Raw genomic sequence first — 113,756 nt, 5'->3', positions numbered from 1 at the left:
GGTCAACCTGGTCGCGCACGACCTCAAGAACCCGCTGTCCACCGTGCTGTTCGCCGCGCAGATGCTGCAGCAGCCGGACTGCCGCCGCGACCGCGTGCCGCGCTACCTGCAGATCGTGCAGGACAGCACCGAGGACGCGCTGGACTACATCCGCCGCTACCTCGAGCAGCAGGCCGCCGGTCGGTCCGAGGACGCGGCGGCGCGGGCCGACCTGGGCGCCACTCTGGTCTGGCTCGAGCAGCGTTATGCGCTGCCGCTGGAGGCGGCCGGGATGCGGCTCGACGTGCAGGCCCCGGCGCAGCCGCTGGCGGTGGCGGCCGAGCCGCTGGTGCTGCGCCAGGTCGCCGAGAACCTGGTGACCAACGCGCTCAAGTACGCCCGCGGTGGCGGCGAACTGACGCTGTCTGCGCGCCCGGGCGCGCCGGGCTTCGCCCGCCTGCTGGCGGAGGACCGTGGCCCCGGCATTCCCGCCGCCCTGCAGCGGCAGCTGTTCAAGCCGTTCCAGCGGCTGGATCCGGACGCCGGGGACCGGCTGTCCAGCGGGCTGGGGCTGGCGCTGGCGCACCAGATCGTGGCCGAACGCGGCGGCCAGCTGTGGTACGAGGACCGCCCCGGCGGCGGCGCCCGCTTCGTGCTGGAACTGCCGGCCGCGCGCGCGGCCTGAGCGGCCGCGCTCAGCCCTCCGGCAGCTCGCCCGGCTCGACCTCCGCCGGCGCCCGCGGCTGCATGCGCTGCGCCTCGATGCGGGTGGCCTGGCCTTCCAGCGGTGCCTGCGCCCGGCGCTTGGCGCGCTGGCGCGCGGCGAACCAAAGCAGGCCCACGCCGGCGATCGCCGCGCCGGCCAGCACCGGATGGCGGCGCACCACCTTGCCCGCGACCTTGCCGCCGGTGCGCAGCGCGCCGAGGGCGGCGCCGGTCTCGATCCACTGCAGCGCACGCCCCGGCAGGGCCTTGCGGATGCCGTCGCCGAGCTCGCCGATCAGCTCGCGCGCGCGGTCCTGGGAATGCTCGAACTTGCCCATGGCAACTCCTCGTCCGATGGTGGCGTCGCCGACAGTCTCCGACCCGCCGCGTTGACGGCTCGTGAGCGCGGCCCCGGCGCCGACTGAACGCGCGCCCCCGGGGCTTGCATCCGCCGCCCGCCCGCGCCCACAATAATTCAGGAATGAACTATCCAGCCATGAGCAAAGCCGCCGCCCGCCGCGAGACCCGCGTCCCGGTCGCGCTCGCCTCGATCGAGGAGGGCGTGGCGCGCACCGCCGCGCGCATGCCGGGGATGCCGGCCGAACCGGTGGCGTTGCTGAAGCTGATCCGCCACGTCGCCGGGCGCATCCATGCGCGGCTGACCGCGCGCCTGCGCGCGCACGGGCTGAACGAGTCCGACTTCCAGACCCTGATGGCGCTGTTCAGCAGCGACGCCGGGGTCGCCACCCCCGGCGAGCTGTGCCAGTACGCCCACGAGTCGCGCACCAACATGACCCGCATCACCGACGGCCTGGTCGCGCGCGGGCTGGTGCTGCGCAGCCCGAGCGCCGCCGACCGCCGCCGCATCGAGCTGCGCCTGAGCGCGCGCGGCGAGCAGCTGGTGCGGCGCCTGCTGCCGCAGATGTTCCCCAGCATCGACGCCCTGTTCGCCCCGCTGTCGGCGCGCGAACGCGCGACCCTGCGCCGCCTGCTGGCGCGCCTGGCCCTGCAGCTGGAACAGATGGACGCCACCGAGGAGGGCGTGCCCGCATGAAGCCGACCGTTTCCCGTCCCCTGCTCGCCGGCCTCGCCGCCGCGCTGCTGGCCGGCTGCGCCGCCGCGCCGCCGCGCCTGCCGCCGCCGACGCTGGACGCGCGCGCGCCGCTGCCCGCCGGCGTCGGCGATGCGCAGGCCGCGTGGCCGGCCGCCGATTGGTGGACGCCGTACCGCGACCCGACCTTGGATGCGCTGATGGCGCGCGCGCTGGCCGGCGCGCCCAGCCTGGCGCAGGCCCAGGCGCGCCTGGCGCAGGCGCGCGCCGCGATCGCCGCGCAGGCCGCGGCCGGCAATGCCTACGTCGGCGCCAGCGCCGACCTGCAGCGGCAGCGGATCAGCGAGCACGGGCTGTTCCCGGTGCAATTCCTCGGCTTCACCTGGTACAGCCAGGCCGACCTCGGGGTGCAGCTGCAGTACGACGTGGACTGGTGGGGCAAGCACCGCGCGCAGGTCGCCGCCGCCACCGACCAGGCCCGGGCCGCCGCCGCGGAGGCGGACGCCGCGCGCCTGGCGCTGACCGCCGCGGTCGCGCAGACCTATTTTGGCTGGCAGGCCGACCAGGCCCGGCTGGGCCTGGCCACGCAGGCGATCGCCGCGCAGCAGCGCCTGCTGGCGCTGGCGCGCGCGCGCGCCGCGCGCGGGATCGACGGCAGCGATGCGGTGCACGCGGCGGAAGCGGCGCTGGCCGCCGCCGAGCGCGCGCGCACCGCGCTCACCGCCAGCGCCGAGGGCCGCCGGATCGCCCTGGCGGCGCTGCTCGGGATCGCCCCGGACGCGCTGCCGCCGCTGCAGGCGCGGCCGCTGCCGCCGGCCACCGCGGGCCTGCCCGCGGAGGCCTCGCTGGCGCTCATCGCGCGCCGCCCGGACGTGGCCGCGAGCCGCTGGCGGGTCGAGGCCGCGACCCAGGACGTGGCCGCCGCGCGCGCCGCGTTCTTCCCCGACCTCAGCCTGAAGGCGCTGCTCGGCCTGTCCAGCATCGACCTCGGCAAGTTGCTCACCGCCGGCAGCCGGGTCGCGCTGCTGCAGCCGGCGCTGAGTCTGCCGCTATTCGACGGCGGCCGCCTGCGCGCCGGCTACGGCCTCAGCCGCGCCCAGCTCGACGCCGCGATCGCCGACTACCACGCCAGCGTGGTGCAGGCCGCGCGCGACGTGCAGCAGCAGGCGCTGACCCTGGCCCAGCTCGGCGCGGAGGCGCAGCAGCAGGCCACCGCGCTGGACGCCGCGCGCGCGCTGCAGGCCAATGCCGACGCGCGCGCGCGCGCCGGACTCGGCGACGACCGCAGCCGCGCCCAGGCCGCGCTGGCCCGGTTGCAGGCCGAGGACGCCGCGCAGGTGCTGGCGGCGGCGCGGCTGGCGGCCGACATCGCCCTGATCCAGAGCCTCGGCGGCGGCTATGCCGACCCGTCCGCCGCGGCGCCTTCCCCCGATTCCAAGGACGCCCCGACGCCATGAGCACGCCGACTCCCTCCGCCGCCCCGGCCGCCCCCAGCAACGGCAACGGAAATGGCAAGCGCAAGCGCCTGCTGCTGGGCATCGCCGCGCTGTTCGTGCTCGCCGGCCTCGCCTGGCTGCTGCTGTGGCTGTTCGTGTTCTCGCTGCGGCAGACCACCGACAACGCCTACGTCGGCGGCAACCAGGTCGGGGTGAACGCGCGCGTGGCCGGCACCGTCACCGCGATCTACGCCGACAACACCGACTATGTGCGCGCCGGCCAGGTGCTGGTGCGGCTGGACGGCACCGATACCCGGCTGGCGCTGCAGCGCGCGGCCGCCGCGCTGGCGCAGGCCGTGCGCCAGGCGCGCCAGGCCGACAGCGGGGCCGCCGCCGCCGCCGCCGGCGAGGCGCAGGCGAAGATCGCGCTGGCGCAGGCCGAGGCCGACTACCGCCGGCGCCTGCCGCTGTTGGCCGACAAGGCGGTGCCGCCGGAGGAAGTGGCGCATGCGCGCGAAGCGGTCGAACGCGCACGCGCGGCGCTGGCGCAGGCCACCGGCCAGGCGCGCGCGCAGCGCGCGCTGGTGGAGGGCGTGGCGATCGCGCAGAACCCCGCGGTGCAGCTGGCACGCGCCGCCTACATCGAGGCCTGGGTGGCCGACCACCGCACCGCGATCGTGGCGCCGGTGGACGGCATCGTGGCCGAGCGCGCGGTGCAGGTCGGGCAGCTGGTCGCACCCGGGCAGCCGCTGCTGAAGATCCTGCCGCTGGGCACGCTGTGGGTGGATGCCAACTTCAAAGAAAGCCAGCTGGCCAAGATCCGCCTCGGCCAGCCGGCCACCGTCACCAGCGACCTGTACGGCAGCGGCGTGGTGTTTCGCGGCAAGGTCGCCGGCATCGCCGCTGGCACCGGCAGCGTGTTCTCGCTGCTACCGGCGCAGAACGCCAGCGGCAACTGGATCAAGGTGGTGCAGCGGGTGCCGGTGCGGATCGCGCTGGAGGAGGACGCGACCTACCGCAAGCACCCGCTGCGGATCGGGCTGTCGATGGAAGTGGACGTGGACACCCGCGACCAGTCCGGCCCGCGCCTGCCGAGCCTGCCGCCGAAGGCGGCGGTCAGCCAGACCGACGTGTACGCGCACGACCTCGACGCCGCTGCGCGCGAGGCCGACGCCATCATCGCCGCCAACGGCGGGCGCTGAGGCCCGGCCATGGCCGTCGCCGCCGCCGATCCCGCCGCCGCCCCGCTGCCCGCGGCGGCCACCAAGCCGCCGCTGCGCGGCGGCGCGCTGGCGCTGCTGACCCTGGCGATCGCGCTGTCCACCTTCATGGAGGTGCTGGACATCACGATCGTCAACGTCTCGGTGCCGACCATCGCCGGCAGCCTCAGCGTCGGCGTGTCCGAGGGCACCTGGGCGATCAGCTCGTACTCGCTGGCCAGCGCGATCGTGCAGCCCCTGACCGGCTGGCTGGCGCGCCGGTTCGGCGAGGTGCGCACCTTCACCGCCTCGGTCACCCTGTTCGTGGTGTTCTCGATGCTGTGCGGGTTCGCCAACAGCATGCCGATGCTGGTGCTGTTCCGGCTGCTGCAGGGCCTGGTCTCCGGGCCGATGGTGGCGCTGTCGATGACCCTGCTGCTGGCCAACTACCCCAACGAGAAGAAGGGGATGGCGCTGGCGCTGTGGGCGATGACCGTGATCGTGGCGCCGATCTTCGGCCCGATCCTCGGCGGCTGGATCACCGACAACTATTCCTGGCACTGGATCTTCTTCATCAACGCGCCGGTCGGGTTGCTGGCGGCGCTGGTGGTGTGGACCCTGCTGCGCGACCGTGAGACGCCGATCCAGAAGGTGCCGATCGACCGCATCGGGCTGGCGCTGCTGGTGATCGGCGTCGGTTCGCTGCAGTTCATGCTCGACAACGGCAACGACAAGGACTGGTTCAGCTCGCCGCTGATCACCACCCTGGGCATCGTCGCGCTGGTCTGCCTGACCTTCTTCGTGGCCTGGGAGCTGACCGACAGGCACCCGGTGGTGGACCTGTCGCTGTTCCGCCGCCGCAACTTCCGGGTGGGCGTCATCGCGCTGTCGGTCGGCATGTTCGGCTTCTTCGGCATCAACGTGATCTACCCGCTGTGGCTGCAGACCACGCTCGGCTACACCGCCGAATGGGCGGGCCTGGCGACCGCGCCGGTCGGCATCCTGGCGGTGTTCTTCTCGCCGCTGGTCGGGCGCATGATCGCCAAGGCCGACCTGCGGATCATGGTCAGTTTCGCGTTCCTGGTGTTCGCCTTCACCACCCACTGGTTCTCCACCTTCACCGCGCAGGCCAGCTTCGGCCAGCTGATCTGGCCGCGCCTGATCCAGGGCATGGGGGTGGCGTTCTTCTTCATCCCGCTCAACCAGATCATCCTGTCCGGGCTGCCGCCGAGCGAAATCGCCAGCGCCTCGGGCCTGTCCAACTTCTTCCGCACCATCGCCGGCAGCATCTCCACCGCGGTCACCGTGACCCTGTGGCAGCACCGCGCCGACTACCACCATGCGGTGCTGACCGAGAGCGTGACCGCGGCGCGCCCGGCCGCTGAGCAGTGGCTGGGCACCCTGCAGGGGGTGGGCATGGGCCAGGCGCAGGCGCTGTCGCTGACCGACCAGGTGATCAACCTGCAGGCGTTCACGCTGGCGGTGAACGACCTGTTCCTGCTGTTCTCCGGCCTGTTCGTGGCGATGATCGTGCTGGTGTGGTGGGCCAAGCCGCCGTTCGGCAGCACCGGCGGCGCGCCCGCGCATTGAACCGCTGCGCCCGCCGATGGCGGGCGCGCCGCGGCGGGCGCTGCCCGCACCCGCTCGTGTTCGATGGGCTCACCGCGAACGGGCGGGGCTGCGCGCCGGCGGCTGCAATGGGCGATGCCGGCCGCGTTCGCGGTTCGACGGGCTCACCATGAACGCGGGGCAGCGGAATGGCACGATGATCAGGTCCCGCGCGGCTTGGCGCGGTGGGTGGCGGTGGCGCTCCACGGGTCGTCCGGCCACGGGTGGCGCGGGTAGCGGCCCTTCATTTCCTTCTTGACCTCGGGATAGGTGCGCTCCCAGAACCCGCGCAGGTCCTGGGTCACCTGCAGCGGGCGGCCGGCGGGCGAGAGCAGGTGCAGGGTCAGCGGCACGCGGCCGTCGGCGATGCGCGGGGTGTCGGCCAGGCCGAACAGTTCCTGCAGCTTGACCGCCAGCACCGGCGGCGCCGGCGTGCCGTCGGCCTCCAGCGCGTACGCGATGCCGCGCTGCATCCCGGAGGGCACGGCGATGCGGGTCGGCGCGAGCGCGTCGAGGCGCTGGCGCAGCGCCCACTCCAGCCGCCCCTGCAGCGCCTCGCCCAGTTCCTCGGCGGTGAGCGCGTCCAGCCGGGTCTTGCCGGCGAAGGCGGGCGTCAGCCAGTCCTCCAGCGTCGCCAGCAGCGCGGCGTCGGACACATCCGGCAGCCCCAGTTCCGGCATCCATGCGCGCAGGCACTGCACGCGGTTGCGCCACTGCACGAGCGCCTCGCTCCACGGCAGCACGCCCAGACCGAGGTCGCGTACGGCGTCGGTCAGCGCCCGCGCGGCCCGCGCCGGATCGACCCGGCCCGCAGGTTTCGCCGCCAGCACGATGCCGTCGAAGCGGGCGATGCGCGCGCTCACCAGCGCGCGCCGCTCGGGATCCCAGCGCACTTCGTCGGCCTCGGAGAACTGCGCGGCGAAGTCGCGGCGCAGCACCGCCTCGTCCACCGGCGCCGCGCGCAGCAGCAGGGCGTCCTTGGCCTCGTGGCGCAGCTCGCTGGCCACCAGCCACGGCTCGCCGTACAGCACGGAGTCGTCCGGCAGGCGCGCGCTGCGCCCGTTCGCCAGCAGGTAGCGGCGCGCATCCTGCGGGTGCTGGCGGGCGATGCGGTCGGGGAAGGCGTGCGCCAGCAGGTTGCCCAGCGCATGCGCCGGGGCCGCGGCGGGCGGCGCGGCTTCGCAGCGCAGGCGACGCCGCCACTGCCGGGCCGCGGCATCGATCGCCGCCAGCGCGCTGCGGCTGGCCTCGGGCGGGCTGCGCCCGGCGCGGAACGCGGCCAGCGCCTGCCAGCGCGCGGCCAACGCATCGCTGCGCAGGCGCAGCGGGTCGCGGGCTTCCAGCAGCGCGGCGAGGTCGCAGGCCAGCGCGACCTGCCCGGGCGCCTCGGTGGCGAGCAGCATCGCCGCCAGGCGCGGATGGGTGCCGAGCGCCAGCATCCGGCGTCCCTGCGCGGTGAGGCCGCCGCTGGCCTCCAGCGCGCCGAGCCGGCGCAGCAGGTCGCGGCCCGCGGCCAGCGCACCGGGCGGCGGCGGATCGGGGAAGCGCAGGTCGCTGCTGCCCCAGGCCGCCAGTTCCAGCGCCAGCGGCGCCAGGTCCACCTGCGCGATCTCCGGCCGCCGCTGCGGTTCCAGCCGCTGCGACGCCGGCCACAGGCGGTAGGCCCAGCCTTCGGCCACGCGCCCGGCGCGGCCGGCGCGCTGGTCGGCGCTGGCCTGCGCGATCGCCACCACGTCCAGCCGCGAGAACCCGCTGTTCGGATCGAAGCGCGGCTCGCGCGCCAGCCCGCTGTCGATCACCACGCGCACGCCGGGCAGGGTGACGCTGGATTCGGCCACGTTGGTCGCCAGCACCACCCGGCGGCGGCGGTCGGGCGCGGGCTGCAGCACGCGCGCCTGCTGCTCGACCGGCAGCTCGCCGTGCAGCGGCAGCACCTCGGCGGGCAGCCCGGCCTGGGCCAGCAGCGCCTCGGCCTTGGCGATCTCGCGCCGGCCCGGCAGGAACACCAGCACATCGCCCGGATGCGCCGCCAGCGCCTGTTCGATCGCGCGCCGCACCTGGTGTTCCAGCGCCTCGTCGCGGCGCGCCGGGAAGTGCGCTATGTCCACCGGGAAGCTGCGCCCCGCGCTCGACAGCCGCGGCGCATCCAGCCACGCGGCCAGCCGTTCGCCGTCGAGCGTCGCCGACATCACCACCAGCCGGAGGTCGTCGCGCACGCCGGCCTGCACGTCCAAGGCGAGCGCCAGGCCGAGGTCGGCGGCGAGATGGCGCTCGTGGAACTCGTCGAACAGCAGCACGCCGACGCCCTCCAGCAGCGGGTCGTCCTGCAGCATGCGGGTGAGGATGCCCTCGGTGACGACCTCGATGCGGGTGGCCGGCCCGACCTTGTGCTCGAAACGGATGCGGTAGCCCACCGTCTCACCCACCGCCTCGCCCAGCTGTCTCGCCATGAAGCCGGCGGCCGCGCGCGCGGCGACGCGGCGCGGCTCCAGCATCACGATCTTGCGGCCCGCCAGCCACGGCGCCTCGAGCAACGCCAGCGGCACCTGCGTGGTCTTGCCCGCGCCCGGCGGCGCCTCCAGCACCAGCCGCGGATGCGCGGCCAGCGCGGCGAGGATCTCGGGCAGTAGGGGCGAGATCGGGAATTGCACGCGCACATTGTAGGAGTCACGCCTGCCAGGCCATCGCCCTTGCCTCTGCCTCCGGGCCGCGGGGGATTCGCGCGCGCCATGGATGGCGCGCGGCCGCGCGTCAGAGCCGCACATGCCACACCCACCCCCCGGCAACGTAACCACCCCGTTGCCAGACCCGGTCGGGCCCACGGCACTGGCCTGGGGCGTGCATGGGTGCACCAGGGGCAGCAAAGGAAGGCAACGTCAGGCCGTCGCACGGGGCACGGGTTCCGTGCGTCCGTAGGCGATGAGCAATTGCGTATATCATCAATTTTGTCTTTTACGCCCCGCCCTTCGCATGGCCCCGACCGCCCCCGCAGACAACGACTCCGACCATTTCGAGCGTGAACTGCAAGCGCTCGAAGCCACACGGCAAGAAGTCCTGAACAAACAAGCCGTGGCCGCCGATGAGCTCTCCAGCCTGCTTCCGGCATGCAAGAGCGCGGCCGCCGAGATCGAGCAGACGCTGCAGCAGGCCAGCCATGCGCATCTGCGGGAGTTGAACCGACAGGCGTCCGCGAGGGCCACTCGCAGCGCCCTGGGCCTGCGGCCCGTCGCAGGTGGCCGCAAGCGGCAACTGCTGCTCTGGGTCACGCTGCTGCTGCTCATTCCGGCATTGGTGATCTCGTTCGTGACCGGACGCAATTTCTTCAATGTCGTTGGCCATGCACTCCACCCCTGGCAATGGGGGCTGTCCGACGCGTTTGTCTGGGAGTTCGCCAGCATTCCGAGCGTCCTGCTGTATGCGGGGCTGGTCAATATCGGTCGCAAGCGCCTGGCAGCGCGCGCCAATGCCGGCGTCGCGGCGGTGATCGGTGCTTTCGGCCGCAGCGGTGCGGCGCTGATGCAGTTTTCGACCGGCTTGAGCGGCGATCGCGAATATCCTTACAAATCGACCCTCGCCCCTGCGGCAGATGGCCCGCAGTTGGATACCTGGAAAATCCGGGACCAGTACGGGGACTTGCGCGGAGCCAGCTTCGCGGCGGTGCTGATGTCGAACGATGCAAGCAAGGTCCACAGCCTGCTGCGCCTGGATGCCGACCCGGTGTTGATCGACATCCACGGCAGGCATTCCGAGTCGGAATGGGCGCACCTGCGCCAGATCGCGGCGATCGCGGCACCGCGTCTGGCCGCGCATGTGCCGCTGGCACGCAAGCTCGGAGAGTGCGGCGATGCCGTGCGCGCGGCGCGGGCGGAACTGGCCGCCATCGATCGCAGGCTCGCCACGGTCCGCAATGCCGCATCCGACTGGGCAGAGGTCGCGCTGGAACCGAGCAAGCTCGATCAGATGCTCAAGCTGGTCGATCTTTTCGTCTCGGGGCGCAAGCCGGTACCGAAAGGGTTCTTGATGTACGGCCCGCCGGGTACCGGCAAGACCCTGATCGCGCGCAAGCTGGCCAAGACCGCCGGCTGCCATTTCGAAGCCGTGACCATTGCCGACCTCAAGGCCGGCTACATCGGCCAGACCGCGCCCAAGGTCAAGGACGTCTGGAAGCGCTGCCGCGCGCATGCACCCGCGATCCTGTTCGTGGACGAATGCGAGAGCGCATTCGCCCGGCGCAGCAGCAGCGATAGCGACTCCTTCGGAAACGAGCTGGTGCAGACCTTCCTGGCCGAGTGGGATGGCTTCGAGGGCAACAGCCAGGTACTGGTGATCGGCGCCACCAACCGCCGCGACATCCTGGATGATGCGATCGTCTCGCGCTTCACCACCACGATCGAGATCGGCCTGCCCAATGCCGTAGCGCGCCGCAAGATCCTGCGCCACGAACTTAAGCAAGCCGGTATCGCCATGGACCCACCGGATGCCCTGGTCAACGAGACGTCCGGCATGTCCGGGCGTGACCTGCATACCCTGGTGGCGGCGATCGTCGCAGACCACCCCGCGGGCGTGAACGATGCGCAGGTCCTGCTGGCCACCGTGCGCCGGCAGCGCGGCAAGCATGCGACCGATGTCAAGGAACTGACCTGGGACGACATCGTGCTGCCGCCGCGCACGCTCGAGGAGTTCGTCGGCCTCGGCAAGGAGTTGCGCAACGCCGAGCAGCTGGCAGCCCTAGGCATCCCCGCGCCGCGCGGCATCCTGCTCTATGGGCCTCCGGGAACCGGCAAGACCCAGATCGCTCGCGTGCTGGCCAGCCAGTCAGGCTTGTCGTTCATCGCCGCCAGCACCTCGGATCTGAAGGCCAATTACCTCGGCCAGTCCGGCAACAAGGTCAAGGCGCTGTTCGAGCGCGCCCGCGCGCAGGCCCCCTGTATCCTGTTCATCGACGAGATCGACATCGTCGCGCCGGCACGCGACGGGCGCGACGACCAGATGACCCAGGAAATCGTCGGCCAGCTACTGCAGGAGCTGGATGGTGTCGCCAACAAGGCCGGGCAGGTGTTCCTGCTGGCGGCGAGCAACTATCCGAACCGGATCGACGGCGCCCTGCTGTCGCGCCTGGAGCGCAAGGTGGAAATCGGCCTGCCGGATGCCGAAGGACGGGCGCGCATCATTCGCCTGCTGCTGTCCGGCAAACCCCTCGACTTCGATGCGGAAGACATGGTGCGCGAACTGGCGCAACGGACCGAAGGCTATTCCGGGCGCGATCTGCAGTCGCTGGTGACGCGCGCGACCCGTGCCGCCGTCAAACGCGCCATGCTCGAGCACGACGATGCCAGCAAGACGCAGCTGCGACGCGACGACCTTGAGCACGCGCTGACAGCGTCCAGCTGACACCCGCCTGGCCCTCCGTGCGTCCGCGGGGCATCACATGCAACTCATCGACATCGGCCTGAACCTCAGCCACGACAGCTTCGACCGCGACCGTGACGCGGTCTGGCAGCGCGCGCGCGAGGCGGGGGTGACGCGCGCGATCCTCACCGGCGCCAGCCGCGCGCACAACCCGAAGGTGCTAGAGCTGGCGCGCAGCCGGCCGGGCGAATGGTTCGCCACCGCCGGCGTGCATCCGCACCATGCGGCCGAGTACACCGAGGAATGCGACGCCGAACTGCGCGCGCTGCACGCCCAGCCCGAGGTGGTGGCGGTGGGCGAATGCGGGCTGGACTACTTCCGCGACTTCTCGCCGCGCCCGGCGCAGCGGCGCGCGTTCGAGCGCCAGCTGCAGATCGCCGCCGACCTCGCTGCGGCGGGCAACCCGAAACCGCTGTTCCTGCACCAGCGCGATGCGCACGCCGATTTCCTCGCGATCCTGCGGGACTTCGAAGGCCGGATCGGGCCGGCGGTGGTGCACTGCTTCACCGGCAGCCGCGAGGAATTGTTCGACTACCTCGACCGCGACTGGCACATCGGCATCACCGGCTGGCTGTGCGACGAGCGCCGCGGCCGGCACCTGCGCGAGTTGGTGCGCAGCATCCCCCCGCACCGGCTGATGGTGGAGACCGACGCGCCCTACCTGCTGCCGCGCACGTTGATCCCGCCGCCGAAGGACCGCCGCAACGAGCCGGCGTTCCTGCCGCACATCGTGGCGGAACTGGCGCGCGACCGCGGCGAGGCGATCGAGGTCACCGCCGCGGCGACCACCGCCACCGCGCGCGCGTTCTTCCGGCTGCCGGGCTGATCCGGGCGCCGCGGACGCGGCGGTGCCGTGCGTGCCGTGCGTGGTTCGACAGGCTGACCACGCACGGACAGGGCCGCGCGGTGGCGGGCTTGCAGCGGGCGATGCTGGCACCGTCCGTGGTTCGACAGGTCCATCACGAACGGCGATGGCGGCTCACCCATCGCGCGCGGCGCGGCCCTCAGTGGCGCAAGCCCACCCCGCGCTGCAGCAGCCACAGGCCGATCGCGGCGAGCGCCGCGGCGAAGGCCAGCATCAGCCCGAACGCCACCCCCACAGACACGTCGGAAACGCCGAGCAGCCCGTAGCGGAACGCGTTGACCATGTAGAAGATCGGGTTGAGGTGGGTGGCCGCCTCCGCCCAGCCGGGCAGCAGCTTGATCGAATAGAACACGCCGCCGAGGTAGGTCAGCGGGGTGAGGATGAAGGTCGGCACGATCGCGATGTCGTCGAACTTCTTGGCATACACCGCGTTGACGAAGCCGGCCAGCGAGAAGATGGTCGCGCCCAGCAGCACCGAGCCGACCGTGACCAGCGGGTGCGGCACCCGCACCCGGGTGAAGAACATCGCGATCACCAGCACGATCGCGCCGACCATCAGCCCGCGCAGCACCGCGCCGGCGACGTAGCCACCGAGGATCACCCAGTTCGGCATCGGGCTGACCAGCAATTCCTCGACGTGGCGGCCGAACTTGGCGCCGAAGAACGAGCTGCTGATGTTGCCGTAGCTGTTCTGGATCACGCTCATCATCACCAGCCCGGGCACGATGAAGTCCATGTAGCGGATGCCGTCCATGGTGCCGATACGCGAGCCGATCAGGCCGCCGAAGATCAGGAAGTACAGGGTCATGGTGATCGCCGGCGGCATCAGGGTCTGGCCCCAGATGCGCAGGATGCGGTTCACCTCGCGGCGCACGATGGTGGCCAGCGCGACCAGGTTGGGGTGGGCGGGCTGGCGCGCGCTCATGCCGCGTCCTCCTGCTTGCCGGTCAGGCGCACGAACAGTTCCTCCAGGCGGTTGCTCTGGTTGCGCATCGAACGCACGCGGATACCGGCCTCGCCGAGCACCGCGAACACGTGGTTGAGGTCCATCGCGCGCGGCATCTGCAGGTCCAGGGTCTGCGGGTCGGTGGCCTTCAGGTGCGCGCCGGGGATGTGCGGCAGCGGGTGCGGCAGCGTGCCGTCCACGTCGAGCACGAAGCCCTCCATGTCGAGCTTGGTCAGCAGCGACTTGATCGGCCCGCGCTCGATGATCTGGCCGCGGTCGATGATCGCCAGGTGCCGGCACAGGTGCTCGGCTTCCTCCAGGTAGTGGGTGGTGAGGATGATGGTGGTGCCCTCGGCGTTGATCTGGCGCAGGGTCTTCCACATGCCGCGGCGGATCTCGATGTCCACCCCGGCGGTGGGCTCGTCCAGGATCAGCAGGCGCGGCTTCGTCATCATCGCGCGTGCGATCATCAGCCGGCGCTTCATGCCGCCGGACAGGGTGCGGCTCATCTTGTCCGCCTTGTCCCACAGCTGGGCGTCCTTGAGCACCTGCTCGGCGCGCTCCAGCGCCTGCCGGCGCGGCACGCCGTAGAAGCCGGCGTAGTTCACGCAGATGTCCAGCGGCTTCTCGAACATGTTGAAGTTCAATTCTTGCGGCACCAGCCCGAGCTGGCGCATGGCGCGGCTGCGCTCGCGCTCGAGGTCGATCCCGAACACCTCGACCGTGCCGCTGCTCTTGTTCACCAGCGAGCTGACGATCCCGATCAGGGTGCTCTTGCCGGCACCGTTGGGGCCGAGCAAGGCGTAGAAATCGCCGGGGGCGACCTCCAGGCTCACGCCTTTCAGCGCCTCCACACCGTTGTCGTAGGTCTTGCGCAGCTCGTGGAGGCGCAGCGCGGGCACGGGATGGGACTGCATACAGGGCTCCGCCCCCGCGGCGCGGGGGCTGTCGGGACGGACCGGATGGCGGTACGGGTAGTATAGGCGCCCGCCCCGGCGCGCCCCGCGCGGCCGGCACCGCCGCTTCCGGAACAGAGCATCGCTTGGCCATCGTCCATTTCCCGCTCCGGCTCACCGCGCGCCGGATGATCGCGCCGAGCGTGGCGCACCTCACCTTCGTGCGCGACGACGGGCAGGCGCTGGACTTCGTGCCCGGCCAATTCATCCAGATCCACTTCCGCTATGCCGACGGCAGCCCGGCGCGGCGCAGTTATTCGCTGGCGACCCGCCACGAACGGCCACTCGTGGCCGGGGATGCGGTCGAGATCGCGGTGAGCTACGTGCCCGGCGGCGCCGCTACCGCCCTGTTCGAGGGCATGCCGCTCGGCGGCACGGTGGACGCCAGCGGGCCCTTCGGGCGCTTCTGCCTGCTGCCCCAGGATGCCAACCGCCGCTACCTGCTGATCGGCACCGGCACCGGCATCACCCCGTACCGCGCGATGCTGCCGCAGCTGGCCCGGCTGATGGCCGAACGCAGGGTGCAGGTGGCGCTGCTGCAGGGCGCGCGCACCCCGGCCGAGCTGCTGTACGGCGACGAATTCCGCGCGTTCGCCGCGGCGCACCCGGGCTTCCGCTACCTGCCCTGCCTGTCGCGCGAGTTGCCCGCGGCTGATTCCCCACACGCGCATGCCGACGTGCGCCATGGCTATGTGCAGAACGTGCTGCCGGAACTGGTGCCCGACCCGGCCGGCGACATCGCCTACCTGTGCGGAAACCCGGACATGGTGGATGCGACCTTCGAGGCGCTGAAGGCCATGGGCCTGCCGGTGCCGATGATTCGCCGCGAGAAGTACGTCAGCAACAAATGATCCGGGCGACGGATCCCCTGTCGCGCGCCTGCCTGCCGCGTTCGGCGGGATATGTAAAGGACGCTTGACAAGCGAGCCAAGGCCACCGTATCGTCGTGTCAAGCATCCTTGACACGACGCGTAGCTCATGACTTCGCAGGACTGTGGACGACGGCGTGGCCACCGCCTTCATCGCGCTCGGCGCGGTGTTCCTCGCCCGTTCGCGCCGGGGTTGCGCCGATGACCCTGCGCCGCTGGATGTGGATCTTCGTGGCGATCGCGCTGGGCTGCTTCGCCTTTGCCGCCGCCGGCCGCGCATGGCTGGGCTGGCCGCAGGCCGCCGTCGGCACCTGGGGCGGGATCGGCGCCGGCTACCTGCTGGGCGCGGCGCTGCTGGCGCTGGTGCCGCGCTGGTGGCGCCAGCATTGCGACGAGATGTACGCGCAACCGGCCGCACGCCGCTACCTGCGCGCGCTGTGGCCGATCCTGGTCGCCTATGCCCTCAGCCTGTTCCTGTCGCTGTGGCTGGTCAAGCGCGGGATCGAGGCGGTGCCGCTGCGCGCGCTGGTGGCGATCCTGCCCGCGCTGCCGATCGCGCTGCTGATGCGCGCCGCGCTGCGCTACCTGCGCGAGATCGACGAGCTGCAGCGGCGCATCGAAACCGACGCCATCGGCATCGCCAGCCTGCTGGTGGCGCTGCTGTACTTCGCCGGCGGCCTGCTGCAGAAGGCCAAGGTCATCGACCTCGATGCCGCCGCTGCGATGATCTGGGTGTTCCCGCTGCTGTGCCTCGTCTACGGCCTCGCCAAGATGGTGCTGGCGAGGCGCTACCTGTGAGGCGTGCCCGGTGAACAACCGCCTGCGCACGCTGCGCGAGCATCAGGGCTGGTCGCAGGCCGAGCTGGCGCAGCGGCTGGACGTGTCGAGGCAGACCGTCAACGCCCTGGAAACCGGCAAGTACGACCCGTCGCTGCCGCTGGCCTTTCGCATCGCACGCCTGTTCGGCTGCCGGATCGAAGACGTGTTCCTGCCCGATGACCCCTGACCCCATGCCATCCCTTTCCCGCGCCCTGCCCGCGAGGCCCTGCCGATGACCCCCCGCACCACCCGACTCCTGCTGGCGGCCGCGATCGCCGCCGCGATCCTCGGCTACAAGGCCCTGCAACCCACGCCCGGGGACGCCGACGCCGCGCCCGCCGCCGGCGCGCCGGCCCCGGTGGCCGCGGCCACGCCGGTGCTGCTGGGCAAGATCCCGTTCACCCCGTGCACGCTCAGCTCGCCGATGAGCCGGGAGAGCCTGGAGGCGCTGTGCGGCACCTACACGGTGCCGGAGGACCGCGCGCATCCGGACGGGCGCAAGATCGCGCTCCGCCTCGCGTGGCTGCAGCCGACCAGCAACGGCGAGCAGCAGGCCGACCCGGTGTTCTTCCTCGCCGGCGGCCCCGGGCAGTCGGCCGTGGACACCTTCCCGGCGCTGGCGCCGGTGTTCGCCGAGATCCGCAAGCACCGCAGCGTCATCCTCGTCGACCAGCGCGGCACCGGGCGCTCCAACCTCTTGGCCTGCACCCCGCCCGCGGGCGACGCCGCGGAAGCGGACACCTCGCCCGCGGCCATGCAGGCGCAGGCCGCCGCCTGCGCGGCCGCGCTGTCGAACAAGGCCGACCTGCGCTTCTACACCACCACCGACGCGGTGGCCGACCTCGACGCGGTGCGCCGCGCGATCGGCGCGCGCCAGATCAACCTGGTCGGCGTCAGCTACGGCACCCGCGTGGCGCAGCAGTACGCGATGCGCCACCCGCAGGCGACGCGCAGCATCGTGCTGGATTCGCCGGTGCCGAACGCGATCGGCCTCGGCAACATCTTCGCGCGCAACCTCGACGATGCACTGGCATTGCAGTTCGGGCTGTGCAGCAAGGACCCGGCCTGCAAGGCCCGGCTGGGCGATCCGCGCGCCGAGCTCGACCGCCTGCTGGCGACCCTGCGCGCCAAACCCGTCCAGGTGCAGTACCGCGATGCCAGCACCGGCGAACTCAAGCAGGGCACCCTGCGCGCCGAGACGGTGGCCGGGCTGGTGCGCATGTACGCCTACCTGCCGCTGGCCGCGGGGCTGCTGCCGCTGCTGATCCACGAGGCCAACGCCGGCCACTACGAGAACCTGATGGCGCTCGCGCACATGCTGGCGGACGGCATGCAGGACGCGATGGCGATGGGCATGCAGCTGTCGGTGGTGTGCAGCGAGGACGCCGACAGCATGGTCGCGCGCGCGCAGGACAGCGGCACCGTGCTCGGCAACGCCATGCCCACCGGCATGGCCGCGATGTGCCAGGCCTGGCCCAAGGGCCGGGTGCCGGCCGACTTCCACCGGCCGCTCGCGACCGCGGTGCCGGCGCTGGTGCTGGCCGGCGAGTTCGACCCGGTGACGCCGCCCCGCTACGGCGAACAGATCGTGCAGACCCTGCCCAACGGGCGCCTGTTCGTGCTCAAGGGGCAGGGCCATTCGGTGCTCGGCGCCGGCTGCATGCCCAAGCTGCTCACCCGCTTCATCGAAACGGCCAATGCCCGGGCGCTCGACGGCCAGTGCCTGGACAGGCTGGCCTATCCGGCCCCGTTCCTCGACTACAACGGCGCGGCGCCGTGACCGTCCCGCCGCCAGGAGCCAGACCATGATCGTCGCAGAACACCTGCGCAAGACCTTCCCCGGGCGCGGCAAGGACAAGGCCCCGGTGGTCGCCGTGGACGACGTGGGCTTCACCGCCCGCGACGGCGAGATCACCGGCCTGCTCGGCCCCAACGGCGCCGGCAAGACCACCACCCTGCGCATGCTCTACACCCTGATGGCGCCGGAGTCCGGCCGTGTGCTGGTGGACGGCATCGACGCCGCGCGCGACCCGCAGGGCGTGCGCCGCCGCCTCGGCGTGTTGCCGGATGCGCGCGGGGTGTACAAGCGCCTGACCGCGCGCGAGAACATCGCCTACTTCGGCGCGCTGCACGGGCTGGATGCGGCCACCATCGCCCGCCGCACCGCCACCCTCGCGCAGGCGCTGCAGATGGAAGACGTGCTCGACCGCCGCACCGAAGGCTTCTCGCAGGGCCAGCGCACCAAGACCGCGATCGCGCGCGCGCTGGTGCACGACCCGCGGAACGTGATCCTGGACGAGCCCAGCAACGGCCTCGACGTGATGACCACCCGCGGCCTGCGTGGCTTTTTGCGCGCGCTGCGCGCGGAGGGGCGCTGCGTGATCTTCTCCAGCCACATCATGCAGGAGGTCGCCGCGCTGTGCGACCGCATCGTGGTGGTCGCGCGCGGCCGGGTGGTCGCGCACGGCACGCCCGAGGAACTGCGCGCCTGCACCGGCGAGGCCAACCTCGAGGACGCCTTCGTGCAGCTGATCGGCAGCGAGGAGGGCCTGCACGCATGAACACTCCCACGTTCGCCGCCGCCCTGCTCACGGTGATGCGCAAGGAATGGCTGGACTTCTTCCGCGACCGCCGCACCTTCCTGCTCTCGCTGCTGATGGCGCCGCTGCTGTACCCGCTGATCTTCCTCGGCATCGGCAAGCTCACCCAGCTGCGCGCCGAGACCCAGCTGGAAAAGCCGCTCAGCGTGCCGGTGGTCGGCCTCGAGCGCGCGCCGAACCTGATCGGGTTCCTCGCCAGCTACGGCATCCAGGCGCGGCCGGCGCCGGCCGACATCGAGGCGCGGGTGCGCGCGCAGCAGGAGGACCTGGCGCTGGCGATCGACCCGGACTTCGCCAAGGACTGGGCGGCCGGCCGGCCCGCCAAGGTCGACATCATCACCGACACCACCCGCCGCAACGGCGACGTCAAGGTGGCGCGGGTGAGCAAGGTGCTGGAGGGCTACAGCAACGGCGTCGGCGCGATGCGCCTGCTGGTGCGCGGCATCAACCCGGCGGTGGCCACCCCGCTGCACGTCGGCACCCGCGACATGGCCACCCCGGAGGCCAAGAACAGCCAGTTCATGGCGGTGCTGCTGCCGATGATCCTGACCATCTTCGCCTTCATCGGCGGCGCCCACCTGGCGATGGACACCACCGCGGGCGAACGCGAGCGGCAGTCGCTGGAGCCGCTGCTGGCCACCCCGGCCCCGCGCGCGGCGCTGGTCGGCGGCAAGATGCTGGCCGCGACCGCGCTCGGCCTGGCCACGCTGCTGCTGATCCTGGTCTCGTTCAAGGCCTCGGCCAGCCTGGCCAGCGGCCTGGCCCGGCAGATGGACGTGAGCTGGCCGGCGATGGCCAAGCTGCTGCTGGCGCTGCTGCCGCTGGTGCTGATCGGCACCGCGCTGATGACCGCGCTGGCCGCCGGCGCCAAGAGCATGAAGGAGGCGCAGAGCCACATCATGTGGCTGATGCTGCTGCCGATGCTGCCGGCCTACGGGCTGATGGCCTACCCGCTGAAGGACACCGCGCTGTGGCAGTACGCGGTGCCGTTCCTGGCGCAGAACCAGCTGATCCAGAAGATCACCCGCGGCGAGGCCGCCTCGCCCGCGCAGTGGGCCGTGTACCTGGCCTGCGCGCTGGCGCTGGCGGCCCTGCTGTGGGCGCTGGCGGTGTGGCGCTACCGCCAGGAGAAGCTCGCGATCTCGGCCTGAGCCCGGGCTCGCATCGCCCACGAAAAAGCCCGGCGCCGGCCGGGCTTTTTCCATGGCCTGCCGATCGCCGGGCGGGCCGGCGATCCGCGCGCGGCGGTCACTGCTGGAACGCGATCGTGCGGCGGGTGGTGACCGGCTGCGACACCGGCTGGAAGCGCCAGCGCTTGGCCGCGGCGACCGCCTCGCGCTCGAAGTCGCGGGCGTACTGGCGCGGGCCGGCGGAGCTGACCGCGCGCACGTCGCCGACGCTGCCGTCCGGGTTGACCGTGAACTCCACCACCACCGAGGCGGTGGCGCCGGCGCGCTGGGCGTTCTGCGGATAGCGCGGCGCCCCCTGGCTGATCGGGCGCAGCTCGGTGCCACCGCCGCCCGCGGCCGCGCGCGGCGCCGCCGGCTGCGCCTGCGCCTGCGCCTGCGCCTGCGCCTGTGCCTGCTGGCGCTGGCGCTCCGCCTCGGCGGCCGCCTGCCGCTGGCGCTCGGCCTCCGCCGCGGCCTGGCGCTGGCGCTCGGCCTCCGCCGCGGCCTGCTGCTGGGCCTGCTGCTCGGCCTGCTGGCGCTGCTGCTCCTGCAGCCGGCGCTGCTCCTCCTCGCGCTGCTTGGCCTGCTCGGCCTTGCGCTTGGCGTCTTCCTCGGCGGTCAGCTGCTGCTGCTGGGCGCGCTGCGCCGCCGCCTGCTCGCCCTTGTCGATGCTGGCGCGCAGGCGGCCCAGGGCCGGATGCTGCGGATCGGCCTTGGCGATCAGCGCCACCAGCCGCTTGGCCTCGCCGAAGTCCTCGCGCGCGATCGCCTGCTCGGCGGCGATCACCGTCATCGGCAGCAGGTCGGTCAGGGCGCTGGAGGCACCGGCGTCGCCCGGCTGCTTGTCGCGCAGGGCGAGGTAGAACTCCATCGCGTTGTTGCCGGCCGGGGCGTAGAGGCGGTTCTCGGAATAGGCCTTGCTGGCCTCCTGGCGCAGCTGGTCGGGCCCGAGCGCGCTGACGCTGGCGGCGACCACCGACTCCGGGGTCGGCGCCGGCGCGGCGGGCGCGGCGGCGGTGGGCGCGGCCGGGGCCGCCGCCTCCTTCTTGCAGGCGGCCAGACCGGCGGCGGTGGCCACGGCCAAGGCGAGCGGCAGCACGGCGTGCCGCAGCGGGTGGTGGGCGGACATGGTGGCTCTCCCCTGTGATGCAGTTCGCAGCGGCGATAGCACGCGGCAGTGGCGCGCGTTTGTCAAGCCGCGGGCGGGACGCGGGCTACTTGCCGATGCAGAAACTCGCGAATATGTGACCGAGTAGGCAGTCCGGATCGACCCGGCCGCCGATCGCCCCGAGCGCGTCGTGGGCGCGCCGCAGCGCCTCCGCCGCCAGCTCCAGGCGCTCGCCGGCCAGCTCCGCGCGGGCCGCGGCGAGCCAGTCCCCGGCCTCCGCCAGCGCCTGCAGGTGGCGCGCGCGTGCGCTGAACTCGCCGGCCGTGCCGTCCCCGGCGCCTGCCAGCGCATGCAGGCGCGCGTGCAGCGCCGGCAGGCCCTCGCCGCTGCGGGCGGAGACGTACAGCGCGTCGTCCGCCAACGGCGGACGCGCGTCCAGCAGGTCGGCCTTGTTGTGCAGCCACAGCACCTGGGCGGCCGCGCCCAGCTCCGGCTGCAGCGCGGTGCGGTCGGCCTGCGCGCGGCGCGCATCCAGCACCGCCAGCACCAGGTCGGCGCGCGCCAGTTCGGCGCGCGCGCGGCGGATGCCCTCGGCTTCGACCGCATCCGCGGCCGCGCGCAGGCCGGCGGTGTCGACCAGGGTCAAGGCCACGCCGTCGCACTGCACGCTCTCACGCAGCAGGTCGCGGGTGGTGCCGGGCAGGTCGGTGACGATCGCGCGCTCGCCGCCGGTCAAGGCGTTGAGGAGCGAGCTCTTGCCCGCATTCGGCGCCCCCGCCAGCACGACGTGCAGGCCATCGCGCAGCTTGCGCCCGCGTTCGGCCTCGCGCCGCAGCTGCGCCAGCCGTTCGGTCGCGACCTCGAGGGCGTCGCGCAGGGCCGCGCCGCCGAGGGTCTCCAGCGGCTCGTCGGCGAAGTCGATCGCCGCCTCCACGTGCACCCGGGCCGCCAGCAGCGCATCCATCAGCGCCTGCACCTGCCGCGAGAACACGCCGTCCAGCGAACGCCGCGCCGCGCGCGCCGCGCGCGCATCGGCGGCCGCGATCAGATCCGCCAGCGCCTCGGCCTGGGCCAGATCCAGCTTGCCGTTGAGGAAGGCGCGCTGGCTGAACTCGCCCGGCCCGGCCGGGCGCGCACCGAGCGCGCAGCAGCGCTCCACCAGGGCCTGCAGCACGGGCAAGCTGCCGTGCGCCTGCAGCTCGACCACGTCCTCGCCGGTGAAGCTGGCCGGGGCGCGGAAATACAGGGCGATCCCATCGTCGATCACGCTGCCGTCGGCGGCGCGGAAGCGCGCGTGGTGCGCATGCCGCACCCGCAGCCGGCGCGCGCAGACGGCCTGCCCGATCGCGCGCGCGCGCGGCCCGGACAGGCGCACGATCCCGACCCCGGCGGCGGCCGGCGCGGTGGCGATCGCGACGATGGTGTCCTCGGCGGCGGCCATCCGCGCATGATCGCAGATGCCATCGCCCAGGCTCACGCCGGCCCGGGCCGGTCGTCGCCGCCGCCGAAGAAGCGCGCGTACAGCAGCAGGTAGCCGGCCTGGCACAGCGCGGCGAGCAGGAACGGCGCGGTCAGCCAGCCGGCGTGCAGCATCAGCCCGGCCAGCACCGGCCCCAGCGCGCGCGGGATCTGGACCGAGACGTTCTGCAGGCTGGCGGCGAAACCGCGGCGGTCGTCGCCGGTCAGGCCTGCGACCACCGCCTGGCGCACGCCGGCCGTGCCCTGGTTCATGCCTGCGCGCAGCGCGTAGCAGGCGGCGGCCAGGGCAAAGCCGGGCATCAGCGGGATCGCCAGCAGCAGCACCAGCCCCGCCAGGCGCATCCCCACCACCACCCGCACCAGCCCGTGGCGCTGGGCCAGACGGCCGGCCAGCAGCGCCCCGGCCGCCGCCAGCACGAAGCTGGCCGCGAGCGCCGGCCCGATCCGGTCCGGCCCATGCCCGAAGCGCAGCAGGAACCAGTAGGCGATCAGCGGGCCGACCATGCCGATGCCGAGGCCGTTGAGCGCGTTGACCGCCACCAGCCGGCGCAGGTCGCGGTTCTCCGCGGCGCGGCGCGCAGGATCCGGGGACGGCGCAGCTCCTCCTGCCGGGCCGCTCGTGGCGGGCGGCAGTTCGCGCAGGCCGGCGAGCAGGGCCAGGCCGGCCAGTGCCCCCAGCAGGGTGAGCAGGAAGATCCCGCGGTAGGCCATCTGCTGCCACGGCGGGGTGGCCGCCAGCCCGATGAGCGCGGTGGCGGCCGCGCCCACCGCCATCCCGGCGAAGCCTACGGCGGTGTTGATGCTGAACACCCGCCCGCGCTGCGCCGGCGGCAGGCGCAGCGCGAGCCAGGCCTGCTCGAGCGGGCCGAACGGCCCGGCGCTGCCGTTGGCGCCGCGGCCGAAGCCGCCGAGCACCGCGGCCAGCGCCAGCAACGCGGGCTGGGTCGTGGCCAGCGCCAGCAGTGCCGCACCCGCCTGGATCCCCTCGTAGGCCAGCAGGAAGCGGCGGCGGCCGCCGATGCGATCACTCGACGGTCCGACCGCGAGGGTCAGCGCGGCCCCGACCAGCAGCGCCGCCGACAGGGTGGCGCCGATCGCCGCCGCCGACCAGCCCAGCACGTGCAGGTACAGGCTGAAGGCCGCGACCTGCGCACCCTGGCCGAGACTGCGCGCGGCGCGCAGCGCGACCAGCCGGCGCACGTCGGGCGGCAGCCTCGCGGCCGCGTCGGCGGGCATGCGCGCGTCGGGCATGGGCACGGCTCAACCGCCGCGCGCGGCGGCCAGCCGGCGCGGCCTGCTCAGGCCTTGGCCGGAGCCTCGGCGAAGCGCTTGGTGTTCCACCACTGCTGCAGCATCCCGAGCGCGCCGTTGGTCACCCAGTACAGCACCAGGCCGGCCGGGAAGAAGGCGAACATCACCGCCATCACCACCGGCATCAGCTGCATCATCTTCTTCTGCATCGGATCCATGCCGACCATCGGGGTCATGCGCTGGGTCAGCCACATGATCAGGCCGTTGAGGACCGGCAGGATGAAGTACGGATCGCGCGCGGTCAGGTCGTTGATCCAGCCGAGGATCCACGGCGCCTGGCGCAGCTCGACCGCCTCCACCAGCACGTAGTAGAGGGCCAGGAACACCGGCATCTGGATCAGGATCGGCAGGCAGCCGCCGGCCGGGTTGATCTTCTCCTGCCGGTACAGCTCCAGCATCGCCATCTGGAACTTCTGCTTGTCGTCGCCGTAGCGCTCCTTGAGCTGCTCGATGCGCGGCTGGAACTTGCGCATCTTCGCCATCGAGCGGTACTGCGCGGCCGACAGCGGGTACAGCAGCAGCTTGATCAGCACCACCAGCAGCACGATCGCCCACCCCCAGTTATGGGTGAGCTTGTGCAGCTGGGTCAGCAGCCAGTGGATTGGCTTGGAGAGCACGGTGAAGATGCCGTAGTCCAGCGCCAGCTCCAGCCCGGGCGCGACCTGCGCCAGCTGGTCGGCGAGCTTGGGCCCGACCCACAGCACCGCGGTGCTGGACACGCCCTGGCCCGGCGCCAGTTGCACCTGCGGGCCGAGCGCCTGGATCCCGCGCAGCGGGCCGGCCTCGGTCAGCGAATACAGCGCGCCCTGGTCCGGCTGTGGCACCCACGCGGCGAGGAAGTAGTGCTGCGACAGCGCGATCCAGCCGCCGGTCACCGGCTTGCCCTGCGGGCTGGCCTTGTCCAGCGGCTTGTCGCCGAAGTCGGCGAACTTGCGCTTCTCGTACTTGTCCTGCGGGCTGTACCAGGCCGCGCCGCTCAGGGTGAAGGCCTGCGGGTCGGTGAAGCCGTGGCGGGTGTCCGGCGGGATCCGCTGCAGGCGGCGGTCGACCAGCCCGCTCCACGGGGCGCTGCCGGCATTGCGCAGCTCATCGTGCACGCGCACGGCATAGCTGCCGCGCGCCAGGGTGTAGGTGCGGCGCAGCTGCACCCCGTTGCCAAGCGCGCCATGGAACACCAGCTGCACCTGCGCCGCGCCCGGGGCCAGCTGGGCGCCGGCGGGGTCGCCCTCCGGCTGCAGTACGATCGGTTGGCCGTCGCTGCCGCGCCAGACGTCGCTGGCGGTGTACTGGCTGCCGGCGGCATCGTCCAGCAGCAGCACCGGCGGGCTGCCGGCGGCCTGGGTCTGCGGATAGCGCAGCAGTTCGGCGCGCAGCACGCGGTTGCCGTCCAGGGTGAGCGCGAGCACGTCGTTGCGCAGGGTCACCAGGCGTGCGCCGCCGGCGGCCGGGACCGCCGCGGCTGCGGTGGCCGGTGCCGTACCGGGCACGCCGGCGGTCGCCAGCGCCGGGGCGCCGGGGCTGGCCGCCGCCGCGGCGGGCGCCGGCGGCGTCTGCTGCTCCTTGCCCCATTCCATCCACAACAGGGTGGCCACCATCAGCCAGGCGAGGATCAGGAAGGTGCGGGTCTGGGTCATCGGGCAGGGGAGTCCGGCCGGCGCGGAGCGCGCCGCGGAGCAGCGTCGGAAGGGGAGGCGGGCGGCATTGTGCCGGCCCGGGCGGGTGCGGGCAACGCGCCGGCGCGCTGCAGCAGCCCGCGCAGGGCGCGGCGCAGTCCGGCGCTGTCGAGGTCGGCCGCGGCGCCGCGCGCGACCACCACATAGGCACCGGTCGCCAGGTGCGCGCGGCAGTGGCGGAATTCCTCGCGCAGGGCGCGCTTGATCCGGTTGCGGCCGACCGCGCGCGCGTCCACCTTGCGCGAGACCGCCAACCCCAGCCGCGGCGGCTGGCCGTCCGCGAGCCTATGCAGCACGAGCGCGGGGCCGAGCACGCGCTGGCCGTCGGCGAACACGCGGTCGAACTCGGCGCGGCGGCGCAGGCGCGCCGTGCGCGGTAGCGTCGCCGACGCGACGACGCCGGCATCCTCGTCGGATACCGGCGTCCCGGTGGACTGCATGGCCATGTGCGCGGCCGCCCGCTGGCGGACGCGGGTCAGACCGTCAGGCGATGCCGGCCCTTGGCGCGACGGCGGGCGAGGACCTTGCGGCCGTCGGCGGTCTTCATGCGCGCGCGAAAGCCGTGGTCGCGCTTGCGCTTGAGGTTGCTGGGCTGGTAGGTGCGCTTGGTGGCCATGGCGGCTCCTTGTGCGGATCTGGCGCGGAAAAGACGCGGGATGATACGGGCCGATCGCGGGCGGCGCAAGCCCGGCATCCGCCTGACGGCGGGACGCCTGCGGCCCGTGGCCGGCATCGGCAGGCGGTGGTACGCTGCCGCCACCCCCACTTATCCACAGGCCTCCGCGCGGAGGCCGGTCGTGTCCACGCCGTGACGTTCCCTTCCCTGCCCGACATCTGGCCACAGTGCCTGCGCCATCTGGAAGCCGAGACCCCGCCCGAGGAGTTGCAGACCTGGCTCAAGCCGCTGCAGGCCGACCAGCAGGGCCAGGACCTGGTGCTGTACGCCCCCAACGGCTTCGTGCGCGACGAGGTGGCCCAGCGCTTCCTGGCGCGGATCCGGGTGCTGGCCCGGCACTACGGCGCCGATGAGGTCGCGCTGGACGTCGGCAGCGTGCCACGCACCCCGCCTCCGGTCGCCGTCGGCGCGGCCGGGGAGGCGTCCGCGCCCGCGGCGCGCGCGCCGGCCGAGCCCTTCCAGGGCAACCTCGACCCGCACTACACCTTCGACAACTTCGTCGAGGGCCGCTGCAACCAGTTCGGCCGTGCCGCTGCCTGGCAAGCCGCGCTCAAGCCCGGCGACCGTGCCCACAACCCGCTGCTGCTGTATGGCGGCACCGGGCTGGGCAAGACCCACCTGATGTTCGCCGCCGGCAACCTGATGCGCCAGCAGCATCCGGGCGCGCGGGTGATGTACCTGCGCTCCGAGCAGTTCATGAACGCCTTCACCAAGGCCCTGTACGACCGCAGCAGCGGCGGTATGGAGGCGTTCAAACGCCAGTTCCAGGGGATCGACGCCCTGCTGATCGACGATATCCAGTTCTTCGCCGGCAAGGACCGCACCCAGGAGGAGTTCTTCCACACCTTCAACGCGCTGTTCGACGGCCGCCAGCAGATCATCCTGACCTGCGACCGCTACCCGCGCGAGGTCGAGGGCCTGGAGCCGCGCCTGAAGTCGCGCCTGGGCTGGGGCCTGTCGGTGGCGATCGACCCGCCCGATTTCGAGACCCGCGCCCAGATCGTGCTGGCCAAGGCGCGCGAGCGCGGGGCGCAGGTGCCCGACGAGGTCGCGCAACTGATCGCCAAGCGCATGCGCAGCAACGTGCGCGAGCTGGAGGGGGCGATCAACAAGCTGATCGCCGAGGCCGGCATGGCCGGGCGCCCGCTGACCCTGCAATTCGCGCAGGAGAGCCTGCGCGACCTGCTGCGCGCGCAGCAGCAGGCGATCAGCATCCCCAACATCCAGAAGGCCGTGGCAGACTACTACGGGCTGCAGGTCAAGGACTTGCTCTCCAAGCGCCGCACGCGGTCGCTGGCGCGCCCGCGCCAGGTGGCGATGGCGCTGGCCAAGGAACTGACCGAGCACAGCCTGCCGGAAATCGGGGATGCGTTCGCCGGCCGCGACCACACCACCGTGCTGCACGCCTGCCGCCAGATCCGCCAGCTGATGGAGACCGACGGCAAGCTGCACGAGGACTGGGACAAGCTGATCCGCAAGCTGACCGAATGAACACCGACCGAGGACAACCGCTGGACAAGCTGTGGACAACCGCGGGACAGGCAGCGGGACGGGAAATTGTCCACAGCTTGCACACCGCGGCCGCGGCCGTCGTTCACAGCCTTCGACGTCGCCGAAATCCTTGCCATTTCAAGCACTTGTACCGGTCATCCACGGCCGGAACCGGGCTCCAGCACCACCGCTTTTGACAGTATTACTTTCTGCTCTAGATGCCATGCCGCGGCCCGGGCCGCGCCACCAACGAGGGTCGATATGCGGTTCTCCCTGCAACGCGAAGTCCTGCTCAAGCCGCTTGCCCAGGTCGTCAACGTGGTCGAGCGCCGCCAGACCCTGCCGGTGCTGGCCAATCTGCTGGTGCGGGTGCGCGACGGGCAGCTGGCGCTGACCGGTACTGACCTCGAGGTGGAAATGGTGGCCCGCACGGGGGTCGAGGACGCCCAGCCCGGCGAGACCACCATCCCCGCGCGCAAGCTGTTCGAGATCGTACGCGCGCTGCCGGATGGCAGCCGCGTCAGCGTGCAGCAGGCCGGCGAGAAGGTCAGCGTGCAGGCCGGGCGCAGCCGCTTCAGCCTGGCCAGCCTGCCGGCCAACGACTTCCCGGCGATCGACGAAGTCGATGCCAGCGAGACCTTCCACGTCCCCGAAAGCGCGCTCAAGGAGCTGATCGAGCGCACGGCGTTCGCGATGGCCCAGCAGGACGTGCGCTACTACCTTAACGGCCTGCTGTTCGACCTGCGCGAGAGCGCCCTGCGCTGCGTCGCCACCGACGGCCATCGCCTGGCGCTGTGCGAATCCGGGCTCGAATCCGGCCCGCAGCCGGGTCGCCGCCAGATCATCGTCCCGCGCAAGGGCGTGCAGGAGCTGCAGCGCTTGCTCGAGGGCGGCGATCGCATCCTCGAGCTGGAGCTGGGCAAGGGCCATCTGCGGGTCAAGCGTGATGACGTCACCTTCACCAGCAAGCTGATCGACGGCCGCTTCCCCGACTATGAGGCGGTGATCCCGATCGGTGCCGACCGCGAGGTCAAGGTCGACCGCGAGGCGCTGCGCGCGGCCCTGCAGCGCGCCTCGATCCTGTCCAACGAGAAGTACCGCGGGGTGCGGATCGAGGTTTCACCGGGCCTGCTGCGGATCAGCGCGCACAACCCGGAGCAGGAGGAGGCCCAGGAGGAGCTGGAGGCCGAGACCAGCGTGGACGGGCTGGCGATCGGCTTCAACGTGAATTACCTGCTGGACGCGCTCGGCGCCCTGCGCGACGAGTTCGTGCTGCTGCAGCTGCGCGATGCCAATTCCTCCGCGCTGGTGCGCGGCGCGGCGAGCGCGCAGGCCCGGCACGTGGTGATGCCGCTGCGGCTGTGAGCCTGCCCCGGTTCCACGTGGAACACCGCCGACGCCCGGAGCAATCCGGGCGTCGGTCTTTGCGGCCGGAGCTGCGGCGATGCTGATCGAGCGCGTGCGCGTCCAAGATCTGCGCAGCCTGCGCGCGGTCGATTGGCAGCCCGCGCCCGGCTTCAATGTATTGGTCGGCGACAATGGCACCGGCAAGACCAGCGTGCTCGAGGCCGTCCACCTGCTAGCGCATGCGCGCAGCTTCCGCGGGCGCGTGCGCGATGGCCTGGTGCGGGTCGGCGCCCTCGAACTGCAGGTGCATCTGCAGTGGCGCGAGCCCGGCGGTCGCCGGCGCGGCGCCGGGCTCCGCCACAGCGGTAGTCAGTGGCAGGCGCGGCTGGACGGGGCGGAGGTCGCCCAGCTCTCGGACCTGTGCGCCGCCTTGGCGGTGGTCAGCTTCGAACCGGGCAGCCATGCCCTGGTGCAGGGAGGTGCCGAGCACCGCCGGCGCTACCTCGACTGGGGATTGTTCCACGTGGAACGCGGCGCGGCGGACGGCGGCGGCTTCCTGCCGGTCTGGCGCCGCTATGCGCGCGCGCTCAAGCAGCGCAACGCCCTGCTGCGCCAGCGCGGCGGGCAGGGGGAGCTGGAGGCCTGGGAGCACGAGCTCGCCCAGTCCGGGGAGGCGCTGACCCGCTATCGCCAACAGCAGGTGGAGGCGCTGCAGCCACGCGTGGCCGCGACGCTGGCGGCGCTGTTGCCGGCCGCCGGCACCTTGCGGCTGGCGCTGCAGCCCGGCTGGCGGTCGGACGCGCTGGCGCTGGCCGATGCCCTGCTGCTGGCGCGCGAGCGCGACCGCCAGCTCGGGCACACCAGCCTCGGCCCGCACCGCGCCGAGCTGCAGCTGGCGTTCTCTGCGCTGCCGGGGCGCGAAGCGCTCTCGCGCGGGCAGGCCAAGCTGGTGGCGCTCGCGCTGCTGCTGGCGCAGGCCGGCCAGCTGGCCGAGCTGCACGGGGCCTGGCCCGTGCTGCAGTTGGACGACCTGGCGTCCGAACTGGATGCCGCACGCCGCGCCGAGGTGCTGGCGCTGCTGGCCGGGAGCGGAGCGCAGGTGCTGATCACCGGCACCGATCTTGCGGCGCTCGGGGACCTGCCGGCGCCGGCCGCGGTGTTCCACGTGGAACACGGGGCGCTGCGCCTGGCCGGAGGGCGCGCGCATTGATTGCTATACTCGCCACACCTTTTGAATTAGTGTGTCGCGGCGTGCCACGGCACGCCCGTGGAGAGTCCCGCGCCGATGTCGCAAGCCCCCCTGTCCCCGCCGCCGGCCGCGGCCGGCCAGCCCAGCTCGGCCTACGATTCCAGCAAGATCACCGTCCTGCGCGGCCTGGAGGCGGTCCGCAAGCGCCCGGGCATGTACATCGGCGACGTCCACGACGGCACCGGCCTGCACCACATGGTGTTCGAGGTGGTGGACAACGCGGTGGACGAGGCCCTGGCCGGGCATGCCGACGACATCGTGGTGACCATCCATGCCGACGGGTCGGTCAGCGTGGCCGACAACGGCCGCGGCATCCCGGTGGACATCCACAAGGAGGAAGGGCGCTCGGCGGCCGAGGTGATCCTCACCGTGCTGCATGCCGGCGGCAAGTTCGACGACAACAGCTACAAAGTCTCCGGCGGCCTGCACGGGGTGGGCGTGAGCGTGGTCAACGCGCTGTCCGACCGCCTGCTGCTGGAGATCTGGCGCGACGGCGGGCATTTCCGCCAGGAGTACGCGCTGGGCGAGCCGCAGTACCCGCTGCAGCGGGTCGGCGAGCAGGGCGCGCGGCGCGGCACCACCCTGCGCTTCTGGCCGTCGCCGGAGATCTTCAGCGACACCCGCTTCCACTACGACATCCTCGCCCGCCGCCTGCGCGAGCTGAGCTTCCTCAACTCCGGGGTGCGCATCACCCTGATCGACGAGCGCCCGGACGAGCGCGGCGAGGGCCGCCGCGACCTGTTCCAGTACGCCGGCGGCATCCGCAGCTTCGTCGAGCACCTGGCGCAGCTGAAGACCCCGCTGCATCCGCACGTGATCGCGGTCGGCGGCGAGCAGAACGGAATCGCGGTGGAGGTCGCCCTGCAGTGGACCGACGCCTACCAGGAAACGATGTTCTGCTTCACCAACAACATCCCGCAGAAGGACGGCGGCACCCACCTGCAAGGCTTCCGCGCGGCGCTGACCCGCACCCTGACCCAGTACATCGAGCAGAACGGGATCGCCAAGCAGGCCAAGGTGGCGCTGTCCGGCGACGACATGCGCGAGGGCATGATCGCGGTGCTCTCGGTGAAGGTGCCCGACCCCAGCTTCTCCAGCCAGACCAAGGAAAAGCTGGTGTCCTCGGAGGTGCGCCCGGTGGTCGAGGCGATCGTGTCCGCGCGCCTGGAGGAGTTCCTGCAGGAGCACCCGAACGAGGCCCGCGCGATCGCCGGCAAGATCGTCGAGGCCGCGCGCGCGCGCGAGGCCGCGCGCAAGGCGCGCGACCTGACCCGGCGCAAGGGCGCGCTGGACGTGGCCGGCCTGCCGGGCAAGCTGGCCGACTGCCAGGAGAAGGACCCGGCGCTGTCCGAGCTGTTCATCGTCGAGGGCGACTCCGCCGGCGGCAGCGCCAAGCAGGGCCGCAACCGCAAGAACCAGGCGGTGCTGCCGCTGCGCGGCAAGATCCTCAACGTCGAGCGCGCGCGCTTCGACCGCATGCTCTCCAGCGCCGAGGTCGGCACCCTGATCACCGCGCTCGGCACCGGCATCGGCAAGGACGAGTACAACCCGGACAAGCTGCGCTACCACCGCATCATCATCATGACCGACGCGGACGTGGACGGCAGCCACATCCGCACCCTGCTGTTGACCTTCTTCTACCGGCAGATGCCGGAGCTGATCGAGCGCGGCCACGTCTACATCGGGCTGCCGCCGCTGTACAAGGTCAAGCAGGGCAAGAACGAGCTGTACCTCAAGGACGACGCCGCGCTCGAGGCCTACCTGGCCAGCAGCGCGGTCGAGGGCGCGGCGCTGGTCCCGGCCGCGGGCGAGCCGCCGATCGAGGGCGCGGCGCTGGAGCAGCTGCTGCTGGCGCATGCGCGCGCGCACGAGGCGATCGCGCGCCAGGCCCAGCGCTACGACGCCGCCTTGCTGGCGGCGCTGGTCGATTTCCCGCCGCTGGACGCGGCCGGCGTGGCCGCGCACGGCGACCCCGGCCCGGCGCTGGCCGCGCTGGCGGCGCGCCTGAACCGCGGCGGCCTGGGCCGCCCGCAGTACGCGCTCGCCTGGCAGTCCGGCCAGGACGGGCATCCGCCCGCGCTGCGGGTGGAGCGCCGGCACATGGGCGAGCACACCACCCAAGTGCTGCCGCAGGCGCTGTTCGAGCACGGCGAGCTCAAGCCGGTGCGCGAGGCCGCCGCGCTCCTGCACGGGCTGGTGCGCGACGGCGCGCGGATCGCGCGCGGCCACAAGGCGCAGGCGATCGCCAGTTTCGCCGAGGCGCGCGCCTGGCTGCTGGAGGAGGCCAAGAAGGGCCGCCAGATCCAGCGCTTCAAGGGCCTGGGCGAGATGAACCCGGAGCAGCTGTGGGAGACCACGGTCAACCCGGAGACCCGGCGCCTGCTGCAGGTGCGGATCGAGGACGCGGTGGCGGCGGATGCCATCTTCAGTACCCTGATGGGCGACGTGGTCGAGCCGCGCCGCGAATTCATCGAGGACAATGCGCTCAAGGTCGCCAATCTCGACGTCTGAACCGGCGCGCGGCCGCCTGCGTGCGTCGCGGCTGGCCCCGCTGCTGGTGCTGCTGCTGGCGGCCTGCGCCACCACCACCTCGCCGACCGGGCGCACCCAGTACGTCGGCGCGGTGTCGCAGGCGCAGCTGGATGCCCTGGGCGCCAAAGCCTTCGCCGAGCAGAAGGCCGGCCAGCGGCTGGCGCCGCCGGCGCAGCAGCGCTACGTGGCCTGCGTGACCGATGCGCTGGCGCGCGAACTGCCGCCGCAGTGGCGGCAGGTGCCGTGGGAGACCGCGGTGTTCGTCAACGACGAGCCCAACGCGTTCGCCCTGCCTGGCGGCAAGGTTGGGGTCAACACCGGCATCTTCCGGGTCGCGCGCACCCAGGACGAGCTGGCGGCGGTGCTGGCGCACGAGATCGGGCACGTGATCGCGCGCCACCACGACGAGCGCATCACCCGCCAGCTCGGCGCCGCCGGCGCGGTCCAGCTGCTGGGCGCGCTTGCCGGCGACTACGGCCAGCTCGCCACCCAGGGCGGCTCGCTGCTCGCGCAGACCGGGTTCCTGCTGCCCAACTCGCGCGCGCAGGAGGCCGAGGCCGACGTGGTCGGGCAACGCCTGATGGCGGAGGCGGGCTTCGACCCGCGCGCCGCGGTCGCGCTCTGGCGCAACATAGAGGCGCTCGGCGGCGCGCGCCCGCCGCGCTGGCTGTCCACCCATCCCGATCCCAGCAGCCGCCTGCGCGAGCTGCAGGCGCGCGCGGACGGCCTGCTGCCGGTGTGGGAGCAGGCGCGTCGGCGCGGCCTGGTGCCGCGCTGCGGGTGAACCGCGGTCGCGCTGTCATGCGGCCGAGGTCGCCGTCGCCGCGCCGGTCTGCTAGGGTGCACATCCCCATCCGGGTGCGCGCTGCGCACCCTCGTCCCACCGAGGTCGTCCCATGCACACCCCGCTCCGCCGCCCGCTGACCCTGGCCCTGACCGCCGCGCTCGCCGCGCTGCTCGCCGTCCCCGCCGCGCAGGCGCAGGACGCCGGCAGCATGCGCGAGCAGCGCGCCAAGCGCATGGCCGAGCTCGGCAAGGGCAAGGACGCCGGCAAGGCGCAGGAACCGGCGCCGCTGTACCCGAACGCCACGCGCAGCGCGCCCGAGGCGCGCGCCAACCCCAAGCTGGTCAAGCAGCTGCAGGAGCTGCAGCAGCTGTTCGAAGAGCACAAGAACGAGGAGGTGATCGCCAAGGCCGAGGCGATCGCGGCGATGCCCGCCGCCGGCGCCTACGACAAGAGCTATGCCTATTCGGTGGCCGGCAACGCCGCCGCCGACCTCGACCAGCCCGACCGCGCCGCCGAGTTCTTCCGCAAGGCGGTCGACGCCAACGGGCTGGACAACAACAGCCACTTCGCGGTCATGTACAACCTGGTGGTGCTGCAGTACAGCGGGCAGAAGTACGCCGATGCGCTGGCCACCCTCGACCGCTTCCTGGCCGAGACCAAGTCGGACAAGCCCGAGCACCAGAGCCTGCGCGCCAGCATCCTCGCCAACCTCGGCCGCAACGACGAGGCGCTGGCGATCTACAAGGCGCTGCTGGCGAAGAACCCGGACGACAAGCGCATGCTGATGAACGCGGTCGCCACCCTGCAGGCCGCGGACAAGTTCGACGAGGCCAACACACTGCTCGAGCAGGGCTACAAGCGCGGCATGCTGACCGAGCCGCGCGAGCTGCGCGTGCTCTACACCGGCTACATGAACACCCAGCGCTGGGACGACGCGCGCCGGGTGATGGAGGAGGGCCAGGCCAAGGGCATCCTGCAGCCGGGCCCGGAGCTGGCGCGCGACTACATGGTGCTGGCGCAGAACGCCTACATGGACGACAAGCTGCCGCTGGCGATCGAGCTGTACGGCAAGGCGGCGCCGATGGCGGCCGACGGCGAGGCCTGGCTCAACCAGGCCAAGGTGCTGGTGATGGCCGGGCGCAAGGCGGAGGCCAAGGTGGCCGCGCAGAAGGCGCTGGACAAGGGCGTGAAGAAGCCCGAGGAGGCCAAGCGCATCCTCGCCACCAAGTGAGGCGGCGCGCCGGCGCGCCGCCCGCCGCGCGCCGGTGGTTGGAACCCTCGCGCGGGATTGTATAAACTAGGTGGTTCCTGCGGCCGGGCTGGCCGCGTTGCAAGATCCCGCCGCGGTGCGCGCGGGTCCCCCACACCAGAGCCGTGCGCATGACGCAAGATCTCGATCTCGCCCACACCGAGACCTCCGAAGAACGCGAACGCGAGACCGGCCTGAGCTGGCCGCGGATCGCCGGCATCAGCTTCGCGCTTGCCCTGCACGCGGCCGCCCTGCTGCTGCTGCTGGCGCCGATCGCGCCGCCGGCGCCGGAGCAGGAGAAGGAGGACGTGGTCAGCGTCACCTTCATCGAACCGCCGCCGCCGCCGCCCCCGCCGCCGCCGCCGCCGCCGGAGCCGCCCAAGCAGATCACCCCGCCCAAGACCCTGGCGCCGCCGCGCCCGACGCCGGTGCCGCCGCCGCCGGAGCAGCCCCCGGTGGTGCTGTCCGAATCCCGTCCGGTCGACGTCGCCGCGCCGCCGCCGGCGCCGCCCGCGCCGCCGGCCGCGGTCGCCGACATCGGTTCCAGCGTCGACCCGTCCTCGCGCGCGATGAACCCGCCCAAGTACCCGCCGGAGGAGATGCGCCGCGGGATCGAGGGCACCACCGTGCTGATCGTCAGCATCGACGCCAGCGGCAACGTGCTGGACGTCGAGGTCGAGAAGTCCAGCGGCAACCGCAACCTCGACCGCGCCGCGGTCCAGGCCGCGCGGCGCTGGCGCTTCAACCCCGAAGTCAAGAACGGCCAGAAGGTCGCCAGCCGCGTGCGCGTGCCGGTGGACTTCAAGATCCAGTGACGGTTTCTTCCCCGCGTTCCACCCGCTCCACCCTCGCCAACGTTCCTTTCTTCCACTCCATCCACGACATCCAAAGGTAAGCGTATGTTGCAAGAAACGACTGCTGCCGCACCTGCCGCCGCCGGAGGCAACAACGCCGCCGCGCTGCAGCAGATGGGCTTCGACCATCTGATCCAGAACTTCGACGTGGTCGGCTGGGCCGTCTTCATCACCCTGTCGGTGATGTCGGTGATGTCCTGGTACTGGATCATCGTCAACTTCATCAAGAACACGCGCCTGCGCGGCCGCGCCGACAAGGTGATCAGCACCTTCTGGGAGACCCCGAATGCCCAGGACGCGATCCGCTTCATGGAGGAGCAGCCGGCCTCCGAGCCGTTCTCCAAGATCGCGCTGGACGCCGCCCAGGCGGCCGCCCACCACGCGCGCCAGGACGGCTCGCGCCTGGCCGAGTCGCTGAACCGCTCCGAGTTCGTCGACCGCGCCCTGCGCCAGGCGGTGACCCGCGAGTCCTCGCGCCTGGAGAACGGCCTGACCGTGCTGGCGACCACCGGTTCGACCGCGCCGTTCGTCGGCCTGCTCGGCACCGTGTGGGGCATCTACCACGCGCTGATCAAGATCGGCTCCTCGGGCGACGCGTCGATCTCCGCGGTCGCCGGCCCGGTGGGCGAGGCGCTGATCATGACCGCGATCGGCCTGTTCGTGGCGATCCCGGCGGTGCTGGCGTACAACTTCTTCGTGCGCATCAACCGGGTGACCAACAACCAGTTCGACGCCTTCGCGCACGACCTGCACGACTTCTTCGCCACCGGCTCGCGCGTCGGCGAAGTCGCCGGCAAGCGCTGATCGGCGCACAGCAGACGGAGCACCGCCATGGCCTTCAGTTCCGGTAACAGCAGCGGCGGCCCGATGGCCGAGATCAACGTCACGCCCCTGGTGGACGTGATGCTGGTGCTGCTGATCATCTTCATGATCACCACCCCGCTGATGAACCACAAGGTCAAGGTGCAGCTGCCGGAGGCCAACGTCGAGAAGAAGGAAGAGAAGAAGCAGCAGGCCACGCCGATCACGATCTCGATCACCGAGGACGGCCAGCTGTTCCTCAACGACGAGCCTTCCACCAAGGCGGCGATCGAAAGCCGCCTGTCGGTGGAGGCGCAGAAGACCCCGCAGCCGCCGGTGCAAATCCGCGCCGACAAGACCACGGCCTACAGGATCGTCAACGACATCGTGAAGGTCGCCCAGCAACAGGGCATCGCCAAGGTCGGCTTCATCACCACGCCGCCCAAGAAGGGCCAGCCGTAAGGAGTCCCCGCCATGGCATTTTCGAGCAATACCAGCGGCGCGATGGCCGACATCAACGTCACGCCCCTGGTGGACGTGATGCTGGTGCTGCTGATCATCTTCATGGTGACCATGCCGATCCAGTCGGTGCCGGTCGACGTCGATTTGCCGCAGAAGACCGAGAAGCCGCCGGAGAACCCGAAGGAACCGCCGGAGCCGATCCGCCTGCGGATCGACGCCAGCGGCCAGGTCTACTGGAACGACAGCCCGACCGCGATCAACATGCTGGAGAAGATGATGCGCGACGAGGTCGCGCGCGACCCGACCAACCAGCCCGAGCTGCAGATCGACACCAACGACGACGCGCAGTACGGGGTGCTGGCCAAGGTGCTGGCCGCGGCCAAGAACGCCGACATGCAGAAGATCGGCTTCGTGCAGAACAACAATTGACAGCCCGGCTCCGCTGAGCGAGCCCGTCGTGGATGACGCAACGCCGCCCGCCCGGGCGGCGTTTTTTCATGCCGCCGCGGCGAGCAGGGCGAGGTAGGCGCGCACCGTCGGCACCAGGCCCGCATACAGCGCCTCGCCGATCAGGGCGTGCCCGATCGAGACCTCCAGCACGCCGGGCACCGCGGCCAGGAAAGGCGCGAGGTTGGCCTGGTCGAGGTCGTGCCCGGCATTCACCCCGAGCCCGGCGGCCTGCGCCAGGCGCGCGGTGGCGGCGGCGGCAGCCAGCGCGGGGGCGGGGTCGCCGCTGGCGAAGGCCTTGGCGTACGGCCCGGTGTACAGCTCGACGCGGTCGGCGCCGCAGGCGGCGGCCTGCGCGACCTCGGGGTTGCCGACGTCGACGAACACGCTGACCCGGCAGCCCAATGCCTTGAACGCGGCGATCTGCGGGCGCAGCGCGGCGCCGTCGCGGGCGAAGTCGAAGCCGTGGTCGGAGGTCAGCTGGCCGTCCGCGTCCGGGACCAGGGTGACCTGGGTCGGGCGCGCCGCCTCGCACAGCGCCAGCAGGCCGGGATAGCCGGGGCGCGGCGGCGCGAACGGATTGCCCTCGATGTTGTATTCCGTGCCGCGCGCGCGGCAGAGCGCGGCCAGCGCGTGCACGTCGTCGGCGCGGATGTGGCGCGCGTCCGGGCGCGGGTGCACGGTCAGCCCGTGCGCACCGGCGTCGAGGCACGCAGTGCCGGCGCGCACCACGTCCGGTTCGCGGCCGCCGCGCGCATTGCGCAGCAGCGCGACCTTGTTGAGGTTGACGCTGAGCCGGCAGCTCACGGCGCGGAGGGCGGTTCGTCCAGCTTGTCCAGCCGCCGCCCGGCGGCCTTGAGCGCCTCCGCCTGCTCGCGCAGGCGGCGCAGCTCGGCCGGGTCGATCATGCTCGCCGGGTCGCGCTCGCGCCCGGCCATGCGGCTGGCGTACAGGGCCATCGCCCACAGCACGAACAGCACCAGCGCCAGCAACAGGGCGACCACCATCAGCGCGACCGAGGTGGTCTTGAAGGCGAACAGCATGGCCAGCGCGGCCAAGAGCAGGTAAAGCCAGTGCATGCGCAGCACCCCCGGGGCGTCCGCCGGCAGTGTACGCCCGCGGCGCGCGCGGCGCAGCTCACAGCAGCGGCGAGAGCAGGCGGGCGAAGGCCTCGGGCAGGCGCGCCGTCAACAGCGGGCGCGCGCGCTCGCGGTGCACGCGCGGCGCATGCGCAAGCTCCCCCTCCAGCAGCCGCGCCAGCGCCGCGGCATGCCCGCGGTCGTGGAAGGCCAGGCCCAGCTCGAAGTTGAGGCGGAAGCTGCGGTGGTCGAAGTTGGCGCTGCCGACCAGCGCGAAGTCGTCGTCCACCAGCAGGGCCTTGGTGTGCAGCATGCGCGGGCCGTACTCGTGGATCTTGACCCCGGCCTCGAGCAGGGTGTCGTAGTAGGAGCGCGCGGCCAGCGTGACCAGCCGGCTGTCGCACTGGCGCGGCAGCAGCAGGCGCACGTCGATCCCGCCGAGCGCGGCGGAGGTCAGCGCCATCAGCGCCGCCTCGCCGGGCACGAAGTACGGGGTGGCCAGCCACGCGCGGCGCTGGGCGGCGTGGATCGCCGCCACCTGCAGGCGGTGGATCGGCTCCCACGGCGCGTCCGGGCCGGCGGTGACCACCTGCACCGCGATCGCGCCCGGCGCCGCCGGCGGGGTCTGGCGCGCGACTTCGGCGAGGAAGTCGCGCTGGCCGCTGGCATAGGCCCAGTCCTCCACGAACACCCGCTGCAGCGCGCGCACCACCTCGCCCTCGACCCGCACGTGCAGGTCGCGGTAGGCATCCGCGCGCAGGGCGTCGTTCTCCTCGTCGGTGATGTTGATGCCGCCGGTGAAGCCGACCGCGCCGTCCACCACCACCAGCTTGCGGTGGGTGCGCAGGTTGATCCAGGTGCGCTCCCAGATGCGGCCGAAGCGGAGCGGGTGGAACCAGGCCAGCTCGCCGCCGGCGGCGAGCAGCGGGGCGAAGAACCGGCGCGGGGTGGCGCTGCTGCCGACCGCGTCCAGCAGCAGCCGCACCTTGACCCCGGCGCGCGCGCGTTCGACCAGGGCGTCGCGCAGCAGCGCACCGCTACGGTCGGGCTGGAAGATGTAGTACTCCAAGTGCACGTGCTGGCGCGCCTGCGCGATCGCCTCCAGCAGCGCGGCATAGGTCGCGCTGCCGTCGACGAGCCAGTCGGCGCGGGTGGCGGTGGTCGGCGGCAGCCCGGTGGTGGCCTCGGCCAGGCGCGCCAGTTCCAGCGTGTCCGGGTCGCCGGCCGGCAGCCGCCCCGGCAGGTCGGCGCGCACCCGCGCGCGGCGCAGCCGGTAGCGCTGCAGCCGGCGCGGCCCGAATACGAGGTAGATCACCAGGCCCAGGTAGGGCAGGGCGGCCAGGCCCAGCAGCCAGCTCAGGGTCGCGACCGGTTCGCGCTTCTGCAGCACGATCCACACCCCCAGCCCGACCAGGTAGGCCAGCCAGGCCAGGGTCAGGTAGAGCCGCAGGTGCGGGACCGCGGCGAGCGCCGTCCACAGGCTGAGCAGGACGTCGGGCATCGGTGAGGGCCGTCGCGGCGGGTGCGACAGGCACAGGGTAGGCTGCCGCGATGGCAATGGCACGTGACGGTGGCACCGGCAGCGAACACCCGCCCGCCCCCCTGCGCGGGCGCGGCGCTGCGAGCGCCCCGCCCGGGCGCTTCGCCCGCACCCGGATCGAGGCGGAGGACGATGGCTGGGACCCGGCCCTGGACGAGGGCGCGCCGCCGCCCGCGCCGGCGACGCAGGTCCGCGTCGAGCGCGCGCGCCGGGTGATCAGCCGCAATGCGTCGCCCGACCTCGGGCTGCGCCAGTCGGTCAACCCCTACCGCGGCTGCGAGCACGGCTGCGCCTACTGCTTCGCGCGGCCGTCCCACGCCTACCTCGACCTGTCGCCGGGGCTGGACTTCGAGACCCGCCTGTTCGCCAAGACCAATGCCGCCGAGGTGCTGCGCGCCGAGCTGGCCCGGCCCGGCTACCTGCCGGCGCCGATCGCGCTGGGGATCAACACCGACGGCTGGCAGCCGATCGAGCGCCGCCACGGGATCAGCCGCGCCTGCCTGGAGGTGCTGCTGGCGGCGCGCCATCCGGTGAGCATCGTCACCAAGGGCAGCGCGCTGCGGCGCGACCTGGACCTGCTGGCGGCGCTGGCGCGCGAGGGCCTGGTACAGGTGCACGTGTCGGTCACCACCCTCGACAACGGCTTGGCGGCGCGGCTGGAACCGCGCGCCGCGGCCCCGCATGCGCGCCTGCGGCTGATCGCCGCGCTGCGCGCGGCCGGGGTGCCGGTGGGCGTGCTGGTGGCGCCGGTGATCCCGGCGTTGACCGATGCCGAGCTCGAACGCATCCTCGCCGCGGCGCGCGCGGCTGGCGCGCAGGCCGCCGGCTACGTGCTGCTGCGCCTGCCGCACGAGCTGAAGGATCTGTGGCGGCAGTGGCTGCAGCGGCACGCACCCGAGCGCGCGGCGCGGGTGATGGGCCTGCTGCGGCAGATGCACGGCGGGCGCGACTACGACGCCCGCTTCGGCCATCGCCAGCGCGGCAGCGGGCCGCTGGCGGACCTGCTCGCCGCGCGCTTCGCCAAGACCTGCCGGCGCCTGGGCTACGGCGCGCTGCCGCCGCTGCGCTCCGATCTGTTCGCGCCGCCGCGGCCGGCATCGCCGCAGGGCACGCTGTTCTAGGGCCGCGCGCTCATCCGAACGCCGGCAGCAGCGGGCCGCCCAGCCACAGCCAGCGCGCCATCCACGCGCTGACGAAGCCGATCACCACGGTCAGCGGCAGCCCCACGCGCAGGAAATCCCCGAAGCGGTACTGGCCGGGCCCGAGGATCAGCAGGTTGCCGTGGTGCCCGATCGGGGTCAGGAATGCGACCACCGCACCGAGCGCGGTGCACACCACGAACGGGGTCGGCGGCAGGTCCAGCACCTGCGCCAGCGCGATCGCCACCGGTCCGAGCAGGGCCACCGTGGCCGAATCCGACATCGGCTGGGTCAGCAGCGCGGCGGCGGTGAACATCACCAGCAGCACCGCCAGCGGCGGCCAGTGCGCGACCAGCTGCGCCAGCCCGGTCGCCAGCAGGTCGGCGGTGCCGGTCTGCTCCATCGCGATCCCGAGCGGGATCACCCCGGCGATCATCACGAAGATGCGCACGTCGATCGCGCGGTAGGCCTGCTTCACGTCGATGCAGCCGGTGGCCACCATCGCCACCGCGCCGAGCAGGAACGCCAGCGGCGGCGGCAGCCATTCGGTCGCGGCGGCGAGCACGGTCGCGGCGAGGATGGCCAGCGCCAGCGGCGCGCGCAGGCGGCGCTTGGCCTCGCCGGTGAACGGCGCCAGCAGCAGGAAGCCGTGGTGGGTCGCCAGCTCCGCGAAGCGCGAAGGCCGTCCCCACAGCACCAACAGATCGCCCTCCTGCAGGCGCGCGTCCGACAGGCGCCCGCCCATCGGCCCGCTGCGCCGCCACAGCCCGACCACGATCGCGTGGAACTGGCGCGCGAAGTCCAACTCGCGGATGCTGCGGCCGATGAACTCCGAACCCGGCGCGACCACCGTCTGCACCAGCTGCGGGTGGCCCTCGCCGCTGAGCTGCTCGCCGAAGCGGGCGATCGCGTTGAGGTCGAGCCCCGGGTCCTCGTGCAGCGACATCAACTCGTCGGCGCCGGCCTCGATCAGCAGCACGTCGTTGCCGAGCAGCGGGCTGGCCGCGGTCAGGTCGGTGCGCGGCACCCCGTCGCGCAGCCAGCCCAGTACCTGTACCGAGGGCCCGATCGCCTTCTGCATCTCGGCCAGGGTGCGGGTGCACCACTGCCCGCCCGGGATCACCACCAGCTCGGTGCGGAAGCGGCCCAGGCGCAGGTAGTCGTCCTCGCCGCGCTCGCCGCTGCGCTTGGGCAGCAACCAGCGCGCGACCAGCATGTAGCCAGTGCCGACCACCACCAGCGCCAGCCCGATCGGAGTGATCGCGAAGATTCCCAGGCCCTCGGCGCCGGCGCGCTGCAGCTGGTCGTTGGCGAGCAGGAACGCGGGTGCGCTGACCAGGGTCAGGGTGGTGCCGAGCGAGGCCGCCAGCGACATCGGCATCAGCAGACGCGAGGCCGGCAGGTGGTGGTCGCGCGCATGCTTGAGCAGCAGCGGCAGCATCATCGCGGTGACCATCACGTGGTGGGTGAACGAGGCCAGCAGCGCGACCAGCGGCATCACCACCGCGATCGTGCGCCACTCGGTGCGGCCGCCGGCGCGCCCGATCCACACGCCGATGTGCTCGGTCACTCCGGTCGCCGCCAGCGCGCCGGAGATCACGAACACCGAGGCGACGATGATCGCCGGCTCGCTGGCGAAGCCGGACAGTGCCTGCTTTTCGTCGAGGATGCCGGTCAGCACCAGCGCCAGCAGGATCAGCATCGCGGTGACGTCGATCCGCAGCTTCTCGCTGATGAACAGGTACAGCCCGCCGGCCAGGATCAGGGCGAAGGCGAGCTGCGACCACAGCAGGGGATGGGCGGCGAGCATGCCCGCCATTGTGGCATCGCCCGCCACGGCCATCTGCACAAGGGGTTTACGCCCGCGGCCTAGACTGCGGGCATGTCCGATCCCGCCCCGCTGCCGCCTGCCCCCGGCGACCCCGTGCTCGGGCCGGAGGCGCTGGCGTCCGCGCTGGCGCACGACCTGCGCGCGCCGCTGCGCGCGATCGACGGCTTCGCACGCCAGATCGAACGCGCGCCGGACGGCCCCGACACCGCCGCGCACGCGGCCCGGATCCGCGCTGCCGCCGCGCGCATGGAGCGGCTGGTCGAGAAGCTGGTGGCGCTGCTGCGGATCGAGCAGCGCGCGCTGCGCCCGCAGCCGCTGGACCTGCCGCTGCTGGCGGAATGGACCGCGGCCGAGCTGCAGGACCTGACGCCGGGGCCGGCGCTGGAGCTGCATCTAGAGGCCGACGTGCCGCTGACCGGCGACGAGACCCTGGTGCGGCGCATCCTCGCCGAGCTGCTGGCCAATGCCCGCCAGTTCGCACAGCCGGCGCAGCCGGCGCGGGTCGAGCTGCACGCCCGCCGCGAGGACGGTGCGGTCGCGCTCGACCTGCGCGACCACGGCATCGGCTTCGAGGCGGCCGACGCCGTGCGCCTGTTCGTGCCGTTCCAGCGCCTGCACGGCCACGAGCAGGGGGCCGGCGACGGCCTCGGGCTGGCGATCGTGCGCGCCGCCGCGCGCCGCCACGGCGGCGAGGCCTGGGCGGAGGCGGGGGCTGGCGGCGGCGCCTGCTTCCATGTGACAGTGCGCGACCTCGCCCCGGACCCCGCCCCCGCCGACGCCGGTGGCCCCGACTCGCCCGTATGGGCGACGGCGCGCGACCTCGCCCCGGACCCCGCCCCCGCCGACGCCCCATGACCCACAGCCGCGACATCCTGCTGGTCGAGGACAACCCCGACGACGTTGAGCTGACCCGGATCGCGTTCGCCGAGGCCGGCAGCGACCACCGCCTGCAGGTGGTCACCGACGGCGCGCAGGCGCTGGACTACCTGTTCGCCCAGGGGGCCTTCGCCGGGCGCGACCCGGCCGACCTGCCGGCGGTGGTGCTGCTCGACCTCAACCTGCCCAAGCGCAACGGGCGCGAGGTGCTGCAGGCGATCCGCGCGAACCCGGCCACCCGCAGCCTGCCGGTGGTGGTGCTGACCACCAGCGCCGAGCCGGTGGACGTGGACGTGGTCTACGAGCTGGGCGCCAACAGCTACATCCAGAAGCCGGTCGAGTTCGAGCGCTTCGTCGAGGTGGTGCGCCAGATCGGGCTGTACTGGCTGGTGCTCAACCAGCCGCCGTGCCGGGGCTGAGCGCGGCGGCGGCATCGGCAGCGCGGTGGTAGGCCACCGCGGTCTCCACCTCGATCCGCGAGCCCAGGAACACCGGCACCCGCTGGTGCAGCGCCTGCGGTGCCAAGTCCAGCAGCGGCGCGCGCCCGGTGCTGGCGGCGCCGCCGGCCTGCTCGACCAGCAGCGCCATCGGGTTGGCCTCGTACAGCAGGCGCAGCTTGCCGCCCTGGGCCGCGCACTTGCGGTCGAGCGGATAGGCGAACAGGCCGCCGCGGGTGAGGATGCGGTGCACGTCGGCGACCATGCTGGCCACCCAGCGCAGGTTGAAGTCCTTGCCGCGTGGGCCGTCCTTGCCGGCCAGCAGGTCGGCCACGTAGGCCTGCATCGGCGCCTCCCAGTGGCGCTGGTTGGACAGGTTGACCGCGAACTCGGCGGTCTCCTCCGGGATGCGCATGCCGCGGGTGGTGAGCACGAAGCTGCCGACCTCGCGGTCGAGGGTGAAGGCGTGGGTGCCGTGGCCGACGCTGAGCACCAGCTGGGTGCTCGGCCCGTACACGCAGTAGCCGGCGGCGACCTGGGCGCGGCCGGGTTGCAGGAAGTGCGCGGCCTGCGGCTGGGTCACCCCGTCCGGGCAGCGCAGCACCGAGAAGATGGTGCCGACCGAGACGTTGACGTCGATGTTGGACGAGCCGTCCAGCGGGTCGAAGACCAGCAGGTAGTTGCCGCGCGGGTACACGTCCGGGATCGGGTGCGGCAGCTCCATCTCCTCGGAGGCCAGGCCCGCCAGGTGCCCGCCCCAGGCGTTGGCCTCGAGCAGGATTTCGTTGCTGAGCACGTCCAGCTTCTTCTGCGCCTCGCCCTGCACGTTGAGGCGGGTCTCGCCGGGCGCGCCGGCCTCGCCGAGCACGCCGCCGAGCGCGCCCTTGCCGATCGCGATCGCGATCCGCTTGCAGGCGCGTGCCACCACCTCCACCAGCAGGCGCAGGTCGGCGTTGACGTGCCCGGCGCGCTGCTCCTCGATCAGGAACCGGGTCAGGGAGATGTGGCCGTCGTCGGACATCGCGGGCGCTCGCACGGGCGGAAGGCGGGCGCCATTGTCAGGGATCGCCGCCGCCGGCGGAACCGCCTCAGACGTCGCCGTCGGCGGCCCAGCCCTCGCCGCTGCCGCGCTGCAGGACGCGGTCGCCCGGCAGCACCGCGCCGGCCGCGATCGCCGGCTGCGCCGCCAGCCGCGCGTAGATCGGGGTGAAGTCCGGGCCCGTCGCGTCCATCAGCTGGGCGAAGCTGTCGATCACGAAGTAGGTTTTCTGGTAGGTGTCGATCCGGTAGCGGGTGCGCATGATCCGCTCCAGGTCGAAGCCGATCCGGTTCGGCGCCGGGCTGTCCAGGCAGTACAGCGACTCGCCCTTGCTGGAGACGATCCCGCTGCCGTAGATGCGCAGCCCGTCGTGCTGGCGGATCAGCCCGAACTCGACCGTGTACCAGTACAGCCGGGTCAGCTGCTGCAGCGCCTCCGGGCCGATCGCGTGCGCCTTCAGCCCGCCGCGGCCGTAGGCCTGCATGTAGTCGGCGAATAGCGGGTTCATCAGCAGCGGCACGTGCCCGAACAGGTCGTGGAACAGGTCCGGTTCCTCGATATAGTCGACCTGGTCCGGGCGCCGGATCCACCAGGTCACCGGGAAGCGGCGGCGCGCGAGGTGGTCGAAGAAGTCCAGCTCCGGCAGCAGCCCTTCGACGCCGATCAGGGTCCAGCCGGTCGCGCGCTCGAGCACGCGGTTGATGTCGGCGAACTTCGGGATGCGGTCCGGGGTCATCCCCATCGCGTCCTGCGCCTGCAGGAACTCGTCGCAGGCACGCCCCACCAGCAGCGCGCGCTGGCGTTCGTACAGCTGCCGCCAGACGCCATGGTCGGCGGGGCGGTAGTCGTCCCACGGCTGTTCGACCACGCCGGTGGCATACACCGGCACCTTGCCCTTGTCGGTGTGCAGGTTCTCGACCCGGCGCGGCGTGCTGTTCATGGGGCCAAGTCTACGCCGATGCGGCATGCCCGGCGGCCTCAGCCGCGCAGCGCCGGTTCCAGTTCCAGCAGGGCGCGGTCGCGCCCGATCGCGGCCGCCGCCAGCAGGGTGTCGCCCCGGAAATAGCGCACCAGGCAGTCGTCCGCGGCCGGATCGCCGTCCACCTCGACCCGGTCGAACCCGCGGCCGAGCCCGAGGTAGCGCAGGTCGGTGCCGTAGTGGTGGGTCCAGAAGAACGGCGGATCGGTGAAGGCCTGGCCGGCGCCGAGCAGGTTGGCGGCGGCGACCTGGCCCTGGCGCTGCGCGTGCACCCAGTGCTCGACCCGCGCCGGTTGCCCGCGGTAGGGGAAGCGCGCGGCGTCGCCGGCGGCGTAGATGCCGGGAACCGAGGTCTGCAGGGTGGCGTCGACCACGATGCCGTCCTCCACCGCCAGCCCGGCGGCGCGCGCGAGGGCGAGATCCGGCTTGACCCCGACCCCGAGCAGCAGCGCGTCGCAGTCCAGCCGGCTGCCGTCGTCCAGCACCAGCGCGCCGCCGTCGAACGCCTGCGGCTTGCGTCCCAGATGGAACGCCACCCCGTGTTCGCGGTGCCGGCGCAGCAGGTCCCGGGCCAGCACCTCGCCGAGCACGCCGCCCAGCGGCAGCGGCTCCGGCGCGACCACCTCCACCGCGAGCCCGCGGGCACGCAGCGCGGCCGCGGCTTCCAGCCCGATGAAGCCGGCGCCGACCAGCACCACCCGGCGCGCGTGCGCGATCCGCGCCAGCAGGGCATCGGCATCGGCCAGGCTGCGCAGCACGCACACGTTGGCGGCGTCGAAGCCGGGCAGCGGCAGCCGGTTCGGGACCGCGCCCGGCGCCAGCAGCAGGCGCTCGTAGCCGAACTTGTCCCCATGCGCGTCGGTCAGCTGCCGCCAGTGCTGGTCCAGTGCGGTGATCGCGCGGCCCAGGTGCAGGCGGATGCCCTGCTCGGCGTAGAAGTCCGGGCCCTGCAGCGGGATCCACTCGGCCGGCGCGGTGCCGGCCAGGTAGTCCTTGGACAGGTTGGGGCGGTCGTAGGGCGGCTCCGGGTCGGCGCCGAACAGGTCGATCGCGCCGGCATAGCCGAGCGCGCGCAGCTGCACCGCGGCGGCGTAGCCGGCGGCGCCGGCGCCGACGATCGCGATCCGCTCCGGGTCTTCGCGCCCGCGCCGCGCGCGCGGGCGGGGATGGGCGTCGTCGTCGCGGCCGCGCACGTAGGCCAGCCCGTCGCGCTCCTCGACCTGCCAGCACGGCAGGTCGGCGAACGCCGGGGCCTTGAGCGCGGCGCCGTCGCGCAGGCGGAAGCAGGCGTGGTGCCACGGGCAGTGGATGACATCGCCGCGGCGCAGGCCCTCCGCCAGCGGCGCCCCGTAGTGGCTGCAGCGGCCGGAGACCGCGTGCATGCGGCCGTCGACCCAGGCCAACAGCACCGGCTCGCCGTCGACCTGGCCGGCGAACACGCCCTCCGGCGGGATGTCGGCCAGCGGTACGCCCTGGCGCAGGTCGGGACCGCTGGCGGGGGTGGCATCGCCCATGGGTATGGCTCCGCGGCAGGGTGGCCGCGACTGTGCCCGCCGCCGCCTGTGGCCGGCGTGAAGGCAGCTCAGCCGCCGCGGCAGTCCGGATCGCGCCGCAGCCGGTCCAGCCAGCCGCTCTGGCGCGCGCAGCGGGCCTGGCGCTCGGCCTCGCGCTGCTGCGCGGCGCGCGCCTCGGCCTGTGCGCGCGCCTGCGCCAGCCGCTGCGCCTGCAGCGCGGCGATCTTGGCGCGGATCTGCGGCAGCGCCGCCTGGGCGGCGCGTTCGCCCTCGAGGATGGCGCGCTGGCGCTGGGCGAAATCGGCCGGGCCGATGTCGTTCACCGCCGGGCGGATCACCACGTCGGCGCGCGCCAGCTCCTGCGCGGCCAGGCGCGCGCCCATGATCTTCAGGCTCTGGCCGAGGTTGCCGAGCATGCTGTCCGGGCTGGCCTTGCCGTTGGCCTTGCTGGAGATGTCCACCGCGATCACCAGGTCGGCGCCCAGCGCGCGCGCGGCGTCCACCGGCACCGGGCTGACCACCCCGCCGTCGACGTAATGCGACTTGTCGATCGGCACCGCCTCGAACACCCCGGGGATGGCGCTGGAGGCGCGCACCGCCTGCCCGGTGTTGCCGCGCACGAACACGGTGCGCTCACCGTCCTCGAGCCGGGTCGCCACCGCCGCGAACGGCTTGGCCAGGCGCTCGATCGGGCGCCCGCCGACCTCGCGGTTGACGTAGTCCTGCAGCTTCTGGCCCTTCACCAGCCCGCCGCCGAACAGGCTGACGTCGCGGATGCTGGCCTCGTCCAGTGCCACCGCCTTCTCCTGCAGGGCATAGGCATCCATGCCGCCGGCATAGAGCGCGCCGACCACGCTGCCGGCGCTGGTACCGGCCACCACCGCCGGGCGGATGCCGTTGGCCTCCAGCATCTTGATCACCCCGATGTGGGCGAAGCCCTTGGCGGCGCCGCCGCCGAGGGCCAGCCCGACTTTGACCGGCGGCACCGCGACCGCTGGGGCGGCAGGCGGCGTGGCGGCCGCGGGCGGGGCCTTCGGCGTGCTGGCGCAGGCCGCCAGCAACCCGGCCAGCAGGCCGGTCAGCAGGGCCGGGAGCAGCGGCGGCGCGGGGATCGGACGCATGCGGAGGAGGATGGAACCCAAGGACGCGGCAGCTTAGCCCGGCCCACCCGAACCGCCGGCCAACGTGCGCGCGGCACCCGCTGTCATCCCGCGGTGGTGTGCGCGTCATCGTTCTGGAACAATGGCGGCCGGCGCGAGGGGGCCCTTGCGCCGCCTGTCGCGCCCACCCCCGGGGAATCCTGCCATGTCCAAGCCGTCCACCGCGGCGCGCCGCGCGCTGCATCCGCTCGCGCTGGCCTGCGCGCTCGCCCTGCCGCCGCTCGCCCATGCGCAGAGCGCCCCCGCCGCCGAGGACCCGGCCGCGCGCAAGGCGGTCACCCTCGATGCCGTGCAGGTGACCGCCGAGCGCCGGGTCGAGAACATCCAGGACGTGCCGATCGCGATCACCGTGGTCGACGGCGAGACCCTGACCGCCTACGACGCCGCCGGCGAGGACGTGCGCGTGCTGTCGGCGCGGCTGCCGAGCCTGAACATCGAGTCCTCGTTCGGGCGCGCCTTCCCGCGCTTCTACATCCGCGGGCTGGGCAACACCGACTTCGACCTCAACGCCAGCCAGCCGGTGTCGCTGGTGTACGACGACGTCGTGCAGGAGAACCCGATCCTGAAGGGCTTCCCGATGTTCGACATGGCCGCGGTCGAGATGTACCGCGGCCCGCAGGGCACCCTGTTCGGGCGCAACTCGCCGGCCGGCGTGATCCGTTTCAGCTCGGCGCGCCCGGAGCAGACCTTCGGCGGCTACGCGCGGCTCGGCTACGGCACCTACGGCACCGCCAACCTCGAGGGCGCGCTGACCGGCGCGCTGGCGCCGACCCTGTCGGCGCGGGTGTCGCTGCTGCACCAGCGCCGCGACAACTGGATCGACAACCTCTACAACGGCCGCGGCAAGGACCTGGAGGGCTACCGCGAGACCGCCGCCCGCCTGCAGCTGCTGTGGCAGCCTTCGGACACCTTCGAGGCGCTGGCCAACGTGCACGTGCGCAAGCTCGACGGCACCGCGCGGGTGTTCCGCGCCGGTGCGATCGCGCCCGGCGGCAACCGCCTGGCCCCCGGCCTGCGCCGCGACCAGGTCAGCCTGGACGCGGCCAACACCCAGCACCTCGACGGCGACGGCGCCAGCCTGCGCATGCAATGGGACCTCGGGCGGGTGACCGTGCACGCCATCTCCGGCTACGAGCACGTCAAGGTCTACAGCCGCGGCGACATCGACGGCGGCTCGGTGTACGTGTTCCCGCCGCTGCTGCCGGGGCAGGCGCTGTTCCCGGCGGAATCCGCCGACGGCCTGCCGTACCACCGCCAGCTCAGCCAGGAGGTGCGGGTCGAATCCAACGACTGGGGCCGCTTCGACTGGCAGGCCGGCGCGTTCTGGTTCAACGAGCGCATCCGCATCGACAGCTTCTCCTACGACGGCTTCGGCGGCCCGCAGACCGGCTATGCCACCCAGCGCCAGGACAATACCGCGTGGGCGGTGTTCGCCTCCGGCGACTACGACCTGACCGCGGCGCTCAAGCTGCGCGGCGGGTTGCGCTACACCCGCGACAGCAAGGACTTCACCGCGCAGCGGGTGACCGGGCCGTTCGGCCCGCCGATCGCGCCGATCCACGTCAGCCCGCGCGGCAGCAACCTCAGCGGCGACGCCAGCGCGCTGTACCAGCTCAGCCCGGCGACCAACGTCTACCTGCGGGTGGCGACCGGCTTCCGCGCGCCCAGCGTGCAGGGCCGGCTGCTGTTCGCCGACGCCAGCCTGCCGGCCAGCCAACTGGTGACGGTCGCCGACTCGGAGAAGGTGCGCTCGCTCGAACTGGGCCTGAAGAGCCAGCTGTGGGACAACCGCGTGCGCCTGGGCCTGGCCGCGTTCCACTACCAGGTGCGCGACCTGCAGCTGACCGCGGTCGGCGGCGACGCCAACGTCGCCCGCCTGGTCAACGCGCGCCGCGCGCGCGGCCAGGGCCTGGAGCTGGACCTCGAGGCGCAGCTGACCGACGCGCTGTACGTGACCGCCGGCGCCAGCCTCAACGACACCCGCATCCAGGACCCGACCCTGGCGGTGTTCGGCTGCGTGCTCGACCTGTGCGGCGTGCGCGACCCGGCCAACCCGGACCCGGCGCGCCCGGGCACCTTCCTGCTCGACGGCAACCCGCTGCCGCAGGCGCCCAAGTACGTGGCCAACATGACCGCGCGCTACGGCGTGCCGCTCGCCGGCGGCGAGCTGTACGTGCTCACCGACTGGGCCTACAAGAGTTCGGCCAACTTCTTCCTGTACGAGTCGGTGTCGTTCCGCAGCCGGCCGATGGTCGAGGGCGGCCTGCGCGTCGGCTACAGCTGGCAGGACGGCCAGCGCGAGCTGGCGCTGTTCGGGCGCAACATCACCAACACGATGTACGCCACCTCCGGGATCGACTTCAACAACCTGACCGGGATGCTCAACGAGCCGCGTATCTGGGGCGTGCAGCTGAGCGTCAAGTTCTGACCGGCGCGGGGCCCGCGCACACGCGCGGGCGAGCAGCGCGTGTGCGGGGTGTGCTGGCTACCGCGTTTGGCATTCATGCGGGCACGGCATGGAATCGGCCGATCCCATGGCGCCACCGCCACCTTGCGGTGGCGGTGGCGCTTGTGGCCGGGTCAGCGGCAACAGGATCAGAAGCGGGCTTCCAGGCCCAGCGAAAGGGTGTTGGTGCGCAGGCGCAGTGCGCCAACAGACGCCCGGTTGTGGTCGTAATTCAGGCTGACGCCGAAGGTCTTGCTGAAGTCGTAGCCGGCGCCGATGCCATAGTAGGGCCGGTTGGAAGTCTCGCTGTCGTTGCCTTGCGTGGACCGGATCGAGAACTTGCTGCGGGCGATACCGGCGCGCAGCTGCACGAAAAACCCGAGATCGGTTTCGGTGGCGTGCTCCTTGGCGATCATGCCAAGACCGATGGCAGACAGCTTGCCGTCCGCGCGGCCCTGACCGTCCTTGAACAGGGGGCGGTCGTAGAAGTGGCTGTAGCTGGCTTCCGCAGCGAAGTTCGGATTGAACCAGTAGCCGCCGCGCAGGGAATACGCCGTGTCCTTGTCATGCGAGCTGCCGACGTCCTCCAGGATCGCCTTGACCTTGCTCTGGCCGACCTCGGCGCGGACGAACCCATCGCCGGCGGTGGCCGAGGCCGACAGTCCGCACAGCATCAGGGCGGCGGCTGCCATCAGGGACTTCTTCATGTTGTAACTCCTTTTGTGATGGTCGATCCCGCCTGTCCTGGCGGGGCGTGCATCATAGTGATTGCTGCCGCGAGGACCAAGCTCGGCAGGCCGCTCGCGGCACAGATGTGTCAGACCATGCGGAGCGGCCGATTTGCCGTGGGTGCTCTCGACACTGCCAGGCCAGGGCGAGGCGCCGGGCCGCGGCTCACTCCCGCGGCCGCCGCAGCGGCACTACCTTGCGCTCCCCTGCTTGCGCCGGTGGCGTGGGGCGTTGCCACAGCACCGGCACGTCGGCCGGCGCGGGCGGTTCGAACTGCGCAGCGTCCGCGGCGGCGTGTTCGCGCGCGGCCGCGGCCTGCTGCTCCTCCAGCTCCCAGCTGTAGGGCGCGCGCACGGGCGGCGGGTCGCTGCGGCGGAACAGGAGTGCGGCGAGGATCCCGGCCAGTGCGCCGCCCAGGTGCGACTGCCAGGACACCCCCGGTTCGCGCGGCAGCACGGTCAGCAGCATCCCGCCGTAGAAGGCGAAGGCCAGCATCGCCGCCGCCAGCGCGGCGCGGTCGCGGCGCAGCAGCCCGAGCGTGAACAGCAGGAACAGCAGGCCGTGGGTCAGCCCGCTGGCGCCGAGGTGGTGGCTGCCGGGCTCGCCCAGCGCCCACGCCCCGAGGCCGGAGCCCAGCCACAGCAGCGGCAGCGCGCGCACGCTCGCGCGCGGGTAGGCGACCAGCGCCAGAGTGCCGAGCAGCAGCAGCGCGCTCGCATTCGCCAGCAGGTGCGCCGGCGAGCCGTGCAGCAGCGGTGCGGTGAGCACGCCGAGCAGGCCGGCGCGGCGGCCGGGGGTCACCGTCAGCGCAGTCGGGTCGAACGCCTGCTGGGCGAGGAAGCAGGCCCCGAGCAGGAGGACGAACCCGCCGCTGGCGAGCACGGCGCGGCGCAGGCGGCGGCGGTCGCGTTGGACGGCGGGCAGGTCGGGCTGATCCATTGCAGCGAAGTGGGGGGCGTCGGCGCCGACGCAAGGCGCCGGCGCGCCGCTGCCCTCAGCCGGGAGGGCAGCGCGTGGCCGGCGGGAAGCGCAGGCTCAGGGCAATGGTGGTGCCGATGATCGCCGCCACCACGCCCAGCGCCAGCAGCACCGGCGGCTTGTACAGGTCCACCAGCAGCATCTTGGCGCCGATGAACACCAGCACCAGCGCCAGGCCGTAGGGCAGCAGGTGGAAGCGGTCGGCCATGCCCTGCAGCAGGAAGAACATCGCGCGCAGGCCCAGCACCGCGAACACGTTGCTGGTCAGCACGATGAACGGATCGGCGGTGATGGCGAAGATCGCCGGGATCGAATCCACCGCGAAGATCACGTCGGTGATGCCGATCATCGCGATCACGATGAACAGCGGGGTGAACTTGCGCCGGCTGCCGCGGCCGATCCACAGCGCGCTGCCCACGTAGCGGCGCACGAACGGCACGTGCGCGGTCAGCCAGCGCAGCACCGGGTTGCGGTCGAGGTCGGGCTCCTCGCCGGCCGCGCGCCACATCTTCACCCCGGTGAACAGCAGGAAGGCGCCGAACAGGTAGAGGATCCAGTGGAATTTCGCCAGCAGCAGCGCGCCGGCGAAGATCAGCAGCGCGCGCAGCACGATCGCGCCGATGATGCCGATCACCAGCGCGCGCTGGCGCTGCAGCTCCGGCACCGCGAAGTAGCCGAACAGCATCAGGAACACGAAGATGTTGTCGACCGCCAGCGCCTTCTCGACCAGGTAGCCGGTCAAGAACTCCATGCCGATGCGCTCGCCTTCCGCGGCGCCGAAGCGCTGCCCAGCGTGCCACCACAGCCAGGCGTTGAAGGCCAGCGCCAGCGCGACCCAGCCCGTGCTCCACCACGCCGCCTCCTTGAAGCTCACCTTGTGCGGCCCGCCGTGGCGCATCAGCACCAGGTCGGCCAAGAGCGCCAGCAGCACCACGCCGGCGAACACCGTCCACAGCAGGGGGGAACCGATCGTCTCCATGGGCATCCTCGTCGTTGGGGATGCCGGCGGGCGCGACCATGCGCGGGCATGGAGGAAGGGGACACGCTTCGCCGGCAGGCGAAGGTCTCACTCGCAGGCCGGCGGCCTGCCGCGGGGCCGGGGCGGCATCGCCTGGATGCCGGCCCGTCATGACGACCGCCGCGCGCGGAGTTACTCCCCTTCGGGTTGCGCGAGAATAGCCCACCCGCGCCTACGCCCGCCACCCCCGCGCCCGATGACCGACGCCCTGCCCGTGATCCGGCTGAAGAACGCCTGGAACTCCACCCACCCGTGGATCTTCCAGCGCCTGGTCGAGAAGCCCGCGCAGCGGCCCAAGCCCGGCAGCATCGTCGAGGTGGTCGGGGTGGATGGCGCGTTCGTCGGGCGCGGCTTCTACAACGGCCACTCGCGGATCGCCGTGCGCCTGCTCGAGCGCGACCCCGACGTGGCGGTGGACGCCGCCTGGTTCGCGCGCAAGATCGGCGAGGCGGTGCGCCTGCGCCGCGACATCCTGCGGCTCGACGAAGTCTCCACCGCCTGGCGCGTGGTCCACAGCGAGGGCGACGGCCTCAGCGGGCTGGTGGTGGACCGCTACGACGACCTCTTGGTGGTCGAGTTCTTCAGCGCCGGCGCCTGGCGCCACCGCAGCATCATCTTCGACGCCCTGCGCGCGCACTTCCCCGGCTGCCGCTTCCACAGCTTCGCCGACGAGCACGTGCAGAAGCAGGAGAGCTTCGACTACAAGGACACCCAGGGCACTGCGCCGGCGCTGGTGCAGGAGTACGGCGTGCGCTTCCGCGCGGATCCGGCCGGCGCGCACAAGACGGGCTTCTTCGCCGACCAGCGCGAGAACCGGCGCTGGGTCGCGGCACAGGCCGCCGGCCGGCGGGTGCTGGACCTGTGCTGCAACACCGGCGGCTTCGCGGTGCACGCGGCGGTGGCCGGCGCGGCCGAAGTGGTCGGGGTGGACATCGACCCGGCGGTGATCGCGATCGCGCGCGAGAACGCACAGCTCAACCAGGTGCGCCCGCGTTTCGTGCAGGCCGACATCTTCCCGTGGCTGCGCGATGCGGCCGCCAACGGCGAGCGCTTCGACCTGGTGGTGCTGGACCCGGCGAAGATGACCCGTGACCGCGAGCAGGTGATCGCCGCGCTCAAGAAGTACCTCGACATGAACAAGCTGGCGCTGGGGGTGGTGAGGCCCGGCGGGTTGTTCGCCACCTTCAGCTGCACCGGCCTGGTCAGCGAGGAGCAGTTCCTCGACATGCTGCGCCGCGCCGCGTTCTACGCCGGCCGCAAGGTGCAGGTGCTGAAGGTCGCCGGTGCCGGCCCGGACCACCCGTGGCTGGCGCAGGTGCCGGAATCGCGCTACCTGAAGGCAGTATTCTGCCGCGTGCTCGACTGACTCCCGCCGGAGGCCGCATGCACATCCCGCATCCGCACGCCGAGCCGCATCGCAGCCAGCACGGCGGCTGGCTGCGCGCGGCGGTGCTGGGCGCCAACGACGGCCTGATCTCGACCGCCAGCCTGGTGCTCGGCATGGCCAGCGCGCGCGCGCATGCGGACGCGATCCTGCTTGCGGGCCTGGCCGGGATGGCGGCCGGCGCGCTGTCGATGGCCGCCGGCGAATTCGTCTCGGTCAGCTCGCAGGCGGATGCGGAGGCGGCGGATGCGCGGATCGAAGCGCGCGCGCTGGACGAGCATCCGGAGGCCGAGCTCGAGGAACTGACCCAGATCTACGTGCAGCGCGGGGTAGCGCCGGCGCTGGCGCGCCAGGTGGCCGAGCAGCTGACCGCGCACGACGGCCTCGACGCCCACCTGCGCGACGAGCTGGGCATCCACGACCGCTTGCGCGCGCGCCCGGTGCAGGCCGCGCTGGCCTCGGCCGCGGCATTCACCGCCGGCGCGCTGCCGCCGGTGCTGCTGGCGTGGCGCTGGCCGGCCGCCAGCCTGGCGTCCGCGATCGTGCCGGCCACCCTGCTCCTGCTGCTGCTGATGGGCTACCTGGCCGAGCGCATCGCCGGCGGCAACGGCTGGCGCGGCGCCGGGCGGGTGCTGCTGTGGGGCGCGCTGGCGCTGGCGGTGACCGCCGGCATCGGGCGCCTGTTCGGGGTCGCGGTCGGCTGAGCGTCGCTGCCGCTGCGACCGCCGCTGGCTACACTGCCACGATGCCGACTACCGCCGCGATCGTCCTGCTCATTTTGAATGCCGCGCTGCTGCTGGTGGCACTGGCATTGCTGCTGCGCGGCCCGCGCCGCCAACAGGACACGCTGGCGCAGGCTCTGCGCGCGCACGCGCAGGACGCCCGCGAGGACCTGCGCGGGCGGCTGGACAGTCTGGCCCTGCAGCAGGCCCAGCGCATCGACGGCTTCGGCCTGCAGCTGCAGGCGGTGGCGACCGGCACCGACGCGCGCCTGGACGAACTGACCGCGCGCACCGATGCCCGCCTCGAGGCGCTGCGCGCGGCGCTGGTCGAGGATGCGCGCGCCGCGCGCCAGGAACTGGCACAGCAGCAGCAGCGCCATGCCGAGGCGCTGGCGGCCGGCCTGCGCGAGCTCACCCAGCGCAACGAGGCGCGCCTGGGCGAGCTGCGCGCCACCCTCGAGCAGCAGCTCACCGGCATGCGCGAGGACAACGCGCGCAAGCTCGAACAGATGCGCGCCACCGTGGACGAGAAGCTGCATGCCACCCTGGAGACCCGCCTGACCGAGAGCTTCGCCAGCGTGCAGCGGATGCTGGCGCAGGTGCACCAGGGCCTGGGCGAGATGGGCAAGCTGGCGGCCGACGTCGGCGGCCTGCAGCGGGTGCTGACCAACGTGAAGTCGCGCGGCGTGTTCGGCGAGGTGCAGTTGGCGGCGCTGCTGGAGCAGGTATTCGCGCCGGAGCAGTACGCCGCCAACGTGGAGACCGTGCCCGGCAGCAACCGCCGGGTCGAGTTCGCGGTGCGCTTCCCCGGCACCGGTGGCGGCGGTCCGGTGTGGCTGCCGATCGACGCCAAGTTCCCGCGCGAGGACTACGAGCGCCTGCTGGACGCACAGGAGCGCGCGGACGGCGAGGCGGTGCGCGCCGCCGGCGAGGCGCTGGAGCGCGCGGTGCGGCTGCAGGCGCGCGAGATCCGCAAATACGTCGCCACCCCGCACACCACCGAGTTCGCGGTGATGTTCCTGCCCAGCGAGGGGCTATACGCGGAGGTGCTGCGCCGGCCCGGGCTGTTCGAGGCGATGCAGCGCGAGCACCGCATCACCCTGGCCGGCCCGACCACCCTGCTGGCGCTGCTGACCAGCCTGCAGATCGGCTTCCGCACGGTGGCGATCGAGCAGCGCTCGGCCGAGGTATGGCGGATCCTGGAGAAGGCCAAGACCGAGTTCGGCAAGTTCGGCGACGTGCTCGACAACGTCAAGGCCAAGCTCGACCAGGCCAGCCGCCAGCTGGAGCAGACCGGCGTGCGCACCCGCGCGATCGAGCGCAGCCTGCGCGAGGTGGACGTGGCCGCCGACCCGGCGCTGCCGCCGGCGGAGTAAACGGCGTCCGCCGGGTTACAGCGCCTGCGCCAGCGCCACCAGCCGGCGCAGCTTCTCCGCGTTCGGGGTCTGGATGTCGCTGGCGTTGAGCTGCAGCTCGCTGCCGCCCTTGACCAGCCAGACCGAGACCAGCCCGGTCTGGCTGACTGCATGCGCGTCCTCGCCCAGCTGCGGCAGCGGCTGGTAGCCGGTGGTCGTCAGCGCCTGGCGGTGGCGTTCGGCGAGGTTGGCGCGCGCCTTCTCGGGCGTGGCCGGGGTGCGCACGAACAGGTCCACGGTATGGGTCGGGGTGGTCGGCGCCTGGGCGATGCTGCCGATCCCGGCCGCGTAACTGCAGCGGGAATCCCAGGCATAGCCACTCAGGCGCGGCGGCAGCGCCTGCTGGACCTTGAAGCTCTGGCCCGGGAACACGGTGCCCAGCTGCGCGACCGGCAGCAGCTGGCAGGCCTCCGGCGGATGCAGCCGCCGCAGCGCCGCCAGCTCGGGGTCGTCGCCCGCGCCGGTGCCCGCCGTGGGTGTGGAGGACGCGGCGGCAGGCGGTGCGGCAGCGGAGTCCTCGGCGGCCGGGGCGCGGGCACAGCCGGCCAGCAGCAGGCCGGCCAGCAGCAGGGCAGTCGCAGCGGGCATCGTCGATCCGGGCATGGTGGCAGGCGTAGCGGGGACTGCGCGACAGTGTGGCGGGCGCGGCAGGCGCCGACCATCGGCCGAACGGCGGGGAGGGCTCGGCCATCCGGCAGGGCCGGACGCCGCGTGCGGCGCCGGCATCGGCTAGAGTGCCGGCATGCGCCGAGCGCTGCCGCCCCTGCTGCGCGTCCTATTGCTGCTCAGCCTGGTGCTGGGCGGCGTCGCCCAGGCGATGGCCGCGACCCGGATGGCCGCCGCCGCGCTGGCGTCTCCATCAGCACCTGCTGCACATGCGCATGCACAGGCGCGTGCCGGCGCCGTGCCGCCCTGCCATGCGGCCGCGCCGGCGCCCGCCGCGCACGCGCCGGACTGCCCGTGCCCGCATGCGCAGCACGGGCGCGCCGGCTGCGACTGCCTGCATGCCGGGATCGCATTGCTGCCACCGCTGCCCGTGCCGGCGCCGGGGTCGGCCGCGACCGCCCCGCCGGCGCCGCCGCACAGCGGATTGGCCGCCGCCCCGCCCGCGCGCCTGCTGCGCCCGCCGATCGCCTGACGCACGGCCCTGCGCGCCCTGCGCGCCGTCCGTCCGCGCCTGCCGCGCGGCCTTGACCCGTGCGTTTTCTCAGGAGATTTCGGCATGTCTGCCCGTTTGCTGTTGCCGGCCGCGCCCACCGCGGCCGGCCTGACCCGCCGCCGGTTCGTCCAGGGCCTGGCCGGCGCCGGCCTGGCGGCCCTGTGGCCGCGCCCCGCCTGGACCCTGCGTGCGCCGGATGCGCCCGGCGTGGTCGCCGGCACCGACTTCGACCTCAGCGTGGGCGAGACCTGGGTGAATTTCACCGGCCGCCCGCGCCCGGCGGTGACCCTCGGCGGCCAACTGCCCGGCCCGGTGCTGCGCTGGCGCGAGGGCAGCGAGGTGCGCCTGCGCGTGCGCAACGCGCTGCCGCCCGGCGCGATCCACGGCCCGGACACCTCGATCCACTGGCACGGCATCCTGCTGCCGGCGGACATGGACGGCGTGCCCGGGCTGAGCTTCGACGGCATCCGCCCCGGCGAGAGCTACCTGTACCGCTTCCGTGTGCGCCAGAGCGGCACCTACTGGTACCACAGCCACTCCGGTTACCAGGAGCAGGCGGGGCTGTACGGGCCGCTGATCATCGACCCGCTGGAACCGGAGCCGTTCGCGTACGAGCGCGACTACGTGCTGATGCTGTCCGACTGGACCGACCTGCCGCCGGCGGCGCTGATGGCGCGGCTGAAGAAGATGCCGAGCTACGACAACACCTACCAGCGCACGGTCGCCGACTTCCTGCGCGACGCCGGGCGCGACGGGCTACGCGCCACCCTGCGCGACCGTGCGGCCTGGGGCCGCATGCGCATGACCCCGACCGACCTGTCCGACGTCAACGCGCACACCTATACCTACCTGCTCAACGGCCACACCGCGGCGGACAACTGGACTGCGCTGTTCCGCCCCGGCGAGCGCGTGCGCCTGCGCCTGATCAACGGCTCGGCGATGACCTATTTCGACCTGCGCATCCCCGGGCTGGAGATGACGATCGTGGCGGTGGACGGGCAGTACGTGCACCCGCTGACGGTCGACGAACTGCGCATCGCAGTCGCCGAGACCTACGACGTGATCGTGCAGCCGCGCGGGCAGGAGGCCTACACCGTATTCGCGCAGGATGCGGCGCGTACCGGCTGGGTCGCCGGCACCCTCGCCACCCGCCCCGGCCTGCGCGCCCCGGTGCCGCCGCTCGACCCGCGGCCTCTGTTGCGCATGGCCGACATGGGCCACGGCGGCGGCGCGGCGATGGGCGGAATGGCGGGGATGGAGGGCGGCTGCGGCGCCGGGATGGCGCACGCCGGCCAGGCCGGGCACGCAGGGCATGCCGCGGCCGGCGCGGCGCGCCTTGCCGACAATCCGCTGGTGGACATGCAGGCGATGGACCCGCAGCCGCGCCTGGACGATCCGGGGGTCGGGCTGCGCGGCAACGGGCGCCGGGTGGCCACCTACGGCGCGCTGCGCAGCCTGTTCCCGGACCCGGACGGCCGCGCGCCCGGGCGCGAACTCACCTTGCACCTGACCGGGCACATGGAGCGCTTCGCATGGTCGTTCGACGGCGTCAAGTTCGCGCAGAGCACTCCGCTGCGCCTGCGCCACGGCGAGCGCGTGCGGATCGTGCTGGTCAACGACACCATGATGAGCCACCCGATCCACCTGCACGGGCTGTGGAGCGACCTGGAAGATGCCGACGGCCGCTTCCATCTGCGCAAGCACACGGTGGACATGCCGCCCGGCACCCGCCGCAGCTACCGCGTGCGCGCCGACGCGCTCGGGCGCTGGGCCTACCACTGCCACCTGTTCTTCCACATGGAATCCGGCATGTTCCGGGAAGTGCGGGTGGAGCCATGAATGCGCCGTGCCTCCCGGCCGCGCTGGCGCTGGCGGCCGCGCTCGCCGCCGCGCTGGCCGCGGCTCCGGTCGCCGCCCGGCAGGCCGCATCGCCGCCCGGGCCTGCGCTGCAGGTGCCGCCGCTGCGCGCAGCGCATCGGGGGCAGAGCCCCGCGCAGCTGGATCACGCGCAGAGGGATCACGCGCAGAGGGATCACGCGCAGAGGGATCACGCGCAAATGGACCACGCGCAAATGGACCACGCGCAGAGGGACCCCGCGCAGAGGGACCCCGCGCAGAGGGACCCCGCGCAGAGGGACCCCGCGCAGAGGGACCCCGCGCAGAGGGACCACGCGCAGAGGGACCACGCGCAGATGGATCACGCGCAGATGGATCACGCGCAGATGGATCACGCGCAGATGGATCACGCGCAGATGGATCACGCGCAGAGGGATCACGCGCAGAGGGATCACGCGCAGAGGCCCCCTGCGCCGGGGGCCGACGACCTGCCGGCCACCGCCGCGCCGCGCACGCCGATTCCGCCGCCGACCGCGCAGGACCTGGCGGCCGCGTTTCCGTCGCTGCACGCGCACATGCACAGGCACGGCGAGGGGATCTACAGCTACAGCCTGATCGACCGCCTGGAGGCGGTGCCGGCCGCGGCCGGTGCCTGGCAGTGGGAGGCGCAGGGCTGGATCGGCGGCGATCTCGACCGGCTGTGGTGGCGCACCCGCGGGCATGCTGCCGCGGGCCGGCTGGAGCAGGGCGAGCTGGCGCTGTTCGCCGGACGCGCGGTGCGCCCGTGGTGGGACGTGGTCGCCGGCGTGCGCCAGCAGCGCGGCGACGGGCCGCGGCGCGACTGGCTCGGGCTCGGCGTGCAGGGGCTGGCGCCGTACAAGTTCGAGCTGGCCGCGACCGCCTATCTCGGCCGCGCCGGCCGTCACCAGCTGCGGCTGGACGGCGAGTACGACACCCTGCTGAGCAACCGCCTGATCCTGCAGTGGCGCGCGGAAGCCCTGGTGCAGGCGCGCGCGGATCCGGCCTGGCGGCTGGGCGCGGGGCTGGCCACGCTGGAGGCGGGGCTGCGCCTGCGCTATGAGATCGACCGCCAGTTCGCGCCCTATCTCGGCTGGGAGTGGGAGCGCGGCTACGGCACCACCGCGCGCCTGCGCCGGGCGGCGGGATGGCCCGTGCGCGAGGGGCGCTGGGTCGCGGGCGTGCGCCTGTGGTTCTGATGGCGCAGGCAGGCGGGCGTGGCCACGGGTAGGCTGCGCGGATGACCCCACCCGCCCCGCCGGCTCCGGTCCGCCTCGGCCTGCGCGCCAACTGGCGCCAGTTCGCGCTGCTGGTGGTGGTCAACGCCTGCGTCGGCGGGCTGGTCGGGATCGAGCGCACGGTGGTGCCGCTGATCGGCAGCGAGCAGTTCCACCTCGCGTCGGCCAGCCTGGTCACCGCCTTCATCGTCAGCTTCGGCCTGGTCAAGGCGGCGGCCAACCTGGTGTCCGGGCAGCTGGCCGACCGCTGGGGGCGCAAGCGCACCCTGCTGCTGGGTTGGGTGCTGGGGCTGCCGGTGCCGTGGCTGATCATCGCCGCGCCGGACTGGGGCTGGATCGTGGCGGCCAACGTCCTGCTCGGCGCCAGCCAGGGCCTGGCCTGGTCGATGACGGTGGTGATGAAGATCGACCTGGTCGGGCCGCGCCAGCGCGGCCTGGCGGTCGGGCTCAACGAGTTCGCCGGCTATCTCGCGGTCGGCGCCACCGCGCTCGCCACCGGCTGGCTGGCCGCGCGCCATGGGCTGCGCCCGGCGCCGCTGTGGCTCGGGGTGGGCTATGCGGTGGCCGGCACCCTGCTGTCGTGGACGCTGGTGCGCGACACCGCCGCATACGTGGCGCTGGAAGCGCGTGCGGCGCCGGTGGGGGCGCCGGGGCCGGGGTTCGCCGAGGTCTTCGCGCGCACCAGCTGGCGCGACCGCGACCTGTTCGCGGCCTCCCAGGCCGGGCTGGTGAACAACCTCAACGACGGCATGAGCTGGGGCCTGTTCCCGCTGTTCTTCGCGGCGCTAGGACTGGGGCTGGAGCGGATCGGCCTGCTCAAGGCGGTGTATCCGGTGGTGTGGGGCGCGCTGCAGGTGGTGACCGGGCCGCTCAGCGACCGCTGGGGGCGCAAGGGCCTGATCGTGGCCGGGATGTGGGTGCAGGCCGCGGGCCTGGCGCTGACCGCGCTCAGCGGCCGCTTCGCCGGCTGGCTGGCCGGCAGCGTGCTGCTCGGGGTCGGCACCGCGATGGTGTACCCGAGCCTGCTGGCCGCGGTGTCCGATGCGGCGGCCCCGGCCTGGCGCGCGCGGGCGCTCAGCGTGTACCGCTTCTGGCGCGACCTCGGCTACGCGGTCGGTGCGCTCGCCGCGGGGCTGCTGGCCGACCGCTTCGGCCTGCGCGCGGCGATCCTGGCGGTGGCGGCGCTGACCTTCGCCTCCGGCGCGGTGGTGGCACTGGCGATGCGCGGGCGGCGTGCGGGTGCATCGAATGCGGGTCCGGCGCCGTAGAGCTGATGTCCCGCGCCGCGGCGCGGGTTACGATCCCCGTTCCCCCCGGAACCGCCCCCATGTCCGACGACGAGATCCGCCACGGCGTCCGCCGTGCCCAGGCCGAGGAGGCCGTCCGCACCCTGCTGCGCTGGGCCGGCGACGATCCCACGCGCGAGGGCCTGCTCGAGACCCCCAAGCGGGTGGTCAAGGCCTATGCCGACTGGTTCAGCGGCTACGCGATCGACCCGGAGGCGTACCTCAAGCGCACCTTCGAGGAGGTGGCCGGCTACGACGAGATGATCATCCTGCGCGACATCGAGTACGAGAGCCACTGCGAGCACCACATGGCGCCGATCATCGGCAAGGTCCATGTGGGCTACCTGCCGGACGGCAAGGTGGTCGGCATCAGCAAGCTGGCGCGGGTGGTGGATGCGTTCGCGCGCCGCTTCCAGGTGCAGGAGAAGATGACCGCGCAGATCGCGCGCTGCATCCAGGACGTGCTGCAGCCGCGCGGGGTCGGGGTGGTGGTCGAGGGCGCGCACGAGTGCATGACCACCCGCGGCGTGCACAAGCGCGGGGTGAGCATGGTCACCAGCAAGATGCTCGGCTGCTTCCGCGAGGACGCGCGCACGCGCGCCGAGTTCCTGCGCTTCATCGAGGTCGGCAACGGCCGCCGCTGAGCCGACCCGCGCGGCTTGGAGGCGGGCGTGGCCGCCGCGACAATGGGCGCGCCCGCCCCCGCCCCCCGCCATGAGCCTGCCGTCCCTGCGTTGCACCGCGTTCGCCGACCAGTCCCGCATCGCCAGCGGCGAGTTGCGGCACGTCGCGCTCAAGGCCAAGCAGGCGCACGATCGCGGGCACCGGGTGCAGGTGTTCGAGGACGCCAGCGGGCGCAGCGTGGAGCTGCCGCTGGCGCTGCCGGAGGCGGAGCTGCTGCGCTGGCTGGCCGAGCCGCGCAGCGCGCGTGCCGGCGGTGCGCGCGCGCCGCGCGGGCCGGGGCGACCGCGCCTGGGCGTGATCGCGCGCGAGGTCACCCTGCTGCCGCAGCACTGGGACTGGCTGGCGGTGCAGCCGGGCGGGGCCTCGGTGGCGCTGCGGCGGCTGGTCGAGCAGGCGCGGGTGGCCGCCGCCGGCGAGCGCCGCGGCGCCGCGCGCGAGGCCACCTGGCGCTTTTTGCAGGCGATGGCGCGCGAGCTGCCCGGCTGCGAGGCGGCCGGGCGCGCGCTGTTCGCCGGCGATTTCTGCGCCTTCCACGAACACATCCAGCGCTGGCCCGAGGACATCCGCGAGCATGCCGCGGTGCTGGCCGCGGATGCCTTCACCGCCGCCTGAGCGAGGCCCGCGTGCCGATCCCGACCCTGCTGCCCGGCCGCCGCGCCGCGCTCGCCTTCATCTTCGTCACCGTCCTGATCGACGTGATCGCGTTCGGGCTGATCATCCCGGTGCTGCCGCACCTGGTGCAGCAGTTCGTCGGCGGCAGCACCTCGCAGGCGGCGTACTGGACCGGGGTGTTCTCGTTCACCTTCGCGCTGGTGCAGTTCTTCAGCGCGCCGGTGCAGGGCGCGCTGTCCGACCGTTACGGGCGGCGCCCGGTGATCCTGCTGTCCTGTCTCGGGCTGGGGGTGGACTTCGTGTTCATGGCGCTGGCCCCGAGCCTGGGTTGGCTGTTCGTCGGCCGGGTGGTCTCGGCGATCACCTCGGCCAGCTTCACCACCGCCAATGCCTACATCGCCGACGTGGTGCCGGCCGAGCGCCGCGCCAAGAGCTACGGCCTGATCGGCGCCGCGTTCGGGCTGGGGTTCATCATCGGCCCGCTGCTGGGCGGGGTATTGGGCGCGATCGAACACCGGCTGCCGTTCTGGGTGGCGGCGGCGCTGGCGCTGCTCAATTTCCTGTACGGGCTGCTGGTGCTGCCGGAGTCGCTGCCGCCGGAGCGGCGCAGCGCGCGCTTCGACTGGCGGCACGCGCGCCCGCTCGGCGGGGTGCGGCTGCTGGCCGAGTTCCCGCGCATCTGGCCGCTGGTGGCGGTGGTGTTCATCGCCAACTTCGCCCACTACGTGTACCCGAGCACCTTCGTGCTGTTCGCGGACGCCGCGTTCGGCTGGGGCGAGCGCGCCGCCGGCTACGTGCTGGCGCTGGTCGGGGTGCTCAGCGTGGTGGTCAACGTGGCGGTGGTCGGGCGCGCGGTGAAGCGGCTGGGCGAGCGCCGCGCGATGCTGCTCGGGCTCGGCTGCGGCGCGCTCGGGTTCCTGGTGTACGGGCTGGCCGGGCAGGGCTGGGTGTTCCTGCTCGGGCTGCCGCTGAGCGCGCTGTGGGCGATCGCCTCGCCGGCGACGATGGCGCTGATCACCCGCCAGATCCCGGCGCAGATGCAGGGGCGCATCCAGGGCGCGTTGAGCGGGCTGGTGTCGCTGGCCGGGATCGTCGCGCCGGCGCTGTTCGCCGGCAGCTTCGGGTTCTTCATCGGCCCGCACGCGCCGCTGCGGCTGCCGGGCATCGCGTTCCTGTTGGCGGCACTGCTGCTGGCGGCGGCGGCCACGATCGCCTGGCGCGCCGGCCGGCGCGTGGCCGCCGAGCCCCCGCCCGCCGTCGCGGACGGACCGGGGCCGGGCTGAGCCTCAGCCGCAGGTGATCTGCGCGATGCGGCCGGCGGCGTCCTGCAGCACGTTCAGGCGGTCGCCGCGGTAGTCCATCGTCATCGGCTGCCCCGGCATGAGGCTGCGCACCGTGCGCGCGCCGGCGGCGCGGCGCGCGGCCTCGACGTTGGTCGCGCTCGCCGACTGGCCGACGAAGCGCTGGGCCGGCCCGGCATCGCAGGCCATCGGCGGCGCGGGCGGCGGTGGCGCGGACGCGGCGGGCGGCGCAGGTGGGGCGGGCGGCGCGGCGGGCGGCGGCGGACGCTGGCCCGGGGCGGCGGTCGGCGGGGGCGGCGGGGCCGGCCGCAGTGCGCCGGCCGGGGGCGGCGGGGGAGGCGCCATTCCGGCCGCGGGCGGCGGCGGGGCGGGCGGCACCGGTGGCGTGGCGCAAGCCGCCAGCAACAGGACGGCGGCGGGGGCGAGCCAGCGCAGCGATGGGCGCATCGGAAACCTCCAGAGGGTGGGGATGCCGCCAGTGTGCCTGCGCGGGGGTGGAGGCGGCGTCCGCACCGCGTGCACGCGGCGTGCATGGCTTCCGGCATAGGGGCGCGCGGCCGGCCCCGCCTACCATGCCCGGATCGTCCGATCCGGAGTGCCCCGATGCCGCGCCTGCGCCCGCTGTCCGTCCTGATCCTGCCGCTGCTGCTGGCCGCCGGCGCGCGCGCGCAGCAGGCCGAATCGACGATTCCGCCGCCGCGCGACATCCCCTATGCCGGCACCATCAAGCTGGAGGTGGACGCCACCAACCTGTCCCAGCGGATCTTCCGGGTGAAGGAGACCCTCCCGGCGCAGCCCGGCCCGCTGACCCTGCTCTACCCGATGTGGGTGCCGGGCGGGCACACCCCGCGCAACCCGCTGGACAAGATCGCCGGCATCCGCTTCAGCGCCGGCGGCAAGCCGCTGGCGTGGCGGCGCGACCCGCTCGACGTGGCCGCCTTCCACCTCGACGTGCCGGCCGGCGCCAACGAGGTGGTGGCCGAATTCAAGTACCTCACCCCGACCGCGCCCAACCAGGGCCGGATCGTGATGACCCCGAGCATGCTCAACCTGCAGCCGCTGGCGACCGTGCTGTACCCGGCCGGCTACTACGTGCACCGCATCCCGGTGGACATGCGGGTGACCTACCCGGCCGGCTGGACCGCGTTCACCGCGTTGCACGAGGACGGCCGCCAGGGCGACACCGTGGACTACGAGGACGTGCCGCTCGACATCCTGGTGGATTCCCCTGTGTACGCCGGCCGCCATGCGCGCCTGATCGACCTCACCCCGGCCGGCAGCAAGGTGCCGGTCAGCCTCGGGGTGGTCGCCGACGCACCCAAGTACCTCGAGGCCAAGCCGGAGCAGATCGCCCAGCACAAGGCGATGGTCGCGCAGGCGCTCAAGCTGTTCGGCGCGCAGCACTACGACCATTACCGCTTCCTGCTGTCGCTGTCCTCGCAGCTGGGCGGCAACGGCCTGGAGCACCAGCGCTCCAGCGAGAACGGGGTCGGCACCGACTATTTCACCGGCTGGAACGAGAAGACCGGCTTCGACGACCTGCTGCCGCACGAGTTCACCCACAGCTGGAACGGCAAGTACCGCCGGCCGGCCGACCTGTGGACGCCGAACTACAACGTGCCGATGCAGGACACTCTGCTGTGGGTCTACGAAGGCCAGACCCAGTACTGGGGCAACGTGCTGGCCGCGCGCAGCGGCATGCGCCCGCTGCCGGCCTCGCTCGACGCGCTGGCGCTGGTCGCCGCCACCTATGCCGACAACCGCCCCGGCCTGTCCTGGCGCAACATCCAGGACACCACCAACGACCCGATCATCGCCGCGCGCGCCCCGCGCGCCTACCGCAACTGGCAGCTCAGCGAGGACTACTACTCCGGCGGCCAGCTGATCTGGCTGGAGGCCGACGCCCTGATCCGCGCCGGCACCGGCAACAAGAAGTCGCTGGACGACTTCGCGCGCGCCTTCTTCGGCCAGAACGACGGCCAGTGGCGCACCCAGTCGCTGTACACCTTCGACGACGTGGTCGCCACCCTCAACCAGGTCTATCCGCACGACTGGGCCGGCTTCCTGCGCGCACGCCTGGACGGCCGCCATCCGCTGACCGGCGGGATCGAGGCCGCCGGCTGGAAGCTGGTGTTCAAGGACACCCCGAGCGCCTACGCCAAGGCCAACACCCGCGGCGGCTTCAGCGATTTCGTCTATTCCCTCGGCCTCACCCTCGGCGCCGACGGCAGCATCGCCGACGTGCGTTGGGACAGCCCGGCGTTCAACGCCGGCCTCGGCAGCGGCAGCACGGTGGTCGCGGTCAATGGCCAGGCCTACAGCAAGGAGGCGCTGGAGGACGCGATCAAGGCCGCCAAGGACAGCCCGGCCCCGATCGAACTGCTGGTGCGCGACTTCGACCGCTTCCGCACGGTCAGGCTGGACTACCACGGCGGCCTGCGCTACCCGCACCTGGAGCGCATCCCCGGCACCCCGGACTACCTGGGCGCGATCTTCGCCGCGCGCAAGTAAGCGCGGCGCGCCCGCGGCGGCCCGTGCGCGGCGCGGGTCGCGGTGCGGCCCTGCGGCCGGGAGGGCGACCGGATCCGGCGGCACGCGGGAGGCCTGCCTGCGGATCGGCCCGCCCGCGTTCGCCGGCCGGCTGGTCGGCAACGCGCGGGTGCGCGCTCAGCCGCGGCGCGGGCGTCGCCCGCGCCTGATCCCGGCCGCCGCCGCGGACGCCGGGCTCAGGCCGCCTGCCACTGCGCGAGCAGGTCCGCCAGCCGTGCGCGCGCGCGGGCCAGGCTTGCGTCCTTGACGTGGCCGTAGCCGCGGATGTGCTCGGGCAGGCCGGCGATCTGCGCGGCCAGCGCGAGGTTGGCGGGCGCCAGCCGTTCCAGCAGGCCCTCCACCGTGCGCCGGTACTCGCCGATCAGGGCACGCTCCTCGCGGCGCTCGCGCTGGTAGCCGAACGGATCCAGCCAGGTGCCGCGCAGCCAGCGCAGTTTGGCCAGTAGCCGGAACGCCGGGAACACCCACGGCCCGTAGGCGCGCTTGCGCAGCCGGCCCTGGGCGTCCTTGCCGGCCCACAGCGGCGGCGCCAGGTGCACGTGCAGGCGCACCTGGCCCTCGAACTGGGCCTGCACCTGGCGCAGGAACTCGCCGCTGGTGTACAGCCGCGCGACTTCGTACTCGTCCTTGTAGGCCATCAGCTTGAACAGCCCGCGCGCCACCGCCTCGGTCAGCACGTGGCTGCCGGGCACGCGCGCGGCCTCGGCCGCGCGCACGCGCTGCACGAAGTCGGCGTAGGCGCGCGCGTAGCGGGCGTTCTGGTAGCCGGTCAGGAACGCGCGGCGGCGCGCGATCAGCTCGTCCAGCGAGCGCGACAGGCGGGTATCGTCGAGCGCCGGATGCAGCGCCGCGCCGGGGTCGCCAGCCGGCAGGTGGCGCAGCTCGTCGGCGTCGCGCAAGTCGGCCGCCTGCGGCATCAGGCCGGACTCGTGCGCCTCGTTCGGGGTCGCCGCCAGCAGCGGCAGCGGCGGCGGGGTGGCTTCGGCCGCGGTCGGCGGGTCGCGTTCCAGCCCGGCGGCGGCGGTGACCGCCGGCAGGTCGATCGCCGCCAGCCGGCCCCAGGCGAAGGCCTGCTTGTTCATCTCCACCGCGGCGCCGTTGAGTTCGATCGCGCGCATCAGCGCGGCGTGCGAGATCGGCACCAGGCCCTGCTGCCAGGCATAGCCGAGCATGAACAGGTTGCTGGCGATGGCGTCGCCGAGCAGCGCGGTGGCCAGTTCGGTGGCGTCCACCTGCAGCGGCTCGCCGCCGGCGAGCGCGGTGCGCACCGCCTGCACGATCGCGGCCGCCGGGAATTGCAGGTCGGGGCGGGTGGTGAAGGTGCCGGGCATCGCCTCGTAGGTGTTGAGCACCACCGTGCTGCGCCCGGCGCGGATCTTGGACAGCGCCCAGTAGTCGTTGACCACCACCATGTCGCAGCCGAGCACCAGGTCGGCCTCGCCGGCGGCGATCCGCACCGCATGCAGCGCGTCAGGACGGCGCGCGAGGCGCACGTGGGTGGTGACCGCGCCGCCCTTCTGCGCCAGCCCGGTCTGGTCGAGCACGGTCGCGCCCTTGCCCTCGAGGTGGCCGGCCATGCCCAGCAGGGCGCCGATGGTGACCACGCCGGTGCCGCCGACGCCGGTGATCAGGATGTTCCAGGGCTGCGCGAGGTCGCTGCGGAATACCGGGTCGGGCAGCTGCGCCAGCCGCTGCGCCGCCTCCGCCTTGCGGCCCTTGCGCAGGCGCCCGCCCTCGACGGTGACAAAGCTGGGGCAGAAGCCCTCGACGCAGGCGAAGTCCTTGTTGCAGTTGCTCTGGTCGATCTGGCGCTTGCGCCCGTACTCGGTCTCCTTGGGCAGCACGCTGACGCAGAAGCTCTTCACCCCGCAGTCGCCGCAGCCCTCGCACACCAGCGAATTGACCAGCACCCGCTTCGGCGGGTCCGGCAGCTTGCCGCGCTTGCGCCGGCGGCGCTTCTCGGTGGCGCACACCTGGTCGTAGATCAGGATGCTCACCCCCGCGACCTCGCGCAGCCTTTTTTGCACCGCATCCAGCTCGCGGCGGTCGTGGAAGCTGGTGCCGGCCGGGAAGATCGAGGGGTCGGTCCACTTGTCGATGTCGTCGGACACCACCGCGATCACCTGCACGCCTTCGGCGCGCATCTGGTGGGCGATCTGCGGCACCGTCAGCACGCCGTCCACCGGCTGCCCGCCGGTCATCGCCACCGCGTCGTTGTAGAGGATCTTGTAGGTGATGTTGACCCCGGCGGCGATCGCCTGGCGGATCGCCAGCGAGCCGCTGTGGAAGTAGGTGCCGTCGCCGAGGTTCTGGAACACGTGCGGGGTGTCGGTGAACGGCGCTTGGCCCGCCCACGTCACGCCTTCGCCGCCCATGTGGGTGAAGGTGTCGGTGCGGCGGTCCATCCAGGTGACCATGTAGTGGCAGCCGATCCCGCCGAGCGCGCGGCTGCCCTCCGGCACCTGGGTGGAAGTGTTGTGCGGGCAGCCGGAGCAGTAGTGCGGCACGCGCGGGAAGTTGGCGCGCGGCAGCGCCAGCTCGCCTTCCTTCTGCGCCATCCACTGCAGCACCTGGCCGATGCGCTCGGCCTGGCCGCCCTCGACCAGCCCCAGCCGCAGCATGCGCCGGCCGATCACCCCGGCGATCGTGGCCGGGGTCAGCTCGCCGGTGGACGGCAGGATCCATTCGCCGGCCTCGTCGTACTTGCCGACGATGCTCGGGCGGCGGCCCCAGTCCTGCGGCCAGTTGTAGAACTGCTCCTTCATCTGGCGCTCGATGAAGGCCTTCTTCTCCTCGACCACCACGATGTCGTCCAGCCCGCGCGCGAAGCGCGCGATGCCCTGCGGCTCCAGCGGCCAGGTCATGCCGACCTTGTACACGCGGATGCCGATGGCGCGGCAGGCGGCCTCGTCCAGCCCGAGGTATTCCAGCGCCTGCAGCACGTCGAGATAGCTCTTGCCGGTGGTGACGATGCCCAGGCGCGCGGCGGGCGCGTCGATCACCACGCGGTCGATCCGGTTGGCGCGCGCGAACGCCTGCGCCGCCACCACCGCATAGCGGTGCAGGCGCATCTCCTGCTCCAGCGGCGGGTCCGGCCAGCGGATGTTGAGCCCGCCTTCCGGCAGCGCGAAGTCATCATCGCCTGGCAGCACGATCTCAAGCGCGAACGGATCGACCTCCACCGAGGCCGAGGACTCCACCGTCTCGGCGATCGTCTTGAACCCGATCCAGCGCCCGGTGTAGCGGCTCATCGCGAAGCCGAGCAGGCCCAGCTCCAGGATGTCCTGCACCCCGGCCGGGTTGAGCACCGGCATCATCGCGCTGACGAACTCGTCCTCGCTGCCGTGCGGCAGGGTCGAGCTGCGGCAGGCGTGGTCGTCGGCGGCCAGCGCCAGCACGCCGCCATGCCGCGAGGTGCCGGCCGCGTTGGCATGCTTGAACACGTCGCCGCAGCGGTCCACGCCCGGCCCCTTGCCGTACCACATCGCGAACACGCCATCGTGCTTCGCGCCCGGGAACAGGTTGACCTGCTGGGTGCCCCAGACCATGGTCGCGCCGAGGTCCTCGTTGAGGCCGGGGGTGAACCTCACCCCGGCCGCGTCCAGGTACTTGCGTGCGCGCCACAGCTCGAGGTCGAACCCGCCGAGCGGCGAACCGCGGTAGCCGGAGATGAACCCCGCGGTGTCCAGGCCCGCGCGCTGGTCGCGCAGGCGCTGCATCAGCGGCAGCCGCACCAGCGCCTGCACCCCGGACAGGTAGATGCGCCCCTGCGGGCGCCGGTACTTGTCGTCCAGGGTGTAGTCCGGATCGGTCACGCCATGGGTCAGGCCGGTGTTGGCCGAGGCCGGCGAGGAGAGTTCGGCGGTGCTGGTCATGGTGGGAGTCCCGGCGCGGGGCGTGGCGCCGTTCGAGCAAAGACTCGGTATGGTAGCAGCCGGGGTCGCGCGGCCGCCCCGCCGGCCACCACCCCGGCCGCGGCTGGGGTAGGCTAGCGGGGCTGTGCCTGCGGCAGGGGATGCGACGCATGGGCTGGGCGGATCTGCGGGTGATGGTGGTCGAGGACCACGGCTTCCAGCGCCGCATCGCGCTGCGCCTGCTCGCCGAGCTCGGCGTGCGCGACGCGCAGGAGGCGGCGGACGGGCTGCAGGCGCTGCAGTGCCTGCGCGCGCAGGCGGCGCCGCCGGACGTGGTGCTGGTCGACCTGGACATGCCGGGGATGGACGGCATCGAATGCATCGGCCACCTCGCGCAGGAGCACCTGGCGCGCGCGGTGGTGGTGGTCAGTGCGCTGGATCCGGCGCTGCTGCACACCGTGCAGACCATGACCCGCGCCTACGGGCTGCGCGTGCTCGGCAGCGTCGAGAAGCCGCTGACCCGCGACAAGCTCGAGCAGGTGCTGGAGCGCTATGACGAGCAGGCCGGGGAGGCGGTCGAGGACGCCGACACCGAGGTCGACGCCGGCGCGCTGCGCGCGGGGCTGGCGGCCGGCGAGATCGTGCCCTGGTTCCAGCCGCAGGCCGAGTTCGCCAACGGCAAGGTGGTCGGGGTCGAGGCGCTCGCGCGCTGGCAGCGCCGCGACGGCCTGCTGGTGCGCCCGCACCTGTTCGTCCCGGTGCTCGAGCGCGAAGGCCTGGCCGAGGCGCTGACCGAGCACATGCTGGACGCCGCCTGCGTATGGAAGCGGCGCTGGCAGGAGCAGGGGCTGCGGCTGGAACTGTCGGTCAACGTCTCGCCGCAGGCGCTGGCGGATGCCACCGCCGACCGCTACCAGGCGATCGTCGAGCGCCACGGGCTCAAGCCCGAGGATGTGGTGCTGGAGCTGACCGAAAGCTCGGTGATGGCCGACGCCGCGCGCGCGCTCGGGGTGCTGGCGCGGCTGCGGCTGAAGGGATTCGGGCTGTCGATCGACGACTTCGGCACCGGCTACTCGTCGCTGGCGCAGCTGTCGCAGATCCCGTTCACCGAGCTCAAGATCGACCAGGGCTTCGTCACCGGGGTCGCCGCGCAGCCGCGCAAGCGCGCGGTGGTGGAGGCCAGCCTGGACCTGGCGCGCAAGCTCGGCCTGACCACGGTGGCCGAGGGCGTGGAGAGCGCCGAGGACTGGCAGCTCTTGGCCGAGCTCGGCTGCGACATCGCCCAGGGCTGGCTGATCGGGCGCCCGGTGCCCCCCGCGGAGCTGGCCGCCGCGATCGCGCGCTGGCGGCAGCCGGCGCAGTAGCCCGCCGGCGCCTTGCGGATGCGCCTGGACCTGTCCCGCCTCGGCCTGCGCCAGCAGTGGCTGGGGCTGTTCGGGCTGTTCCTCGCCACCGGGGTGCTGCTGCTGGCGCTGGACCAGCTCGGGCAATGGCTGGTGCGGCAGTCGCTGCAGCAGATCCGCAGCGACGTGCTGGCGGAGATGGCCGACCTGAACCGGCTGGCGGAGGCCTACCGCAGCGGGGTGGTGGACACCACGGTCAAGGCCCGGCACGCGCTGATCCAGCGGGACCACGCGCGCGCCCGGCTCGGGGACGCGCGCGCGGCGATCGAGGCCGGTTGGCGCGCGCTGCAGGCGCGCCCGCTGCAGGGCGCGGAGCGTACGCTGCTGGCGCAGGCGCTGCAGTCGCGCGAGCGCGCCGACGCCGCGGCGGCGGTGATCGCGCGTGCGCTGGAGAACGACGACCTGCGCGCGCAGGCGCAGTTCATCGACCACGAGCTGTATCCCGCGGTGGATCCGCTCGCCGCCGACCTGCAGCAGCTGGCCGCGCTCGCGCAGCAGCGCGCCGACGCGCAGGCCGAGCGCGCGCTGCGGCTGGCGCGCTGGCTCGGCTGGCTGCAGGTGGCGGTGGTCGCGGCCAGCCTGCTGCTGCTGGCCTGGGTCGGGCGGCGGATCGTGCGCAACGGCTACCGCGGGGTGGAGACCCTGGTCGAGCTGGCGCGCCGGATGCAGGCGCACGACTACGCCGCGCAGCCGCGCTACCGCGCCAGCGGCGAACTGGGCGAGGTGCTCGACAGCTTCCTGCGCCTGCGCGCGCACGTGCAGCGCATGGAGCAGCAGCTGACCGAGCAGCTGCGCCAGACCGACCGCGTGCGCGAGGCGCTGGAGCGGCGCGAGCACTTCCAGCGCCTGCTGCTGGAGGCGGCGCCGACCGCGATCCTCGCGGTCGATGCCGAGGGCGTGTTCACCCAGGTCAACCCGTTCGCCGAGCAACTGCTGGGCTGGCCGGCCGCGACCCTGGTCGGGCGCGAGCGGCTGGACCGCATCCTCGACCCGGAGGCGCTGTCCGTGCTGGCCGCGGCGCTGTCCGAGGCCTATGCGCAGCCGGTGGCGGCGGACTGGACCGCGCTGCGCGCGCTGGCGCTGCACCACGAGGCCCCGCGCGAGTTCGCCCTGCGCCACCAGCGCGGGCGGCGGCTGCCGGTGCAGCTGGCGCTGGCGGCCATGCGCGACGACACCGGCGCGCTGGTCGGGCTGCTGGCGGTGGCCACCGACCTCACTGCGACCAAGCGCCTGGAGCACGCCCTGCGCGACAGCGAGGCGCGCGCGCACGAGGCCAACCGGGCCAAGAGCGCGTTCCTGGCGGCGATGAGCCACGAGATCCGCACCCCGATGATCGGCGTCACCGGGATGCTCGAGATCCTCGCCCACACCCCGCTGGATGCCGAGCAGCGGCAGGCGCTGAACGTGGTGCAGGCCTCGGCCCAGACCCTGCTGCGGATCATCGGCGACATCCTGGACTTCTCCAAGATCGAGGCCGGCCGGCTGGAGATCGAACCGGTGCCGACCGCGCTGCCGGAGCTGGTGCGCAGCGTCACCGCCAGCCATGCCGGCTCCGCCTCGAGCAAGGGCCTCGGCCTGCGCTGCGAGATCGACCCGCGGATCGGCCCGGCGCACTACGCCGACCCGGTGCGGCTGCGCCAGATCCTCGGCAATTTCCTGTCCAACGCGATCAAGTTCACCCGCGAGGGCGGGGTGCAGGTGGCGCTGGAATGGCGCGGCGAGGACCCGGCGCAGGGCGCGCTCGGCGCCGACCAGCTGGTGTTCCGGGTCAGCGACAGCGGCATCGGGATCAGCCCGGAGGCGCAGGCGCGGCTGTTCCAGCCCTTCGCCCAGGCCGAGGCCGACACCACCCGCCGCTTCGGCGGGACCGGCCTCGGCCTGGCGATCAGCCGGCGCCTGGCCGAACTGATGGGCGGCACGGTCGAGATGGAGTCGGTGCCGGGGATCGGCACCACCCTGCGCCTGCACCTGACCCTGGCGCGCGCGCCGGCGGAGGCGCTGCCGCAGGCCAGCCTGCCCGGCGACGGCCGCGGCGGCTTCCGCCCGCGGCGGCTGCCGACCGTGGCCGAGGCCGAGCAGGCCGGACGGCTGGTCCTGCTGGTGGACGACCACCCGACCAACCGCCAGGTGATCCAGCGCCAGCTGGCGCTCGCCGGCTACGCCGCGGAGACCGCCGAGGACGGCCGCGAGGGCCTGCAGCGCTGGCGCAGCGGGCGCTACGGGCTGGTCCTCACCGACGTGCACATGCCGCACATGGACGGCTACCAACTCGCGCGCGCGATCCGCGAGGAGGAGGCCCGCGGCGGGCGCGCGCGCACCCCGATCGTGGCGCTCACCGCCTCCGCACTGAAGGGCGAGGCCGAGCGCTGCCTCGGCGCGGGCATGGACGACTACATGGCCAAGCCGGTCGGCCTGCAGGCGCTGGACGCCTGCCTGCGGCGCTGGTTGCCGCTGCCGGACGCGGATGCCGCGGCGCTGGCGGAGCCGGCCGCCGCGCTGCCGCAGCTGGAACAGCCGCCGCCGCTGGACCCGGCGGTGCTGGACGCGCTGACCGGCGGCGACGATGGCGAGGTGCGCGCGCTGCTCATCGACTTCCTCGCCAGCTGCGACGACGACCTCGCGCAGGCGCAGGCCCGGCACGGCGCCGGCGACCTGCCCGGGCTGGCGCGCCAGGCGCACAAGCTCAAGGGCGCGGCGCGCCTGGTCGGCGCGCAGGAGCTGGCGCAGGCGGCGGAGCGGCTGGAGGCGGCCGCGCGCGAGGCGGCCTGGGACCGGGTGCTGCCGGCCGCGAGCGACGTGGAGACCGCGCTGGCGCGGCTGCGCCTGCACGTGGCCGCGCGCTGGCCGGGCTGAGCCCGCGCCGGTGTACGCTTGGCGCATGCCGGCAGCGGAGGGGCGCGCATGAAGATCTGGCTGGTCGCCTGCGCCAAGGGCGGGGTCGGCAAGACCACGCTCGCCACCCAGCTGGTCGCGGCCACCGCCGCGGATGGCCACGCCTGCGCCCTGGTGGATGCCGATCCGCAGCAGTCGGCGACCCGCTGGGCGATGCGCCGCGCCGCCCTCGGCGCCGCGCCGCTGGCGTGGGTGGACGGCACCCGCAAGGGCTGGCGCAAGGCGCTGCCCGACGCGACGCGGCGGGTGGTGGTGGACACCCCGGCCGGGGCCGACCGCGACACGCTCGAGGGCTTCCTCGACGAGGCGGACGCCCTCTTGGTGCCGGTGCAGCCCTCGGCGCTGGACCTGGAGGCCGCCGCGCGCTTCCTGCAGGACGTCGCCCGCCATCCGCGCATCCGCAAGGGCAAGCTGCGGGTCGGGCTGGTCGGCAACCGCCTGCGCCCGCACACCCTGGCCAGCCAGCAGGCGCTGGAGCAGCTGCAGGCCTGGCCGTTCCCGCTGGTCGCCCAGCTGCGCGACAGCCAGGCCTACGTGGTGCTGACCGGGCTTGGGCGCAGCCTGTTCGACTACCACTCGGCGCAGGTGCGCGAGCACCAGGCCGACTGGGCCCCGCTGCAGCGCTGGCTGCAGGCCGCCTGACCCCCCGGAGGAGCCGCCGATGCGCACCCTGATCCTGCTGCGCCATGCCCATGCCGAGCCGGCCGCGCCCGGCCAGGACGATGCCGAGCGCCCGCTGTCCGACCTCGGCCGGCGCGAGGCCGCCGCGGCCGGCGACTGGCTGCGCGCGCACGCCCTGCAACCGGCGCGCGTGCTGTGCTCGCCGGCGCGGCGCACGCGCGAGACCCTGGCCGGACTCGGCGCGCTCGGCGCGCCCGAGGTGCGGCTGGAGCCGGCGATCTACGACGCCACCGCCGGCACCCTGATGGCGGTGCTGGAGGCCGAGCGCGACGCCGACAGCGTGCTGCTGGTCGGGCACAACCCCGGCCTGGAGCACCTGCTGGCCTTGCTGCACAGCGGCCAGTCCGGCGACTTCCGCGGAATGCCGCCGGCGGCGATCGCCTGGCTTGTGCTGCCGGACCAGGCCGTGATCGAACCGGGCGTGGCCCGCCTGCGCGAGTTCTGGTGGCCTTGACCGGCGCGGCGCGGGTCGCCGCGTCCCTGTTCGCGGTGCTGGCACTGCTGGCGGCCGCCGGCTGCGCCAGCCTCGGCGCGCCGGCGCGCGCGCAGGCGGAGGCGATCGCCGTGGCCGCGCAATCGCACGCGCTGGACTGCGCCGCGGCGGAGGCCTGCGCGGCGCCCTCGCCGTTGCATGCGCTGGCCGCGCGCGCCGCGGCCGAGTCCAGCCCAGACCGGCCGCGCCACCTCCTGCGCCTGCTCGACGACGGCCCGGAGGCGCTGGCGGCGCGGATCGCGCTGGTGCGCAGCGCGCGCCGCAGCATCGACCTGCAGACCTACATCTTCGCCGAGGACGACAGCGGCTGGCTGTTGCTGCAGGAACTGGCCGCCGCCGCCCGCCGCGGGGTGCAGGTGCGGGTGCTGGTCGACCAGCTGTCGGCGTTCGCGCAGGTGCGCACCCTGGCCGCGCTGGCGTCGCTGCATGCCAACTTCGCCCTGCGCCTGTACAACCCGGTGCTGGACCGCGCGCGGCTGTCGCTGCCGATGTACGCGGTCGCCTCCGCCTGCTGCTGGCGCCAGCTCAACCGGCGCATGCACAACAAGCTGCTGCTGGTGGACGACGCGCTGGCGATCACCGGCGGGCGCAACGTTCAGGACGTGTACTTCGACTGGGGCGAGGACTACAACTTCCGCGACCGCGACCTGCTCTTGGCCGGGCCGGAGACCGCGGCGATGGCGCGCAACTTCCAGGCCTTCTGGGACTCGCCCTACAGCGTGCCGGCGGCGCGCCTGGGGGATGTCGCCGGCTACCTGCGCGCGCACGGCGCGCCGGCGCTGGCGCCGCCGCCGTACCGCCGCCCGCAGCGGGTGCAGGCGCTACAGGCCGAGGCGGGCGACCCGCAGTGGCAGCAGGCGCACCTGGTCGACCCCGCGCTGGCGGTCGGCCCGGTGCGCTTCATCGCCGACGGCCCGCGCAAGCACCGCGCGGAGGTGGATCCGCGGCAGGCGCCGGAACCGGCCGGGGCGGCGCTGCGCGCGTTGGTGGCCGGCGCGCAGTCGGAGATCCTGCTGCAGACGCCGTACCTGGTGCTGTCGCAGCAGGCCCAGCACGTGTTCCGCCAGCTGCACCGGCAGCCGGCCCCGCCGCGAGTGCAGATCTCCACCAACAGCCTGGCCGCGACCGACGCCTTCATCGCCTACGCGCTGTCGTACAAGTACAAGCGCCGCTACCTGCGCGACTTCGGCTTTGAGATCCACGAGTTCAAGCCGTTCCCGGCCGCGGCGCCGCTGCGGTTGGATGCGCTCGGGGTGGACCTGCCGGACGCGCCGCCCGCGCCGGCGACGCCCGCGCCGCGCGGACTGCAGGCGCGCCGGCTGGCCGCGCACCGCCTGCGCGAGGCGCCGGAGAGCGAATCGGCGCGCTGGGGTATCTTCCCCTCCGGCGGCTTGCCGGTGCGCCTGCGCGAGGCCGGGCTGCGCATGGGCCTGCACGCCAAGTCGCTGGTGGTGGACGGGCGGGTCGGGGTGGTCGGCAGCCACAACTTCGACCCGCGCGGGGACCACTGGAACACCGAGAGTGCGGTGTTGGTCGCGGACCCGGCGTTCGCCGCCGCGCTGGCCGCCAGCATCCGCCGCGACATGGCGCCGGAGAACGCCTGGACGATCGGCCGCCGCGACCCGTCGCCGCTCCTGCCCGGCCTTGAATTCACCCTGGCGCGGCTGTCCGAGCGGATGCCGCTGTTCGACCTGTGGCCGGTCAAGTACGCGACCAGCTACCAGTTCGTGCCCGGGCCGGACTGCCCGGCGCCGCCATCGCCGTTCGCTCCCGACTTCCGCCGCTGCCACGTGCCGGTCGGCGACTTCCCCGAGGTGGACATGGGTGTGAAGTGGCTCGGCGTGCGCCTGTTCACCGCGTTCGGGGCCGGGCTGCGGCCGATCCTGTAGCGGCCCCTCCGGCGCCGCGGCCGGCAGCGGCGCATTGACGGCACCGCGCCGGCTGCCTAGGCTGCGCCGGCGCTTCCCCCGCGCAGGCACGCCCCCGAGGAACGGACGCCATGCCCGAGTTCACCTGGCCGGCCGCGGCCACCGTCGCGGCGATCAACGCCCATGCCGCCGGCACCCTGATGCAGACCCTCGGCATCGAGTTCACCGAACTCGGGCCCGGCTACCTGCGCGCGCGCATGCCGGTCGATGCGCGCACCCACCAGCCCTACGGCCTGCTGCACGGCGGCGCCTCGGCGGCGCTGGCGGAGACGGTCGCCAGCGTCGGCGGCATGCTGCTGGCCGGCGGCGGCGCGGTGGTCGGGCTGGAGCTGAACGCCAACCACCTGCGCGCAGTGCGCGCCGGCTCGGTCACCGCCACCGCGCGCCCGCTGCACGTGGGCCGCAGCACCCAGGTCTGGGACATCCGGATCGAGGATGGCGAAGGGCGGCTGGTGTGCGCGAGCCGGCTGACCCTGGCGGTGCTGCCGCAGCCGCCCGGGGCAGAGCCAGCGGCGCCGTGAGCCTGCGCCTCGGCTAAGCTTGCCGGCCATGCCCGACCGCGCCTCCGCCGCACCGCTGCGCCGCCTGCTGCGCTACGGCTACCGCCTGCCGCTGCTGGCCTGGCACCTGCTGGTCGCCCTGCCGCTGGTGCTGTTGGTGATCGCGTTCGGCGGCGAGGCGCGCGCGCACGCCGCGATCCGCTGGTGGGCACGCGGCCTGCTGCGGGTGTTCGGCCTGCGCGTGCAGCGCCGCGGCGAACCATTGCCCGGCGGCACCCTGTTCGTGGCCAACCACGTCAGCTGGGTGGATATCGTCGCCCTGCACTCGCAGCACATGATGGGCTTCATCGCCAAGGCCGAGATCCGCGGCTGGCCGGTGGTCGGCTGGCTGACCACGCACGCGGAGACCATCTTCCTGCAGCGCGGCAACGCCGACTCGCTGGGACGGGTGATGGTGGAGATGGTGGCGCGCCTGCGCGCCGGGCGCGCGGTCGCGGCGTTCCCGGAGGGCGGCACCCGCGACGGCGGCGAGGTCGGCCCGTTCCATGCGCGCATCTTCGCCACCGCGATCGAGGCCGGCGCGCCGGTGCAGCCGGTCGCATTGTGCTACGGCGAGGGCTGCGCGGCGCAGCGGATCGTGGCGTTCGCCCCGCGCGAGAGCTTCCTCGGCAATTTCCTGCGCCTGCTCGGCGAGCCGGCGCGCCCGGTCACCGTGTGGTTCCTGCCGCCGATCCCGGCGCAGGCGCACAGCGGCCGGCGCGCGATCGCCGAGGCCGCGCGCGCGCAGGTGCTGGCGGCGATGGCGCAGGCATGAGCCTGGCGCGCAGCCCGTACCGCCCGCCGCGCCTGCTGCGCAGCCCGCACCTGCAATCGCTGCTCGCGTCCAGTCCGCTGCGCGGGCTGCGCGCGCGCCGGCGCCTGCTGCAGGCCCCGGCGCGGCACGAACCGGTGCTGCTGGAGCTGGCCGACGGGGTGCGCCTGCAGGGCGTGTACAGCGCGCCGGCGGCGACGCCGCGCGCGCTGGTGCTGCTGCTGCACGGCTGGGAGGGCAGCCTCGACTCCAGCTACATGCGCCTGACCGCGGCGCGCCTGCTGCAGGCGGGGGCTGCGGTGTTCCGGCTCAACTTCCGCGACCACGGCGACACCCACCACCTCAATCCCGGGCTGTTCCACTCCAACCGCCTGGACGAGGTGGTGCAGGCCGCGGCCGAGGTCGCCGCGCGCTGGCCGATCCGGCCATACTTCGCTGCCGGCTACTCGCTCGGCGGCAACTTCGCGCTGCGCCTGGGCCTGCGCGCGGATCCGCAGCGGCTGCCACTGCAGAAGGTGGCGGCGGTGTGCCCGGTGCTCGACCCGGCGCGCACGATGGACGCGATGGAGCGCGGCTGGCCGGTGTACCTGCGCTACTTCGAGCGCAAGTGGCGCGGGTCGCTGGCGCGCAAGCGGCGGCTGTTCCCGCAACTACATGGGTTCGACGACGCCGTGCTGCGCCTGCGCATGCGCGCGCTGACCGCGTGGATGGTCGCGCGCCACACCGACTTCCCCGACCTCGACGCCTATTTCGACGGCTACCGCGTGGCCGGTGGCCGCCTGCGCGCGCTGGCGGTGCCGGCCGATATCCTGATGGCGGCCGACGACCCGGTGATCCCGACCGCCGGCTTCGGCGCGCTGGCGCGCCTGCCGCGGGTGCACGTGGAGCTGGCCCGCCACGGCGGCCACTGCGGCTTCATCGAACGCGCCAGCCTCGACGGCTACGCCGAGCGCTGGGTGGTACAACGCCTGCTCGGCGCTCCCGCCGATGCCGATTCCAAGTCCGGAGACACGCCATGATCCTGCGCAGCGACAGCTTCGAGCACCGCCAGCCGATCCCGCCGGAGTTCGCCCTCGGCGCGCCGGGCGGCGGCTTCGGCGGCAACCGCAACCCACACCTGGCCTGGGACGCGGTGCCGGCCGGCACCGCTTCGTTCGCCCTGCTGTGCATCGACCCGGATGCCCCGACCGATCCGGCGCTGGTCGCGGACGCCGCCACCCCGATCCCGGTCGAGCACCCGCGCGGCGACTTCGTGCACTGGGTGGTCGCCGACCTGCCGGCCGACCTGCGCCAGATCGCGGCCGGCAGCTGTAGCGACGGGGTGACCGTGCACGGCAAGCCGGCCGGCCTGGATGCCGGCGGTCGCCGCGGCCTCAACGACTACACCGGCTGGTTCGCCGCGGATCCGGCGATGGCCGGCGACTACCACGGCTACGACGGGCCCTACCCGCCGCCGCACGATCTGCGCGTGCACCGCTACTTCTTCCGCCTGTTCGCATTGGACGTGCCGACCCTGGCGCTGCCGGCGCGCTTCGGCGCCGGCGAGGTGCTGCGCGCGCTGCACGGCCACGTGCTGGCGGAGGCGGCGCTGTACGGCACCTACAGCCTGCACGGCTGACGCGCGCCGGCCGCGCTCACGGTTCGCGCGCGGACTCCACCACCATGTCCAGCACGTAGGCATAACGCGACGCATCGGCGGGCGGATTGGGCACGTCGTAGCGGTCGATCCGCAGCACGTTGCGGATGCCGTCGGCATGCGTGTAGCCCTCGATCTGGCCGGAGAACGGCTGGAACGGCCCCGGCGCGCCGCGCCGGAGGCCGTTGGCGTCGTACTCCAGCTCGCGCACCTGCAGGCAGCGTGCGTTGGGGATCAGCGGATGCGCGCACGGCGCGTCGTGCGCCGCCACCTCGAGGAAGATCCGGGTCGGCGGCCCGCCGTAGCGGGTCTGCGCGGTCGGCGCGCCGGCGAACACCAGGGTGTCGCCGGCGGCATTGCGCAGCTGCAGCCGCGGCGGATCGCCGGCCTGCGCGGTGACCGCAAGCGTGCCCTCCAGGCGCCGGCCGATCTGCGTGTCCAGCGCCATCACCGCCGGATCCGGGCAGGCCATCATGGTCGCGGCCAGCCGCGCCACGACCAGTTGCCCGCCTTCCAGCGCATAGCCACCGACCAGCCGGTTGCAGGCGTTGCTCACCGCGAGCCGGCCGCCGCGGAAGTCCAGCTGCAGCGGCGCGTCCGCACGCACGAACAGGGCATCGATGCGGCGACCGTCGGAGGCGCGCGCGTCCGTGAGCCGCCAGTGGTAGCGCGGCAGTTCCTCTGCCAGCGCAGTCGCCTGGGCGGTATCGGCGCCCGCTCCGGGCGCGGCAGGCGCCGGCGCGCGCGGGCAAGCGCTGAGCAGCAGGGAGGACAGGGCCAGGATGAACCAGCGGTGCATGGCGATGCTCCCCTTGCGGTGATGCCGCCATCCCGAGTGATCCCAAGTTATGCCGGCGTGAACGCGCTCAGGCCCCGGCCGGCAGCCACAGCAGCAGCGCGATCCCGAGCAGCAGGCGGTACACCGCGAACGCGGTGAAGCGGTGGCGCTGGATGTAGTGCAGCAGCCACTTCACCGCCACGAACGCAGTGATCGCGGCGGCCACGAACGCCACCGCCAGCGCGCTCCAGTCCTCGCCGGCGCCGCCGCCGGCCTTGAGCGTGCCGAGCAACTCGTAGCCGGTGGCCGCGAACATGGTGGGGATGCCGACCACGAACGCGAACTCGGTGGCGGCGGCACGGTTGGTGGTGCCGGCCAGCAGGGCGACGAAGATGGTGGCGGCACTGCGCGAGGTGCCCGGGAACACGCCGGCGGCGATCTGCGCGGCGCCCACCAGCAGCGCCACGGTCCAGGTGATCGCGGTGCGCTCGCCCTCGCGCGCGGCGCGGCGCGCGGCCAACTGCTCGGCCAGCACCATCCACACCGCGCCGATCACCAGCGCCCACGCCACCGGTGTCACCGTCTCCGGCAGGCGCCAGCCCAGCTTCTTCACCAGCAGCCCGCCGACCGCGGTGACCAGGAAGGCGGCGATCAGCTTGAAGGCGTAGTCGCGCGACTGCGCCGGGCTGGCGGTCTGTCCCAGCGGGTCGTAGGCGGCGGGCGCGTCCCGGCCGAGGAAGGCCAGCAGCATGCCCCACAGCCGCTTCCAGTAGATCAGCGCCACCGCGAGGATCGCCCCGGCCTGGATGGCGATGTTGAACAGGTCGCTGCGCGCGCCCAGCCAGTGCTCGGCGATCAGCAGGTGGCCGGTGCTGGAGATCGGCAGGAATTCGGTGATGCCTTCGATGATGCCGAGCAGGAGCGCGGCGAGCAGGTCGTTCATGCGCGGGAGGGACCGGAAAGCAGCCGGCAGGATAGCCCAGCGACGTTAATTCCAGCTTGGTGCATCCGTTCGTGAAAATGCACCAATATAGTGCATACAGCCGAGCCGCCCGTCCCATCTTGATAGACAATCAATGGGTTGCAGGTTGGCACGCGGCTTGCTTGAGAGTGGGCATCGATCCTAATCCCCCTCGACATCATCCAAGTACCGGAGCCCCCGATGCCGCACCCGCAGGTAGAGCAGCTGATCCAGGACCACAAGGTCGAGTTCGTCGACCTGCGCTTCGTCGATATGCGAGGCGTGCAGCAGCACGTGACCTTCCCGGTGAGCATCGTCGAGCCGGCCCTGTTCGAGGACGGCAAGATGTTCGACGGCTCCTCGATCGCCGGCTGGAAGGGCATCAACGAATCCGACATGGTGCTGCTGCCGGACGCCAGCACGGCCTACATCGATCCGTTCTACGACGACCCGACCCTGGTGCTGACTTGCGACGTGCTCGACCCGGCCACCATGCAGGGTTATGCACGCTGCCCGCGCGGGGTCGCCAAGCGCGCCGAGGCCTACCTGAAGGCCAGCGGGATCGCGGACGCCGCGTTCTTCGGCCCGGAGCCGGAGTTCTTCGTGTTCGACGGCGTGCGCTTCGGCAACGAGATGGGCCACACCTTCTTCCAGATCGACTCCGAAGAGGCGGCATGGAGCAGCAGCGCTCAGATCGAGGGTGGCAACAGTGGCTACCGCCCGGGCATCAAGGGCGGCTACTTCCCGGTGCCGCCGACCGACTCGCTGCAGGACCTGCGGGCGGAGATGTGCAAGATCCTCGGCCAGGTCGGGATCGAGGTCGAGGTGCACCACCACGAGGTCGCCACCGCCGGGCAGTGCGAGATCGGCACCCGCTTCAACACCCTGGTGAAGAAGGCCGACGACCTGCTCACGCTCAAGTACATCGTCAAGAACGTGGCCTACCGCCACGGCAAGACCGCGACCTTCATGCCCAAGCCGATCGTCGGCGACAACGGCTCCGGCATGCACGTGCACCAGTCGCTGGCCAAGGGCGGGCAGAACCTGTTCTCCGGTGACGGCTACGGCGGCCTGTCGCAGCTGGCGCTGTGGTACATCGGCGGCATCTTCAAGCACGCGCGCGCGATCAATGCCTTCAGCAACTCCGGCACCAACAGCTACAAGCGGCTGGTGCCGGGGTTCGAGGCGCCGGTGATGCTGGCGTATTCGGCACGCAACCGCTCGGCGAGCTGCCGCATCCCGTGGGTGTCCAACCCGAAGGCGCGCCGGATCGAGATCCGCTTCCCCGATCCGCTGCAGTCCGGCTACCTCACCTTCGCCGCGCTGATGATGGCCGGCCTGGACGGGATCAAGAACCAGATCGATCCGGGCGCGCCCAGCGACAAGGACCTCTACGACCTGCCGCCGGAGGAGGAGAAGAACATCCCGCAGGTCTGCCACAGCCTGGACCAGGCGCTGGAGGCGCTCGACGCCGACCGCGACTTCCTCAAGGCCGGCGGCGTGTTCTCCGACGACTTCATCGACGGCTACATCGCGCTCAAGATGCAGGAGGTGACCCGCTTCCGCGCGGCCACCCATCCGCTGGAATACCAGATGTACTACGCCGTGTGAGGCGCGCGGCGCGCGCGGCTCGGGCCGCGCGCGCCGCGAGAGTGGGGAGCGGGTTGCGCGGCGCCGGCGCGATCCGCGGGGAGACGCCAGGAAGGCGGGAAACGACAACGGGGACGGGCGCAGGGCGCGCGGCTGCAGAGGCCGGTGTCCGGGCAACACGCGGTACTGAATGACCGGGGAGGGCTCATCCACCAGGGAGCCTTGCGTCATGTCCAAGCCATCGCGTTCCGGCCGGGGGTGCCGGTCACGTCGTGTCATGCCCCGTGCGGCCGGCCTTGCCGTCGGTCTCGCCGGTGTCCTGCTGGCGGCGTCCGCACACGCCGGCGCCAGCGGCAGCATTGCCGTCACCAGCGACTACATCTACCGCGGCATCACGCAGACCAATGCCAAGCCGGCCGTGCAGGCGGGCATGGAGTATGCAGCGGACAGCGGCCTCTACCTCGGCGCCTGGGGCAGCAGCATCAGCTGGCTGTCCGATCTGTCCACCCCGACCGCGCCGATCAGCAGCAGCGTCGAGCTGGATGCCTACGGCGGCTGGCGCGGCAAGCTCAGCGAGGCGCTGAGCGTTGATGTCGGCCTGGCCTACTACGGGTATCCCGGCAGATTCCCGGCCGGCTTCAACAGTGCCGATACCGCCGAGGTCTACGCCGGTGCGACCCTCGCCGCCAATGAGGCCCTGAGTCTGGGAGCGAAGTACTCGGTCTCGGTCACCGACCTGTTCGGTTACACCAACTCGTCCGGCAGCAGCTACCTCGATCTGAACGCCACCCTCAACCTCGCGGATGGCTGGAGCGTCGGCGCACATGCCGGCCGGCAATGGATCAAGTCCAACCGCGCCTACGAGTACACCGACTGGAAGCTGGGCGTCACCAAGGCGTTCGCCAACGGCGTCTCGCTGGCGGCGGCATGGACCGATACCGACGCGGATGCCGCGCTGTACACCAATGCGTACGGGCGCAACACCGCGCGCGGGACGCTCGCGGTCACGCTGACCAAGGCCTTCTGAGGGGATGCCATGAAGCTGATCACCGCCATCATCCGCCCGTTCAAGCTCGACGAGGTGCGCGAGGCGCTGGGCGAGGTCGGGGTATCCGGCCTCACCGTCACCGAGGTCAAGGGCTTCGGCCGCCAGAAGGGGCATACCGAGCTCTACCGCGGCGCCGAGTACGTGGTCGACTTCCTGCCCAAGCTCAAGGTCGAGACCGCGGTCACCGACGCCATGTACGACGCCGCGGTCGAGGCGATCGCGCGCGCCGCCGGCACCGGCAAGGTCGGCGACGGCAAGCTGTTCGTCACCGAGCTGCACCAGGTCATCCGCATCCGCACCGGCGAGGTCGACGCCGATGCGCTCTGAGCCCGCGAAGGAGACTCCCATGTCCCGATCCTCCCGACGGCCCGCCGGGGCCGTGACCCGGCTGCGCGGCCTGCTGCTGGCCGGCCTGTGCACGCTGGCGCTCGGCCTCGCCGCGCCCGCGCGTGCCCAGGACGGCGCGGCCACGCCCGCCGCGGCACCTGCACCCAGCGCGAGCGCGCCCGCCGCGGCCAACGCCGGGGCGGAACCGGCCGCCGCGCCTGCCTCACCGGCGGTCGCCACGGCGGAACCGGCGTCCGCGCCGTCCGCCGCCGCCACTTCCGCATCGCCGCCGGCGCCAGCGGCGCCCAGCATCAGCAAGCCCGACACCATGTGGGTGCTGGTCTCGGCGGCACTGGTGATCTTCATGACCCTGCCGGGCCTGGCGCTGTTCTACGGCGGGCTGGTGCGCGCCAAGAACGTGCTGTCGATCCTGATCCAGAACCTGGCGGTGTTCGCGCTGGTGGCGGTGCTGTGGGCCCTGTACGGCTACAGCATCGCCTTCACCGAGGGCAACCCGTTCTTCGGCGGCACGGATCGCCTGCTCGCCCACGGCCTGGACGCCGCCGCGATCGGCGCCACCTTCAGCAAGGGCGTGTACATCCCGGAGCTGGCGTTCTTCGTGTTCCAGGGTGCGTTCGCCAGCATCACCTGCGCGCTGATCGTCGGCGCGTTCGCGGAGCGGGTGAAGTTCGCCGGGGTGCTGCTGTTCACCGCGCTGTGGTTCACCTTCGCCTACCTGCCGGTCGCGCACATGGTGTGGTTCTTCCCGGGCCCGGATGCGTTCACCGACGCCGCCGCGGCCGAGGCGGCGACCGCCCGCTCCGGTTTCCTGTGGGCCAAGGGCGCGCTCGACTTCGCCGGCGGCACCGTGGTCCACATCAATGCCGCGGTCGCCGGCCTGGTCGGGGCCTACGTGATCGGCAAGCGCACCGGCTACGGGCGCGAGGCGATCAAGCCGCACAACCTGACCCTGACCATGGTCGGCGCGTCGATCCTGTGGGTCGGCTGGTTCGGCTTCAACGCCGGCTCCGCGCTGGAGGCCGGCGGCACCGCGGCGCTGGCGTTCGTCAACACGTTCCTCGCCACCGCCGCTGCGGTGCTGGCCTGGTTGGCGGCGGAGTGGGTGCTCAAGGGCAAGCCTTCGCTGCTGGGCGCGGCCTCCGGCGCGGTCGCCGGGCTGGTCGCGATCACCCCCGCCGCGGGCCTGGTCGGGCTCAATGGCGCCCTGGTGATCGGCGCGCTCGCCGGCGTGCTGTGCCTGTGGGGGGTGAGCGGGCTCAAGCGCCTGCTGGGCGCGGACGACAGCCTGGACGTGTTCGGCGTGCACGGCGTGGGCGGGATCAGCGGCGCCCTGCTGACCGGGGTGTTCGCCGCGCCCGCGCTCGGCGGTGCCGGGATCTGGGACTACGTGCACGAGCGCGCGCTGCCGGACTACTCGATCGCGGCCCAGGTCTGGATCCAGGCGCAGGCGGTGCTGGTCACGGTCGCGCTGTCGGCCACGGTCGCACTGCTGGCGTTCCTGATCGTGAAGTACACGGTGGGCCTGCGGGTCAGCGTCGAGGCCGAGCGCGAGGGGCTGGACATCACCTCGCACGGCGAGTCCGCCTACGAGACCTGAGCCCGGCGCACATCGCTTCCGTCACCGGACGACCCTCCCCTCCGGCGACACGCGGGCAGCGGCGACGCTGCCCGCTTTTTCATGGGCGGGGTCAGGCCCCGTGCACCAGCGCCAGAAGCTCGCCGACCGTGCGGTGAGCCTCGACCGGATGCCGCAGGTGCACCGCGCGGTCGATCCGGTAGCGGTTGCGGCGGCCGTCGCGCACGCGCTCGAGCACGCCGGCCCGCTCCAGCTCCGCCACGATCCGCTGCACCGCGCGCTCGGTGATGCCGACCCGCGCGGCGACGTCGCGCAGCGCCAGCCCGTCCTCGGCGGCGAGGCAGAACAGCACGTGCGCGTGGTTGCTGAAGAACGTCCAGCCGGGCGCGGCGTCGGGCGCCGGCTCGGCCACGCGGCGCGGGGCCTTGACCCGGGCCGGATTGCGATCTTTAATACGCGACATATATTTCGTGATTTATCCTTCCGCAACCTGGAGCCGCCGATGTCCGCCGTCCTGCAGACCGCCCCCACCCCGCGATCCTACCCCGCCGCCCGCAGCGTGGCCGTCGCTCACGGCGACGGCATCGGCCCGGAGATCATGGACGCCGTGCTGCACGTGCTGGCCGAGGCCGGCGCGCCGCTGCGGCTGCTGCCGGTGACTCTCGGCGAGCGCGCCTACCGCGCCGGCGAGCGCGCCGGGATCGCGCCGGCGGCATGGGAGGTGATCGCCGAGCACGGGGTGCTGCTGAAGGCGCCGCTGACCACCCCGCAGGGCGGCGGCTACAAGAGCGTCAACGTCACCCTGCGCAAGACCCTCGGGCTGTTCGCCAACGTGCGCCCGTGCGTGGCCTATGCGCCCCACGTGGTTTCCGCGCATCCGGGGATGGACGTGGTGATCGTGCGCGAGAACGAGGAGGACACCTACGGCGGGATCGAGCACCGCCAGACCGACGAGGTGGTGCAGTGCCTGAAGCTGGTCAGCCGCCCGGGCTGCGAGCGGATCGTGCGGCACGCGTTCGACTACGCGCTGCGCAATGGCCGCCGCAAGGTCACCTGCATGACCAAGGACAACATCATGAAGCTGACCGACGGCCTGTTCCGGCGCGTGTTCGAGGAGGTCGCGGCGGACTACCCGCAGATCCAGAGCGAGCACCGCATCATCGACATCGGCGCCGCGCGCCTGGCCACCCGCCCGCGCGACTTCGACGTGGTGGTGACCCTGAACCTGTACGGCGACATCCTCTCCGACATCGCCGCCGAGCTGGCCGGCTCGATCGGGATGGCCGCCTCCGCCAACATCGGCCTGCACGGAGCGATGTTCGAGGCGGTGCACGGCTCGGCGCCGGACATCGCCGGCCGCGACGTGGCCAATCCCTCCGGCCTGCTGCAGGCGGCGGTGATGCTGCTGGTGCACCTGGGCCTGCCGGAGGAGGCCGCGCGCATCCACAACGCCTGGCTGTGCACGCTGGAGGACGGCGTGCACACCGCCGACATCGCCGGCCACGGCACACGCCGGCAGGTCGGCACCCGCGCGTTCGCGCAGGCGGTGGCGCAGCGCCTGGGGCGCCGCCCGCAGCAGCTGCCTGCGGTGGCCTATGCCCGCGCCGACGCGCCCGCGCCGACGGCCGCGGCGGCGGCGACCGCGCCTGTGCCCGCGGCGCGCAAGACCTGCCACGGCCTCGACGTGTTCCTGCACTGGGACGCGCCGGGGCGCGACCCGGAGGCGCTCGCCGCGCGCCTGCAGCCGCTGGCGGGCGAGGCCTTCCGGCTAGCGGTGATCACCAACCGCGGGGTCAAGGTGTGGCCGCAGGGCCGGCCGGAGACCTTCCGCACCGACCACTGGCGCTGCCGCTTCCTGCACCGCGACGGCGATGCCAGCCCGCAGGCGCTGGCCGCCCTGCTGGCGCGGATCGCCGACGCCGGGCTGGATTGGATCAAGAACGAGCAGCTGTACGCGTTCGACGGCCAGCCCGGCTTCAGCGCCGCGCAGGGCGAGTGAACCCGGCGCCGCGCCCGCCCTATGCCGGGTGCGTGGCGGTGGTCGCCACCCGGCATGGCAAGGCACGCGCGCTGCGGGTGCCGTTGCGGCGGCTGGCCGGGGTGCGCCTGCGCACCCCGCGCGACCTGGCGACCGATGCCTTGGGGACCTTCTGCGGCAGCCAGCCGCGGACCCGCTCGGCGCTGGAGACGGTGCGCGCCAAGGCGCGCCTGGCGATCGCGGCCAGCGGGATACCGCGCGCGCTGGCCAGCGAGGGCAGCTTCGGCGGCGACCCGACCTGCGGCCTGCTGGCATTGCACCAGGAGCTGCTGCTGTGGCGGGACGAGGCGCGCGGGATCGAACTGCTCGAATCGTGCACGCGGCCGGTCCGCCATCACGCCGTGCAGGAGGTGGCGGACCTCGCGCAGGCGCGCTCGTTCGCGCGGCGCCACGGGTTCCCCGCGCATGCCCTGTGCGTGCAACCGGCCGGGTTGGCGGGCGGCGCATGGCCAAACTGGAAGGGCGTACGCGACCCGGCGCTGCTGGCGTTCGCGGTCGAATCCTGCATCGCCACGTCGCCGCAGCGGCGCGCGCGGCTGCTTCTGGACCTGCGCGCGCACTGCCATCCCGAGCGCATGCGGGTGCTAGCGGGCTTGGGCGCGCGCCTGGCGCGGAGGCTGGCCACGCCGTGCCCTGAGTGCGCCAGCCCGGGCTGGGGCGTGCACGACCGCCGCACCGGGTTGCCGTGCGCCTGGTGCGGGACCGCCACCGCGCAGGTGGCGGCGTGGATCGAGGGCTGCGTGGCCTGCGGCCTGCGCCGCGAACGCCCGCGCGCCGACGGCCTGCGCGCGGCCGACCCCGGGGACTGCCCGCAGTGCAATCCGTGAGCGGGCTTGCATCGGCCGGCGCGCGCCGCTGCAATGGCGGGATGGATCGCTTGCGCCGCCCCCGCCGCGCCGTGCCTGTGCTCGCGGCCCTCGCCGTCGCCGCGCTCGCCGGCTGCGGGCACGCGCCGGTGCGCAGTGCCCTCGCGGAGTGGGCGCCGTCGCCGAACTTCGATGCGCGCCGACCGCAGCTGGTGGTGCTGCATGCGACCGAGGAGCCGTCCGCCGCGCAGGCCCTGCGCACCCTGCAGACTGCCAACGCCGGCGGCCGCGTCAGCGCGCACTACCTGATCGGCCGCGACGGCCGCATCTGGCAGTTGGTGGATGAGCGCGCGCGTGCCTGGCACGCCGGCGCCGGGCGCTGGGGCGGGCTGGTCGAGCTCAACTCCGCCTCGCTCGGGATCGAGCTGGACAATGCCGGCCGCGCCCCGTACCCGCCGGCGCAGATCGCGGCGCTGCTGCGCCTGCTGGACGACATCACCGCGCGCTGGAACATCCCCCGGACCCAGGTGATCGGGCATGCCGATCTCGCCCCGACCCGCAAGACCGACCCCGGCGCGCACTTTCCGTGGGCGCGCCTGGCCGCGGCCGGCTATGGGCTGTGGCCGCAGGGCGAACTGCGCGACCCGCCGCCCGGGTTCGATCCGTGGCTGGCGCTGGCCGCGATCGGTTATCCGCTGGACGATCGTGCCGCCACGGTGCGCGCGTTCCACCGCCACTACCGCGGGCGCGAGGACGGCGACGACCCGCAGCCGACGCTGGACGCCGAGGACCGGCGCATCCTCGCCGCGCTCGCGCGCCAGCGCGGTGCCGTGCCGTGAGCACGGACGCGCCGGCGCCGCGCCGGTTCCTGATCGTGTGCCCGGCGCGCAGCGGCAGCACGCTGCTGGTGCGCACCCTGCGCACGCACCCGCGGTTGCGCGTGCACGGCGAGGTGTACGGCCAGCCGATGGTCGGCCTGGATGCCCCGCTGGCCGCGCTCGACCCCCCGGCGCTGGCGGCGCTTGAGGCGCTGCGCTTCACCGACCCGGCGGCCGCACTGGCGCGCTTCTTCGCGCCGCACGGCGCCGAGGCCGCCGGTTTCAAGCTCAAGTACGAGGAGCTGGTGCAGCCGGCGTGGGCGCCGGTGCTGGCGCGGCTGCAGGCCGACCACGCCCTGCACGTGGTGTTCCTCGAGCGCCGCGACCTGCTGGCCCGCTACGTCTCGCACCAGATCGTGCTGCGCCAGACCGGGATCACCCATGTCCCGGCCGGGCAGCCGGTGCCGGCGATCGCGCCGTTCGCGGTGGACGTGGACGATCTGCTGCGTGACATCGCCGAAACCCGCCGCCGTGCCGCCCATTTCGCGCAGGTGTTCGCGGCGCAGCCGTCGCTGCGGATCGCCTACGAGGACCTGGCGGCCGACCCGCAGGCCAGCTGCGACCGGATTGCGGGTTTCCTCGGAGTGGCGCCGGCGCCGGTGCGGGTGGCGACCGAGAAGATCGTGCGCCAGCCGCCGCAGGCGCTGTTGCTGAATTATCCGGAGATCGCCGCGGCGCTGGCCGCGGTCGCAGGCTAGGGCCGATCGGGTCGTGCGGTTGCACTATAGTGGTGCAATGGCCGATGCCGCCGCCCTGCTGGATGAACTGGCGACCCCGCTGCTGCGGCTGGATGCGGACGGGCGGATCGTGGCGGCGAACCTGGCTGCGGCCGACTGGCTCGGCGCCGGCCCGCGCCGCCTGGCCGGGCAGCCAGTGGCGATGCTCGAGCGCGAGGGCGGGCTGTTGGCCGCGGCGCTGGCGCACCGCCCGCAGGCGCCGATGCGCCTGCGTCGGGTGGGCCTGGCCTGCCCCACCCATGCCGAGCTGCAGTTCGCCGACCTGTGGCTGGTGCCGCGCGGCGAGGGCGGCTATTGGCTGGAGGTGCACCCGGTCGACGAGTTCCCCGGCGAGGACCCGGCGCAGGCGCTGCCGGGTGCGCTGAACGCGGCCCTGCGTGGGTTGGCGCACGAGCTGCGCAATCCGCTGGCCGGGATCAAGGGCGCCGCCCAGCTGCTGGCGCGCCGCGGCGACGAGGACATGCGCGCGCTGACCGCGCTGATCGAGGCCGAGGTCGGCCGCCTGGACGCGCTGGTGCAGCGCCTGCTCGACCCGGCGCCGCCGCGCGCGTTCGCCGCGGTCAATATCCATGCCGTGCTCGAGCGCGTGCGCCGGCTGGCGGAGGCGCAGCCGGGCGCGACGGTCGAGCTGCAGCGCGACTACGATCCCTCGCTGCCGGAATTCCCCGGCGATGCCGACCGCCTGGTGCAGGCAGTCTGGAACCTGGTGCGCAACGCCGGCGAGGCCGGCGCGCGCCGGGTGCAACTGCGCACCCGGCTCGAGCGCGGCGCCCGGATCGGCGACGAGCTGCACCCGCGCGCGCTGCGCCTGGACATCGCCGACGACGGCCGCGGGGTGCCGCCGGAGCTGGCCGAGCGCCTGTTCCTGCCGCTGGTGAGCGGGCGCGCGGACGGCACCGGGCTGGGGCTGGCGCTCGCGCAGCAGGTCGCGCGCGAGCACCGCGGCTCGCTGGTGTACCGCTCGCGGCCCGGGCATACCGTGTTCACGCTGTTGCTGCCGCTGGCGGAGGCCGGCGATGGCTGAGGCGCGGATCTGGGTGGTGGACGACGACCACGCGGTGCGCTTCGTGCTGGCCGCGGCGCTGCGCGAGGCGGGGTTCGCGGTGACCGCGTTCGCCGAGGCCGGCGCGGCGCTCGCCGCGCTCGCGCGCGAGGGCGCGCCGGCGCTGCTGGTGACCGACGTGCGCATGCCCGGCAGCGACGGCCTGGCGCTGCTGGAGGCGGTCAAGGCGCGGCATCCGCAGCTGCCGGTGATCGTGATGTCCGCGCATACCGACGTGGCCAGCACCGCCGGCGCCTTCCGCGGCGGCGCCAGCGAGTTTTTGTCCAAGCCGTTCGACCTCGACGCCGCGGTCGCGCTGGTGCGGCGCGCGCTGCCGGCGGCCGCGCCCGCGCCCGCGCCGGCCGAGGCGCCGCGCGAGGACGATGCCCTGATCGGCCAGACGCCGGCGATGCAGGCCCTGTTCCGCGCGATCGGGCGGCTGGCGCAGGCGCCGCTGGCGGTGCTGATCACCGGCGAGACCGGCACCGGCAAGGAGCTGGTGGCGCGCGCGCTGCACCGCGAGTCGCCGCGCGCGGCGCGGCCGTTCATCGCCCTCAACACCGCCGCGATCCCGGCCGAGCTGCTGGAAAGCGAGCTGTTCGGGCACGAGGCCGGCGCCTTCACCGGCGCGCACAAGCGCCTGGTCGGGCGCTTCGAGCAGGCCGACGGCGGCACCCTGTTCCTGGACGAGATCGGCGACATGCCGGCCGCGCTGCAGACCCGCCTGCTGCGGGTGCTGGCCGAGGGCGAATTCTTCCGGGTCGGCGGGCGCGAACTGATCCGGGTCGACGTGCGGGTGATCGCGGCCACCCACCAGCCGTTGGAGGCGCTGGTCGCGCAGGGGCGCTTCCGCGCCGACCTGCTGCACCGGCTGGACGTGGTGCGCCTGCCGCTGCCGCCGCTGCGCGAGCGGCGCGAGGACGTGCCGCTGTTGGCCGCGCGCTTCCTCGCGCAGGCCGCGCAGCGCCTGCAGCTGCCGCCCAAGCGCCTGGCCGCGGACGCGCTGGCGCGGCTCGCCGCCCATCCCTGGCCGGGCAATGTGCGCGAACTGGAGAACCTGTGCTGGCGGCTGGCGGCGCTGGCCACCGGCGAGGAGATCACCGCCGCCGACATCGCCGCCCACCTGCGCCCGGCGCCCGCCGCGGCGCCGGCCGAGGGCGACCGCCCGGACTGGACGGCGGCGCTGGCGCAGTGGGCGGACGCGCAGCTGCAGGCCGGGGTGCCGGATCTGCACGCGCAGGCCCGCGCCGCGCTCGACGCGGTCCTGCTCGAGCGCGCGCTGGCGCAGTCCGGTGGCCAGCGCGGCGAGGCCGCGGCGCGCCTGGGCCTCGGCCGCAACACCCTGACCCGCAAGCTCGGGCCGTCGCGACGGCGGCGCTGAGCGCCCCGCCCGCGGCCCGTCATCGCCGCGCTTGTCGCCGCGCGCCGGGCTATGCTGGACTTGCCGCATGCGCGCCGCGGCGCCTGCCGCGGACCGCAGGCCCCATCCCCTCCGGAGCCGCGCCATGTCGCCCCGCCGTCCCCCCGCTGCCGCCCCCGCCTTGCTCGCCGCGCTGCTCGCGGCCTGCGCCAGTGCGCCCCCGCCGCCCCCCGCGCCGCCCCCGCCGCCGGCGCCGCGCAGCACCGCGCAGGAGGCGGTCGCCAACCTCGCCCCGGCGTCCGGCAGCCTGGTCAGCGGGCGCCTGCTGCTGCGCCCGGAGGCCGGCGGCGTGCGCCTGCGCGGCGAGGTCGGCGGGCTTACGCCCGGCAGCCTGCACGGGTTTCACGTGCACGAGAAGGGCGATTGCAGCGCCGCCGACGCCAGCAGCGCCGGCGGCCACTTCAACCCGGCGGCGCAGCCGCACGGGCGCAGCGGGCACGGCGCCCACCACGCCGGCGATGCCGACAACCTGGTCGCCGACGCGCGCGGGGTGGCGCAGGTGGACGTGCTGCTGCCGGACGTGACCCTGGGCGGCGGCGCCGGCAACGACATCGCCGGGCGCGCGATCGTGGTGCACGCCGCGCCCGACGACTACACCACCCAGCCCGCCGGCAACGCCGGCGCGCGGATCGCCTGCGGGGTGATCCGGATCGTGCGCTGAACGCGCCCCGGGCGCACGGGCTGTCAGCCCCCCGCGCGGGCGGCGTCGAAGCGGCGGTTGACCGTGTTCCAGTCCAGCACCGACCACCACTGCCGCAGGTAGTCCGCGCGCCGGTTCTGGTACTTCAGGTAGTAGGCGTGTTCCCACACGTCCACGCCCAGCAGCGGGAAACCGCGCACCGCCGCGACGTCCATCAGCGGATTGTCCTGGTTGGCGGTGGCGACCACCTGCAGACGGCCGTCCGCCCAGACCAGCCAGGCCCAGCCCGACCCGAACTGGCCGAGGCCGGCCTGCTCGACGGCCCGCTGCATCGCGTCCAGCGACCCGAAATCGCGCTCGATCTGCGCGCGCAACGCCGGCGAGGGCGCGCCGCCCTGGCCCGGCGGTGCCATCAGCTGCCAGAACAGGCTGTGGTTGTAATGCCCGCCGCCGTTGTTGCGCACCGCCGCCGGCAAGCGCGAAGCCTGCGCCAGCAGCTGCGCGAGGGTCTGCCCGGCGAGCGCCGGATCGGCCGCGACGGCCTTGTTGAGATTGTCCACGTAGGCGCGGTGGTGGCGGTCGTGGTGGAGGGCCATGGTTTCCGCGTCGATCGCCGGCTGCAGCGCGTCGGCCGGGTATGGCAGCGGCGGCAGCACGAACGGCGCACGCGCGTCGGCCAGGGCGTGTGCATGGCGTGCGCCGGGCGCGGCTTCAGGTTCACCGGCGGCTGCCACCAGCGGCAGCAAGAGCGAGAGCAGCAAGGCGGTCTGGCAGAGCGGGCGGCGCGGCATGGGGCAGGCCTGGAGCGGGGGCACGGCGACGATAGCAACCCACCGCGGCCCTCGCCACCGCGTCAGCACAGGCAGGCCGGATCGCCGTCCGCGCAGTGCACGAACTGCACCGGCACCGCGTGTGCGTCCAGCACCGCGGCGTACTGGCGCTGGCGCGCCTGGAACCGCTCGAAGCCGCGCTGCAGGCGCGCCTCGTCGCGCTCGCCGGGAGCGTCACGCTGCTGCCAGGCCGCCGGATCGAGCAGGGCGATGCGCACCTCGCCCTCGGCATAGCGCGCCAGCGGCTCCGGCGGGGCGTCCAGCAGGGCCGATGCGCCCGGCGCCAGCAGCGCGGTCTCCAGTAGCGTCCACAGCGCGTCCAGGCCGGCGTGGCGGTACTGCATCGCGATGATCGCCAGCAGGTCGTGCAGGCTGAGCAGGCGCGCGTGCTCGATCTGCGCGGCCAGCCCGTCCTGCAGCGCCAGGGCCAGCGCCGCATCGGCCATGCCGCGGTCGAGCAGGCTCGCCTCCAGCGCCTGCGCGACGGCGGCGACGCCCTCGCCGTGCAGCACGAACGGCAGTACCCGCAGCGGGCCGCCGGCGAACTGCGGGTCGGCCTGCAGCGGCAGCGGCACCGCGCCCTGCGCATCCGCGCCGACGCCGACCACGCGCGCGCCGAGGGCGCGCCCGGGCGCGCGCTGCAGCAACTCGAGCGCGCGCCGGTGCAGCGGCCAGCCCGGGCGCAGGGCCTCGGCGGGGTCGAAGTGCGCGCCGAGCAGCGCCAGCGAGAGCGCCTCGGCGCCCGGCGCCAGCGCGGCCAGCGCCCGTCCCAGCTGCGCGGCGGCCTCGCCGGCGGCCTCCGCGGCCAGCGCCGGCGCCTGCGGCGCGCTGCCGGGACGCAGCTCGAGGGCGATCACGCCGCGGAAGGCGTCGGGGGCGGTGGCGGGCATGTGGAGTCCGGGCTCGGCGGGGCGGCGCTACACTGCCGATTATCGAGGAATCCCGCGCCGTGCGGGCCGCACGAGGTCAAGCCGATGCAGCATGGTCGTCCCGTCGCCGTCCTCGGCGGCGTCCGCATTCCCTTCTGCCGCCAGAACACGGCCTACGCCGACGTCGGCAACCTCGGCCTGTCGGTGCGCGTGCTCGGCGCGCTGGTCGAGGCGTTCCGCCTGCAGGGGCAGGAACTGGGCGAGGTGGCGATGGGGGCGGTGATCAAGCACTCCTCCGACTGGAACCTCGCGCGCGAGGCCGCGCTGTCCTCCGGGCTGTCGCCGCTGACCCCCGGGATCACCCTGCAGCGCGCCTGCGGGACCTCGCTGGACAGCATCGCCATCATCGCCGGCAAGATCGCGACCGGGCAGATCGAGGCCGGGATCGGCGGCGGTTCGGACACCACCTCGGACGTGCCGATCGTGTACGGCGCGCGCCTGCGCCGGCGCCTGCTGCAGGCGGCGGCGGCCAAGAGCCTCGGGCAGAAGCTGGCGGCGTTCCGCGGCTTCCGCCCGGGCGAGCTCAAGCCGGCGTTCCCCGGGGTGACCGAACCGCGCACCGGCAAGTCCATGGGCCAGCACTGCGAGGACATGGCGCGCCAGTGGGGCATCGACCGCGCCAGCCAGGACGCGCTGGCGGTCGGCTCGCACCACAAGCTCGCCGCGGCCTACGCGCGCGGCTTCTTCGACGGCCTGGTAGTGCCGTTCCGCGGGGTGGAGCGCGACAACATCCTGCGCCCCGACACCAGCGTGGAGAAGCTGGCCACCCTCAAGCCCGCGTTCGACAAGACCTCCGGCCACGGCACCCTGACCGCCGGCAACTCCACCCCGCTGACCGACGGCGCCGCGGCCTGCCTGCTGGCCAGCGAGGACTGGGCCGCCGCGCATGGGCACGAGGTGCTGTGCCGGCTGGTGGACGTGCAGACCGCCGCGGTCGACTTCGTGCACGGCGAGGGCCTGCTGATGGCGCCCACGGTCGCGGTGGCGCGCCTGCTGGCGCGCCACCGCCTGCGCCTGCAGGACTTCGACCTGTACGAGATCCACGAAGCCTTCGCCGCGCAGGTGCTGTGCACCCTGCGCGCGTGGGAGAGCGCCGACTACTGCCGCGACCGCCTCGGGCTGGACGCCCCGCTCGGCGCGATCGACCCGGCGCGGATCAACCCGGTCGGCTCCTCGCTCGCGACCGGCCATCCGTTCGCCGCCACCGGCGCGCGCATCGTCGCCACCGCCGCGCGCCAGCTGAAGGAACTTGGCGGCGGTCGCTGCCTGGTGTCGATCTGCACCGCCGGCGGCATGGGCGTGGCGGCGATCCTGGAGCGGTGAGGACCGGATGGCGCTGCCGACGTTCGAAGACCTGATGCTGCCGCTGCTGCGCTTGGCCGGCGAAGGGCGTGCGCATGATCTGGTGACCGCCGAACGCCTGTTGGCGGATGCGCTCGCCCTCGGCCCCGAGGAGCGCGCCCAGCGCCTGCCCAGCGGCCAGCAGCGCGTGCTGCACAACCGCATTGGCTGGGCCAGCTTCTACCTTGCCAAGGCGGGGTTGCTCGCCAAGCCGCGCCGCGGGCGTTTCGAGATCACCGACGCTGGGCGGCAGGTGCTGCAAGCGCCACCCGTGCGGATCGACAAGGAGTACCTGGGTCGCTTTCCGGCGTATGCCGAGTACATGGCGAGCCTCGGCACGACCACCGCCGATCCCGGGGCCAGCCCCGACCTCCACCCGGAGGCTGCCCGCACCGCCGACGAGCTGCTGCAGGAGGCCTACCAGCAGGTCCGCGATGCCCTCGCCAGCGATCTTCTCGCACGGCTACAGGCGGTGGCCCCGGAGTTCTTCGAGCAGGTCGTGATCGACCTGCTACTGGCACTCGGCTACGGTGGCGCGCGCGAGGATGCCGGTGCGCGCCTCGGCCGCAGCGGCGACGGCGGCATCGACGGCACCATCAAGGAAGACCGGCTCGGCCTGGACGTGATCTACCTGCAGGCCAAGCGCTGGCAGGGCAGTGTCGGCCGCCCGGAGATCCAGCGCTTCGTCGGCGCGCTGCACGGCCAGCGCGCGGGCAAAGGCATCTTCATGACCACCGGGACGTTCACCGCCGAGGCGCGCGAATACGTGCGCCATCTCGACAAGAAGGTGGTGCTCGTGGACGGCCGCGAAATGGCGCACCTGATGATCGAGGCCGGGGTCGGGGTGACCCCGGTCGCAACCTACGTCGTGCGGCGGTTGGATTCGGATTACTTCGAGGACGCCTGATCCGTCTGCGGCCGCAGCGTGCGCAGGAACAACTGGTCGATCCGGCGGAACTCGTCGTACCAACTGTCCGGGTGCACGAAGCCGTGGCGCTCGAGCGGGTACAGCGCGATCTCCCAGCCGTCCTTGCGCAGTTCGATCAGCCTCTGGGTGAGCATCACCGAGTCGCGGAAGAACACGTTGTCGTCGATCATCCCGTGCGCGATCAGCAGCGGGTCGGCCAGGCCCTGGGCGTACTCGATCGGCGAGGAACGGCGGTAGGCCTCGGGGTCGAGCTCGGGGGTGTTGAGGATGTTGCTGGTGTATTCGTGGTTGTACTGGGTCCAGTCGCTGACCGGGCGCAGCGCGGCGCCGGCCTTGAACGTGCCGGGGTGCTGGAACAGCGCCATGAAGGTCAGGAACCCGCCGTAGCTGCCGCCGTAGATACCGACCCGGTCGGGATCGGCCTGGCGCTCGGCCGCCGCCCAGGCGATGCCGTCCAGGTAGTCCTCCAGCTCCGGCTTGCCCATCCAGCGGTAGATCGCGGTGCGCCAGTCGCGGCCGTAGCCGGCGCTGGCGCGATAGTCCAGGTCCAGCACTAAAAAGCCCTGCTGCACCAGCAGGTTGTGGAACATCTGCTCGCGGAAGTAGTCCGGCCAGCGCAGGTCGGCGTTCTGCAGGTAGCCGGCGCCGTGCACGAACAGCACCAGCGGATAGCGCCGTCCCGGTTCCAGTCGGGCCGGGCCGTAGAACTTGCCCCAGATCGTGCCGGCGCCATGTCGGCTCGGGATCTGCACCGCCTGCGGCTGGATCCAGTCGCGCGCGCGGAAGTCGGCGCTGCGGGTGTCGGTCAGCTCGCGCGGGGGGCCGCCGGCGGCGGGCAGCACCGCCAGCTGCGGCGGCAGGTAGGGGCCGGAATGGCGCACCAGCAGGTCGCGCCCGTGCGGGGAGAGCACGAAGTCCTCGACCCCGCCGAGCGCGGTCAGGGTGCGCAGCGGGCCGCCGGCGGCCGGCACGCTGCACACCTCGTAGGCGATCGGGCGGACCGGGTTACAGACGAAGTAGAAGGTCGCGCCGTCGGGGGCGAGCGCGACCTGCGAGGTCTCCCAGCGGCCATCGGTGAGCTGGCGCCGGCGTCCGTCCGCGCCGAGCACGTACAGGTGGGCGTAGCCGGCTTCCTCGGACAGGTACCACAGGCTGCGGTTGTCCGGTAGCCAGCCGAAGTCGTTGAAGTCCCAGTTGATCCAGGCCGGATCGTGCAGGCGGTGGCGCGGCACCAGCGCCGCGCGCGCGAGGTCCACAGTGGCGATCCAGCGGTCCTTGTTGTCGATCGCGCGCAGCATCACCGCCACCTGGCGGCTGTCGCCGGTCCAGCGCAGGGTGGAGGCGGCGGGGGCGTCCTCGTCCGCCGCGATCCGCACCGGGCGCTCGCCCTGCAGCGGCGGCAGCCCGGCCTTCCGGCGCAGGTCGGCCAGCGGGTCCTCGCCGATGCCGGGCAGGGCGGCCAGGCTGACCGCGCGCACCTGGCCGCTGGCAACCTCGGCCAGCCACAGGCGCTGCCCGGCGGGCGGATTGCGCCCGACCCGGGTGCGCACGTCCTCGCTCTCCTCGTAGCCGGATTCGGTCAGATAGCGCGGCAGCTTGCCGCGGCGGCCGGGATCGGCGTCCTTGGGCACGGTCACCACCAGCAGCCAGCGGCCGTCCGGCGACAGCGCGCTGTCCACGATGGCGACGCCGCTGCCGAGGTAGATCGGCGCCGGCGCGCGGGTCGGGTCGGCACGCCGGCGCGCGGCGTCCTCGGCGCGCGCCGCCTCCTGGCGGGCGCGGTCGTCGGCGAGGGTGGACAGCAGGCGCAGCTGGCGCTCGCGCAGCAGGTCCGGCTTGGGCGGCGCGTCCGGGGCGTCCTCGGCCTTCGCCTCCGCCGCCAGCGCCACCACCCGCCCGTCCCAGCGATACCACGCCGCGCCGGCCTGCCACACCAGACCGCCGTCGTCGCTCCACTGCAGGCGCGCGGCCGGCGCGCCGCCGCGGGTCAGCGCCTGCAGCGCGCCGCTATGTAGGTCGCGCACGAACACATCGCCGTTGCGCACGAACGCGAGCCGCTGGCCGCCGCGCGCGGTCACCGCGCCGGGCGCGTCCACTTCGGCCAGGGCCGCGCCGTCCAGGCGTTGCGGGGGGTCGCCGGTGATCGCCACCTGCCAGGTGTCGCGCACCGGGCTGCCGGCACGCTTGAGGGTGTACTGCGCGGCGCGCCCGTCCCAGCGCCACCACATGCGCTCGACCGGCGGGCCGATCCAGTCCGGGTCGGCCATCGCCTGGGCGAGGGTGATCGGTTCGCCGGCATGGGCGGCGGTGCAGGTCAGCAGCAGGGCCAGGGCTAGCGGGAACGGGCGCATCGGCGGGCAGCGAGGTGGCGGTGGAGCGCAGCAGCCTAGCAGCCCGCACGCCGCGCGCCCGTGCCGGACGCCGGCCTCGCGGTTCCGTCCACCGCGGCTTTCCCGCACAATCCCCGGCACTGCCCGTGGACGCCCGATGTACGCCTACGTCTACAAGAGCCTGCGCAAGGCGGATACCTACGTGTACCTGGCCCGCCGCGACGATTTCGGCTGCCTGCCGGAATCACTGCGCGCGCGCCTGGGGGCGCTGGCGTTCGTGCTCGAGGTGGCGCTGACCCCGGAGCGCCGGCTGGCGCGCGAGGATCCGGCCGTGGTGCGCGCCAACCTGGCCGCGCGCGGCTTCCACCTGCAGCTGCCGCCGGCGGAGACCGCGCGCGTGGGGACGGATGTCCGCGCCGATGGCTGAGGCGGCGGCCCGGCGGCGCCGGCGCGCCGGCGCGCTCGCGCTGCTGCTGCTCGGCCTCGGCCTGACCGCCGCGGCCGGCCTGGAGCGCCCCGGCTTCGGCCTGCTTGCCCTGCTGGCGCCGGTGCCGGTCGCGTTCGCCCTGCTGCGTGCGGGCGATGCCGGCACGGCGGGCGCGCGCGATCTGGGGGCGCTCGCCCTGGCCTGGGGGCTGGCGCTGGCGCTGGCCGCGGCGTTGCTGGTGCTGCCGCTGCAGGCGCTGCGCACCGCGCCCGGTCCGGGCAGCGTGCTGGCGATGAGCGCTGCGCTCGGCGTGCTGCTGCTGGCGCTGTGGTGGCAGTGGCCGTTCTGGCATGGGCTGCTGTGTGCAGGCGGACCGCTCGCGTCGCGCTGGGCGACGCCGGTGCCGGCCGCCGAGCGGCAGGCCTGGCGCGGGCTGCGCACTGCGCTACCGGTGGCGCTGGTGCTGCTGGCCGCGCTCGCCCTGGCCTGGCCCGGAGGGCTGGCGGGCGCTCCGCGCCTCGGGCTGGCGCTGGCGGCCGCGGTGCTGCTGCCGCTGTGGCTGCAGTTGGCACGTGCGCCCATGGCGGCGGCGCGGATCGCGGGCCTGCCGGTGCGCGAGATGCCGCGGCCGGCGGCGGCCGAAGTGGAGCCGCCCGCAGTGCAGGCCGACCCAGGGCCCGCGCCGGCGCGGGACACCGCCGCGCAGACGGCTGCGCTGTACGCCGCCGCGCGCAGCGGCCGGGTGGCGCAGGCACTGGCGCTGCTGGAGGCCGGTGCCGATCCGGCGGCGCCGCCGCCCGCGGGCGAGCGTGACCGCCGCAGCCTGCTGGTGCTGGCCGCGCTGCTGCCTGACCTGCGCCTGCTGCGCGCACTGATCGCGCGCGGCGCCGAGCTCAACCCGGCCGAAGGCATGCCGCCGCTGTTGGCGGCCACCCGCGACAGCTGGCACGGGCGCCCGGAAGCGGTCACCACGCTGTTGGCCAACGGCGCCGACCCGCGGGTGCGCGATGGCGAAGGTCGCACTCCGCTGCACCACGCCGCGCGCAGCTCGGACCCGGCGGTCGCCGCCCTGCTGTTGGACGCCGGGGCCGAACTGGAGGCCTGCGATGGCGACGGCCTGACCCCGCTCGGGATGGCCTGTGCGGTCGGCAACTGGCGGCTGGCCAAGTTTCTGCTGGAACGCGGCGCGCAGCCGGATGCGGCGGGCGCCCGCCCGGCGCTGCTGGCGGCGGCCGGCGGCGACGACGACGACCCGGCCGGGGTGCAGCTGCTGCTGCGCCAGCGCGCCCGTCTGGATGCACGCGACGGCGACGGGCGCAGCGCCCTGCATGTGGCCGCGGCGGCCGGGCATGCGGCGATCGTGCGCGCCCTGCTGGACGCCGGCGCGGATGCCACGGCCTGCGACCAGGCCGGGCGCACCCCGCTGCACGCGGCCGCGCTCGCCGGCGCGCCGGCGGTGCTGGAGGCGCTGCTGACCGCGCACGCCGATCCGCACGCGCGCGATGCCGAGGGCGCCAGCGCGCTGCACCTGGCCTGCCGCGCGGATGCGCCCTCGTCCGAGGTGGTGCGGCGGCTGCTGGCGCTCGGGCTGGATCCGCATGCCGCCGATGGCGCCGGGCGCAGCGCCTGCGACCTGGCCGCGGCGGCCGGGCGCTGGACCCTGCTGGCAGTGCTGGATCCGCAGCGCGAATTGCCGGTCGCGGTCGCCGGCGAGGCGCCGCCGGCCGACCGTCCGCCGCTGCTGCTGCTGCGCGAGCGCCTGCTCGCCGGCACCGACCCGGCGCCGCTGCTGGGCCTGGTCACGCCCGCCGCGCTGAGCGGCCTGCTGCTGGATGCGGAGATCGCGGCGCTGCCGTCCACGGTGGACTGGCTGCTGCGCCACGGCGCCGCCGCCGAGGCACGCCTGCCCGGGCAGCCGCTGCCGGTCTGGGCGGCACTGGCGCGCGGCAGCGCCGGTTGGCCGGTGCTGCAGGCGCTGTTCGCGGCGGGAGCCAGCCCCGCCGGGGGCGGGGGGTTGGCGCGCTTCCTCGCCGCCTGCCTGGCCCAGGATGCAGACGCCGTTGGCGAGCGCCAGGCGCTGGAACTGCTGGAACGCGGGGCCGATCCGTTCGCGCCGACGCCGGATGGTACGTCCCCGCTGCTGCTGGCCGCCCGGCTCGGCTGGGCCCGGTTGGCGAGCGCGCTGCTGGCGCGCGGGGTGGATCCGGACAGTGCCGGCCCCGGTGGCGAGACGGCGCTGCACATCGCGGTGGCGCGCGCCGACCTGCCCCTGCTGCAGGCCCTGCTGCGCGCCGGCGCGCGCCCGGACCGGCGCGCCGCGGACGGCCAGACCCCGCTCGGGCTGGCGCTCGCCGCCGGCCGCCGCGAGCTGACGCAGTGGCTGGACTGGCGCGGCTGGCCATGGCCCGGGCGCCCCCTGCGCGGCCCCGACCTGCCGGCGGCGGCGGTGCGCGGCGACGCCGAGGCGGTGACCCGCCTGCTCGCGCTCGGCCTGCCGATCGATGCCACCGACGCCCAGGGCTGCACCGCGCTGCTGCGTGCCGCCGGCGGCGGCCACCTGGCGGTGGTCGAGGCCCTGCTCGCGCGCGGCGCCGATCCCAGCTTGGCCGCCTACACCGGCGCCACCCCGCTGTCGGCGGCGGTGAGCATGCGCCAGCCGGCGATCGTGGACCGCCTGCTCGCGGCCGGCGCCGACCTCGAGCAGCGCCTGCCCGGGCAGGTGAGCGTGCTGATGCTGGCCGCCGCGCTCGGCCTGCCGGACCTGGCCAGCCGCCTGCTGGCGGCCGGCGCCGACCTGCAGGCGCGCGACGCGCAGGGCCTGACCGCGCTGCACTGCGCCGCGCTGTACGGCTTCACCGCGCGCGAGCGGCCGCGGCTGCTGGCGCTACTCGATGCGCTGCTGCTGGCCGGGGCCGAAGTGGATGCGCCCGCGGACAAGGGCCTGACCCCGCTGCTGCTGCTGCTCGGCGCGCGCGCCGAGCCCGGCACCCCGGCGCGCGAGGACGTGCTGCTGGGCGGGCTGGAGCGCCTGCTCGACGAGGGTGCGCGGCTGGACGCGCGCGACGCGCGCGGCTTCACCGCGCTGCACCTGGCGGCCTTGCATGGGCTGCTGCAGGTCGCGCAGGCGCTGCTGCAGGCCGGCGCCGACGTACACGCGCGCGACGCGCTCGGGCGCACCCCGCGCGAGCTGGCGCTGGTACGCGGCTACGTGGATCTGGCCGCGGAACTGGTGCCGGCCGCGCCGCCCTCGGCACCGGTGTCGCTGGCGCGTTTCCTGCGCGAACCCTGACCCGGCGCGCCCGCTCAGTCGCGCGGATCGACCAGCCGGCCGAGGCTGCCCTCGCCGGCGTCGGCCTCGAACAGTTCGGCCAGCTCGCGGCGCGCATCCTGCGCGCTCTGCAGCAGCGCGTCCTCGTCGTCCTGCAGCTGGCGCTGGGCCTCCAGCAGGCGCTCGTCGAACGCGCGGAAGCGCTGCACCCGCTGCGCCGCCAGCTCCGGGTCCATGCCCAGGGTCTGCAGCAGCGCCCGGCCCAGCTCGAGGCTGCTGGCGAACAGCTCGCGGAACGGCTGCGCGCCGAGGTCCAGCAGCTGCCACGCGTGGCGGCGGTCGCGCGCGCGCGCCAGCACCGCGGCGTCCGGATACTGCGTGCGCAGCAGGCGCACCAGCGCCAGCGCCTGCTCCGGGCGGTCGATCGCGACCACGAACGCGCGCACGTGCGCGGCGCCGGCCGCGCGCAGCAGCTCCGGGTGGGTCGGGTCGCCGTAGTAGACCGGGTTGCCGAAGCGGCGGAAGAAGTCCACCTGCGCCACGTCCGGGTCGATCGCGATGAACGGGATCTTCTGCGCCCACAGCAGGCGCGCGACCACCTGGCCGAAGCGGCCGAAGCCGGCGATCAGCACCTGCGGGCGGCTGTCGGGGATGGCGTCGAACGGGCGCGCCGCGGCCGCCGGCGCCGGATCGCGCAGCAGGCGCGCCAGCACCACCAGCAGCAGCGGCGCCAGCGCCATCGACACCCCGACGATCGCCACCAGGCGGTCGCGCTGGGCCGCGGCCAGCAGCCCGACCCGCGCCGCCTCGGAGAACACCACGAACGCGAACTCGCCGCCCATCGCCAGGGTCGCCGCCAGCAGCAGCGCCTCGCGCGGCGCCAGCTGCCCGGGCCGGCGCCCGACCAGATACAGCAGCGCGGACTTCACCGCCAGCAAGATCAGCACGCCGGTCGCGACGATGCCCGGCTCCGCCGCGATCCGCTGCAGGTCGATGCTCATCCCCACCGCCATGAAGAACAGCCCGAGCAGCAGGCCCTCGAACGGGCGGATCTGCGCCTCCAACTCGTGCCGGTACTCCGACTCGGCCAGCAGCACGCCGGCCAGGAACGCGCCCAGGCCCGCGCTCAGCCCGGCCAGCTGCAGCAGCCAGGCGCTGCCGAGCACCACCAGCAGCGCGGCCCCGGTGAAGACCTCGGGGATGCCGGTGCGCGCCACCGCGCGGAACAGGTGGCGCAGCAGGTAGCGCCCGCCCAGCACCAGCGCGGCGATCGCGGCCAGCGCCTGCAGCACCGCGCTGCCGACGTGGGCGTCGGCCACCGCCGCGCGTCCGAGCAGCGGGATCGCCGCCAGCAGCGGGATCGCCGCCAGGTCCTGGAACAGCAGGATGGCGAACCCGAGCCGGCCGTGCTCGCTGGCCAGGGCCTTGCGCTCGGCCAAGAGCTGCAGGCCGACCGCGGTGGACGACAGCGCCAACCCCAGCCCGACCACCAGCGCCGGCTTCCAGCCCAGGCCGGCGGCGAGCGCCAGCGCGCCGAGCGCCAGCCCGCTGAGCAGCACCTGGGTGCCGCCGGCGCCGAACACCGGGCGGCGCAGCAGCTTCAGCCGCGCCAGCGACAGCTCCAGCCCGATCACGAACAGCAGCATCACCACCCCGATCTCGCTGGCGGCCAACACCGGTTCCGGTTGTGGCACCAGGCGCAGCCCGTGCGGCCCGAGCAGCGCCCCGGCCGCGAGGTAGCCGAGGATCGCGCCCAGGCGCAGGCGCTTGAACAGCGGGACTGCGACCACCGCCGCCAGCAGGAAGACCAAGGCCAGGGTGAGACCGCCGCCGTGCATGCAGGCTCCGCGCGTTCGTACCGGCCCCAGTATCGGCGATCGCGCGGCCGGCGCCTGTGCGGCGCGTTCGTTGCGGCGGTCGCGGTGCGTGGCTACAGTCGCCCGCACGCGGATCGCTGGGAGGGCGGCGCGATGGGGATCGGGGCATGGATGGGGGCACGCCTGCTGGCGCCGGGGTTGCTGCCGGGCGCGCTCGTCCCGGCCGCGGCGGTGGAGCGCCAGGCGCTGGAATCGAGACTGGTGGTGGCCGGCGAGATCACGCTGGGGCCCGACGGCGCGATCCGCGAGTACCGCCCGGACCCGAAGGCGCCGATCGGCCAGGACGTGCGCGGCTTTCTCGATGGGAGCATCCGCGGCTGGCAATTCGAACTGGTGCGGGAGGCCGGTGAACCGGTCGACGTGCGCGCGCCGATGCGCCAGCGCCTGGCCAGCGCCTGGTTTGGCGATCCGAAGGGGGGTGACGGTGCGGGGCCATGCCGAATGCCTGCGCCGATCTACCCGGAAGATGCGCTCCGATTCGGCTATGCGGGCAACGTCTACCTGCTGCTGCGGGTGGATGCCAACGGCATCCCGCAGGACGCGGCGACCGAGCAGGTCGACCTGTATACCGTCGGTAATGAGCGCCTGATGCAGCAGATACGGCGCGTGCTGGCGGCTGGACGTGTCGTCCGCGCTCGGCCCCGGTCCGCACATCGTCCGGGTGCCGGTCGATTTCATCCTGGGTGGGGAGGCCTCCTCCGAGCCCGGCCGGCGGCGTACCTACCTGCCCGGGCCGCGCAACCGCGACATCCCGTGGGCACAGGAAGCCCTGCAGGCGGCCGGCGGCCCGGGCGCGGAGCCGCCCAACGCGATCAGCCTGCTGGGGGGCGGCGGGCCGCATCTGCACACCCCGGTCGAGGGCTGACCCCGGCGCTGCCGCCGTGGCCCGCGTCCGGCCGCCCGTGCTGACCCATCCGCAGCGGGTGGTGGATGCCGCCAGCGGGCTGCGCAAGGCGGATGTGGCCGCGTATTACGAGGCCGTCGCGCCCTGGCTGCTACCGCAGGTCGCAGGACGGCCGCTGTCGCTGCTGCGCTGCCCGGACGGGGTCGGAGCGGCGTGTTTCTTCCAGCGCCACTACCGCCCCGGGTTCGGGCCCGGGGTGCGCGCGCTGGCGCTGCCGGACGCGCGCGGCGAGGGCGGGCCGCTGCTGGCCATCGAGGATGCCCGCGGCCTGCAGGCCCTGGTGCAGATGAACGTGCTCGAACTGCACCCGTGGGGCGCGCCGGCGGACGCGCCGGACCGCCCGGACCGGCTGGTGTTCGACCTCGACCCGGATCCGGCGCTGCCGTGGGCGCAGGTCCGCGACGCCGCGGTCGAGGTGCGCGGGGCGCTCGCCGCGCGCGGCCTGCGCAGCTGGGTGCGGCTGACCGGCGGCAAGGGCGTGCACGTGGTCGCGCCGTTCGCACCGGGCCCGGACTGGACCGCGCTGCGCGCGTTCTGCCGCGCGCTGGCGCAGGCGCTGCAGGACGCCGCGCCCCGGCGCTATGCCAGCGGCGCCGCGCGCACGGCGCGCGGCGGGCGCATCTACCTGGACTGGCAGCGCAACGCGCGCGGTGCCAGTAGCGTGGCCGGCTGGTCGCTGCGCGCGCGCCCGCGGCTGCCGGTGGCGATGCCGCTGCACTGGGACGAGCTGGCCGAGTGCCCCGGCCCCGCCGCCTACGACCTGCCGCGCGCGCGGCAGCGCGCGCAGGCGCTCGCCCGCGATCCCTGGGAGGGCTTCGCGCAGTGCCGGCAGGCGCTGCCGGCGGCCTGACCCACTCCACGCCTGCGCCGCGTGTCGGTGACCCTCGCAGGTCCAGGTGGCCCGACCTGCGCGTGCTGGCCGGCCCCCGAAACGCCGACGCCCCGCGCGTCGGCGGGGCGTCGCTCGCGGCGCGGGCGGTGGGCCGTCAGCGCTTCATCGAGGCGAAGAATTCGTCGTTGGACTTGGTGTTCTTCATCTTGTCGAGCAGGAACTCCATCGCCGCGATCTCGTCCATCGGGTGCAGCAGCTTGCGCAGGATCCAGATCTTCTGCAGCAGCTCCGGCTCGATCAGCAGGTCCTCGCGGCGGGTGCCAGACAGGTTGACCGCGATCGCCGGGTACACGCGCTTCTCGGTGATGCGGCGGTCCAGGTGCACCTCGCTGTTGCCGGTGCCCTTGAACTCCTCGTAGATCACCTTGTCCATCGCGCTGCCGGTGTCCACCAGCGCGGTGGCGATGATGGTGAGCGAGCCGCCTTCCTCGACGTTGCGGGCGGCGCCGAAGAAGCGCTTCGGGCGGTGCAGCGCGTTGGCGTCCACGCCGCCGGTCAGGACCTTGCCGCTGCTGGGCAGCACGTTGTTGTAGGCGCGCGCCAGGCGGGTGATGGAGTCCAGCAGGATCACCACGTCCTTCTTGTGCTCGACCAGGCGCTTGGCGCGCTCGATCACCATCTCGGCCACCTGCACGTGGCGCGCGGCCGGCTCGTCGAAGGTGGAGCTGATGACCTCGCCACGCACGGTGCGCTGCATTTCGGTCACTTCCTCCGGGCGCTCGTCGATCAGCAGCACGATCAGGTGCACGTCCGGGTGGTTGGTGGTGATCGCGGTGGCGATCTGCTGCATCATCATCGTCTTGCCGGCCTTGGGCGGGCTGACGATCAGCGAGCGCTGGCCCTTGCCCTGCGGCGCCATCAGGTCGAGGATGCGGCCGGTGATGTCCTCGCTGGAGCCGTCGCCGCGCTCCAACTTGAAGCGCCGGCGCGGGAACAGCGGGGTGAGGTTCTCGAACAGGGTCTTGTTCTTGCTCGCCTCCAGCGGCTCGCCGTTGATGGTGTCGACGATGTTGAGCGCGAAATAGCGCTCGCCGTCCTTGGGCCAGCGGATGCGGCCGGAGACGTGGTCGCCGGTGCGCAGGTTGAAGCGGCGGATCTGCGACGGGCTGATGTAGACGTCGTCCGGGCCGGCCAGGTAGCTGGCCTCGGCCGCGCGCAGGAAGCCGTAGCCGTCCGGCAGGATCTCCAGCACGCCGTCGGCCTGCACGCCCTCGCCGTGGCGGGTCAGCACCTTCAGGATCGCGAAGATGATGTCCTGCTTGCGCGCGCGCGCCACGCCCTCGCTGATGGAGAGCTGGTCGGCGATCTCCAGCAGGCGGTGCGCCGGCAGCCGCTTGAGGTCGCCCAGGGTGTAGCTGGGGAAGCCCTCCGGCACCTGCGGGTGCGGGCGCGGCACGAAGGGCTCTTGGCCGTTGCCGCCCTCGTCCGCCATCGCCAGCTCGCGCTGGCGTTCGCGCTGGCGCTCGCGGCGGTTCTTGAAGCGCTCGCGGCGGCTCAGGCGGCGCTGGCCGTCGCCGCCTCCGGGCTGGCCGGCGGCGCCCGCCTCGCCCGCAGGCGGTTCGCTGGCGGTGCTGGCGCCCGGGCTCTCGGTGGCCGCGGCAGGCGCGGGGGCGGTCTCGGCCGGTGCGGAGTCGCGCGCGGGCTCCGCGGCGGGGGCCGGTGCGGCGGATGCGGCCACCGCGGTCGCGGGTTCGGCGGCAGTGTCGGGGGGCGGAGTGGCGGCCTTGGCCACGCGGGTACGGCGCACGCGCTTGTCGGCGACTTCGCCGGCGTCGTTGGGGGTCTCGGACAAGGGAACGATCCTCGCTAGGGGCGAGCGCCCGCGGGGCGGGCGGGTCGGGATGGGTCGACGGGTGGGAACCGGACGGGAGCTGCCGGCGCTGCGCCCGGTGGGCGCGTGTGGCGCGGCGGTTGCGGCGCAACGCTAGCACCGCGGCGGGCGGCCGCGCAACCGCCGCGGCGGGCGGCGTTCAGCGCGGGCGCCGGCGACCGCGGCGCCCGCGCGCGGGTCACAGGGCCTTGTCGAGCAGCTGCGCCAGCTGCGCCTTGCCCACCGCGCCGATCTGCTGGCCGTGGATCTGGCCGCCCTTGAACACCAGCAGCATCGGGATCGAGCGCACCTTGTACTGCATCGCGGTGCGCGGGTTCTGGTCGACGTCGATCTTCACCACCTTGGCCTTGCCGGCGTATTCGCTGGCGAGCTGGTCGAGCGCCGGCGCGATCATCCGGCACGGGCCGCACCACGGCGCCCAGAAATCGACCAGGACGGGGACGTCCGATTGCAGGACCAGCTGGTCGAAATCGGCATCGGTGGCATGCAGGACGGTGTCGCTCATGGAGGCTCCGGAGGGGCGCCGGCGCGCGGCGCGGCGGGCGGGGTGGGGACGGATGCTAGACTGGTGGGGTTGCCGGGCGGCGGATGCAAGCCCCCGGCCGTGCCGGGAACCAGCAGCCCCGGACCCTTCCCGGCAGTCTGCGCGGCTGCCAGTCCACACGCAAGCGGCCGCCGCGCGGCCGCGGCCCACAGGAACGCTCCGTGTCCGACAAGCCCCTGACCGACGTCACCTTCGCCTCCTTCGACCTGCACCCGGCGCTGCTCGCCGGGCTGGAGGCGGCCGGCTTCACCCGCTGCACCCCGATCCAGGCCATGACCCTGCCGGTCGCGCTCGCCGGCCGCGACGTCGCCGGCCAGGCGCAGACCGGCACCGGCAAGACCCTGGCCTTCCTGGTCGCCGCCATCAACCGCCTGCTGACCCGCCCGGCGCTGGCCGAGCGCCGCGCCGAGGACCCGCGCTGCCTGATCCTGGCCCCGACCCGCGAGCTGGCGATCCAGATCCACAAGGACGCGCTGAAGTTCGCCTCCGACCTCGGCCTGAAGTTCGCGCTGGTGTACGGCGGGGTGGACTACGACAAGCAGCGTGCGCAGCTGCAGGCCGGTGCCGACATCATCATCGCCACCCCCGGGCGCCTGATCGACTACGTCAAGCAGCACAAGGTGGTCAGCCTGCACGCCTGCGAGGTGTGCGTGCTGGACGAGGCCGACCGCATGTTCGACCTCGGCTTCATCAAGGACATCCGCTTCCTGCTGCGGCGCATGCCCGAGCGCACCACCCGCCAGACCCTGCTGTTCTCGGCCACCTTGAGCCACCGCGTGCTGGAGCTGGCCTACGAGCACATGAACGAGCCGGAGAAGCTGGTGGTGGAGGCGGAGACCGTGACCGCCGCGCGCGTGCGCCAGAAGCTCTACTACCCGGCCGACGAGGAGAAGATCCCGCTGCTGCTGGGCCTGCTGTCGCGCAGCGAGGGCGCGCGCACGATGGTGTTCGTCAACACCAAGGCGTTCGTGGAGCGCGTCGCGCGCGCGCTGGAGAAGGCCGGCTACCGGGTCGGCGTGCTGTCCGGCGACGTGCCGCAGAAGAAGCGCGAGTCGCTGCTGAAGAAGTTCCAGGCCGGCCAGCTGGAGATCCTGGTGGCCACCGACGTGGCCGCGCGCGGCCTGCACATCGACGGCGTCTCCCACGTCTACAACTTCGACCTGCCGTTCGACGCCGAGGACTACGTGCACCGCATCGGGCGCACCGCGCGCCTGGGCGCGGAAGGCGACGCGATCAGCTTCGCCTGCGAGCGCTACGCGATGTCGCTGCCCGACATCGAGGCCTACATCGAGCAGAAGATCCCGTCCGAGCCGGTCACCGCCGAACTGCTGACCGCCCTGCCGCGCGCCCCGCGCGCAGGCGTGGAGGCCGTGGCCGAGGAGGGCGAGAGCATCGGCGAGATCTTCCGCGAGGTGCGCGAGGCGCGCGCCGCCGAGGACGCCAAGCGCGGCGGTGGCCGCGGCGGCCGCAGCGGCGGGCGTTCGGGCGAGCGCCGCGGCAGTGCGCGCGGCGGCGACGGGCGCAGCGAAGGCCGCCGTGAAGACCGCG

At 73.5% G+C, this 113,756-nt stretch carries 98 protein-coding genes (1 of these 98 running past the window's edge); 65 read left to right on the top strand and 33 right to left on the bottom strand.

All coding sequences use genetic code 11. The annotated features are described in order from the left end of the window. On the top strand, nt 1–664 hold the 3' portion of the coding sequence (locus ML340_RS02730; protein WP_240096428.1) for a hybrid sensor histidine kinase/response regulator. 434 nt of this gene lie to the left of the window's left edge; 664 of the gene's 1,098 nt are visible here — the last part of the coding sequence; the start codon falls outside the window, past its left edge; its stop codon occupies nt 662–664. Between the two features lie 10 nt (nt 665–674). Here ML340_RS02730 and ML340_RS02725 read toward each other — a convergent pair whose 3' ends face one another. Beyond that, entirely contained in the window at nt 675–1,022 is a 348-nt protein-coding gene (locus ML340_RS02725; protein ID WP_240096426.1) for a hypothetical protein, read from the bottom strand. A gap of 158 nt (nt 1,023–1,180) precedes the next feature. Here ML340_RS02725 and ML340_RS02720 point away from each other — a divergent pair, with 158 nt between their 5' ends. From ML340_RS02720 to ML340_RS02705, 4 genes are read left to right on the top strand one after another with little or no spacing between them, the layout of a single operon-like run. Continuing rightward, the gene (locus ML340_RS02720; RefSeq protein ID WP_240096424.1) at nt 1,181–1,738 is read left to right on the top strand and encodes a MarR family winged helix-turn-helix transcriptional regulator; all 558 of its coding nucleotides are present in this window, start codon (nt 1,181–1,183) and stop codon (nt 1,736–1,738) included. Beyond that, a complete protein-coding gene (locus tag ML340_RS02715; protein WP_240096422.1) occupies nt 1,735–3,192 on the top strand; it encodes an efflux transporter outer membrane subunit in 1,458 nt (485 codons plus the stop codon). Before ML340_RS02720 ends, ML340_RS02715 begins: the two co-directional genes overlap by 4 nt. Next, the gene (locus ML340_RS02710; protein WP_240096420.1) at nt 3,189–4,373 is read left to right on the top strand and encodes an HlyD/EmrA/EmrK family protein; all 1,185 of its coding nucleotides are present in this window, start codon (nt 3,189–3,191) and stop codon (nt 4,371–4,373) included. The genes ML340_RS02715 and ML340_RS02710 overlap by 4 nt, the downstream gene beginning before the upstream one ends. Nucleotides 4,374–4,382: 9 nt before the next feature. Further along, entirely contained in the window at nt 4,383–5,960 is a 1,578-nt protein-coding gene (locus ML340_RS02705) for a DHA2 family efflux MFS transporter permease subunit (protein ID WP_240096418.1), read from the top strand. Nucleotides 5,961–6,139: 179 nt separating this feature from the next. On the opposite strand, the gene hrpB is transcribed toward ML340_RS02705, so the two are convergent. Then, nucleotides 6,140–8,629: an ATP-dependent helicase HrpB gene (hrpB, locus tag ML340_RS02700; RefSeq protein WP_240096416.1), complete on the bottom strand. Its 2,490-nt coding sequence runs from the start codon at nt 8,627–8,629 to the stop codon at nt 6,140–6,142. A 319-nt stretch (nt 8,630–8,948) separates the two neighbouring features. Between hrpB and ML340_RS02695 the strand changes: the two genes are divergently transcribed. Next, nucleotides 8,949–11,369 carry an AAA family ATPase gene (locus ML340_RS02695; protein ID WP_240096414.1) on the top strand — a complete coding sequence of 807 codons (2,421 nt, stop codon included), beginning with the start codon at nt 8,949–8,951 and terminating at the stop codon, nt 11,367–11,369. Between the two features lie 37 nt (nt 11,370–11,406). After that, on the top strand, nt 11,407–12,213 hold the full coding sequence (locus ML340_RS02690) for a TatD family hydrolase (protein ID WP_240096412.1): 807 nt from the start codon (nt 11,407–11,409) through the stop codon (nt 12,211–12,213). Between the two features lie 178 nt (nt 12,214–12,391). Here the strand turns inward: ML340_RS02690 and ML340_RS02685 are convergent, their stop codons facing one another. Both ML340_RS02685 and ML340_RS02680 read right to left on the bottom strand, forming a co-directional pair. Further along, nucleotides 12,392–13,177 (bottom strand): ABC transporter permease, encoded by a 786-nt coding sequence (locus tag ML340_RS02685; RefSeq protein ID WP_240096410.1) that lies wholly within the window; start codon nt 13,175–13,177, stop codon nt 12,392–12,394. Then, on the bottom strand, nt 13,174–14,115 hold the full coding sequence (locus ML340_RS02680; RefSeq protein ID WP_240096408.1) for an ABC transporter ATP-binding protein: 942 nt from the start codon (nt 14,113–14,115) through the stop codon (nt 13,174–13,176). Before ML340_RS02680 ends, ML340_RS02685 begins: the two co-directional genes overlap by 4 nt. A 62-nt stretch (nt 14,116–14,177) precedes the next feature. Between ML340_RS02680 and ML340_RS02675 the strand changes: the two genes are divergently transcribed. From ML340_RS02675 to ML340_RS02650, 6 genes are all read left to right on the top strand, one after another. Beyond that, complete coding sequence (locus ML340_RS02675; protein WP_425608268.1) at nt 14,178–15,005, top strand: FAD-binding oxidoreductase; 828 nt, start codon at nt 14,178–14,180, stop codon at nt 15,003–15,005. A 219-nt stretch (nt 15,006–15,224) separates the two neighbouring features. Further along, nucleotides 15,225–15,821, top strand: coding sequence for a hypothetical protein (locus tag ML340_RS02670; RefSeq protein WP_240096406.1), 597 nt, complete (start codon nt 15,225–15,227; stop codon nt 15,819–15,821). Between the two features lie 10 nt (nt 15,822–15,831). Continuing rightward, nucleotides 15,832–16,029 (top strand): helix-turn-helix transcriptional regulator, encoded by a 198-nt coding sequence (locus ML340_RS02665; protein WP_240096404.1) that lies wholly within the window; start codon nt 15,832–15,834, stop codon nt 16,027–16,029. 45 nt (nt 16,030–16,074) lie between these two features. Next, entirely contained in the window at nt 16,075–17,622 is a 1,548-nt protein-coding gene (locus ML340_RS02660; protein WP_240096402.1) for an alpha/beta hydrolase, read from the top strand. 25 nt (nt 17,623–17,647) lie between these two features. Next, entirely contained in the window at nt 17,648–18,403 is a 756-nt protein-coding gene (locus ML340_RS02655; RefSeq protein WP_240096401.1) for an ABC transporter ATP-binding protein, read from the top strand. After that, nucleotides 18,400–19,593, top strand: coding sequence for an ABC transporter permease (locus ML340_RS02650; RefSeq protein ID WP_240096399.1), 1,194 nt, complete (start codon nt 18,400–18,402; stop codon nt 19,591–19,593). Before ML340_RS02655 ends, ML340_RS02650 begins: the two co-directional genes overlap by 4 nt. A gap of 97 nt (nt 19,594–19,690) precedes the next feature. On the opposite strand, the gene ML340_RS02645 is transcribed toward ML340_RS02650, so the two are convergent. From ML340_RS02645 to rpmH, 6 genes are all read right to left on the bottom strand, one after another. After that, on the bottom strand, nt 19,691–20,740 hold the full coding sequence (locus ML340_RS02645) for an energy transducer TonB (protein ID WP_240096397.1): 1,050 nt from the start codon (nt 20,738–20,740) through the stop codon (nt 19,691–19,693). 85 nt (nt 20,741–20,825) lie between these two features. Beyond that, entirely contained in the window at nt 20,826–22,160 is a 1,335-nt protein-coding gene (gene mnmE, locus ML340_RS02640; protein WP_240096395.1) for a tRNA uridine-5-carboxymethylaminomethyl(34) synthesis GTPase MnmE, read from the bottom strand. A 32-nt stretch (nt 22,161–22,192) separates the two neighbouring features. Next, complete coding sequence (locus ML340_RS02635) at nt 22,193–23,449, bottom strand: MFS transporter (protein WP_240096393.1); 1,257 nt, start codon at nt 23,447–23,449, stop codon at nt 22,193–22,195. Between the two features lie 47 nt (nt 23,450–23,496). Further along, entirely contained in the window at nt 23,497–25,143 is a 1,647-nt protein-coding gene (gene yidC / locus ML340_RS02630) for a membrane protein insertase YidC (RefSeq protein ID WP_240096391.1), read from the bottom strand. Continuing rightward, complete coding sequence (gene rnpA / locus ML340_RS02625; protein WP_240096389.1) at nt 25,140–25,628, bottom strand: ribonuclease P protein component; 489 nt, start codon at nt 25,626–25,628, stop codon at nt 25,140–25,142. The genes yidC and rnpA overlap by 4 nt, the downstream gene beginning before the upstream one ends. A gap of 29 nt (nt 25,629–25,657) precedes the next feature. Then, nucleotides 25,658–25,798: a 50S ribosomal protein L34 gene (gene rpmH / locus ML340_RS02620; protein ID WP_072755073.1), complete on the bottom strand. Its 141-nt coding sequence runs from the start codon at nt 25,796–25,798 to the stop codon at nt 25,658–25,660. Nucleotides 25,799–26,005: 207 nt separating this feature from the next. On the opposite strand from rpmH, the gene dnaA reads away from it, so the two are divergent. From dnaA to ML340_RS02570, 10 genes are all read left to right on the top strand, one after another. Continuing rightward, on the top strand, nt 26,006–27,349 hold the full coding sequence (dnaA, locus tag ML340_RS02615) for a chromosomal replication initiator protein DnaA (RefSeq protein ID WP_240096698.1): 1,344 nt from the start codon (nt 26,006–26,008) through the stop codon (nt 27,347–27,349). 261 nt (nt 27,350–27,610) lie between these two features. Then, nucleotides 27,611–28,714, top strand: a complete 1,104-nt coding sequence (gene dnaN / locus ML340_RS02610) for a DNA polymerase III subunit beta (RefSeq protein WP_240096387.1) — start codon at nt 27,611–27,613, stop codon at nt 28,712–28,714. A 79-nt stretch (nt 28,715–28,793) separates the two neighbouring features. Further along, nucleotides 28,794–29,906, top strand: a complete 1,113-nt coding sequence (gene recF, locus ML340_RS02605; protein WP_240096385.1) for a DNA replication/repair protein RecF — start codon at nt 28,794–28,796, stop codon at nt 29,904–29,906. A 75-nt stretch (nt 29,907–29,981) separates the two neighbouring features. Then, entirely contained in the window at nt 29,982–32,456 is a 2,475-nt protein-coding gene (gene gyrB, locus ML340_RS02600; RefSeq protein WP_240096383.1) for a DNA topoisomerase (ATP-hydrolyzing) subunit B, read from the top strand. A 16-nt stretch (nt 32,457–32,472) separates the two neighbouring features. After that, nucleotides 32,473–33,261, top strand: coding sequence for a M48 family metallopeptidase (locus ML340_RS02595; protein ID WP_240096696.1), 789 nt, complete (start codon nt 32,473–32,475; stop codon nt 33,259–33,261). A gap of 112 nt (nt 33,262–33,373) precedes the next feature. Then, nucleotides 33,374–34,495 (top strand): tetratricopeptide repeat protein, encoded by a 1,122-nt coding sequence (locus ML340_RS02590; RefSeq protein ID WP_240096381.1) that lies wholly within the window; start codon nt 33,374–33,376, stop codon nt 34,493–34,495. Between the two features lie 149 nt (nt 34,496–34,644). Further along, nucleotides 34,645–35,328 (top strand): energy transducer TonB, encoded by a 684-nt coding sequence (locus ML340_RS02585; protein WP_240096379.1) that lies wholly within the window; start codon nt 34,645–34,647, stop codon nt 35,326–35,328. An 84-nt stretch (nt 35,329–35,412) separates the two neighbouring features. Beyond that, on the top strand, nt 35,413–36,171 hold the full coding sequence (locus ML340_RS02580) for a MotA/TolQ/ExbB proton channel family protein (protein ID WP_240096377.1): 759 nt from the start codon (nt 35,413–35,415) through the stop codon (nt 36,169–36,171). 27 nt (nt 36,172–36,198) lie between these two features. Then, a complete protein-coding gene (locus ML340_RS02575; protein WP_240096375.1) occupies nt 36,199–36,630 on the top strand; it encodes an ExbD/TolR family protein in 432 nt (143 codons plus the stop codon). A gap of 12 nt (nt 36,631–36,642) precedes the next feature. Beyond that, nucleotides 36,643–37,059, top strand: a complete 417-nt coding sequence (locus ML340_RS02570) for an ExbD/TolR family protein (protein ID WP_240096373.1) — start codon at nt 36,643–36,645, stop codon at nt 37,057–37,059. A gap of 66 nt (nt 37,060–37,125) precedes the next feature. On the opposite strand, the gene ML340_RS02565 is transcribed toward ML340_RS02570, so the two are convergent. From ML340_RS02565 to cls, 3 genes are read right to left on the bottom strand one after another with little or no spacing between them, the layout of a single operon-like run. After that, nucleotides 37,126–37,884, bottom strand: a complete 759-nt coding sequence (locus ML340_RS02565) for a pyridoxine 5'-phosphate synthase (protein WP_240096371.1) — start codon at nt 37,882–37,884, stop codon at nt 37,126–37,128. Then, on the bottom strand, nt 37,881–38,156 hold the full coding sequence (locus tag ML340_RS02560) for a hypothetical protein (protein ID WP_240096369.1): 276 nt from the start codon (nt 38,154–38,156) through the stop codon (nt 37,881–37,883). Before ML340_RS02560 ends, ML340_RS02565 begins: the two co-directional genes overlap by 4 nt. A 58-nt stretch (nt 38,157–38,214) precedes the next feature. Next, entirely contained in the window at nt 38,215–39,657 is a 1,443-nt protein-coding gene (gene cls / locus ML340_RS02555) for a cardiolipin synthase (protein WP_240096367.1), read from the bottom strand. 50 nt (nt 39,658–39,707) lie between these two features. On the opposite strand from cls, the gene ML340_RS02550 reads away from it, so the two are divergent. Then, nucleotides 39,708–40,817, top strand: coding sequence for a PA0069 family radical SAM protein (locus ML340_RS02550; protein ID WP_240096365.1), 1,110 nt, complete (start codon nt 39,708–39,710; stop codon nt 40,815–40,817). A 10-nt stretch (nt 40,818–40,827) separates the two neighbouring features. Here the strand turns inward: ML340_RS02550 and ML340_RS02545 are convergent, their stop codons facing one another. Then, a complete protein-coding gene (locus ML340_RS02545) occupies nt 40,828–42,645 on the bottom strand; it encodes an SLC13 family permease (RefSeq protein WP_240096363.1) in 1,818 nt (605 codons plus the stop codon). 72 nt (nt 42,646–42,717) lie between these two features. Between ML340_RS02545 and ML340_RS02540 the strand changes: the two genes are divergently transcribed. Continuing rightward, entirely contained in the window at nt 42,718–43,521 is an 804-nt protein-coding gene (locus tag ML340_RS02540) for a sensor histidine kinase (protein ID WP_240096361.1), read from the top strand. Continuing rightward, nucleotides 43,518–43,961 carry a response regulator gene (locus ML340_RS02535; RefSeq protein WP_240096359.1) on the top strand — a complete coding sequence of 148 codons (444 nt, stop codon included), beginning with the start codon at nt 43,518–43,520 and terminating at the stop codon, nt 43,959–43,961. Before ML340_RS02540 ends, ML340_RS02535 begins: the two co-directional genes overlap by 4 nt. Here the strand turns inward: ML340_RS02535 and ML340_RS02530 are convergent. The 4 genes from ML340_RS02530 to ML340_RS02515 all read right to left on the bottom strand — a co-directional run bounded on the left by ML340_RS02530 (nt 43,936) and on the right by ML340_RS02515 (nt 48,623). Next, complete coding sequence (locus ML340_RS02530; protein WP_240096358.1) at nt 43,936–45,000, bottom strand: class 1 fructose-bisphosphatase; 1,065 nt, start codon at nt 44,998–45,000, stop codon at nt 43,936–43,938. The two genes, ML340_RS02535 and ML340_RS02530, sit on opposite strands and share 26 nt — an antisense overlap. Nucleotides 45,001–45,067: 67 nt before the next feature. Then, the gene (gene phhA / locus ML340_RS02525; RefSeq protein WP_240096356.1) at nt 45,068–45,958 is read right to left on the bottom strand and encodes a phenylalanine 4-monooxygenase; all 891 of its coding nucleotides are present in this window, start codon (nt 45,956–45,958) and stop codon (nt 45,068–45,070) included. A 38-nt stretch (nt 45,959–45,996) separates the two neighbouring features. Continuing rightward, nucleotides 45,997–47,511, bottom strand: coding sequence for an FAD-dependent oxidoreductase (locus ML340_RS02520; RefSeq protein ID WP_240096353.1), 1,515 nt, complete (start codon nt 47,509–47,511; stop codon nt 45,997–45,999). Nucleotides 47,512–47,579: 68 nt separating this feature from the next. Beyond that, entirely contained in the window at nt 47,580–48,623 is a 1,044-nt protein-coding gene (locus tag ML340_RS02515) for a patatin-like phospholipase family protein (protein WP_425608267.1), read from the bottom strand. Between the two features lie 193 nt (nt 48,624–48,816). On the opposite strand from ML340_RS02515, the gene ML340_RS02510 reads away from it, so the two are divergent. Beyond that, complete coding sequence (locus ML340_RS02510; RefSeq protein WP_240096349.1) at nt 48,817–51,099, top strand: TonB-dependent receptor; 2,283 nt, start codon at nt 48,817–48,819, stop codon at nt 51,097–51,099. Nucleotides 51,100–51,266: 167 nt separating this feature from the next. Here the strand turns inward: ML340_RS02510 and ML340_RS02505 are convergent, their stop codons facing one another. The 3 genes from ML340_RS02505 to ML340_RS02495 all read right to left on the bottom strand — a co-directional run bounded on the left by ML340_RS02505 (nt 51,267) and on the right by ML340_RS02495 (nt 53,803). Then, complete coding sequence (locus ML340_RS02505; RefSeq protein WP_240096347.1) at nt 51,267–51,824, bottom strand: porin family protein; 558 nt, start codon at nt 51,822–51,824, stop codon at nt 51,267–51,269. A 187-nt stretch (nt 51,825–52,011) separates the two neighbouring features. Beyond that, on the bottom strand, nt 52,012–52,785 hold the full coding sequence (locus ML340_RS02500; protein WP_240096345.1) for a rhomboid family intramembrane serine protease: 774 nt from the start codon (nt 52,783–52,785) through the stop codon (nt 52,012–52,014). Between the two features lie 55 nt (nt 52,786–52,840). After that, nucleotides 52,841–53,803 (bottom strand): TerC family protein, encoded by a 963-nt coding sequence (locus ML340_RS02495; RefSeq protein WP_240096343.1) that lies wholly within the window; start codon nt 53,801–53,803, stop codon nt 52,841–52,843. 235 nt (nt 53,804–54,038) lie between these two features. On the opposite strand from ML340_RS02495, the gene ML340_RS02490 reads away from it, so the two are divergent. The 3 genes from ML340_RS02490 to ML340_RS02480 are packed head-to-tail and all read left to right on the top strand — an operon-like array spanning nt 54,039 to nt 57,324. Then, nucleotides 54,039–55,208 (top strand): class I SAM-dependent rRNA methyltransferase, encoded by a 1,170-nt coding sequence (locus ML340_RS02490; RefSeq protein ID WP_240096341.1) that lies wholly within the window; start codon nt 54,039–54,041, stop codon nt 55,206–55,208. Between the two features lie 17 nt (nt 55,209–55,225). After that, nucleotides 55,226–55,930, top strand: coding sequence for a VIT1/CCC1 transporter family protein (locus ML340_RS02485; RefSeq protein WP_275672578.1), 705 nt, complete (start codon nt 55,226–55,228; stop codon nt 55,928–55,930). 41 nt (nt 55,931–55,971) lie between these two features. Further along, nucleotides 55,972–57,324, top strand: a complete 1,353-nt coding sequence (locus tag ML340_RS02480) for a DNA recombination protein RmuC (protein WP_240096339.1) — start codon at nt 55,972–55,974, stop codon at nt 57,322–57,324. A 15-nt stretch (nt 57,325–57,339) separates the two neighbouring features. Here ML340_RS02480 and ML340_RS02475 read toward each other — a convergent pair whose 3' ends face one another. Beyond that, nucleotides 57,340–57,951, bottom strand: a complete 612-nt coding sequence (locus ML340_RS02475; RefSeq protein WP_240096337.1) for a hypothetical protein — start codon at nt 57,949–57,951, stop codon at nt 57,340–57,342. 154 nt (nt 57,952–58,105) lie between these two features. Here ML340_RS02475 and ML340_RS02470 point away from each other — a divergent pair, with 154 nt between their 5' ends. The 7 genes from ML340_RS02470 (at nt 58,106) to ML340_RS02440 (ending at nt 65,479) form a co-directional block, all read left to right on the top strand. Next, nucleotides 58,106–58,501, top strand: coding sequence for a CopL family metal-binding regulatory protein (locus tag ML340_RS02470; RefSeq protein WP_240096335.1), 396 nt, complete (start codon nt 58,106–58,108; stop codon nt 58,499–58,501). A gap of 84 nt (nt 58,502–58,585) precedes the next feature. Then, a complete protein-coding gene (locus ML340_RS02465; RefSeq protein ID WP_240096333.1) occupies nt 58,586–60,361 on the top strand; it encodes a copper resistance system multicopper oxidase in 1,776 nt (591 codons plus the stop codon). A gap of 572 nt (nt 60,362–60,933) precedes the next feature. Continuing rightward, the gene (locus tag ML340_RS02460; protein WP_240096331.1) at nt 60,934–61,575 is read left to right on the top strand and encodes a copper resistance protein B; all 642 of its coding nucleotides are present in this window, start codon (nt 60,934–60,936) and stop codon (nt 61,573–61,575) included. Nucleotides 61,576–61,616: 41 nt separating this feature from the next. Continuing rightward, nucleotides 61,617–62,882 (top strand): MFS transporter, encoded by a 1,266-nt coding sequence (locus tag ML340_RS02455; RefSeq protein ID WP_240096329.1) that lies wholly within the window; start codon nt 61,617–61,619, stop codon nt 62,880–62,882. Nucleotides 62,883–62,941: 59 nt separating this feature from the next. Then, nucleotides 62,942–63,544, top strand: a complete 603-nt coding sequence (folE, locus tag ML340_RS02450; protein WP_240096327.1) for a GTP cyclohydrolase I FolE — start codon at nt 62,942–62,944, stop codon at nt 63,542–63,544. 70 nt (nt 63,545–63,614) lie between these two features. Then, nucleotides 63,615–64,196 (top strand): DUF2239 family protein, encoded by a 582-nt coding sequence (locus tag ML340_RS02445; protein ID WP_240096325.1) that lies wholly within the window; start codon nt 63,615–63,617, stop codon nt 64,194–64,196. A 17-nt stretch (nt 64,197–64,213) separates the two neighbouring features. Beyond that, entirely contained in the window at nt 64,214–65,479 is a 1,266-nt protein-coding gene (locus ML340_RS02440) for a TCR/Tet family MFS transporter (RefSeq protein ID WP_425608266.1), read from the top strand. Nucleotides 65,480–65,482: 3 nt separating this feature from the next. On the opposite strand, the gene ML340_RS02435 is transcribed toward ML340_RS02440, so the two are convergent. Next, nucleotides 65,483–65,686 (bottom strand): I78 family peptidase inhibitor, encoded by a 204-nt coding sequence (locus ML340_RS02435; RefSeq protein WP_240096321.1) that lies wholly within the window; start codon nt 65,684–65,686, stop codon nt 65,483–65,485. A 414-nt stretch (nt 65,687–66,100) separates the two neighbouring features. Between ML340_RS02435 and ML340_RS02430 the strand changes: the two genes are divergently transcribed. Then, complete coding sequence (locus tag ML340_RS02430; protein ID WP_240096319.1) at nt 66,101–68,008, top strand: M61 family metallopeptidase; 1,908 nt, start codon at nt 66,101–66,103, stop codon at nt 68,006–68,008. 215 nt (nt 68,009–68,223) lie between these two features. Here the strand turns inward: ML340_RS02430 and ML340_RS02425 are convergent, their stop codons facing one another. Further along, on the bottom strand, nt 68,224–71,862 hold the full coding sequence (locus ML340_RS02425; RefSeq protein ID WP_425608265.1) for an indolepyruvate ferredoxin oxidoreductase family protein: 3,639 nt from the start codon (nt 71,860–71,862) through the stop codon (nt 68,224–68,226). 209 nt (nt 71,863–72,071) lie between these two features. On the opposite strand from ML340_RS02425, the gene ML340_RS02420 reads away from it, so the two are divergent. The 9 genes from ML340_RS02420 to ML340_RS02380 all read left to right on the top strand — a co-directional run bounded on the left by ML340_RS02420 (nt 72,072) and on the right by ML340_RS02380 (nt 82,227). Further along, nucleotides 72,072–73,265 (top strand): EAL domain-containing response regulator, encoded by a 1,194-nt coding sequence (locus ML340_RS02420; protein ID WP_240096315.1) that lies wholly within the window; start codon nt 72,072–72,074, stop codon nt 73,263–73,265. Between the two features lie 18 nt (nt 73,266–73,283). Continuing rightward, entirely contained in the window at nt 73,284–76,157 is a 2,874-nt protein-coding gene (locus ML340_RS02415) for an ATP-binding protein (protein ID WP_240096313.1), read from the top strand. Nucleotides 76,158–76,205: 48 nt separating this feature from the next. Then, nucleotides 76,206–76,838 carry a ParA family protein gene (locus ML340_RS02410; RefSeq protein WP_240096311.1) on the top strand — a complete coding sequence of 211 codons (633 nt, stop codon included), beginning with the start codon at nt 76,206–76,208 and terminating at the stop codon, nt 76,836–76,838. Between the two features lie 19 nt (nt 76,839–76,857). Next, entirely contained in the window at nt 76,858–77,331 is a 474-nt protein-coding gene (locus ML340_RS02405; protein ID WP_240096309.1) for a SixA phosphatase family protein, read from the top strand. Further along, nucleotides 77,322–79,259, top strand: coding sequence for a phospholipase D-like domain-containing protein (locus ML340_RS02400; protein ID WP_240096307.1), 1,938 nt, complete (start codon nt 77,322–77,324; stop codon nt 79,257–79,259). Before ML340_RS02405 ends, ML340_RS02400 begins: the two co-directional genes overlap by 10 nt. 110 nt (nt 79,260–79,369) lie before the next feature. After that, nucleotides 79,370–79,819 (top strand): hotdog fold thioesterase, encoded by a 450-nt coding sequence (locus tag ML340_RS02395; protein WP_240096305.1) that lies wholly within the window; start codon nt 79,370–79,372, stop codon nt 79,817–79,819. Nucleotides 79,820–79,847: 28 nt separating this feature from the next. Next, entirely contained in the window at nt 79,848–80,612 is a 765-nt protein-coding gene (locus tag ML340_RS02390; protein WP_240096303.1) for a lysophospholipid acyltransferase family protein, read from the top strand. 2 nt (nt 80,613–80,614) lie between these two features. After that, nucleotides 80,615–81,628, top strand: coding sequence for a YheT family hydrolase (locus tag ML340_RS02385; protein ID WP_240096692.1), 1,014 nt, complete (start codon nt 80,615–80,617; stop codon nt 81,626–81,628). Next, nucleotides 81,625–82,227 (top strand): YbhB/YbcL family Raf kinase inhibitor-like protein, encoded by a 603-nt coding sequence (locus tag ML340_RS02380; protein WP_240096301.1) that lies wholly within the window; start codon nt 81,625–81,627, stop codon nt 82,225–82,227. The genes ML340_RS02385 and ML340_RS02380 overlap by 4 nt, the downstream gene beginning before the upstream one ends. Nucleotides 82,228–82,243: 16 nt before the next feature. Here ML340_RS02380 and ML340_RS02375 read toward each other — a convergent pair whose 3' ends face one another. Continuing rightward, nucleotides 82,244–83,044 (bottom strand): META and DUF4377 domain-containing protein, encoded by an 801-nt coding sequence (locus ML340_RS02375; protein WP_240096299.1) that lies wholly within the window; start codon nt 83,042–83,044, stop codon nt 82,244–82,246. A 67-nt stretch (nt 83,045–83,111) separates the two neighbouring features. Continuing rightward, nucleotides 83,112–83,966: an undecaprenyl-diphosphate phosphatase gene (locus ML340_RS02370; RefSeq protein ID WP_240096297.1), complete on the bottom strand. Its 855-nt coding sequence runs from the start codon at nt 83,964–83,966 to the stop codon at nt 83,112–83,114. Between the two features lie 219 nt (nt 83,967–84,185). On the opposite strand from ML340_RS02370, the gene glnA reads away from it, so the two are divergent. From glnA to ML340_RS02350, 4 genes are all read left to right on the top strand, one after another. Then, complete coding sequence (gene glnA / locus ML340_RS02365) at nt 84,186–85,595, top strand: type I glutamate--ammonia ligase (RefSeq protein WP_240096295.1); 1,410 nt, start codon at nt 84,186–84,188, stop codon at nt 85,593–85,595. Nucleotides 85,596–85,851: 256 nt separating this feature from the next. Continuing rightward, nucleotides 85,852–86,601, top strand: a complete 750-nt coding sequence (locus tag ML340_RS02360) for a TorF family putative porin (RefSeq protein ID WP_240096293.1) — start codon at nt 85,852–85,854, stop codon at nt 86,599–86,601. A gap of 9 nt (nt 86,602–86,610) precedes the next feature. Beyond that, on the top strand, nt 86,611–86,949 hold the full coding sequence (locus ML340_RS02355) for a P-II family nitrogen regulator (RefSeq protein WP_240096291.1): 339 nt from the start codon (nt 86,611–86,613) through the stop codon (nt 86,947–86,949). Nucleotides 86,950–87,022: 73 nt separating this feature from the next. Then, nucleotides 87,023–88,567, top strand: coding sequence for an ammonium transporter (locus ML340_RS02350; protein WP_425608264.1), 1,545 nt, complete (start codon nt 87,023–87,025; stop codon nt 88,565–88,567). Between the two features lie 91 nt (nt 88,568–88,658). On the opposite strand, the gene ML340_RS02345 is transcribed toward ML340_RS02350, so the two are convergent. Continuing rightward, complete coding sequence (locus ML340_RS02345; RefSeq protein ID WP_240096287.1) at nt 88,659–89,009, bottom strand: winged helix-turn-helix domain-containing protein; 351 nt, start codon at nt 89,007–89,009, stop codon at nt 88,659–88,661. 39 nt (nt 89,010–89,048) lie between these two features. Here ML340_RS02345 and ML340_RS02340 point away from each other — a divergent pair, with 39 nt between their 5' ends. The 7 genes from ML340_RS02340 to ML340_RS02310 all read left to right on the top strand — a co-directional run bounded on the left by ML340_RS02340 (nt 89,049) and on the right by ML340_RS02310 (nt 96,128). Next, nucleotides 89,049–90,545 (top strand): NADP-dependent isocitrate dehydrogenase, encoded by a 1,497-nt coding sequence (locus ML340_RS02340; RefSeq protein ID WP_240096286.1) that lies wholly within the window; start codon nt 89,049–89,051, stop codon nt 90,543–90,545. 32 nt (nt 90,546–90,577) lie between these two features. Further along, nucleotides 90,578–91,411: a DUF6671 family protein gene (locus ML340_RS02335; RefSeq protein ID WP_240096285.1), complete on the top strand. Its 834-nt coding sequence runs from the start codon at nt 90,578–90,580 to the stop codon at nt 91,409–91,411. Between the two features lie 41 nt (nt 91,412–91,452). After that, nucleotides 91,453–92,229 carry an N-acetylmuramoyl-L-alanine amidase gene (locus tag ML340_RS02330; RefSeq protein WP_240096284.1) on the top strand — a complete coding sequence of 259 codons (777 nt, stop codon included), beginning with the start codon at nt 91,453–91,455 and terminating at the stop codon, nt 92,227–92,229. Then, entirely contained in the window at nt 92,226–92,966 is a 741-nt protein-coding gene (locus ML340_RS02325; RefSeq protein WP_240096282.1) for a hypothetical protein, read from the top strand. The genes ML340_RS02330 and ML340_RS02325 overlap by 4 nt, the downstream gene beginning before the upstream one ends. Nucleotides 92,967–93,003: 37 nt before the next feature. Further along, nucleotides 93,004–94,029, top strand: coding sequence for a two-component system sensor histidine kinase NtrB (locus ML340_RS02320; RefSeq protein WP_240096280.1), 1,026 nt, complete (start codon nt 93,004–93,006; stop codon nt 94,027–94,029). After that, on the top strand, nt 94,022–95,428 hold the full coding sequence (gene ntrC, locus ML340_RS02315) for a nitrogen regulation protein NR(I) (protein ID WP_240096278.1): 1,407 nt from the start codon (nt 94,022–94,024) through the stop codon (nt 95,426–95,428). The genes ML340_RS02320 and ntrC overlap by 8 nt, the downstream gene beginning before the upstream one ends. 124 nt (nt 95,429–95,552) lie before the next feature. Next, on the top strand, nt 95,553–96,128 hold the full coding sequence (locus ML340_RS02310) for a superoxide dismutase family protein (RefSeq protein WP_240096275.1): 576 nt from the start codon (nt 95,553–95,555) through the stop codon (nt 96,126–96,128). 23 nt (nt 96,129–96,151) lie between these two features. Here ML340_RS02310 and ML340_RS02305 read toward each other — a convergent pair whose 3' ends face one another. Together ML340_RS02305 and ML340_RS02300 are read right to left on the bottom strand one after the other, a co-directional pair. Continuing rightward, nucleotides 96,152–96,898 carry a superoxide dismutase gene (locus ML340_RS02305; protein WP_240096273.1) on the bottom strand — a complete coding sequence of 249 codons (747 nt, stop codon included), beginning with the start codon at nt 96,896–96,898 and terminating at the stop codon, nt 96,152–96,154. Nucleotides 96,899–96,960: 62 nt separating this feature from the next. After that, nucleotides 96,961–97,827 carry a hypothetical protein gene (locus ML340_RS02300; RefSeq protein ID WP_240096271.1) on the bottom strand — a complete coding sequence of 289 codons (867 nt, stop codon included), beginning with the start codon at nt 97,825–97,827 and terminating at the stop codon, nt 96,961–96,963. Nucleotides 97,828–97,911: 84 nt separating this feature from the next. Here ML340_RS02300 and ML340_RS02295 point away from each other — a divergent pair, with 84 nt between their 5' ends. Together ML340_RS02295 and ML340_RS02290 are read left to right on the top strand one after the other, a co-directional pair. Then, the gene (locus ML340_RS02295) at nt 97,912–99,189 is read left to right on the top strand and encodes an acetyl-CoA C-acetyltransferase (protein WP_240096269.1); all 1,278 of its coding nucleotides are present in this window, start codon (nt 97,912–97,914) and stop codon (nt 99,187–99,189) included. Nucleotides 99,190–99,196: 7 nt separating this feature from the next. After that, nucleotides 99,197–100,114, top strand: a complete 918-nt coding sequence (locus ML340_RS02290) for a restriction endonuclease (RefSeq protein ID WP_240096266.1) — start codon at nt 99,197–99,199, stop codon at nt 100,112–100,114. Here ML340_RS02290 and ML340_RS02285 read toward each other — a convergent pair. Next, nucleotides 100,096–102,486, bottom strand: a complete 2,391-nt coding sequence (locus ML340_RS02285) for a S9 family peptidase (protein WP_240096264.1) — start codon at nt 102,484–102,486, stop codon at nt 100,096–100,098. The two genes, ML340_RS02290 and ML340_RS02285, sit on opposite strands and share 19 nt — an antisense overlap. 136 nt (nt 102,487–102,622) lie before the next feature. On the opposite strand from ML340_RS02285, the gene ML340_RS02280 reads away from it, so the two are divergent. Beyond that, the gene (locus ML340_RS02280; protein ID WP_240096261.1) at nt 102,623–102,892 is read left to right on the top strand and encodes a YcgL domain-containing protein; all 270 of its coding nucleotides are present in this window, start codon (nt 102,623–102,625) and stop codon (nt 102,890–102,892) included. After that, complete coding sequence (locus ML340_RS02270; RefSeq protein WP_425608256.1) at nt 102,873–106,181, top strand: ankyrin repeat domain-containing protein; 3,309 nt, start codon at nt 102,873–102,875, stop codon at nt 106,179–106,181. Before ML340_RS02280 ends, ML340_RS02270 begins: the two co-directional genes overlap by 20 nt. A gap of 14 nt (nt 106,182–106,195) precedes the next feature. Here ML340_RS02270 and ML340_RS02265 read toward each other — a convergent pair whose 3' ends face one another. Further along, entirely contained in the window at nt 106,196–107,998 is a 1,803-nt protein-coding gene (locus ML340_RS02265) for a monovalent cation:proton antiporter-2 (CPA2) family protein (protein WP_240096259.1), read from the bottom strand. Nucleotides 107,999–108,148: 150 nt separating this feature from the next. On the opposite strand from ML340_RS02265, the gene ML340_RS02260 reads away from it, so the two are divergent. Continuing rightward, nucleotides 108,149–108,946: a hypothetical protein gene (locus tag ML340_RS02260; RefSeq protein WP_240096257.1), complete on the top strand. Its 798-nt coding sequence runs from the start codon at nt 108,149–108,151 to the stop codon at nt 108,944–108,946. Further along, a complete protein-coding gene (gene ligD / locus ML340_RS02255; RefSeq protein ID WP_240096255.1) occupies nt 108,919–109,791 on the top strand; it encodes a non-homologous end-joining DNA ligase in 873 nt (290 codons plus the stop codon). Before ML340_RS02260 ends, ligD begins: the two co-directional genes overlap by 28 nt. 136 nt (nt 109,792–109,927) lie before the next feature. Here the strand turns inward: ligD and rho are convergent, their stop codons facing one another. Both rho and trxA read right to left on the bottom strand, forming a co-directional pair. Next, complete coding sequence (gene rho, locus ML340_RS02250; RefSeq protein ID WP_240096253.1) at nt 109,928–111,625, bottom strand: transcription termination factor Rho; 1,698 nt, start codon at nt 111,623–111,625, stop codon at nt 109,928–109,930. A 217-nt stretch (nt 111,626–111,842) separates the two neighbouring features. Next, on the bottom strand, nt 111,843–112,169 hold the full coding sequence (gene trxA / locus ML340_RS02245; RefSeq protein WP_240096252.1) for a thioredoxin: 327 nt from the start codon (nt 112,167–112,169) through the stop codon (nt 111,843–111,845). A gap of 200 nt (nt 112,170–112,369) precedes the next feature. On the opposite strand from trxA, the gene rhlB reads away from it, so the two are divergent. Then, nucleotides 112,370–113,756 (top strand): ATP-dependent RNA helicase RhlB (gene rhlB / locus ML340_RS02240; protein ID WP_240096250.1); only part of this gene is annotated, 1,387 nt, incomplete at its 3' end.

Origin of the sequence: Thermomonas flagellata (genome assembly GCF_022419185.1) — a bacterium.
In the GTDB taxonomy this organism is placed as follows: domain Bacteria; phylum Pseudomonadota; class Gammaproteobacteria; order Xanthomonadales; family Xanthomonadaceae; genus Thermomonas; species Thermomonas flagellata.
The sequence above is the reverse complement of the archived record's forward strand: the minus strand, read 5'-3'. Positions and strand labels throughout refer to the sequence as shown.

Bases quoted from the DNA above. Each gene is read 5' to 3' on its own strand.
- ML340_RS02725 (WP_240096426.1), bottom strand. From the start codon at position 1,022: ATGGGCAAGTTCGAGCATTCCCAGGACCGCGCGCGCGAGCTGATCGGC.
- ML340_RS02720 (WP_240096424.1), top strand. From the start codon at position 1,181: ATGAGCAAAGCCGCCGCCCGCCGCGAGACCCGCGTCCCGGTCGCGCTC.
- ML340_RS02715 (WP_240096422.1), top strand. From the start codon at position 1,735: ATGAAGCCGACCGTTTCCCGTCCCCTGCTCGCCGGCCTCGCCGCCGCG.
- ML340_RS02710 (WP_240096420.1), top strand. From the start codon at position 3,189: ATGAGCACGCCGACTCCCTCCGCCGCCCCGGCCGCCCCCAGCAACGGC.
- ML340_RS02705 (WP_240096418.1), top strand. From the start codon at position 4,383: ATGGCCGTCGCCGCCGCCGATCCCGCCGCCGCCCCGCTGCCCGCGGCG.
- ML340_RS02695 (WP_240096414.1), top strand. From the start codon at position 8,949: ATGGCCCCGACCGCCCCCGCAGACAACGACTCCGACCATTTCGAGCGT.
- ML340_RS02690 (WP_240096412.1), top strand. From the start codon at position 11,407: ATGCAACTCATCGACATCGGCCTGAACCTCAGCCACGACAGCTTCGAC.
- ML340_RS02685 (WP_240096410.1), bottom strand. From the start codon at position 13,177: ATGAGCGCGCGCCAGCCCGCCCACCCCAACCTGGTCGCGCTGGCCACC.
- ML340_RS02680 (WP_240096408.1), bottom strand. From the start codon at position 14,115: ATGCAGTCCCATCCCGTGCCCGCGCTGCGCCTCCACGAGCTGCGCAAG.
- ML340_RS02670 (WP_240096406.1), top strand. From the start codon at position 15,225: ATGACCCTGCGCCGCTGGATGTGGATCTTCGTGGCGATCGCGCTGGGC.
- ML340_RS02660 (WP_240096402.1), top strand. From the start codon at position 16,075: ATGACCCCCCGCACCACCCGACTCCTGCTGGCGGCCGCGATCGCCGCC.
- ML340_RS02655 (WP_240096401.1), top strand. From the start codon at position 17,648: ATGATCGTCGCAGAACACCTGCGCAAGACCTTCCCCGGGCGCGGCAAG.
- ML340_RS02650 (WP_240096399.1), top strand. From the start codon at position 18,400: ATGAACACTCCCACGTTCGCCGCCGCCCTGCTCACGGTGATGCGCAAG.
- ML340_RS02645 (WP_240096397.1), bottom strand. From the start codon at position 20,740: ATGTCCGCCCACCACCCGCTGCGGCACGCCGTGCTGCCGCTCGCCTTG.
- mnmE (WP_240096395.1), bottom strand. From the start codon at position 22,160: ATGGCCGCCGCCGAGGACACCATCGTCGCGATCGCCACCGCGCCGGCC.
- ML340_RS02635 (WP_240096393.1), bottom strand. From the start codon at position 23,449: ATGCCCGACGCGCGCATGCCCGCCGACGCGGCCGCGAGGCTGCCGCCC.
- yidC (WP_240096391.1), bottom strand. From the start codon at position 25,143: ATGACCCAGACCCGCACCTTCCTGATCCTCGCCTGGCTGATGGTGGCC.
- rnpA (WP_240096389.1), bottom strand. From the start codon at position 25,628: ATGGCCATGCAGTCCACCGGGACGCCGGTATCCGACGAGGATGCCGGC.
- rpmH (WP_072755073.1), bottom strand. From the start codon at position 25,798: ATGGCCACCAAGCGCACCTACCAGCCCAGCAACCTCAAGCGCAAGCGC.
- dnaN (WP_240096387.1), top strand. From the start codon at position 27,611: ATGCGGTTCTCCCTGCAACGCGAAGTCCTGCTCAAGCCGCTTGCCCAG.
- recF (WP_240096385.1), top strand. From the start codon at position 28,794: ATGCTGATCGAGCGCGTGCGCGTCCAAGATCTGCGCAGCCTGCGCGCG.
- gyrB (WP_240096383.1), top strand. From the start codon at position 29,982: ATGTCGCAAGCCCCCCTGTCCCCGCCGCCGGCCGCGGCCGGCCAGCCC.
- ML340_RS02590 (WP_240096381.1), top strand. From the start codon at position 33,374: ATGCACACCCCGCTCCGCCGCCCGCTGACCCTGGCCCTGACCGCCGCG.
- ML340_RS02585 (WP_240096379.1), top strand. From the start codon at position 34,645: ATGACGCAAGATCTCGATCTCGCCCACACCGAGACCTCCGAAGAACGC.
- ML340_RS02580 (WP_240096377.1), top strand. From the start codon at position 35,413: ATGTTGCAAGAAACGACTGCTGCCGCACCTGCCGCCGCCGGAGGCAAC.
- ML340_RS02575 (WP_240096375.1), top strand. From the start codon at position 36,199: ATGGCCTTCAGTTCCGGTAACAGCAGCGGCGGCCCGATGGCCGAGATC.
- ML340_RS02570 (WP_240096373.1), top strand. From the start codon at position 36,643: ATGGCATTTTCGAGCAATACCAGCGGCGCGATGGCCGACATCAACGTC.
- ML340_RS02560 (WP_240096369.1), bottom strand. From the start codon at position 38,156: ATGCACTGGCTTTACCTGCTCTTGGCCGCGCTGGCCATGCTGTTCGCC.
- cls (WP_240096367.1), bottom strand. From the start codon at position 39,657: ATGCCCGACGTCCTGCTCAGCCTGTGGACGGCGCTCGCCGCGGTCCCG.
- ML340_RS02550 (WP_240096365.1), top strand. From the start codon at position 39,708: ATGGCAATGGCACGTGACGGTGGCACCGGCAGCGAACACCCGCCCGCC.
- ML340_RS02545 (WP_240096363.1), bottom strand. From the start codon at position 42,645: ATGCTCGCCGCCCATCCCCTGCTGTGGTCGCAGCTCGCCTTCGCCCTG.
- ML340_RS02540 (WP_240096361.1), top strand. From the start codon at position 42,718: ATGTCCGATCCCGCCCCGCTGCCGCCTGCCCCCGGCGACCCCGTGCTC.
- ML340_RS02535 (WP_240096359.1), top strand. From the start codon at position 43,518: ATGACCCACAGCCGCGACATCCTGCTGGTCGAGGACAACCCCGACGAC.
- ML340_RS02530 (WP_240096358.1), bottom strand. From the start codon at position 45,000: ATGTCCGACGACGGCCACATCTCCCTGACCCGGTTCCTGATCGAGGAG.
- phhA (WP_240096356.1), bottom strand. From the start codon at position 45,958: ATGAACAGCACGCCGCGCCGGGTCGAGAACCTGCACACCGACAAGGGC.
- ML340_RS02520 (WP_240096353.1), bottom strand. From the start codon at position 47,511: ATGGGCGATGCCACCCCCGCCAGCGGTCCCGACCTGCGCCAGGGCGTA.
- ML340_RS02510 (WP_240096349.1), top strand. From the start codon at position 48,817: ATGTCCAAGCCGTCCACCGCGGCGCGCCGCGCGCTGCATCCGCTCGCG.
- ML340_RS02505 (WP_240096347.1), bottom strand. From the start codon at position 51,824: ATGAAGAAGTCCCTGATGGCAGCCGCCGCCCTGATGCTGTGCGGACTG.
- ML340_RS02500 (WP_240096345.1), bottom strand. From the start codon at position 52,785: ATGGATCAGCCCGACCTGCCCGCCGTCCAACGCGACCGCCGCCGCCTG.
- ML340_RS02495 (WP_240096343.1), bottom strand. From the start codon at position 53,803: ATGGAGACGATCGGTTCCCCCCTGCTGTGGACGGTGTTCGCCGGCGTG.
- ML340_RS02490 (WP_240096341.1), top strand. From the start codon at position 54,039: ATGACCGACGCCCTGCCCGTGATCCGGCTGAAGAACGCCTGGAACTCC.
- ML340_RS02485 (WP_275672578.1), top strand. From the start codon at position 55,226: ATGCACATCCCGCATCCGCACGCCGAGCCGCATCGCAGCCAGCACGGC.
- ML340_RS02480 (WP_240096339.1), top strand. From the start codon at position 55,972: ATGCCGACTACCGCCGCGATCGTCCTGCTCATTTTGAATGCCGCGCTG.
- ML340_RS02475 (WP_240096337.1), bottom strand. From the start codon at position 57,951: ATGCCCGCTGCGACTGCCCTGCTGCTGGCCGGCCTGCTGCTGGCCGGC.
- ML340_RS02470 (WP_240096335.1), top strand. From the start codon at position 58,106: ATGCGCCGAGCGCTGCCGCCCCTGCTGCGCGTCCTATTGCTGCTCAGC.
- ML340_RS02465 (WP_240096333.1), top strand. From the start codon at position 58,586: ATGTCTGCCCGTTTGCTGTTGCCGGCCGCGCCCACCGCGGCCGGCCTG.
- ML340_RS02460 (WP_240096331.1), top strand. From the start codon at position 60,934: ATGCACAGGCACGGCGAGGGGATCTACAGCTACAGCCTGATCGACCGC.
- ML340_RS02455 (WP_240096329.1), top strand. From the start codon at position 61,617: ATGACCCCACCCGCCCCGCCGGCTCCGGTCCGCCTCGGCCTGCGCGCC.
- folE (WP_240096327.1), top strand. From the start codon at position 62,942: ATGTCCGACGACGAGATCCGCCACGGCGTCCGCCGTGCCCAGGCCGAG.
- ML340_RS02445 (WP_240096325.1), top strand. From the start codon at position 63,615: ATGAGCCTGCCGTCCCTGCGTTGCACCGCGTTCGCCGACCAGTCCCGC.
- ML340_RS02435 (WP_240096321.1), bottom strand. From the start codon at position 65,686: ATGGCCTGCGATGCCGGGCCGGCCCAGCGCTTCGTCGGCCAGTCGGCG.
- ML340_RS02430 (WP_240096319.1), top strand. From the start codon at position 66,101: ATGCCGCGCCTGCGCCCGCTGTCCGTCCTGATCCTGCCGCTGCTGCTG.
- ML340_RS02420 (WP_240096315.1), top strand. From the start codon at position 72,072: ATGGGCTGGGCGGATCTGCGGGTGATGGTGGTCGAGGACCACGGCTTC.
- ML340_RS02415 (WP_240096313.1), top strand. From the start codon at position 73,284: ATGCGCCTGGACCTGTCCCGCCTCGGCCTGCGCCAGCAGTGGCTGGGG.
- ML340_RS02410 (WP_240096311.1), top strand. From the start codon at position 76,206: ATGAAGATCTGGCTGGTCGCCTGCGCCAAGGGCGGGGTCGGCAAGACC.
- ML340_RS02405 (WP_240096309.1), top strand. From the start codon at position 76,858: ATGCGCACCCTGATCCTGCTGCGCCATGCCCATGCCGAGCCGGCCGCG.
- ML340_RS02395 (WP_240096305.1), top strand. From the start codon at position 79,370: ATGCCCGAGTTCACCTGGCCGGCCGCGGCCACCGTCGCGGCGATCAAC.
- ML340_RS02390 (WP_240096303.1), top strand. From the start codon at position 79,848: ATGCCCGACCGCGCCTCCGCCGCACCGCTGCGCCGCCTGCTGCGCTAC.
- ML340_RS02380 (WP_240096301.1), top strand. From the start codon at position 81,625: ATGATCCTGCGCAGCGACAGCTTCGAGCACCGCCAGCCGATCCCGCCG.
- ML340_RS02375 (WP_240096299.1), bottom strand. From the start codon at position 83,044: ATGCACCGCTGGTTCATCCTGGCCCTGTCCTCCCTGCTGCTCAGCGCT.
- ML340_RS02370 (WP_240096297.1), bottom strand. From the start codon at position 83,966: ATGAACGACCTGCTCGCCGCGCTCCTGCTCGGCATCATCGAAGGCATC.
- glnA (WP_240096295.1), top strand. From the start codon at position 84,186: ATGCCGCACCCGCAGGTAGAGCAGCTGATCCAGGACCACAAGGTCGAG.
- ML340_RS02360 (WP_240096293.1), top strand. From the start codon at position 85,852: ATGCCCCGTGCGGCCGGCCTTGCCGTCGGTCTCGCCGGTGTCCTGCTG.
- ML340_RS02355 (WP_240096291.1), top strand. From the start codon at position 86,611: ATGAAGCTGATCACCGCCATCATCCGCCCGTTCAAGCTCGACGAGGTG.
- ML340_RS02345 (WP_240096287.1), bottom strand. From the start codon at position 89,009: ATGTCGCGTATTAAAGATCGCAATCCGGCCCGGGTCAAGGCCCCGCGC.
- ML340_RS02340 (WP_240096286.1), top strand. From the start codon at position 89,049: ATGTCCGCCGTCCTGCAGACCGCCCCCACCCCGCGATCCTACCCCGCC.
- ML340_RS02330 (WP_240096284.1), top strand. From the start codon at position 91,453: ATGGATCGCTTGCGCCGCCCCCGCCGCGCCGTGCCTGTGCTCGCGGCC.
- ML340_RS02320 (WP_240096280.1), top strand. From the start codon at position 93,004: ATGGCCGATGCCGCCGCCCTGCTGGATGAACTGGCGACCCCGCTGCTG.
- ntrC (WP_240096278.1), top strand. From the start codon at position 94,022: ATGGCTGAGGCGCGGATCTGGGTGGTGGACGACGACCACGCGGTGCGC.
- ML340_RS02310 (WP_240096275.1), top strand. From the start codon at position 95,553: ATGTCGCCCCGCCGTCCCCCCGCTGCCGCCCCCGCCTTGCTCGCCGCG.
- ML340_RS02305 (WP_240096273.1), bottom strand. From the start codon at position 96,898: ATGCCGCGCCGCCCGCTCTGCCAGACCGCCTTGCTGCTCTCGCTCTTG.
- ML340_RS02300 (WP_240096271.1), bottom strand. From the start codon at position 97,827: ATGCCCGCCACCGCCCCCGACGCCTTCCGCGGCGTGATCGCCCTCGAG.
- ML340_RS02295 (WP_240096269.1), top strand. From the start codon at position 97,912: ATGCAGCATGGTCGTCCCGTCGCCGTCCTCGGCGGCGTCCGCATTCCC.
- ML340_RS02290 (WP_240096266.1), top strand. From the start codon at position 99,197: ATGGCGCTGCCGACGTTCGAAGACCTGATGCTGCCGCTGCTGCGCTTG.
- ML340_RS02285 (WP_240096264.1), bottom strand. From the start codon at position 102,486: ATGCGCCCGTTCCCGCTAGCCCTGGCCCTGCTGCTGACCTGCACCGCC.
- ML340_RS02280 (WP_240096261.1), top strand. From the start codon at position 102,623: ATGTACGCCTACGTCTACAAGAGCCTGCGCAAGGCGGATACCTACGTG.
- ML340_RS02270 (WP_425608256.1), top strand. From the start codon at position 102,873: ATGTCCGCGCCGATGGCTGAGGCGGCGGCCCGGCGGCGCCGGCGCGCC.
- ML340_RS02265 (WP_240096259.1), bottom strand. From the start codon at position 107,998: ATGCACGGCGGCGGTCTCACCCTGGCCTTGGTCTTCCTGCTGGCGGCG.
- ML340_RS02260 (WP_240096257.1), top strand. From the start codon at position 108,149: ATGGGGGCACGCCTGCTGGCGCCGGGGTTGCTGCCGGGCGCGCTCGTC.
- trxA (WP_240096252.1), bottom strand. From the start codon at position 112,169: ATGAGCGACACCGTCCTGCATGCCACCGATGCCGATTTCGACCAGCTG.